The 109,262-nt window shown below is 38.8% G+C and carries 148 protein-coding genes, 7 pseudogenes and 2 other annotated features (1 of these 157 running past the window's edge); of the genes and pseudogenes, 129 read left to right on the plus strand and 26 right to left on the minus strand.

Annotated elements, in window-relative coordinates; genetic code table 11:
* The first annotated feature begins 1 nt into the window (after position 1).
* The 64 genes from radA to rpsI (HOO54_RS02655) all read left to right on the plus strand — a co-directional run bounded on the left by radA (position 2) and on the right by rpsI (HOO54_RS02655) (position 47,678).
* A complete protein-coding gene (gene radA, locus HOO54_RS02340) occupies positions 2 to 1,354 on the plus strand; it encodes a DNA repair protein RadA (RefSeq protein ID WP_172292313.1) in 1,353 nt (450 codons plus the stop codon).
* Positions 1,355 to 1,357: 3 nt separating this feature from the next.
* The gene (gene disA, locus HOO54_RS02345; protein WP_172292030.1) at positions 1,358 to 2,431 is read left to right on the plus strand and encodes a DNA integrity scanning diadenylate cyclase DisA; all 1,074 of its coding nucleotides are present in this window, start codon (positions 1,358 to 1,360) and stop codon (positions 2,429 to 2,431) included.
* 116 nt (positions 2,432 to 2,547) lie between these two features.
* A complete protein-coding gene (locus tag HOO54_RS02350; protein WP_172292032.1) occupies positions 2,548 to 3,636 on the plus strand; it encodes a PIN/TRAM domain-containing protein in 1,089 nt (362 codons plus the stop codon).
* A 16-nt stretch (positions 3,637 to 3,652) separates the two neighbouring features.
* The gene (gene ispD, locus HOO54_RS02355; RefSeq protein WP_172292034.1) at positions 3,653 to 4,348 is read left to right on the plus strand and encodes a 2-C-methyl-D-erythritol 4-phosphate cytidylyltransferase; all 696 of its coding nucleotides are present in this window, start codon (positions 3,653 to 3,655) and stop codon (positions 4,346 to 4,348) included.
* On the plus strand, positions 4,341 to 4,817 hold the full coding sequence (ispF, locus tag HOO54_RS02360) for a 2-C-methyl-D-erythritol 2,4-cyclodiphosphate synthase (protein ID WP_172292036.1): 477 nt from the start codon (positions 4,341 to 4,343) through the stop codon (positions 4,815 to 4,817). Before ispD ends, ispF begins: the two co-directional genes overlap by 8 nt.
* 81 nt (positions 4,818 to 4,898) lie before the next feature.
* Positions 4,899 to 6,350: a glutamate--tRNA ligase gene (gltX, locus tag HOO54_RS02365; protein ID WP_172292038.1), complete on the plus strand. Its 1,452-nt coding sequence runs from the start codon at positions 4,899 to 4,901 to the stop codon at positions 6,348 to 6,350.
* A gap of 1 nt (position 6,351) precedes the next feature.
* Positions 6,352 to 6,581, plus strand: a binding site (T-box leader).
* A 71-nt stretch (positions 6,582 to 6,652) separates the two neighbouring features.
* On the plus strand, positions 6,653 to 7,318 hold the full coding sequence (cysE, locus tag HOO54_RS02370; RefSeq protein ID WP_172292040.1) for a serine O-acetyltransferase: 666 nt from the start codon (positions 6,653 to 6,655) through the stop codon (positions 7,316 to 7,318).
* Positions 7,299 to 8,702 carry a cysteine--tRNA ligase gene (gene cysS / locus HOO54_RS02375; RefSeq protein ID WP_172292042.1) on the plus strand — a complete coding sequence of 468 codons (1,404 nt, stop codon included), beginning with the start codon at positions 7,299 to 7,301 and terminating at the stop codon, positions 8,700 to 8,702. The genes cysE and cysS overlap by 20 nt, the downstream gene beginning before the upstream one ends.
* Positions 8,703 to 8,704: 2 nt before the next feature.
* A complete protein-coding gene (locus HOO54_RS02380; protein ID WP_172292044.1) occupies positions 8,705 to 9,121 on the plus strand; it encodes a Mini-ribonuclease 3 in 417 nt (138 codons plus the stop codon).
* Complete coding sequence (gene rlmB, locus HOO54_RS02385; protein ID WP_172292046.1) at positions 9,118 to 9,867, plus strand: 23S rRNA (guanosine(2251)-2'-O)-methyltransferase RlmB; 750 nt, start codon at positions 9,118 to 9,120, stop codon at positions 9,865 to 9,867. Before HOO54_RS02380 ends, rlmB begins: the two co-directional genes overlap by 4 nt.
* Before the next feature lie 7 nt (positions 9,868 to 9,874).
* On the plus strand, positions 9,875 to 10,387 hold the full coding sequence (rae1, locus tag HOO54_RS02390) for a ribosome-dependent mRNA decay endonuclease Rae1/YacP (protein WP_172292048.1): 513 nt from the start codon (positions 9,875 to 9,877) through the stop codon (positions 10,385 to 10,387).
* A gap of 63 nt (positions 10,388 to 10,450) precedes the next feature.
* The gene (sigH, locus tag HOO54_RS02395; protein ID WP_172292050.1) at positions 10,451 to 11,122 is read left to right on the plus strand and encodes an RNA polymerase sporulation sigma factor SigH; all 672 of its coding nucleotides are present in this window, start codon (positions 10,451 to 10,453) and stop codon (positions 11,120 to 11,122) included.
* Between the two features lie 84 nt (positions 11,123 to 11,206).
* Positions 11,207 to 11,356 carry a 50S ribosomal protein L33 gene (rpmG, locus tag HOO54_RS02400; protein WP_172292052.1) on the plus strand — a complete coding sequence of 50 codons (150 nt, stop codon included), beginning with the start codon at positions 11,207 to 11,209 and terminating at the stop codon, positions 11,354 to 11,356.
* A 31-nt stretch (positions 11,357 to 11,387) separates the two neighbouring features.
* Positions 11,388 to 11,558 carry a preprotein translocase subunit SecE gene (gene secE / locus HOO54_RS02405; RefSeq protein ID WP_172292054.1) on the plus strand — a complete coding sequence of 57 codons (171 nt, stop codon included), beginning with the start codon at positions 11,388 to 11,390 and terminating at the stop codon, positions 11,556 to 11,558.
* Positions 11,559 to 11,730: 172 nt separating this feature from the next.
* Positions 11,731 to 12,264 (plus strand): transcription termination/antitermination protein NusG, encoded by a 534-nt coding sequence (nusG, locus tag HOO54_RS02410; RefSeq protein ID WP_076762597.1) that lies wholly within the window; start codon positions 11,731 to 11,733, stop codon positions 12,262 to 12,264.
* Positions 12,265 to 12,434: 170 nt separating this feature from the next.
* Positions 12,435 to 12,860 (plus strand): 50S ribosomal protein L11, encoded by a 426-nt coding sequence (rplK, locus tag HOO54_RS02415; protein WP_172292056.1) that lies wholly within the window; start codon positions 12,435 to 12,437, stop codon positions 12,858 to 12,860.
* 102 nt (positions 12,861 to 12,962) lie between these two features.
* Positions 12,963 to 13,661 (plus strand): 50S ribosomal protein L1, encoded by a 699-nt coding sequence (rplA, locus tag HOO54_RS02420; RefSeq protein ID WP_172292058.1) that lies wholly within the window; start codon positions 12,963 to 12,965, stop codon positions 13,659 to 13,661.
* A gap of 48 nt (positions 13,662 to 13,709) precedes the next feature.
* Positions 13,710 to 13,848: a sequence feature (ribosomal protein L10 leader region), on the plus strand.
* Positions 13,849 to 13,916: 68 nt separating this feature from the next.
* On the plus strand, positions 13,917 to 14,417 hold the full coding sequence (rplJ, locus tag HOO54_RS02425; RefSeq protein ID WP_172292060.1) for a 50S ribosomal protein L10: 501 nt from the start codon (positions 13,917 to 13,919) through the stop codon (positions 14,415 to 14,417).
* Positions 14,418 to 14,462: 45 nt separating this feature from the next.
* A complete protein-coding gene (rplL, locus tag HOO54_RS02430; protein WP_172292062.1) occupies positions 14,463 to 14,831 on the plus strand; it encodes a 50S ribosomal protein L7/L12 in 369 nt (122 codons plus the stop codon).
* 140 nt (positions 14,832 to 14,971) lie between these two features.
* Positions 14,972 to 15,577 carry a class I SAM-dependent methyltransferase gene (locus tag HOO54_RS02435; protein ID WP_172292064.1) on the plus strand — a complete coding sequence of 202 codons (606 nt, stop codon included), beginning with the start codon at positions 14,972 to 14,974 and terminating at the stop codon, positions 15,575 to 15,577.
* Between the two features lie 253 nt (positions 15,578 to 15,830).
* Positions 15,831 to 19,409 (plus strand): DNA-directed RNA polymerase subunit beta, encoded by a 3,579-nt coding sequence (gene rpoB / locus HOO54_RS02440; RefSeq protein ID WP_172292066.1) that lies wholly within the window; start codon positions 15,831 to 15,833, stop codon positions 19,407 to 19,409.
* Between the two features lie 57 nt (positions 19,410 to 19,466).
* Positions 19,467 to 23,066: a DNA-directed RNA polymerase subunit beta' gene (rpoC, locus tag HOO54_RS02445; RefSeq protein WP_172292315.1), complete on the plus strand. Its 3,600-nt coding sequence runs from the start codon at positions 19,467 to 19,469 to the stop codon at positions 23,064 to 23,066.
* A 120-nt stretch (positions 23,067 to 23,186) separates the two neighbouring features.
* Entirely contained in the window at positions 23,187 to 23,435 is a 249-nt protein-coding gene (locus HOO54_RS02450) for a 50S ribosomal protein L7ae-like protein (RefSeq protein ID WP_172292317.1), read from the plus strand.
* A gap of 104 nt (positions 23,436 to 23,539) precedes the next feature.
* Entirely contained in the window at positions 23,540 to 23,956 is a 417-nt protein-coding gene (rpsL, locus tag HOO54_RS02455) for a 30S ribosomal protein S12 (protein ID WP_172292319.1), read from the plus strand.
* 170 nt (positions 23,957 to 24,126) lie between these two features.
* On the plus strand, positions 24,127 to 24,597 hold the full coding sequence (rpsG, locus tag HOO54_RS02460; RefSeq protein ID WP_172292321.1) for a 30S ribosomal protein S7: 471 nt from the start codon (positions 24,127 to 24,129) through the stop codon (positions 24,595 to 24,597).
* Between the two features lie 50 nt (positions 24,598 to 24,647).
* Entirely contained in the window at positions 24,648 to 26,726 is a 2,079-nt protein-coding gene (fusA, locus tag HOO54_RS02465; RefSeq protein WP_172292323.1) for an elongation factor G, read from the plus strand.
* Between the two features lie 118 nt (positions 26,727 to 26,844).
* Positions 26,845 to 28,032, plus strand: coding sequence for an elongation factor Tu (gene tuf, locus HOO54_RS02470; RefSeq protein ID WP_172292325.1), 1,188 nt, complete (start codon positions 26,845 to 26,847; stop codon positions 28,030 to 28,032).
* Between the two features lie 308 nt (positions 28,033 to 28,340).
* Entirely contained in the window at positions 28,341 to 28,649 is a 309-nt protein-coding gene (gene rpsJ, locus HOO54_RS02475; protein WP_003156464.1) for a 30S ribosomal protein S10, read from the plus strand.
* A 40-nt stretch (positions 28,650 to 28,689) separates the two neighbouring features.
* Entirely contained in the window at positions 28,690 to 29,319 is a 630-nt protein-coding gene (gene rplC / locus HOO54_RS02480) for a 50S ribosomal protein L3 (protein WP_172292327.1), read from the plus strand.
* A 27-nt stretch (positions 29,320 to 29,346) separates the two neighbouring features.
* Positions 29,347 to 29,970, plus strand: a complete 624-nt coding sequence (rplD, locus tag HOO54_RS02485) for a 50S ribosomal protein L4 (protein WP_172292329.1) — start codon at positions 29,347 to 29,349, stop codon at positions 29,968 to 29,970.
* Entirely contained in the window at positions 29,970 to 30,257 is a 288-nt protein-coding gene (rplW, locus tag HOO54_RS02490; protein ID WP_172292331.1) for a 50S ribosomal protein L23, read from the plus strand. Before rplD ends, rplW begins: the two co-directional genes overlap by 1 nt.
* A 30-nt stretch (positions 30,258 to 30,287) precedes the next feature.
* Complete coding sequence (gene rplB, locus HOO54_RS02495) at positions 30,288 to 31,121, plus strand: 50S ribosomal protein L2 (RefSeq protein WP_172292333.1); 834 nt, start codon at positions 30,288 to 30,290, stop codon at positions 31,119 to 31,121.
* Positions 31,122 to 31,178: 57 nt separating this feature from the next.
* The gene (rpsS, locus tag HOO54_RS02500) at positions 31,179 to 31,457 is read left to right on the plus strand and encodes a 30S ribosomal protein S19 (protein ID WP_172292335.1); all 279 of its coding nucleotides are present in this window, start codon (positions 31,179 to 31,181) and stop codon (positions 31,455 to 31,457) included.
* Positions 31,458 to 31,474: 17 nt separating this feature from the next.
* Complete coding sequence (gene rplV, locus HOO54_RS02505; RefSeq protein WP_172292337.1) at positions 31,475 to 31,819, plus strand: 50S ribosomal protein L22; 345 nt, start codon at positions 31,475 to 31,477, stop codon at positions 31,817 to 31,819.
* A 3-nt stretch (positions 31,820 to 31,822) separates the two neighbouring features.
* Positions 31,823 to 32,479, plus strand: coding sequence for a 30S ribosomal protein S3 (gene rpsC / locus HOO54_RS02510; RefSeq protein ID WP_172292339.1), 657 nt, complete (start codon positions 31,823 to 31,825; stop codon positions 32,477 to 32,479).
* Position 32,480: 1 nt separating this feature from the next.
* Positions 32,481 to 32,915, plus strand: a complete 435-nt coding sequence (gene rplP, locus HOO54_RS02515) for a 50S ribosomal protein L16 (protein ID WP_172292341.1) — start codon at positions 32,481 to 32,483, stop codon at positions 32,913 to 32,915.
* The gene (rpmC, locus tag HOO54_RS02520) at positions 32,905 to 33,105 is read left to right on the plus strand and encodes a 50S ribosomal protein L29 (protein ID WP_003178343.1); all 201 of its coding nucleotides are present in this window, start codon (positions 32,905 to 32,907) and stop codon (positions 33,103 to 33,105) included. Before rplP ends, rpmC begins: the two co-directional genes overlap by 11 nt.
* A gap of 25 nt (positions 33,106 to 33,130) precedes the next feature.
* A complete protein-coding gene (gene rpsQ / locus HOO54_RS02525; RefSeq protein ID WP_003178345.1) occupies positions 33,131 to 33,394 on the plus strand; it encodes a 30S ribosomal protein S17 in 264 nt (87 codons plus the stop codon).
* 41 nt (positions 33,395 to 33,435) lie between these two features.
* Entirely contained in the window at positions 33,436 to 33,804 is a 369-nt protein-coding gene (rplN, locus tag HOO54_RS02530) for a 50S ribosomal protein L14 (RefSeq protein WP_172292343.1), read from the plus strand.
* A 36-nt stretch (positions 33,805 to 33,840) separates the two neighbouring features.
* Positions 33,841 to 34,152, plus strand: coding sequence for a 50S ribosomal protein L24 (rplX, locus tag HOO54_RS02535; RefSeq protein WP_172292345.1), 312 nt, complete (start codon positions 33,841 to 33,843; stop codon positions 34,150 to 34,152).
* 25 nt (positions 34,153 to 34,177) lie between these two features.
* Complete coding sequence (gene rplE / locus HOO54_RS02540; protein ID WP_172292347.1) at positions 34,178 to 34,717, plus strand: 50S ribosomal protein L5; 540 nt, start codon at positions 34,178 to 34,180, stop codon at positions 34,715 to 34,717.
* Positions 34,718 to 34,739: 22 nt separating this feature from the next.
* Positions 34,740 to 34,925, plus strand: a complete 186-nt coding sequence (gene rpsN, locus HOO54_RS02545; RefSeq protein ID WP_003178353.1) for a 30S ribosomal protein S14 — start codon at positions 34,740 to 34,742, stop codon at positions 34,923 to 34,925.
* A 31-nt stretch (positions 34,926 to 34,956) separates the two neighbouring features.
* The gene (gene rpsH / locus HOO54_RS02550) at positions 34,957 to 35,355 is read left to right on the plus strand and encodes a 30S ribosomal protein S8 (RefSeq protein ID WP_172292349.1); all 399 of its coding nucleotides are present in this window, start codon (positions 34,957 to 34,959) and stop codon (positions 35,353 to 35,355) included.
* A gap of 29 nt (positions 35,356 to 35,384) precedes the next feature.
* On the plus strand, positions 35,385 to 35,921 hold the full coding sequence (gene rplF / locus HOO54_RS02555) for a 50S ribosomal protein L6 (RefSeq protein ID WP_172292351.1): 537 nt from the start codon (positions 35,385 to 35,387) through the stop codon (positions 35,919 to 35,921).
* A gap of 31 nt (positions 35,922 to 35,952) precedes the next feature.
* Entirely contained in the window at positions 35,953 to 36,315 is a 363-nt protein-coding gene (gene rplR, locus HOO54_RS02560; RefSeq protein ID WP_172292353.1) for a 50S ribosomal protein L18, read from the plus strand.
* A 24-nt stretch (positions 36,316 to 36,339) separates the two neighbouring features.
* Positions 36,340 to 36,840, plus strand: coding sequence for a 30S ribosomal protein S5 (gene rpsE / locus HOO54_RS02565; protein WP_172299274.1), 501 nt, complete (start codon positions 36,340 to 36,342; stop codon positions 36,838 to 36,840).
* 12 nt (positions 36,841 to 36,852) lie between these two features.
* Positions 36,853 to 37,032, plus strand: coding sequence for a 50S ribosomal protein L30 (gene rpmD / locus HOO54_RS02570; RefSeq protein WP_172292355.1), 180 nt, complete (start codon positions 36,853 to 36,855; stop codon positions 37,030 to 37,032).
* 29 nt (positions 37,033 to 37,061) lie between these two features.
* Entirely contained in the window at positions 37,062 to 37,502 is a 441-nt protein-coding gene (gene rplO / locus HOO54_RS02575) for a 50S ribosomal protein L15 (protein ID WP_172292357.1), read from the plus strand.
* A 1-nt stretch (position 37,503) separates the two neighbouring features.
* A complete protein-coding gene (gene secY / locus HOO54_RS02580) occupies positions 37,504 to 38,799 on the plus strand; it encodes a preprotein translocase subunit SecY (protein ID WP_172292359.1) in 1,296 nt (431 codons plus the stop codon).
* 53 nt (positions 38,800 to 38,852) lie between these two features.
* Positions 38,853 to 39,506, plus strand: coding sequence for an adenylate kinase (locus HOO54_RS02585; protein WP_172292361.1), 654 nt, complete (start codon positions 38,853 to 38,855; stop codon positions 39,504 to 39,506).
* The gene (gene map, locus HOO54_RS02590) at positions 39,503 to 40,249 is read left to right on the plus strand and encodes a type I methionyl aminopeptidase (protein ID WP_172292363.1); all 747 of its coding nucleotides are present in this window, start codon (positions 39,503 to 39,505) and stop codon (positions 40,247 to 40,249) included. Before HOO54_RS02585 ends, map begins: the two co-directional genes overlap by 4 nt.
* Positions 40,250 to 40,258: 9 nt before the next feature.
* Entirely contained in the window at positions 40,259 to 40,588 is a 330-nt protein-coding gene (locus HOO54_RS02595; protein ID WP_172292365.1) for a KOW domain-containing RNA-binding protein, read from the plus strand.
* A complete protein-coding gene (gene infA, locus HOO54_RS02600) occupies positions 40,566 to 40,784 on the plus strand; it encodes a translation initiation factor IF-1 (protein ID WP_003178377.1) in 219 nt (72 codons plus the stop codon). Before HOO54_RS02595 ends, infA begins: the two co-directional genes overlap by 23 nt.
* A 32-nt stretch (positions 40,785 to 40,816) precedes the next feature.
* Complete coding sequence (rpmJ, locus tag HOO54_RS02605) at positions 40,817 to 40,930, plus strand: 50S ribosomal protein L36 (protein WP_003156543.1); 114 nt, start codon at positions 40,817 to 40,819, stop codon at positions 40,928 to 40,930.
* Positions 40,931 to 40,954: 24 nt separating this feature from the next.
* The gene (rpsM, locus tag HOO54_RS02610) at positions 40,955 to 41,320 is read left to right on the plus strand and encodes a 30S ribosomal protein S13 (RefSeq protein ID WP_172292367.1); all 366 of its coding nucleotides are present in this window, start codon (positions 40,955 to 40,957) and stop codon (positions 41,318 to 41,320) included.
* A gap of 22 nt (positions 41,321 to 41,342) precedes the next feature.
* Positions 41,343 to 41,738, plus strand: coding sequence for a 30S ribosomal protein S11 (rpsK, locus tag HOO54_RS02615; RefSeq protein ID WP_172292369.1), 396 nt, complete (start codon positions 41,343 to 41,345; stop codon positions 41,736 to 41,738).
* A 174-nt stretch (positions 41,739 to 41,912) separates the two neighbouring features.
* Positions 41,913 to 42,857, plus strand: a complete 945-nt coding sequence (locus HOO54_RS02620) for a DNA-directed RNA polymerase subunit alpha (protein WP_172292371.1) — start codon at positions 41,913 to 41,915, stop codon at positions 42,855 to 42,857.
* A gap of 77 nt (positions 42,858 to 42,934) precedes the next feature.
* Positions 42,935 to 43,297, plus strand: coding sequence for a 50S ribosomal protein L17 (rplQ, locus tag HOO54_RS02625; protein ID WP_172292373.1), 363 nt, complete (start codon positions 42,935 to 42,937; stop codon positions 43,295 to 43,297).
* A gap of 132 nt (positions 43,298 to 43,429) precedes the next feature.
* Positions 43,430 to 44,275 (plus strand): energy-coupling factor ABC transporter ATP-binding protein, encoded by an 846-nt coding sequence (locus HOO54_RS02630; protein ID WP_172292375.1) that lies wholly within the window; start codon positions 43,430 to 43,432, stop codon positions 44,273 to 44,275.
* Positions 44,251 to 45,120: an energy-coupling factor ABC transporter ATP-binding protein gene (locus HOO54_RS02635; RefSeq protein ID WP_172292377.1), complete on the plus strand. Its 870-nt coding sequence runs from the start codon at positions 44,251 to 44,253 to the stop codon at positions 45,118 to 45,120. The genes HOO54_RS02630 and HOO54_RS02635 overlap by 25 nt, the downstream gene beginning before the upstream one ends.
* Positions 45,117 to 45,914 (plus strand): energy-coupling factor transporter transmembrane component T family protein, encoded by a 798-nt coding sequence (locus tag HOO54_RS02640; RefSeq protein WP_172292379.1) that lies wholly within the window; start codon positions 45,117 to 45,119, stop codon positions 45,912 to 45,914. The genes HOO54_RS02635 and HOO54_RS02640 overlap by 4 nt, the downstream gene beginning before the upstream one ends.
* Before the next feature lie 10 nt (positions 45,915 to 45,924).
* Positions 45,925 to 46,668: a tRNA pseudouridine(38-40) synthase TruA gene (gene truA, locus HOO54_RS02645; protein WP_172292381.1), complete on the plus strand. Its 744-nt coding sequence runs from the start codon at positions 45,925 to 45,927 to the stop codon at positions 46,666 to 46,668.
* 160 nt (positions 46,669 to 46,828) lie between these two features.
* A complete protein-coding gene (rplM, locus tag HOO54_RS02650; RefSeq protein ID WP_172292383.1) occupies positions 46,829 to 47,266 on the plus strand; it encodes a 50S ribosomal protein L13 in 438 nt (145 codons plus the stop codon).
* Positions 47,267 to 47,285: 19 nt separating this feature from the next.
* Positions 47,286 to 47,678: a 30S ribosomal protein S9 gene (gene rpsI / locus HOO54_RS02655; RefSeq protein ID WP_172292385.1), complete on the plus strand. Its 393-nt coding sequence runs from the start codon at positions 47,286 to 47,288 to the stop codon at positions 47,676 to 47,678.
* A gap of 98 nt (positions 47,679 to 47,776) precedes the next feature.
* Here rpsI (HOO54_RS02655) and HOO54_RS02660 read toward each other — a convergent pair whose 3' ends face one another.
* From HOO54_RS02660 to HOO54_RS02675, 4 genes are all read right to left on the minus strand, one after another.
* Positions 47,777 to 48,919 carry a site-specific integrase gene (locus HOO54_RS02660; RefSeq protein ID WP_172292387.1) on the minus strand — a complete coding sequence of 381 codons (1,143 nt, stop codon included), beginning with the start codon at positions 48,917 to 48,919 and terminating at the stop codon, positions 47,777 to 47,779.
* A 33-nt stretch (positions 48,920 to 48,952) separates the two neighbouring features.
* Positions 48,953 to 49,153: a hypothetical protein gene (locus tag HOO54_RS02665; protein WP_172292389.1), complete on the minus strand. Its 201-nt coding sequence runs from the start codon at positions 49,151 to 49,153 to the stop codon at positions 48,953 to 48,955.
* Positions 49,154 to 49,339: 186 nt separating this feature from the next.
* Positions 49,340 to 49,864 (minus strand): PH domain-containing protein, encoded by a 525-nt coding sequence (locus HOO54_RS02670; RefSeq protein ID WP_172292391.1) that lies wholly within the window; start codon positions 49,862 to 49,864, stop codon positions 49,340 to 49,342.
* 113 nt (positions 49,865 to 49,977) lie between these two features.
* Positions 49,978 to 50,385 (minus strand): helix-turn-helix domain-containing protein, encoded by a 408-nt coding sequence (locus HOO54_RS02675; protein WP_172292393.1) that lies wholly within the window; start codon positions 50,383 to 50,385, stop codon positions 49,978 to 49,980.
* Between the two features lie 153 nt (positions 50,386 to 50,538).
* Between HOO54_RS02675 and HOO54_RS02680 the strand changes: the two genes are divergently transcribed.
* The 25 genes from HOO54_RS02680 to HOO54_RS02800 all read left to right on the plus strand — a co-directional run bounded on the left by HOO54_RS02680 (position 50,539) and on the right by HOO54_RS02800 (position 60,874).
* Entirely contained in the window at positions 50,539 to 50,757 is a 219-nt protein-coding gene (locus HOO54_RS02680; RefSeq protein WP_172292395.1) for a helix-turn-helix transcriptional regulator, read from the plus strand.
* Positions 50,758 to 50,760: 3 nt separating this feature from the next.
* Complete coding sequence (locus tag HOO54_RS02685) at positions 50,761 to 51,096, plus strand: hypothetical protein (protein ID WP_309244853.1); 336 nt, start codon at positions 50,761 to 50,763, stop codon at positions 51,094 to 51,096.
* Entirely contained in the window at positions 51,097 to 51,789 is a 693-nt protein-coding gene (locus HOO54_RS02690) for an ORF6C domain-containing protein (protein ID WP_172292399.1), read from the plus strand.
* A gap of 67 nt (positions 51,790 to 51,856) precedes the next feature.
* Positions 51,857 to 52,417, plus strand: coding sequence for a helix-turn-helix domain-containing protein (locus tag HOO54_RS02695; protein WP_172292401.1), 561 nt, complete (start codon positions 51,857 to 51,859; stop codon positions 52,415 to 52,417).
* Positions 52,414 to 52,671: a YqaH family protein gene (locus HOO54_RS02700; protein WP_172292402.1), complete on the plus strand. Its 258-nt coding sequence runs from the start codon at positions 52,414 to 52,416 to the stop codon at positions 52,669 to 52,671. Before HOO54_RS02695 ends, HOO54_RS02700 begins: the two co-directional genes overlap by 4 nt.
* On the plus strand, positions 52,668 to 52,811 hold the full coding sequence (locus tag HOO54_RS02705; protein WP_172292404.1) for a hypothetical protein: 144 nt from the start codon (positions 52,668 to 52,670) through the stop codon (positions 52,809 to 52,811). The genes HOO54_RS02700 and HOO54_RS02705 overlap by 4 nt, the downstream gene beginning before the upstream one ends.
* Entirely contained in the window at positions 52,801 to 52,998 is a 198-nt protein-coding gene (locus HOO54_RS02710; protein ID WP_172292406.1) for a YqaI family protein, read from the plus strand. Before HOO54_RS02705 ends, HOO54_RS02710 begins: the two co-directional genes overlap by 11 nt.
* A 109-nt stretch (positions 52,999 to 53,107) precedes the next feature.
* Complete coding sequence (locus tag HOO54_RS02715; protein ID WP_172292408.1) at positions 53,108 to 53,299, plus strand: hypothetical protein; 192 nt, start codon at positions 53,108 to 53,110, stop codon at positions 53,297 to 53,299.
* A complete protein-coding gene (locus HOO54_RS02720) occupies positions 53,296 to 54,204 on the plus strand; it encodes a hypothetical protein (RefSeq protein WP_172292410.1) in 909 nt (302 codons plus the stop codon). The genes HOO54_RS02715 and HOO54_RS02720 overlap by 4 nt, the downstream gene beginning before the upstream one ends.
* Positions 54,161 to 54,967, plus strand: a complete 807-nt coding sequence (locus tag HOO54_RS02725; RefSeq protein ID WP_172292412.1) for a PD-(D/E)XK nuclease-like domain-containing protein — start codon at positions 54,161 to 54,163, stop codon at positions 54,965 to 54,967. Before HOO54_RS02720 ends, HOO54_RS02725 begins: the two co-directional genes overlap by 44 nt.
* Before the next feature lie 171 nt (positions 54,968 to 55,138).
* On the plus strand, positions 55,139 to 55,375 hold the full coding sequence (locus tag HOO54_RS02730; protein WP_172292414.1) for a DUF7667 family protein: 237 nt from the start codon (positions 55,139 to 55,141) through the stop codon (positions 55,373 to 55,375).
* Positions 55,376 to 55,423: 48 nt separating this feature from the next.
* Positions 55,424 to 56,416: a hypothetical protein gene (locus HOO54_RS02735; protein ID WP_172292416.1), complete on the plus strand. Its 993-nt coding sequence runs from the start codon at positions 55,424 to 55,426 to the stop codon at positions 56,414 to 56,416.
* A complete protein-coding gene (locus HOO54_RS02740; RefSeq protein WP_172292418.1) occupies positions 56,406 to 57,188 on the plus strand; it encodes an ATP-binding protein in 783 nt (260 codons plus the stop codon). Before HOO54_RS02735 ends, HOO54_RS02740 begins: the two co-directional genes overlap by 11 nt.
* 11 nt (positions 57,189 to 57,199) lie before the next feature.
* Entirely contained in the window at positions 57,200 to 57,349 is a 150-nt protein-coding gene (locus tag HOO54_RS02745) for a hypothetical protein (protein WP_172292420.1), read from the plus strand.
* Positions 57,349 to 57,558 (plus strand): hypothetical protein, encoded by a 210-nt coding sequence (locus tag HOO54_RS02750; protein WP_172292422.1) that lies wholly within the window; start codon positions 57,349 to 57,351, stop codon positions 57,556 to 57,558. The genes HOO54_RS02745 and HOO54_RS02750 overlap by 1 nt, the downstream gene beginning before the upstream one ends.
* Positions 57,559 to 57,651: 93 nt before the next feature.
* Positions 57,652 to 58,077, plus strand: coding sequence for a RusA family crossover junction endodeoxyribonuclease (locus HOO54_RS02755; RefSeq protein WP_172292424.1), 426 nt, complete (start codon positions 57,652 to 57,654; stop codon positions 58,075 to 58,077).
* Complete coding sequence (locus tag HOO54_RS02760; RefSeq protein WP_172292426.1) at positions 58,056 to 58,268, plus strand: hypothetical protein; 213 nt, start codon at positions 58,056 to 58,058, stop codon at positions 58,266 to 58,268. Before HOO54_RS02755 ends, HOO54_RS02760 begins: the two co-directional genes overlap by 22 nt.
* Positions 58,269 to 58,388: 120 nt before the next feature.
* Positions 58,389 to 58,565, plus strand: coding sequence for a hypothetical protein (locus HOO54_RS02765; RefSeq protein WP_172292428.1), 177 nt, complete (start codon positions 58,389 to 58,391; stop codon positions 58,563 to 58,565).
* Positions 58,552 to 58,716, plus strand: a complete 165-nt coding sequence (locus HOO54_RS02770; RefSeq protein WP_172292430.1) for a hypothetical protein — start codon at positions 58,552 to 58,554, stop codon at positions 58,714 to 58,716. The genes HOO54_RS02765 and HOO54_RS02770 overlap by 14 nt, the downstream gene beginning before the upstream one ends.
* 81 nt (positions 58,717 to 58,797) lie before the next feature.
* Positions 58,798 to 59,001 (plus strand): XtrA/YqaO family protein, encoded by a 204-nt coding sequence (locus HOO54_RS02775; RefSeq protein WP_172292431.1) that lies wholly within the window; start codon positions 58,798 to 58,800, stop codon positions 58,999 to 59,001.
* A gap of 32 nt (positions 59,002 to 59,033) precedes the next feature.
* Positions 59,034 to 59,255: a hypothetical protein gene (locus HOO54_RS02780; RefSeq protein WP_172292433.1), complete on the plus strand. Its 222-nt coding sequence runs from the start codon at positions 59,034 to 59,036 to the stop codon at positions 59,253 to 59,255.
* Between the two features lie 27 nt (positions 59,256 to 59,282).
* A complete protein-coding gene (locus HOO54_RS02785) occupies positions 59,283 to 59,426 on the plus strand; it encodes a hypothetical protein (RefSeq protein WP_172292435.1) in 144 nt (47 codons plus the stop codon).
* A gap of 78 nt (positions 59,427 to 59,504) precedes the next feature.
* Entirely contained in the window at positions 59,505 to 60,314 is an 810-nt protein-coding gene (locus HOO54_RS02790) for a DNA adenine methylase (protein ID WP_172292437.1), read from the plus strand.
* A gap of 82 nt (positions 60,315 to 60,396) precedes the next feature.
* Positions 60,397 to 60,558, plus strand: a complete 162-nt coding sequence (locus HOO54_RS02795) for a hypothetical protein (RefSeq protein ID WP_172292439.1) — start codon at positions 60,397 to 60,399, stop codon at positions 60,556 to 60,558.
* Entirely contained in the window at positions 60,536 to 60,874 is a 339-nt protein-coding gene (locus tag HOO54_RS02800; RefSeq protein WP_172292441.1) for a hypothetical protein, read from the plus strand. Before HOO54_RS02795 ends, HOO54_RS02800 begins: the two co-directional genes overlap by 23 nt.
* Before the next feature lie 47 nt (positions 60,875 to 60,921).
* Here the strand turns inward: HOO54_RS02800 and HOO54_RS02805 are convergent, their stop codons facing one another.
* Positions 60,922 to 61,095 (minus strand): hypothetical protein, encoded by a 174-nt coding sequence (locus HOO54_RS02805; protein WP_172292289.1) that lies wholly within the window; start codon positions 61,093 to 61,095, stop codon positions 60,922 to 60,924.
* Between the two features lie 118 nt (positions 61,096 to 61,213).
* Between HOO54_RS02805 and HOO54_RS02810 the strand changes: the two genes are divergently transcribed.
* From HOO54_RS02810 to HOO54_RS02935, 28 genes are all read left to right on the plus strand, one after another.
* The gene (locus tag HOO54_RS02810) at positions 61,214 to 61,765 is read left to right on the plus strand and encodes a hypothetical protein (RefSeq protein WP_172292443.1); all 552 of its coding nucleotides are present in this window, start codon (positions 61,214 to 61,216) and stop codon (positions 61,763 to 61,765) included.
* 209 nt (positions 61,766 to 61,974) lie between these two features.
* Entirely contained in the window at positions 61,975 to 62,103 is a 129-nt protein-coding gene (locus HOO54_RS24645) for a hypothetical protein (protein WP_301539266.1), read from the plus strand.
* 16 nt (positions 62,104 to 62,119) lie between these two features.
* On the plus strand, positions 62,120 to 62,662 hold the full coding sequence (locus HOO54_RS02815) for an HNH endonuclease (RefSeq protein WP_172292445.1): 543 nt from the start codon (positions 62,120 to 62,122) through the stop codon (positions 62,660 to 62,662).
* Positions 62,662 to 63,108: a hypothetical protein gene (locus HOO54_RS02820; protein ID WP_172292447.1), complete on the plus strand. Its 447-nt coding sequence runs from the start codon at positions 62,662 to 62,664 to the stop codon at positions 63,106 to 63,108. Before HOO54_RS02815 ends, HOO54_RS02820 begins: the two co-directional genes overlap by 1 nt.
* Before the next feature lie 250 nt (positions 63,109 to 63,358).
* Complete coding sequence (locus HOO54_RS02825; protein ID WP_172292449.1) at positions 63,359 to 63,904, plus strand: terminase small subunit; 546 nt, start codon at positions 63,359 to 63,361, stop codon at positions 63,902 to 63,904.
* Entirely contained in the window at positions 63,885 to 65,162 is a 1,278-nt protein-coding gene (locus tag HOO54_RS02830; RefSeq protein ID WP_172299276.1) for a PBSX family phage terminase large subunit, read from the plus strand. Before HOO54_RS02825 ends, HOO54_RS02830 begins: the two co-directional genes overlap by 20 nt.
* 15 nt (positions 65,163 to 65,177) lie before the next feature.
* Positions 65,178 to 66,692 carry a phage portal protein gene (locus HOO54_RS02835; protein WP_172292451.1) on the plus strand — a complete coding sequence of 505 codons (1,515 nt, stop codon included), beginning with the start codon at positions 65,178 to 65,180 and terminating at the stop codon, positions 66,690 to 66,692.
* Positions 66,689 to 67,816, plus strand: coding sequence for a phage minor capsid protein (locus HOO54_RS02840; RefSeq protein ID WP_172292453.1), 1,128 nt, complete (start codon positions 66,689 to 66,691; stop codon positions 67,814 to 67,816). The genes HOO54_RS02835 and HOO54_RS02840 overlap by 4 nt, the downstream gene beginning before the upstream one ends.
* Positions 67,816 to 67,947: a hypothetical protein gene (locus tag HOO54_RS24650; protein ID WP_301539267.1), complete on the plus strand. Its 132-nt coding sequence runs from the start codon at positions 67,816 to 67,818 to the stop codon at positions 67,945 to 67,947. Before HOO54_RS02840 ends, HOO54_RS24650 begins: the two co-directional genes overlap by 1 nt.
* Positions 67,948 to 68,025: 78 nt before the next feature.
* Positions 68,026 to 68,643: a hypothetical protein gene (locus HOO54_RS02845; protein ID WP_216664703.1), complete on the plus strand. Its 618-nt coding sequence runs from the start codon at positions 68,026 to 68,028 to the stop codon at positions 68,641 to 68,643.
* A gap of 14 nt (positions 68,644 to 68,657) precedes the next feature.
* Positions 68,658 to 69,545, plus strand: a complete 888-nt coding sequence (locus tag HOO54_RS02850) for a hypothetical protein (protein ID WP_172292455.1) — start codon at positions 68,658 to 68,660, stop codon at positions 69,543 to 69,545.
* A gap of 14 nt (positions 69,546 to 69,559) precedes the next feature.
* Positions 69,560 to 69,709: a hypothetical protein gene (locus HOO54_RS02855; protein ID WP_172292457.1), complete on the plus strand. Its 150-nt coding sequence runs from the start codon at positions 69,560 to 69,562 to the stop codon at positions 69,707 to 69,709.
* Positions 69,710 to 69,732: 23 nt separating this feature from the next.
* A complete protein-coding gene (locus HOO54_RS02860; protein WP_172292459.1) occupies positions 69,733 to 70,137 on the plus strand; it encodes a head-tail connector protein in 405 nt (134 codons plus the stop codon).
* Positions 70,130 to 70,477 (plus strand): putative minor capsid protein, encoded by a 348-nt coding sequence (locus HOO54_RS02865; RefSeq protein ID WP_309244854.1) that lies wholly within the window; start codon positions 70,130 to 70,132, stop codon positions 70,475 to 70,477. Before HOO54_RS02860 ends, HOO54_RS02865 begins: the two co-directional genes overlap by 8 nt.
* Positions 70,474 to 70,824: a minor capsid protein gene (locus HOO54_RS02870; protein ID WP_172292463.1), complete on the plus strand. Its 351-nt coding sequence runs from the start codon at positions 70,474 to 70,476 to the stop codon at positions 70,822 to 70,824. Before HOO54_RS02865 ends, HOO54_RS02870 begins: the two co-directional genes overlap by 4 nt.
* 14 nt (positions 70,825 to 70,838) lie before the next feature.
* Positions 70,839 to 71,249, plus strand: a complete 411-nt coding sequence (locus HOO54_RS02875) for a phage tail terminator protein (protein WP_172292466.1) — start codon at positions 70,839 to 70,841, stop codon at positions 71,247 to 71,249.
* Entirely contained in the window at positions 71,236 to 71,706 is a 471-nt protein-coding gene (locus HOO54_RS02880) for a phage tail tube protein (protein WP_172292468.1), read from the plus strand. The genes HOO54_RS02875 and HOO54_RS02880 overlap by 14 nt, the downstream gene beginning before the upstream one ends.
* 43 nt (positions 71,707 to 71,749) lie before the next feature.
* Positions 71,750 to 72,142, plus strand: coding sequence for a hypothetical protein (locus HOO54_RS02885; protein ID WP_172292470.1), 393 nt, complete (start codon positions 71,750 to 71,752; stop codon positions 72,140 to 72,142).
* 6 nt (positions 72,143 to 72,148) lie between these two features.
* Entirely contained in the window at positions 72,149 to 72,781 is a 633-nt protein-coding gene (locus HOO54_RS02890) for a Gp15 family bacteriophage protein (protein ID WP_172292472.1), read from the plus strand.
* Positions 72,781 to 75,351, plus strand: a complete 2,571-nt coding sequence (locus HOO54_RS02895) for a phage tail tape measure protein (RefSeq protein WP_172292475.1) — start codon at positions 72,781 to 72,783, stop codon at positions 75,349 to 75,351. Before HOO54_RS02890 ends, HOO54_RS02895 begins: the two co-directional genes overlap by 1 nt.
* Positions 75,351 to 76,085, plus strand: a complete 735-nt coding sequence (locus tag HOO54_RS02900; RefSeq protein ID WP_172292477.1) for a distal tail protein Dit — start codon at positions 75,351 to 75,353, stop codon at positions 76,083 to 76,085. Before HOO54_RS02895 ends, HOO54_RS02900 begins: the two co-directional genes overlap by 1 nt.
* Positions 76,086 to 76,100: 15 nt before the next feature.
* The gene (locus HOO54_RS02905) at positions 76,101 to 78,812 is read left to right on the plus strand and encodes a phage tail protein (RefSeq protein ID WP_172292480.1); all 2,712 of its coding nucleotides are present in this window, start codon (positions 76,101 to 76,103) and stop codon (positions 78,810 to 78,812) included.
* Positions 78,813 to 78,822: 10 nt separating this feature from the next.
* Positions 78,823 to 79,311 carry a hypothetical protein gene (locus HOO54_RS02910; protein WP_172292482.1) on the plus strand — a complete coding sequence of 163 codons (489 nt, stop codon included), beginning with the start codon at positions 78,823 to 78,825 and terminating at the stop codon, positions 79,309 to 79,311.
* On the plus strand, positions 79,289 to 79,582 hold the full coding sequence (locus HOO54_RS02915) for a hypothetical protein (protein ID WP_253907595.1): 294 nt from the start codon (positions 79,289 to 79,291) through the stop codon (positions 79,580 to 79,582). Before HOO54_RS02910 ends, HOO54_RS02915 begins: the two co-directional genes overlap by 23 nt.
* A gap of 2 nt (positions 79,583 to 79,584) precedes the next feature.
* Positions 79,585 to 79,770 carry a hypothetical protein gene (locus HOO54_RS02920; RefSeq protein ID WP_172292484.1) on the plus strand — a complete coding sequence of 62 codons (186 nt, stop codon included), beginning with the start codon at positions 79,585 to 79,587 and terminating at the stop codon, positions 79,768 to 79,770.
* A gap of 82 nt (positions 79,771 to 79,852) precedes the next feature.
* Complete coding sequence (locus HOO54_RS02925; RefSeq protein ID WP_172292486.1) at positions 79,853 to 80,122, plus strand: hemolysin XhlA family protein; 270 nt, start codon at positions 79,853 to 79,855, stop codon at positions 80,120 to 80,122.
* 18 nt (positions 80,123 to 80,140) lie between these two features.
* The gene (locus HOO54_RS02930) at positions 80,141 to 80,404 is read left to right on the plus strand and encodes a phage holin (protein ID WP_172292489.1); all 264 of its coding nucleotides are present in this window, start codon (positions 80,141 to 80,143) and stop codon (positions 80,402 to 80,404) included.
* 61 nt (positions 80,405 to 80,465) lie between these two features.
* Entirely contained in the window at positions 80,466 to 81,395 is a 930-nt protein-coding gene (locus tag HOO54_RS02935) for a peptidoglycan-binding protein (protein WP_172292491.1), read from the plus strand.
* Positions 81,396 to 81,538: 143 nt separating this feature from the next.
* Here HOO54_RS02935 and HOO54_RS02940 read toward each other — a convergent pair whose 3' ends face one another.
* From HOO54_RS02940 to HOO54_RS02955, 4 genes are read right to left on the minus strand one after another with little or no spacing between them, the layout of a single operon-like run.
* Positions 81,539 to 82,237: an SMI1/KNR4 family protein gene (locus HOO54_RS02940; RefSeq protein WP_172292493.1), complete on the minus strand. Its 699-nt coding sequence runs from the start codon at positions 82,235 to 82,237 to the stop codon at positions 81,539 to 81,541.
* Between the two features lie 6 nt (positions 82,238 to 82,243).
* Positions 82,244 to 84,799, minus strand: a complete 2,556-nt coding sequence (locus HOO54_RS02945; protein WP_172292495.1) for an LXG domain-containing protein — start codon at positions 84,797 to 84,799, stop codon at positions 82,244 to 82,246.
* Positions 84,786 to 85,076, minus strand: coding sequence for a DUF5344 family protein (locus tag HOO54_RS02950; protein ID WP_172292498.1), 291 nt, complete (start codon positions 85,074 to 85,076; stop codon positions 84,786 to 84,788). Before HOO54_RS02950 ends, HOO54_RS02945 begins: the two co-directional genes overlap by 14 nt.
* A complete protein-coding gene (locus HOO54_RS02955; RefSeq protein ID WP_172292500.1) occupies positions 85,073 to 85,513 on the minus strand; it encodes a DUF5082 family protein in 441 nt (146 codons plus the stop codon). The genes HOO54_RS02950 and HOO54_RS02955 overlap by 4 nt, the downstream gene beginning before the upstream one ends.
* Before the next feature lie 284 nt (positions 85,514 to 85,797).
* On the opposite strand from HOO54_RS02955, the gene HOO54_RS02960 reads away from it, so the two are divergent.
* Positions 85,798 to 86,025: a hypothetical protein gene (locus HOO54_RS02960; protein ID WP_172292502.1), complete on the plus strand. Its 228-nt coding sequence runs from the start codon at positions 85,798 to 85,800 to the stop codon at positions 86,023 to 86,025.
* 242 nt (positions 86,026 to 86,267) lie between these two features.
* Here the strand turns inward: HOO54_RS02960 and HOO54_RS25065 are convergent, their stop codons facing one another.
* The gene (locus tag HOO54_RS25065; protein WP_375335818.1) at positions 86,268 to 86,354 is read right to left on the minus strand and encodes a putative holin-like toxin; all 87 of its coding nucleotides are present in this window, start codon (positions 86,352 to 86,354) and stop codon (positions 86,268 to 86,270) included.
* A gap of 301 nt (positions 86,355 to 86,655) precedes the next feature.
* Here HOO54_RS25065 and HOO54_RS02965 point away from each other — a divergent pair, with 301 nt between their 5' ends.
* Complete coding sequence (locus HOO54_RS02965; RefSeq protein WP_172292504.1) at positions 86,656 to 87,279, plus strand: ribonuclease H1 domain-containing protein; 624 nt, start codon at positions 86,656 to 86,658, stop codon at positions 87,277 to 87,279.
* Between the two features lie 276 nt (positions 87,280 to 87,555).
* Positions 87,556 to 87,621, plus strand: a complete 66-nt coding sequence (gene rpsI, locus HOO54_RS25070; RefSeq protein ID WP_172299280.1) for a 30S ribosomal protein S9 — start codon at positions 87,556 to 87,558, stop codon at positions 87,619 to 87,621.
* Between the two features lie 267 nt (positions 87,622 to 87,888).
* Here rpsI (HOO54_RS25070) and HOO54_RS02975 read toward each other — a convergent pair.
* The 4 genes and pseudogenes from HOO54_RS02975 to HOO54_RS02985 all read right to left on the minus strand — a co-directional run.
* Positions 87,889 to 88,200 (minus strand): annotated as a pseudogene (locus HOO54_RS02975) (IS21 family transposase); the annotation flags it as partial.
* A 92-nt stretch (positions 88,201 to 88,292) separates the two neighbouring features.
* A complete protein-coding gene (locus HOO54_RS02980) occupies positions 88,293 to 88,526 on the minus strand; it encodes a hypothetical protein (protein ID WP_172292508.1) in 234 nt (77 codons plus the stop codon).
* A gap of 15 nt (positions 88,527 to 88,541) precedes the next feature.
* Positions 88,542 to 88,667 carry a hypothetical protein gene (locus tag HOO54_RS24655; protein WP_301539268.1) on the minus strand — a complete coding sequence of 42 codons (126 nt, stop codon included), beginning with the start codon at positions 88,665 to 88,667 and terminating at the stop codon, positions 88,542 to 88,544.
* A 98-nt stretch (positions 88,668 to 88,765) separates the two neighbouring features.
* Positions 88,766 to 90,034, minus strand: coding sequence for an MFS transporter (locus HOO54_RS02985; RefSeq protein ID WP_172292510.1), 1,269 nt, complete (start codon positions 90,032 to 90,034; stop codon positions 88,766 to 88,768).
* A gap of 231 nt (positions 90,035 to 90,265) precedes the next feature.
* Here HOO54_RS02985 and HOO54_RS02990 point away from each other — a divergent pair, with 231 nt between their 5' ends.
* A complete protein-coding gene (locus tag HOO54_RS02990) occupies positions 90,266 to 91,381 on the plus strand; it encodes a RapH N-terminal domain-containing protein (protein ID WP_172292512.1) in 1,116 nt (371 codons plus the stop codon).
* A 446-nt stretch (positions 91,382 to 91,827) separates the two neighbouring features.
* Here the strand turns inward: HOO54_RS02990 and HOO54_RS02995 are convergent.
* A pseudogene (locus HOO54_RS02995) lies at positions 91,828 to 92,076 on the minus strand (transposase); the annotation flags it as partial.
* A gap of 661 nt (positions 92,077 to 92,737) precedes the next feature.
* Here HOO54_RS02995 and HOO54_RS03000 point away from each other — a divergent pair.
* Both HOO54_RS03000 and HOO54_RS03005 read left to right on the plus strand, forming a co-directional pair.
* Positions 92,738 to 93,721, plus strand: coding sequence for a sodium-dependent bicarbonate transport family permease (locus HOO54_RS03000; RefSeq protein WP_172292514.1), 984 nt, complete (start codon positions 92,738 to 92,740; stop codon positions 93,719 to 93,721).
* Between the two features lie 221 nt (positions 93,722 to 93,942).
* On the plus strand, positions 93,943 to 94,479 hold the full coding sequence (locus HOO54_RS03005; RefSeq protein WP_172292516.1) for an SMI1/KNR4 family protein: 537 nt from the start codon (positions 93,943 to 93,945) through the stop codon (positions 94,477 to 94,479).
* 381 nt (positions 94,480 to 94,860) lie between these two features.
* On the opposite strand, the pseudogene HOO54_RS24020 reads toward HOO54_RS03005, so the two are convergent.
* The 6 genes and pseudogenes from HOO54_RS24020 to HOO54_RS03040 form a co-directional block, all read right to left on the minus strand.
* Positions 94,861 to 95,778 (minus strand): annotated as a pseudogene (locus HOO54_RS24020) (IS3 family transposase); the annotation flags it as partial.
* 140 nt (positions 95,779 to 95,918) lie between these two features.
* Positions 95,919 to 96,650: an ABC transporter permease gene (locus HOO54_RS03020; protein ID WP_172292520.1), complete on the minus strand. Its 732-nt coding sequence runs from the start codon at positions 96,648 to 96,650 to the stop codon at positions 95,919 to 95,921.
* The gene (locus HOO54_RS03025) at positions 96,634 to 97,503 is read right to left on the minus strand and encodes an ABC transporter ATP-binding protein (RefSeq protein ID WP_172292522.1); all 870 of its coding nucleotides are present in this window, start codon (positions 97,501 to 97,503) and stop codon (positions 96,634 to 96,636) included. Before HOO54_RS03025 ends, HOO54_RS03020 begins: the two co-directional genes overlap by 17 nt.
* A 155-nt stretch (positions 97,504 to 97,658) precedes the next feature.
* Positions 97,659 to 97,855 (minus strand): annotated as a pseudogene (locus HOO54_RS03030) (IS110 family transposase); the annotation flags it as partial.
* Between the two features lie 164 nt (positions 97,856 to 98,019).
* Entirely contained in the window at positions 98,020 to 98,385 is a 366-nt protein-coding gene (locus HOO54_RS03035; RefSeq protein ID WP_172292524.1) for a DUF2178 domain-containing protein, read from the minus strand.
* A complete protein-coding gene (locus HOO54_RS03040) occupies positions 98,375 to 98,614 on the minus strand; it encodes a helix-turn-helix transcriptional regulator (protein ID WP_172299284.1) in 240 nt (79 codons plus the stop codon). Before HOO54_RS03040 ends, HOO54_RS03035 begins: the two co-directional genes overlap by 11 nt.
* Before the next feature lie 693 nt (positions 98,615 to 99,307).
* Between HOO54_RS03040 and HOO54_RS03045 the strand changes: the two are divergent.
* Positions 99,308 to 100,225: pseudogene (locus HOO54_RS03045) on the plus strand (IS3 family transposase).
* Positions 100,226 to 100,596: 371 nt separating this feature from the next.
* Here HOO54_RS03045 and HOO54_RS03050 read toward each other — a convergent pair.
* The 4 genes from HOO54_RS03050 to HOO54_RS03065 form a co-directional block, all read right to left on the minus strand.
* On the minus strand, positions 100,597 to 101,826 hold the full coding sequence (locus tag HOO54_RS03050; protein WP_172292526.1) for an MFS transporter: 1,230 nt from the start codon (positions 101,824 to 101,826) through the stop codon (positions 100,597 to 100,599).
* A 185-nt stretch (positions 101,827 to 102,011) separates the two neighbouring features.
* Complete coding sequence (locus HOO54_RS03055) at positions 102,012 to 102,272, minus strand: histidine kinase (RefSeq protein WP_172292528.1); 261 nt, start codon at positions 102,270 to 102,272, stop codon at positions 102,012 to 102,014.
* A gap of 14 nt (positions 102,273 to 102,286) precedes the next feature.
* On the minus strand, positions 102,287 to 102,910 hold the full coding sequence (locus HOO54_RS03060; protein ID WP_216664704.1) for a dTDP-4-dehydrorhamnose 3,5-epimerase family protein: 624 nt from the start codon (positions 102,908 to 102,910) through the stop codon (positions 102,287 to 102,289).
* A gap of 1 nt (position 102,911) precedes the next feature.
* Positions 102,912 to 103,541: a dTDP-4-dehydrorhamnose 3,5-epimerase family protein gene (locus HOO54_RS03065; protein ID WP_216664705.1), complete on the minus strand. Its 630-nt coding sequence runs from the start codon at positions 103,539 to 103,541 to the stop codon at positions 102,912 to 102,914.
* A 191-nt stretch (positions 103,542 to 103,732) separates the two neighbouring features.
* Between HOO54_RS03065 and HOO54_RS25075 the strand changes: the two are divergent.
* Positions 103,733 to 104,179, plus strand: a pseudogene (locus tag HOO54_RS25075) (DUF6985 domain-containing protein); the annotation flags it as partial.
* A 24-nt stretch (positions 104,180 to 104,203) separates the two neighbouring features.
* Positions 104,204 to 104,377: pseudogene (locus tag HOO54_RS24025) on the plus strand (SMI1/KNR4 family protein); the annotation flags it as partial.
* 97 nt (positions 104,378 to 104,474) lie between these two features.
* Here HOO54_RS24025 and HOO54_RS03075 read toward each other — a convergent pair.
* The gene (locus HOO54_RS03075; RefSeq protein ID WP_172292530.1) at positions 104,475 to 104,816 is read right to left on the minus strand and encodes a hypothetical protein; all 342 of its coding nucleotides are present in this window, start codon (positions 104,814 to 104,816) and stop codon (positions 104,475 to 104,477) included.
* A gap of 548 nt (positions 104,817 to 105,364) precedes the next feature.
* Here HOO54_RS03075 and HOO54_RS03080 point away from each other — a divergent pair.
* The 3 genes from HOO54_RS03080 to licT form a co-directional block, all read left to right on the plus strand.
* Positions 105,365 to 107,266 (plus strand): beta-glucoside-specific PTS transporter subunit IIABC, encoded by a 1,902-nt coding sequence (locus HOO54_RS03080; RefSeq protein WP_172292532.1) that lies wholly within the window; start codon positions 105,365 to 105,367, stop codon positions 107,264 to 107,266.
* Positions 107,267 to 107,296: 30 nt separating this feature from the next.
* Positions 107,297 to 108,718, plus strand: coding sequence for a 6-phospho-beta-glucosidase (locus tag HOO54_RS03085; RefSeq protein WP_301539295.1), 1,422 nt, complete (start codon positions 107,297 to 107,299; stop codon positions 108,716 to 108,718).
* Positions 108,719 to 108,780: 62 nt separating this feature from the next.
* Positions 108,781 to 109,262, plus strand: partial view of a BglG family transcription antiterminator LicT gene (gene licT / locus HOO54_RS03090; RefSeq protein WP_172292536.1) — the 5' portion only. 349 nt of this gene lie beyond the right edge of the window; the window shows 482 of its 831 coding nt (coding positions 1-482); the start codon lies at positions 108,781 to 108,783; its stop codon lies beyond the right edge, outside the window.

A 109,262-nucleotide genomic window follows, 5' to 3' on the forward strand; every position in this document is an offset into this window, starting at 1 on the left:
TTTGCAATCATGCGGCTATGAATCTCCCAAGTGGATGGGGAAGTGCCCTGGATGTGGTACATGGAACACGATGGTAGAAGAAATGATTAAAAAACCTGCCGCAAACAGAAGAACAGCTTTTTCTCATTCAGTTGAAAAAGTACAGAAGCCTTCTCCTATCTCATCGATTGAAACAACAGAAGAGCCACGAATTAAAACGCAATTAGGCGAATTTAACCGTGTATTAGGAAACGGTATTGTCAAAGGTTCACTTGTCTTAATTGGTGGTGATCCTGGGATCGGAAAGTCGACTTTACTGCTACAAGTATCAGCCCAACTTGCAGAATCCAATGCAACTGTCCTGTATATTTCAGGAGAAGAATCTGTCAAACAAACGAAATTAAGAGCGGATCGGTTAGGTATCAATAGTCCGGCTCTACACGTTTTATCTGAAACCGATATGGAGTATATTACGTCTTCTATAGAAGAGATGAATCCTTCATTTGTTGTGGTTGATTCGATTCAAACTGTCTATCAAAGTGATATTACCTCTGCACCAGGCAGTGTGTCACAAGTGAGAGAGTGCACAGCTGAACTGATGAGAATAGCAAAAACAAAAGGAATCCCAATATTTATTGTTGGGCATGTAACAAAAGAAGGTTCGATAGCCGGACCAAGATTGCTGGAACATATGGTCGATACAGTCCTTTATTTTGAAGGTGAGCGGCACCATACGTTTCGGATTTTAAGAGCTGTTAAAAATCGATTTGGGTCAACTAATGAGATGGGCATTTTTGAAATGAGGGAAGAAGGCCTTACAGAGGTATTAAACCCCTCTGAAATATTTCTTGAAGAACGCTCTGCAGGTGCGGCTGGATCGAGTGTAGTCGCTTCAATGGAAGGTACTAGACCAGTTCTTGTTGAAATACAGGCACTCATATCTCCTACAAGCTTTGGTAATCCACGCAGAATGGCAACTGGAATTGACCATAACCGAGTTTCGCTATTAATGGCCGTGTTGGAAAAAAGAGTGGGGCTACTTTTGCAAAATCAAGATGCCTATTTAAAGGTAGCTGGCGGAGTGAAGTTAGATGAACCGGCAATAGATTTAGCTGTAGCCGTAAGCATCGCTTCAAGTTTTAAAGATAACCCGCCACATCCGACAGATTGTTTTATCGGGGAGGTCGGTTTAACAGGAGAAGTTCGAAGAGTGTCTAGGATTGAACAGCGAGTTCAGGAGGCGGCAAAGCTTGGGTTTAAGAGAATGATTATTCCATCAGCAAATTTGGAAGGATGGACCAGACCGAAAGGAATTGAGGTTGTCGGTGTGGAAAATGTAGCTGAGGCTCTTCGAACTTCATTAGGAGGATCATAATAGATGGAAAAAGATAAAAAAGGGGCGAAACAAGACCTTTCAGAAATATTGCAGTTTGTTGCCCCAGGTACACCTCTACGCGAGGGGATTGAAAATGTACTTCGAGCGAAAACTGGTGGATTAATTGTTGTTGGTTTTAATGACAAAGTAAAAGTAGTGGTTGATGGCGGATTCCATATTAATTCTTCTTTTTCTCCGGCTCATTTATATGAGTTGGCAAAAATGGATGGCGCTATTATCCTTAGTGATTCAGGACAAAAGATTTTATATGCAAATACCCAGCTTATGCCTGAGGCGACGATCGCTTCTTCAGAAACAGGGATGAGGCACAGGACAGCTGAGCGAGTTGCCAAACAGACTGGATGTCTGGTAATCGCCATATCTGAAAGACGGAATGTCATCACACTCTATCAAAAAAGTATGAAGTATATTCTTAAAGATATTGGCTTTATCTTAACAAAAGCCAATCAAGCGATTCAGACGCTTGAAAAGTACAAGCTGATTTTAGATCATGCAATTTCCACATTGAATGCCCTGGAGTTTGAAGAGCTTGTGTCATTTAGTGATGTCATATCTGTTCTCCATCGATATGAAATGGTGCTTCGAATTAAAAATGAGATTAATATGTATATTACAGAGCTCGGAACTGAAGGACATTTAATAAGACTACAAGTAAGTGAACTCATAACCGATATGGAACAAGAAGCAGCTCTTTTTGTAAAAGACTATGTCAAAGAAAAAGTTAAAGATCCGTTTGTTCTTTTAAAGCAACTTCAAGATATGTCCAGCTTTGAATTGTTGGATGATAGTATTTTATTAAAGCTTCTTGGGTACTCAGCTTCAACAAATATGGAGGACTATGTTTTTCCACGAGGTTACAGACTTCTTCACAAAATTCCAAGGTTGCCGATGCCGATTGTCGAAAATGTTGTTGAAGCATTTGGTCATTTAAAGCTGATCATCGAAGCAGATATGAAGGAATTAGATGAAGTAGACGGAATCGGTACAGTTCGCGCCCAAAAAATCAAGAATGGACTTAAAGGATTACAAGAAAAACATTATATTGATCGACCATAGTAGTCTTTTTCTAATAATTGATTAAAAAATGAAATATCTGGGTATAATATTTTTAATTTTATTTTACTGACAGTTCTATTTATAAACTATTGAACATTAAAAAAGGAGGTGAAGGTATGTTAAAACGAATAGTTCAGGCGTTTTTTGCGATTTTGGGAGGCGTTATCGGTGTTTTTCTCGTACCGGAATTGTTTGTACTGTTGAACGTGAAGGACATACCTTTAGTAACAAATCCGTATGTATCTGCTTGTTTGGGGGCTATTATCTTTTTTCTTATTGGCATCTGGTGTGCGGATTATGTGATCAACTGGTTGAAAAGAATTGAGGACTCTTTAATAAAAGCCCCTGTTTCAGACTTGTTGTTTGGATCATTAGGGTTGGTTTTTGGGCTTTTGCTGGCATATCTTATTGTTAATCTTATCCCGTTGAAGTATTTCCCATATCAGTTAATCGGCACTGTCATTCCCCTTGTATTAGCTGCACTTCTTGGTTATTTGGGGTTCAGGGTAGGGTTTAAGAAAAAAGATGAGATTCTCACTCTTTTTACGTCACGAAAGAAAAAAGGTCCGGTTGAAGAGGAGCGTACTAGAGAAGATAAAAGGCTGAAAATATTAGACACAAGTGTTATTATAGACGGAAGAATCGCTGATATTTGTCAAACAGGTTTTCTTGAAGGTGTTATCGTGATTCCTCAATTCGTTCTTGGAGAACTTCAGCATATCGCTGACTCATCTGACGTTCTTAAACGCAACAGAGGTCGAAGAGGTCTGGATATTTTAAATAGAATTCAAAAAGAGTTAAATATCAAGGTTGAAATTTATGAAGGCGATTTTGAAGATATTCAAGAAGTTGACAGTAAACTAGTCAAACTTGCGAAGCTAACTTCAGGTGTTGTTGTCACAAATGACTTCAATTTAAATAAAGTGTGTGAACTTCAAAAGGTGGCTGTTCTTAATATTAATGATTTGGCCAATGCCGTTAAGCCTGTCGTGCTTCCTGGTGAAGAGATGAAGGTACAGGTGATAAAAGACGGTAAAGAACATAATCAAGGTGTCGGTTATTTGGATGATGGCACAATGATCGTTGTTGAAGAAGGTCGAAACTATATTGGTAAACATATCGATGTGCTCGTGACCAGTGTACTGCAGACAGCTGCGGGAAGAATGATATTCGCGAAACCGAAACTGCTGGAGAAGGCGCTGTAAAAAGGGAGAAAGAAAGATGGATTATCAAGTCATTATTCCTGCTGCCGGACAAGGCAAACGAATGAATGTCGGAAAAAATAAACTGTTTATTAAGGCAAAAGGAACACCTGTTATTATTCATACACTAAAGGTGTTTGAACATCACAGTGCATGTAAAAGCATCATTCTTGTGATCAATGAGAAAGAATACGATGAATTTAACCGTCTTTTAAAAGAGTATCATTTTATCACACCTATCAAAATTGTAACTGGCGGAAACGAACGCCAGCACAGTGTTATGCAAGGAATTCAAGCAGTTGGAAAAGAAGGAATGGTCCTTGTTCATGATGGGGCCAGACCGTTTATCAAACAGGAACATATCGAACAGCTTGTTATAAAAGCAAATGAAACAGGTGCTGCAATTGTTGCTGTACCAGTTAAAGATACTATCAAACGCGTTCAAGACAATGAGATAACTGGAACTATTGAACGTTCAAGCTTGTGGGCCGCTCAAACCCCGCAAGCTTTTCGTCTTTCTATTTTGATGAACGCCCATCTTAAAGCTGAAGCAACAGGTTTTTTTGGAACAGATGATGCCAGTCTGGTCGAAGAAGCGGGTGGAAAGGTCGCTATTATTCAGGGGGATTATCAAAACATTAAGTTGACAACACCTGATGACCTGCTTGTTGCAGAGGCGATATTAGAAGCGGAAAGAAGGAATGAACATGTTTAGAATTGGACAAGGGTTTGACGTTCATCAGCTTGTAAAAGGAAGACCGCTTATTATTGGAGGAGTGACGATTCCATCTGAACAAGGTCTTTTGGGGCATTCTGATGCTGATGTGCTTTTGCATACCATTGCTGATGCTTGTCTCGGAGCGATTGGAGAAGGTGATATTGGCAAACATTTTCCGGATACTGATCCAGAATTCAAAGATGCCGATTCCTTTAAGCTTCTTCAGCATGTGTGGCAGTTAGTCAAGGGGAAAGGGTATACGCTTGGAAACCTTGATTGTACGATCATTGCCCAAAAACCAAAAATGGCTCCTTATATTGAAGACATGCGGGTCAGAATTGCGGAAGGATTGGATGCTGATATTTCGCAAATTAATGTAAAGGCGACGACAACCGAAAAGCTTGGGTTTACAGGAAGAGCTGAAGGAATAGCCGCTCAGGCTGTTGTACTCATCCAAAAAAGATGATTCACTTTGTAGGTCATTTCATTTAATGATAGAATAGAACTAAATTTGAACTATGACCTGATACGAAAGGAAGTTAGACAGATGGGAAATGAAGTTCGGGTTCGATATGCACCGAGTCCTACCGGTCATTTACATATCGGAAATGCAAGAACCGCCCTTTTTAATTATTTATTTGCTCGAAGCCAAGGTGGGAAATTCATCGTTCGGATAGAAGATACAGATCAAAAACGAAATATTGCCGGTGGAGAGCAAAGCCAGCTCAATTATTTAAAATGGCTGGGCATGGATTGGGATGAAAGCATAGATGTCGGTGGTCAATATGGACCATACCGTCAATCTGAAAGAAACGAAATTTACAAAACATATTATGAAGAACTGCTTGAAAAAGGTCTGGCATATCATTGTTATTGCACAGAGGAAGAGCTTGAGAAAGAGCGAGAAGACCAATCAGCTCGCGGAGAAATGCCGCGTTATTCTGGAAAGTGTTGTAGCTTAACAAAAGAAGAACAAGAAAAACATCTTGCTGAAGGAAGGCAGCCAAGCATCCGTTTTAAGGTTCCTAAGGGAGACGTCATTACTTTTAAAGACATTGTCAAAGACGACATTACGTTTGAAACAGATGGAATCGGTGATTTTGTCATTGTCAAAAAAGACGGAACACCAACATATAACTTTGCTGTCGCAGTCGATGATTATTTGATGAAAATTACACATGTTTTACGTGGAGAAGACCACATTTCTAATACACCGAAGCAGATCATGATCTATCATGCGTTTGGTTGGGACGTTCCGAATTTTGGACATATGACACTGATCGTCAATGAAAATCGTAAAAAACTAAGTAAACGCGATGAATCAATCATTCAATTTATTGAACAGTATGAAGAACTTGGTTATTTGCCGGAAGCGCTATTTAACTTCATTGCTCTGCTTGGCTGGTCACCGGTCGGTGAAGAAGAACTGTTTACAAAAGAACAGTTTATCGAGATCTTTGATGTGAAGCGTTTATCAAAATCACCAGCTGTGTTTGATACGCATAAACTGAAATGGGTTAATAACCAATATGTGAAAAAACTTGATCTTGATCAGGTTATTCAATTGACGGTGCCACATTTGCAGAAAGCAGGGAAACTTTCACAAGAACTTTCTGAAAATGAACAAGAATGGGTTCGTAAGCTCATCTCTCTTTATCAAGAACAGTTAAGTTATGGTGCGGAAATTGTCGAGTTAACGGAGTTGTTCTTTAAAGACGAAATCCAGTATAATCATGAAGCAAGAACAGTTTTGGAAGAAGAACAGGTTCCGGAAGTGCTTCAAGTATTTGCTGAAAAACTTGAACAGTTAGAGGATTTTACTGCGGAAAACATCAAGGCATCCATCAAAGCTGTTCAAAAGGAAACAGGACATAAAGGAAAAAAACTGTTTATGCCAATCCGTGTGGCAACAACAGGTCAGACTCATGGACCTGAATTGCCTCAGTCGATTGAATTGATCGGAAAAGATACTGTTTTAAAACGGTTGAAAAGTAAATAAGCAAAAATCATTGACAGAGAAAAGTATAAAGCAGATGGCTATTAAAGAGAGAGTCTTCACCGGCTGAGAGAGACTTAAATGCCTTGCTTTAGAAATGCACTCTTGAGACCTTTAAAGAACGTTTTAAACTAGTATTTAAAGGCGGTGTCCACCGTTATGGATGAAAGTTGGGAAAACAGATAGGCTGTTTTCTAAACAGAGTGGAACCGCGTTTATCAAAACGTCTCTGTCATTAGGACAGAGGCGTTTTTTGTATGGTTTAATATCAGTAAAAAAGAGAAGCGGGAAAAGGGGGGAATTATGTGTTTTTGAAAATGCTTAAAGAAGATGTGGAAGTCGTATTTGATCAAGATCCGGCTGCCAGAAGCTATTTTGAAGTCATCCTCACGTATTCAGGCTTGCATGCAATATGGGCTCATCGAATTGCACATGCTTTATATAAAAGAAAAAGATTTTTCATTGCCAGAGTCATCTCACAAATTTCTCGCTTCTTCACAGGAATCGAAATTCATCCAGGTGCGAAGATTGGCAGGAGGTTTTTTATCGATCATGGAATGGGTGTTGTTATTGGAGAGACATGTGAGATCGGCCATAATGTAACAGTTTTTCAAGGAGTGACTCTTGGAGGAACAGGAAAAGAAAAAGGCAAGCGGCATCCGACAATTGAGGATGATGCATTGATATCAACAGGGGCCAAGGTACTTGGTTCTATCACGATAGGGAGAGGTTCAAAAATCGGAGCGGGCTCTGTTGTTCTACATGATGTTCCAGAGTGTTCAACTGTCGTCGGAATCCCGGGACGTGTTGTTGTCCAAAATGGAAAGAAAATTAAACGGGATCTTAATCATCAGGATTTACCAGATCCAGTGGCTGACCGTTTCCGAGAATTAGAACGTGAAATCCAGCGTCTTAAAGAAGAACTAAAGGAAAAAGAAGGGAAGATGAGTCATGACGATTGTACTTTATAATACACTGACAAGAAAAAAAGAACAGTTCATCCCTCTTGAAGAGGGCAAAGTGAAAATGTATGTTTGCGGACCGACTGTTTATAACTACATTCACATTGGAAATGCAAGACCGGCTATCGTCTACGATACCGTCAGAAAATACTTGGAGTACAGAGGCTATGATGTTCACTATATCTCCAACTTTACTGATGTTGATGATAAATTGATTAAAGCGGCAGAGGAGCTCGGTGAAGAGGTGCCTGTGATCGCCGAACGGTTTATCAAGGCGTACTTCGAAGATGTTGGTTCACTTGGCTGCTCAAAAGCCGATTGCCATCCACGTGTGACTGAAAATATGGATGATATTATTGATTTTATTAAGACTTTGATTGAAAAGGGCTACGCTTATGAAGCCGAGGGAGATGTTTATTATAAAACAAGATCATTTGCTGGCTATGGAAAGCTTTCTCACCAATCGATTGATGAGTTAAGATCAGGTGCACGAATTCAGATCGGTGAGAAAAAAGCGGATGCTCTTGACTTTGCCTTATGGAAAGCGACTAAAGAAAATGAAATCTCTTGGGATAGTCCATGGGGAAAAGGGCGGCCAGGCTGGCATATTGAGTGCTCGGCAATGGCTAGAAAATACTTAGGAGATTCGATCGATATTCATGCTGGCGGACAGGATTTGACATTTCCACACCATGAAAATGAAATTGCCCAATCTGAAGCTTTAACAGGAAAGACTTTTGCGAAATATTGGCTTCATAACGGTTATATTAATATCGATAATGAAAAGATGTCCAAATCTCTAGGTAATTTTGTTCTTGTTCACGAGATTATTAAAGAATATGATCCGAAAGTACTGAGGTTTTTTATGTTGTCTGTTCATTATAGGCATCCAATTAACTATTCAGTTGACTTGTTGGAGAATACAAAAAATGCTTTTGATCGGTTAAAAACCGCTTATGGCAATTTGCAATATCGGCTAAAAAGCAGTACAAATTTAACAGAAGGGGATTCCATGTGGTTTGAAAAAATTGCTGAGCAGCGTACCGCTTTTGAAACTGCAATGGATGATGACTTCAATACAGCGAATGCGATTTCTGTCCTGTTCGATTTAGCTAAGCATGCAAACTACTATTTACAAGAAAAGAACACTGCTGAACATGTAATCAAGTCTTTCCTTCAGCTGTTTGATGAGATTTCTTCGGTTCTGGGGTTTTCACTTCAGGAACAAGAGCTTTTGAATCAAGAAGTTGAAGAGTTGATTGAAAAGAGAAACGAAGCGCGCAGAAATCGAGATTTTGCAACATCTGACAACATCCGTGATCAATTAAAAAGCATGAACATCATTTTAGAGGATACTCCTCAAGGGACACGCTGGAAAAGAGGAGAATCATAAACATGAAGTTAGAAACCATTAAACATGCTAAACAAATGAATGGGCTAGCACTGGCTTACATGGGTGATGCCGTTTTAGACATCTATGTCAGGCATCACCTGTTAAAGCAAGGGGTGTCAAAACCTCATGACTTACACAAACGGTCAAGTCATTATGTTTCTGCAAAATCACAGGCATGTATGCTATTTGAACTGGAAAAGCAAGGTTTTTTCACGGAAGAAGAACAAGCTGTGCTCAGAAGAGGACGAAATGCAAAATCAGGAACAGTACCTAAAAATACAGATGTTCAAACGTACCGCTACAGTACAGCTTTTGAAGCGGTTATAGGGTATCTTTTTTTGGAAAACAGAGAAGAAAGGCTTGACGAGTTGATTCAAAAAGCATTGGAAAAACGGGATGGAAAGGAGGAAATAAAATGACACAGCAACACGATTATGTTATTGGGAAAAATGCGGTAATTGAAACGTTAAAATCAGACCGAGAACTGTATAAATTGTGGATGGCGGAAAACACGGTGAAGGGACAAGCTCAGCAAGTCGTAGAACTCGCAGCTAAAAGAGGGATTACAATTCAGTATGTTCCCAGAAAAAAACTTGATCAGATGGTTTCCGGACAGCATCAGGGGGTGGTCGCACAAGTTGCGGCATATGAGTATGCACAATTAGACGACCTTTTTCAGAAGGCAGAAGCGAAAAATGAACAGCTGTTTATTCTCGTATTAGATGAAATCGAAGATCCGCATAATCTAGGATCAATTATGCGGACAGCTGATGCAGCTGGTGCCCATGGAATCATCATTCCAAAACGGCGTGCGGTCGGTCTTACCACTACTGTTGCAAAGGCCTCAACAGGTGCAATTGAACATATTCCGGTCGTTAGAGTAACCAATCTTTCACGAACATTAGAAGAGCTGAAAGAACAGGGTGTCTGGGTTGCCGGTACCGATGCGTCAGCGAATCAGGATTACAGGTCAATGGATGGAAACATGCCGCTAGCATTGGTGATCGGGAGTGAAGGAAAAGGAATGGGGAGACTTGTCAAAGAAAAATGCGATTTTCTCTATTCTCTGCCAATGGTAGGAAAAGTCACTTCTTTAAATGCGTCTGTTGCAGCCGGCTTGCTTATGTATGAAGTTCTTCGGAAGCGAAGCCCTTTAGGAGATTAAAGAGGCAATGGACATCCTTTTAGTAGACGGCTATAACATGATTGGATCCTGGCCTAAGTTAAAGGATCTAAAAAAGAACAGCTTTGAAGAAGCAAGGGACCTGTTGATTCAAAAAATGGCAGAATATCAATCTTACACGGGTTTTCGTGTGATTGTTGTGTTTGATGCACACCTAGTCAAAGGGATTGAAAAGAAAAAAATCAATCACCGTGTAGAGGTGATTTTCACAAGAGAAAACGAAACAGCTGATGAACGAATTGAAAAACTAGCTTCAGATTTAAATGATATTCAAACGCAAATTCATGTTGCTACATCAGACTATACTGAGCAGTGGGCGATCTTTGGGCAGGGAGCGTTACGCAAGTCTGCCCGGGAATTGCTGAGGGAAGTTGAAGCGATTGAAAGAAAAATTGAAAAAAGGGTAAAAAAAATTACCTCTGAACGCCCAATCAGCAAGATACCAATCTCAGAAGAAGTTCTAAAAAAATTTGAAAAATGGCGGCGGGGCGATTTGGAGTAGGTTGACGCATTTTTAGCTATTACTGTATAATATTTCTATCTACGTGCGGTCGGGGGGATCGGAGTGAACTTAAAAAACAACCAGGGAAAATTCAGCAAGGAGCAGTTCAGCAAAGAACGGTTTTGCCAGTTGGAAGATGAGCAGGTTATTGAAATGGTTCATGTCGGAGACAGTGATGCGTTAGATTATTTAATTACAAAGTACCGTAACTTTGTGAGGGCAAAAGCGAGATCCTATTTTTTAATTGGAGCTGATCGAGAGGATATTGTTCAGGAAGGGATGATTGGTCTCTATAAATCTATCCGTGATTTTAAAGAGGACAAGCTGACTTCTTTTAAAGCTTTTGCAGAATTATGCATTACCCGCCAAATTATTACCGCGATTAAAACAGCTACTCGTCAAAAACATATTCCGTTAAATTCTTATGTGTCGCTGGACAAGCCTATTTATGACGAAGATTCAGACCGGACGCTTCTGGATGTTATTTCGGGAGCTAAAGTAATGAATCCAGAAGAGTTGATCATCAATCAGGAAGAGTTTGATGATATTGAACTTAAGATGGGAGAATTACTTAGCGATTTAGAAAGAAAAGTACTTGCACTTTATCTTGATGGAAGATCCTATCAGGAGATTTCCGAAGAGTTGAATCGCCATGTCAAATCAATCGATAACGCGCTTCAACGTGTCAAACGCAAACTGGAGAAATATCTGGAACTTCGTGAAATCAGTTTGTAACTGATGCTTCCGGCTTATTGACAGTGAATTTAGTACTGTGGTATTTTACTAAAAGAAATGATTGTCCAGAAAAAAGGTGTAAACATGAAGAAAAAAATAACATTAGCTTGTAAAAATTGCGGGAGTCGCAATTATACGACAATGAAAAGCTCCGCAGCATTAGCTGAGCGGCTTGAAGTAAAGAAATACTGTAATAACTGCAACTCACATACAGTACATCTGGAAACAAAATAGTTTTTTTGTTTTTAGATTGTGGAGGCGTAATATGAAATTTTTTAAAAATGTCGCAAAAGAAATGAAGAAAGTCACTTGGCCAAAAGGCAAAGAATTAACGCGCTATACGATTACTGTTATTATTACTGTTGTTTTTTTCGCGGTCTTTTTTGCCTTGGTCGATTCGGGTTTTACACAATTAATTCGTTTAATAGTTGAATAATGATCAGGAAAACGTGTTATAATAGATCTAAATATGACTCGCAAAAAAACCCGTTCAACGGGTTTTTTCATTGTTTCAAAATATGAGGCTCGTATAAAAGAATGTCGGTTTCTCATTACGGCCCAAAAATTATGGTGTGGGGAGGGAAGGACTAGAGAGGTCCTGAATGAGAATGGAAAAGAAATGGTATGTTGTACACACGTACTCCGGCTATGAAAATAAGGTCAAAGCAAACTTAGAAAAACGGGTTGAATCGATGGGGATGCAGGATAAAATTTTCCGTGTCGTTGTACCTGAAGAAGAAGAAACGGATTTCAAAAACGGTAAGAAAAAAGTAGTTAAAAAGAAAGTATTCCCTGGTTACGTTTTAGTTGAACTTGTGATGACAGATGACTCTTGGTATGTTGTCAGAAATACACCAGGTGTGACAGGCTTTGTCGGCTCTGCTGGTTCAGGTTCTAAACCGACCGCTTTACTACCAGGCGAAGCAGAAAGAATTTTGAAAAGAATGGGCCTTGAAGAACGAAAAACAGAAATTGATTTTGAATTGAAGGAAACTGTTAAAGTGATCGATGGTCCGTTTGCTGATTTTACAGGGACAATTGAAGAGATCGATCATGACAAAAACAAGGTGAAAGTCTTTGTTAATATGTTCGGAAGAGAAACCCCTGTTGAACTTGAATTTACTCAAGTTGACAAATTGTAATGGAATAAGCGCTTGAAATCACTATATAAAAGTGGTAATATACAAAGGTGCGTCTTGGCAGAAATGTCAAGGCAGCTAGCTTGATATTTTCATCATTCATATAAAGAATGAGACCTTGAGTGGGAGGGTTCACCCTATTACCACATCACGGACTTAAGGAGGTGTGTCTCGTGGCTAAAAAAGTAGTAAAAGTAGTAAAATTGCAAATTCCTGCTGGGAAAGCGAATCCAGCTCCACCAGTTGGTCCTGCGTTAGGTCAAGCCGGTGTTAACATCATGGGATTCTGTAAGGAGTTTAACGCTCGTACATCTGACCAAGCTGGTCTTATCATTCCTGTAGAAATTTCGGTTTACGAAGACCGTTCATTTACATTTATTACAAAAACTCCGCCGGCTGCTGTGTTACTTAAAAAAGCGGCTGGAATTGAGTCAGGTTCTGGTGAACCTAACCGTAATAAAGTGGCAACCGTCAAGCGTGATAAAGTACGTGAAATCGCTGAAACAAAAATGCCTGACTTGAATGCAGCAAGTGTTGAAGCGGCTATGCGCATGGTTGAAGGAACTGCCCGCAGTATGGGTATTGTGATTGAAGACTAATTTTTTGTTTCTTTGTTGGGTTGCGAGTTTGGATTAGACAAGTTCGCAACCCTTATTCGTGGGAGGTTATTCCGCTAAAACCACTAAGGAGGAAATTTTTAAATGGCAAAAAAAGGAAAGAAGTACGTAGAAGCTGCTAAGCTTGTTGAACGTACAAAAGCTTATGATGTAAATGAAGCGATTGAACTTGTGAAAAAAACAAACACAGCTAAATTTGATGCTACTGTTGAAGCGGCATTTCGTTTAGGTGTTGATCCTCGTAAAAATGATCAGCAAATCCGCGGTGCGGTTGTTCTTCCAAATGGAACAGGTAAAACACAACGCGTCCTTGTTTTCGCTAAAGGAGAAAAAGCGAAAGAAGCAGAAGCTGCTGGTGCAGATTATGTAGGGGATACTGATTACATCAACAAAATTCAGCAAGGTTGGTTTGAATTTGATGTGATCGTGGCGACTCCTGATATGATGGGTGAAGTCGGTAAAATCGGACGTGTGCTTGGACCAAAAGGTCTTATGCCAAACCCTAAAACAGGTACAGTTACTTTTGAAGTTGAAAAAGCAGTAAACGAAATCAAAGCTGGTAAAGTTGAATATCGTGTCGATAAAGCTGGAAACATTCATGTGCCAATCGGTAAAGTTTCATTTGATGATGTGAAGCTTGTTGAAAACTTTGCAACAATTTACGATACAGTTATGAAAGCAAAACCTGCTGCTGCTAAAGGTGTATATGTGAAGAATGTATCTGTCACATCTACAATGGGACCTGGAATTAAAGTGGACCCTTCAACTTTTAACGTAAAATAGTATTGACTCATATCATTCGTTTTGATATAATTCAAAACGTTGTAAAATAAAATATGTCCATTTATACCGTAGACAGTAGGTGCCTGTGGCTTAATTTCCTACCGAGGTGTATATATATCACAGCTTTACGTAACGTATGCTTGTATATACAGCCTCCATGTCAAATGGAGGCTTTTTATATGGAATTCGTCGTTAAAGAACGTGACACCGAGGCGGTATAAGTGTTACACGATTAAATCTACAGGAGGTGTAACCATGAGCAGCGTAATTGAAACAAAAAGAGCTGTTGTTCAAGAAATTGCTTCTAAACTAAAAGAAAGTAAATCAACAATTGTTGTTGATTATCGCGGTCTTAATGTTTCTGAAGTAACTGAACTTCGTAAGCAACTCCGCGAAGCGAACGTTGAGTTCAAAGTTTACAAAAACACAATGACTCGTCGTGCGGTTGAACAAGCTGAACTTGATGGTTTGAATGATGTCTTAACTGGACCGAATGCGATTGCATTTAGTGCTGAAGATGTTGTCGCTCCAGCAAAAGTGATTAACGAGTTTGCTAAAAAACACGACGCTCTTGAAATCAAAGCTGGCGTTATCGAAGGTAAAGTTTCTACTGTTGAAGAAGTGAAAGCTCTTGCTGAACTTCCATCACGCGAAGGCTTGCTTTCTATGTTGCTTAGTGTACTTCAAGCTCCAGTTCGCAATCTTGCTCTTGCTACAAAAGCTGTGGCAGAACAAAAGGAAGAACAAGGCGCTTAATATAGTCTGTTTCATAAAAAATGAAAACAAATGGAGGAATTACAAATGGCTTTAAACATTGAAGAAATCATTGCTTCCGTTAAAGAAGCAACTGTGCTTGAATTAAACGAGTTAGTAAAAGCAATTGAAGAAGAGTTTGGTGTAACTGCAGCTGCTCCTGTAGCTGTAGCTGCTGCTGCTGCTGGCGGAGCTGCTGAAGAGCAAACTGAATTTGATCTTATTCTTGCTGGAGCAGGAGATCAAAAGATCAAAGTTATCAAAGTTGTGCGTGAAATCACTGGTCTTGGTTTGAAAGATGCTAAAGAACTTGTTGATAACACTCCAAAACCTCTTAAAGAAGGTATTGCCAAAGAAGAAGCTGAAGAGCTTAAAGCTAAACTTGAAGAAGTTGGCGCTTCTGTAGAAGTTAAGTAATCTTCGCCTAACCTTTTAGGGGAAAGCTCGCTTTTAAAAGCGAGCTTTTTCTTTGCTGATTAACTATTTTTCTTCCGTATAATAAAAGCCATCTTGCTTCAAGATAGTGAAAAGGGTTCACAACTTTAGGAGGTTCTATCATGACTGACCATTATTATTCTGAAAAACCTTCAGTGAAGAGCAACAAAATAAAGTGGACATTTCTATTAAGGAACCGGACATTTACATTTGTAAGTGACAGTGGCGTGTTTTCAAAAAAAGAGGTCGACTTTGGTTCTAGACTGCTGATTGAGGCTTTCCAAGAACCTGAGGTAGAAGGTGATTTTTTAGATGTAGGCTGTGGATACGGTCCTATCGGTCTTTCTCTTGCTGCAGATTTTAAAAATCGACTCGTTCACATGGTTGATGTCAATGAAAGGGCAGTTGAACTTTCAAAAGATAATGCGTTACATAATCAGATCGAAAACGTTGATATATACCAAAGTGATCTGTTTTCCAATGTCGATCCTGCTAAAACATTCGCTTCTATTATTACGAATCCCCCTATACGAGCTGGGAAAAAAATAGTGCATGCTATCTTTGAAAAAAGTGCCGAATATTTACGGTCTTCAGGTGACTTATGGGTCGTCATTCAAAAAAAACAAGGCGGGCCTTCTGCTATTGATAAATTAAAAGAGCTTTTTGCGGATGTTGAAATCGTCCAAAAAAAGAAAGGATACTATATTATCAGAGCAAAAAAAGTTTGACTCGAATTTTCAGCTATGTTAGTATTATAAAATGCCAATGTATATATTTTGCTTGCCGCTTTTTTTCTGAAACATATTGGTTTGTATAAAATATATATTTATGGAAACACTAATAAAATCGGTATTTTGTTTTTGGATGTGGTTTTCTAATTAGAAACCCTTTTTTCTTTTGTCTTGTAAAGGTATTTCTTACATATATGAGAAAGAAATGCTTGTTACACATATATTACGCATGATTTGAGGGGTGAATCAGTTGACAGGTCAACTAGTTCAGTATGGACGACACCGCCAGCGCAGAAGCTATGCACGCATTAGCGAAGTGTTAGAATTACCAAATCTCATTGAAATTCAGACCTCTTCTTATCAGTGGTTTCTTGATGAGGGTCTTAGAGAGATGTTTCAAGACATATCACCAATTGAGGATTTCACTGGTAACCTCTCTCTGGAATTTATTGATTACAGCTTAGGTGATCCAAAGTATCCAGTAGAAGAATCAAAAGAACGTGATGTAACCTATTCAGCTCCGTTGCGGGTTAAAGTTCGCTTAATCAACAAAGAAACTGGCGAGGTAAAAGACCAGGATGTTTTCATGGGGGATTTCCCGATCATGACAGACACCGGTACCTTTATTATTAACGGTGCGGAACGCGTCATTGTATCTCAGCTTGTTCGTTCTCCAAGTGTATATTTCAGTGGTAAAGTTGACAAAAACGGTAAAAAAGGTTTTACCGCAACTGTCATTCCAAACCGTGGCGCATGGTTAGAATACGAGACAGATGCGAAAGATGTTGTTTATGTCCGCATTGATCGCACACGTAAGTTGCCGGTTACGGTTCTTTTGCGTGCTCTTGGCTTTGGATCTGATCAGGAGATTATTGATCTTGTCGGTGAAAACGAGTATTTGCGCAATACTCTTGATAAAGATAATACAGAAAACACTGATAAGGCACTTCTTGAAATTTACGAACGCCTCCGTCCTGGAGAGCCGCCAACAGTGGAAAATGCAAAGAGTTTGCTTGACTCAAGGTTTTTTGATCCAAAAAGATATGACCTTGCAAGTGTAGGACGTTATAAAATTAATAAAAAGCTCCACATTAAAAATCGTCTTTTCAATCAACGACTTGCGGAAACGCTTATCGATCCTGAAACAGGAGAGATTCTTGCTGAAAAAGGTACGATTTTGGACAGAAGAACACTTGATAAAGTACTGCCATACTTAGAAAATGGGATCGGCTTTAAAAAGCTGTATCCGAATGGCGGTGTAGTCGAAGATGAAGTGATCCTTCAATCTATTAAAATCTACGCTCCAACTGACCAAGAAGGGGAGCAAACGATCAATGTGATCGGGAATGCTTTTATTGAGGAAGGTGTCAAAAATATTACACCAGCCGATATTATCTCTTCAATCAGCTATTTCTTCAATTTGCTTCATGGAGTTGGAGACACTGATGATATTGACCATTTAGGAAACCGCAGACTCCGTTCTGTAGGTGAACTGTTACAAAACCAGTTCCGGATTGGTCTAAGCAGGATGGAACGCGTTGTTCGGGAAAGAATGTCCATTCAGGACACAAATACGATCACGCCTCAGCAACTGATTAACATTCGTCCTGTTATTGCTTCTATTAAAGAATTTTTCGGAAGTTCACAGCTTTCTCAGTTCATGGATCAAACAAATCCGCTTGCTGAGTTAACGCATAAGCGTCGCCTATCAGCGCTCGGACCTGGTGGTTTGACACGTGAACGTGCCGGAATGGAAGTGCGTGACGTTCACTATTCACATTATGGTCGGATGTGTCCGATTGAAACACCTGAGGGTCCAAACATCGGGTTGATTAACTCGCTTTCTTCGTTTGCTAAAGTAAATCGTTTTGGCTTTATTGAAACACCTTATCGCAGGGTTGATCCTGAGACAGGAAAAGTTACGCCAAGAATCGATTATTTAACGGCTGATGAAGAAGATAACTATGTTGTGGCACAGGCAAACGCTCGCCTTGCTGAAGACGGTTCATTTGTTGACGACCAAATTATCGCCCGCTTTAGAGGTGAGAACACAGTTGTTCCAAAAGACCGTGTTGATTACATGGACGTTTCACCAAAACAGGTTGTCTCTGCAGCCACTGCGTGTATTCCTTTCTTGGAAAACGATGACTCAAACCGTGCTTTGATGGGTGCGAACATGCAACGTCAAGCCGTTCCGCTTATGCAGCCTGAATCACCAGTTGTCGGAACCGGAATGGAGTATGTATCAGCGAAAGACTCTGGTGCTGCTGTCATCTGTCGCTATCCGGGAATCGTTGAACGGGTAGAGGCTAAAAATGTTTGGGTTCGCAGATATGAGGAAGTAGATGGTCAAAAGGTAAAAGGAAATCTTGATAAATACAGTATGCTGAAATTTGTTCGTTCCAACCAGGGAACTTGCTATAATCAGCGTCCAATTGTGAGCGTCGGAGATGAGGTTGTAAAAGGTGAAATTTTAGCTGATGGTCCTTCTATGGAAAAGGGTGAACTTGCCCTTGGACGCAATGTGATGGTCGGCTTCATGACATGGGAAGGCTATAACTATGAGGATGCCATCATCATGAGTGAACGCCTTGTTAAAGACGACGTATATACATCGATCCATATTGAAGAATATGAATCAGAAGCTAGAGATACGAAACTTGGGCCTGAAGAAATCACACGCGATATTCCAAACGTTGGAGAAGATGCTCTTCGCAACTTGGATGAGCGCGGTATTATTCGTGTCGGTGCTGAAGTAAAAGACGGAGATCTTCTTGTTGGAAAAGTAACGCCAAAAGGGGTTACTGAGCTTACTGCAGAAGAACGCCTGCTTCATGCTATTTTCGGAGAAAAAGCGCGTGAAGTTCGCGATACATCTCTCCGTGTTCCGCACGGCGGAGGCGGGATTATCCTTGATGTCAAAGTTTTCAATCGTGAAGATGGCGATGAACTGCCTCCTGGCGTCAATCAGCTTGTCCGGGTGTACATTGTTCAGAAGCGTAAAATTTCTGAAGGGGACAAAATGGCAGGCCGACATGGTAATAAAGGGGTTATCTCGAAGATTCTGCCTGAAGAAGATATGCCATATCTACCTGATGGAACACCAATTGATATTATGTTAAACCCACTCGGCGTTCCATCACGGATGAACATCGGGCAAGTATTGGAGCTTCACCTCGGTATGGCTGCACGCCGTCTCGGTCTTCACTTCGCATCACCGGTATTTGACGGTGCCCGTGAAGAAGATGTATGGGAAACGCTTGAAGAAGCTGGGATGTCAAGAGATGCAAAAACTGTACTATACGATGGTCGCACGGGAGAACCGTTTGATAACCGGGTTTCTGTTGGGATCATGTATATGATCAAACTTGCCCACATGGTTGATGACAAACTCCATGCTCGGTCAACAGGACCTTATTCACTCGTTACTCAACAACCTCTCGGAGGTAAAGCGCAATTCGGCGGACAGCGTTTTGGTGAGATGGAGGTGTGGGCACTTGAAGCATATGGTGCTGCATACACACTTCAAGAAATTCTGACTGTTAAATCCGATGATGTCGTGGGTCGTGTGAAGACTTACGAAGCGATCGTAAAAGGTGACAACGTGCCAGAACCAGGTGTTCCAGAATCGTTTAAAGTATTAATTAAAGAACTTCAAAGTTTAGGTATGGATGTTAAAATTCTCTCAAGTGATGAAGAAGAAATTGAAATGAGAGACTTGGAAGATGATGAGGATGCAAAACAAAATGAAGGTCTTACTTTATCGAATGATGAAGATGAAGAAGCGGCATCCCCTGATATAGAACATGATAGCGTCACGAAGGAATAAATGAATTTTTGTGCAAGTGACAGGGTATAACCCGAAGAAAAAAGGGAGGTAGGCCCCTTGCTAGATGTGAACAATTTTGAGTATATGAACATCGGTCTCGCTTCACCTGATAAAATCCGTTCATGGTCTTATGGAGAAGTGAAAAAGCCTGAAACAATCAACTATCGTACTTTGAAACCTGAAAAAGATGGTCTGTTCTGTGAGCGCATTTTCGGTCCTCAAAAGGACTGGGAATGCCATTGCGGAAAGTACAAGCGAGTTCGTTATAAAGGCGTAGTTTGTGACCGTTGTGGAGTTGAAGTAACGCGGGCTAAAGTCCGACGAGAAAGAATGGGACATATTGAGTTGGCGGCTCCAGTTTCTCATATTTGGTATTTTAAAGGAATACCAAGCCGTATGGGTCTTGTGCTAGATATGTCACCTCGTGCTTTAGAAGAAGTGATCTATTTTGCTTCCTATGTGGTAACAGACCCGGCCAACACGCCGCTTGAGAAGAAGCAGCTGTTGTCTGAAAAAGAATACCGGGCATATCTTGATAAATACGGAAACAAGTTTCAAGCTTCTATGGGCGCAGAAGCGATCCATAAACTTCTTCAAGATATCGATCTTGTAAAAGAAGTAGATGCACTTAAAGAAGAGCTTAAAACGTCTCAAGGACAGCGACGGACACGGGCGATCAAACGACTTGAAGTATTGGAGGCTTTCCGTAATTCCGGAAACAAACCATCTTGGATGATCCTTGATGTTCTTCCGGTTATTCCTCCTGAACTGAGACCGATGGTACAGCTTGACGGTGGTCGTTTTGCAACATCTGATTTAAATGATCTTTACCGCCGTGTCATTAACCGTAACAATCGCTTAAAACGTCTTCTTGATCTTGGAGCACCAAGTATCATTGTGCAAAACGAAAAACGTATGCTTCAAGAAGCAGTCGACGCATTAATTGATAATGGGCGCAGAGGTCGTCCTGTTACAGGTCCAGGAAATAGACCGTTGAAATCACTTTCTCATATGTTGAAAGGTAAACAAGGTCGTTTCCGTCAAAATCTACTCGGGAAACGTGTTGACTACTCAGGTCGTTCTGTTATCGTTGTTGGTCCGAACCTGAAAATGTACCAGTGTGGACTACCGAAAGAGATGGCTTTGGAACTTTTCAAGCCTTTCGTCATGAAAGAACTGGTTGAAAAAGGTCTTGCCCATAACATAAAGAGTGCGAAGCGTAAAATCGAACGTGTTCAACCAGAAGTTTGGGATGTTCTTGAATCGGTTATTAAAGAGCATCCGGTACTTCTAAACCGTGCCCCTACGCTTCACAGATTGGGAATTCAGGCATTTGAGCCAACACTTGTTGAAGGCCGTGCCATCCGTCTTCACCCGCTTGTTTGTACAGCATACAATGCAGACTTTGATGGTGACCAAATGGCGGTACACGTTCCTTTATCAGCCGAAGCACAAGCGGAAGCGCGTATTCTTATGCTTGCTGCACAAAACATTCTCAATCCTAAAGATGGAAAACCGGTTGTTACACCATCACAGGATATGGTACTTGGAAATTACTACTTAACATTAGAGCGCCCTGGTGCAGTCGGGGAAGGTATGATTTTCAAAGATACAGATGAAGCGTTGTTAGCCTATCAAAACGGGTATGTGCATTTGCATACGAGAGTCGCTGTTGCGGTTAATTCTTTGAAGAATGAAACATTTACTGAAGAACAGCGTTCTAAGTTGCTCATGACAACCGTAGGAAAGTTGATCTTCAATGAAATTCTTCCGCCATCATTCCCGTATATGAATGAGCCGACAAAGAGTAATATTGAAGAAAAAACGCCTGATCGTTTCTTCATAGACTATGGTGTAGATGTGAGAGCCGCAATTCAAGGACAAGAAATTAATGCCCCATTTAAAAAAGGCATTTTAGGTAAAATTATTGCGGAGATATTCAAAAGATTCCACATTACTGAAACATCGAAAATGCTTGACCGCATGAAGAATCTTGGTTTTAAATTCTCTACCAAAGCTGGAATTACAGTCGGTGTTTCTGACATCGTGGTTCTGGATGATAAGCAGAGAATCCTTGAAGAAGCCCAAGGGAAAGTTGACAACGTTCTGAAACAATTCAGACGCGGTCTAATAACAGAAGAAGAACGTTATGAACGTGTCATTTCCATTTGGAGTGCGGCGAAAGATACGATTCAAGGTAAGTTGATGAAATCGTTGGATGAAGTGAACCCGATCTACATGATGAGTGACTCTGGAGCCCGGGGTAATGCATCAAACTTTACACAACTTGCAGGTATGCGTGGTCTGATGGCCAACCCGGCAGGCCGGATTATCGAACTTCCAATTAAATCGAGTTTCCGAGAAGGTTTAACAGTGCTAGAGTACTTTATTTCAACGCACGGAGCTCGTAAAGGTCTTGCCGATACAGCGCTGAAGACAGCCGACTCAGGTTACTTGACTCGCCGTCTTGTTGACGTAGCTCAAGATGTTATTATTCGTGAGACAGATTGTGGTACGGATAGAGGTATTTTGGCAAAGGCTATTACAGAAGGCACAGAAGTGATCGAACGCCTTGAAGAGCGACTGATTGGTCGTTTTGCAAGAAAGCCTATTAAACATCCTGAAACCGGGGAAGTTCTCGTTAAAGAGAATGAGCTGATTGATGAAGACAAAGCACTGGAAATTGTTGAGGCAGGCATAGATGAAGTCTGGATTCGCTCTGCATTTACATGTAATACATCACATGGTGTATGTAAACGATGCTATGGTCGCAATCTGGCGACTGGCACAGATGTTGAAGTTGGTGAAGCAGTCGGAATCATTGCAGCCCAATCGATTGGTGAACCTGGTACACAGTTAACGATGCGGACCTTCCATACAGGTGGGGTTGCTGGAGACGATATTACCCAAGGTTTACCGCGTATTCAGGAATTATTTGAAGCTCGTAATCCGAAAGGTCAGGCAACAATTTCTGAAATTGACGGTGTCATAGCTGAAGTTAACGAAGTCCGTGACAAACAGCAGGAAGTCGTCGTTCAAGGGGAAGTAGAAAGTCGTTCATATACGGCTCCTTACAATGCCCGTCTTAAAGTATCTGAAGGCGACAAAATTTACCGCGGACAGGTACTAACTGAAGGTTCAGTTGATCCGAAAGAACTTTTGAAAGTAACGGATATCACCACAGTTCAAGAATATCTGTTACATGAAGTGCAAAAGGTTTACCGGATGCAAGGTGTTGAAATTGGTGATAAACACGTCGAGGTGATGGTTCGTCAGATGCTCCGCAAAGTACGGGTTATCGATGCCGGGGACACAGACGTGTTACCTGGAACACTGCTGGACATTCACCAGTTTACACAAGCAAACAAAAAAGTATTGCTTGAAGGAAAAAGACCTGCGACAGGCCGCCCTGTCATACTTGGAATTACAAAAGCATCGCTTGAAACAGACTCCTTCTTGTCTGCTGCTTCATTCCAAGAGACAACACGTGTCTTGACAGATGCAGCGATTAAAGGAAAACGCGATGAACTACTCGGTCTGAAAGAGAATGTTATTATTGGGAAACTTGTTCCAGCGGGAACGGGTATGCAGAATTACCGCAAAGTAAAACCAATCAAACAAGCAAACCCTTCCGAGGAAATGGTTCCTACAGAATAAAAATTAAAATCACCTAAAGAAGGATGTCTAAAAATGGTCATACTGTGTTGACATCCTTCTTTTAGGATGATAATATAATCAAGGTGCTCAAGTTAACCTGTTACTTTGGAGGATATTCTGATGTCTTATGATAAAGTATCACAGGCACAATCTGTTATTATCGGTACGAAGCAGACAGTTAAAGCGCTCAAACGCGATTCAGTAAAGGAAGTTGTCGTAGCAAAAGATGCGGACACTAGTCTGACAACTCAGGTCATTACTCTGGCAACTGAACATGGTGTTCCGGTTACAGTGGCAGAGTCTATGAAAAAGCTCGGCAAAGCCTGCGGAATTGAGGTAGGTGCAGCAGCTGTTGCCATTATTCAATAACGTACTTGTTGTTTTTGCTTGTTTGCAAAGACATTGTTTTTTGTATTAAAATGAACCACCTGGGTATGTGGATTATAAAACGTAATGAAAGGAGGAGATTCAACATGCCTACAATTAATCAGTTAATACGCAAGGGACGCGAGAATAAAGTGGAAACTTCTAAGTCTCCTGCACTTAACAAAGGATACAACAGTTTCAAGAAAGAGCACACTAATGTATCTTCACCACAAAAACGCGGGGTATGTACACGTGTTGGTACAATGACACCTAAGAAGCCAAACTCAGCACTTCGTAAATATGCCCGTGTGCGCCTGACAAATGGAATTGAGGTTACTGCCTACATTCCTGGTATCGGACACAACTTGCAAGAGCACAGTGTTGTACTAATCCGTGGCGGACGTGTTAAAGACTTACCAGGGGTACGTTATCATATCGTACGTGGTGCGCTTGATACTGCCGGTGTTGAAAACCGTGCACAAGGTCGTTCTAAGTATGGTACAAAACGTCCTAAGAAAAAATAATGATTAAGGCTTAAATAAAACCAAAAAGGGTTTTTAAAGCAAGAAATTCTGGCAAAGCTGTTTAAAGGCATCGGACTTCCGCGTCATGCGGTTGTTCACCCTTTTGGCGGTATAAGAGCGAGAAACTCATCTGCTTAAAGCCCGTATACAATAGAAGGGAGGATAATCAGATGCCTCGTAAAGGTCCTGTAGCAAAAAGAGACGTTTTACCTGATCCGCTTTATAATTCTAAGCTTGTAACTCGTTTGATCAACAAAATGATGATCGACGGTAAAAAAGGTAAAGCTCAAACAATCCTATACAAGTCATTCGATATCATTAAAGAACGTACCGGCAACGATGCAATGGAGGTTTTCGAACAAGCATTGAAAAACATCATGCCAGTACTTGAAGTTAAAGCACGTCGTGTAGGTGGTGCGAACTACCAAGTGCCTGTAGAAGTACGTCCTGATCGTCGTACGACTCTAGGACTTCGCTGGTTAGTGAATTACGCTCGTCTTCGTGGAGAAAAGACAATGGAAGAGCGTCTAGCTAACGAAATTCTTGATGCAGCTAACAATACTGGTGCTGCTGTTAAGAAACGTGAAGATACGCATAAGATGGCAGAAGCTAATAAAGCATTTGCTCACTATCGTTGGTAATCTTACGCGAAAAAAATATTATTCCCTAAGAAGGAAGGAGAAAAGACCCAATGGCAAGAGAGTTCTCCTTAGAAAAAACACGTAATATCGGAATCATGGCTCACATTGATGCCGGTAAAACAACAACAACCGAACGTATCTTGTTCTATACTGGCCGTATCCACAAAATTGGTGAAACTCATGAAGGGGCTTCCCAAATGGACTGGATGGAACAGGAACAAGAACGTGGTATCACGATTACATCTGCTGCAACAACTGCACAATGGAAAGGATACCGAGTAAATATTATTGACACACCAGGACACGTAGACTTCACTGTTGAAGTTGAACGTTCACTTCGTGTGCTTGACGGAGCTGTTGCTGTCCTTGACGCACAGTCCGGTGTTGAACCACAAACGGAAACCGTTTGGCGTCAGGCAACAACTTATGGAGTACCTCGTATCGTATTTGTCAACAAAATGGACAAAATCGGTGCTGATTTCCTTTACTCTGTAAGTACTTTAAGAGATCGCCTTCAAGCGAATGCACATGCAATCCAATTGCCGATTGGTGCTGAAGACCATTTTGAAGGGGTTATTGACCTTGTAGAAAATGTCGCTTATTTCTATGAAGATGATCTTGGTACTCGTTCAGAAGCGAAAGAAATTCCTGATGAGTATAAAGAAAAAGCTGAAGAGCTACGTAGCACCTTAATTGAAGCTGTTGCTGAGCTTGATGAAGAGCTGATGGAAAAATATCTTGAAGGTGAAGAAATCACTGTTGATGAGCTGAAAGCTGGTATCCGTAAAGGTACATTGAATGTAGAGTTCTATCCAGTTCTTGCTGGTTCTGCATTCAAAAACAAAGGTGTTCAGCTGGTACTTGACGCAGTTCTTGATTACTTACCTGCGCCAACTGATGTACCTGCGATCAAAGGTATTGTTCCTGACTCTGATGAAGAAGTCGTACGCGAATCTTCTGATGATGAGCCATTCTCAGCCCTTGCATTTAAAGTGATGACAGACCCTTACGTTGGTAAATTAACGTTCTTCCGTGTGTACTCTGGAACACTTGAGTCAGGTTCATATGTGAAAAACTCTTCTAAAGGCAAACGTGAGCGTGTCGGTCGTATTTTACAAATGCATGCCAACAGCCGACAAGAAATCTCTACAGTTTACGCTGGGGATATTGCGGCAGCTGTTGGTCTGAAAGATACATCTACCGGGGATACTCTTTGTGATGAAAAGAGTCTTGTTATTCTTGAATCAATGGAATTCCCAGAACCTGTTATCGACGTTGCGATCGAACCAAAATCAAAAGCTGATCAAGATAAGATGGGTGTTGCTTTAGCTAAACTTGCTGAAGAAGATCCAACTTTCCGTACGCAAACTAACCCAGAAACTGGGCAAACGATCATTTCCGGTATGGGTGAACTTCACCTTGATATTATCGTTGACCGGATGAAGCGCGAATTTAAGGTTGAAGCAAATGTTGGTGCACCTCAAGTTGCGTACCGTGAAACATTCCGTTCCGGTGCAAAAGTTGAAGGTAAATTTGTACGTCAATCAGGTGGGCGCGGTCAGTTCGGACACGTTTGGATTGAATTTGAACCAAATGAAGAAGGCGCTGGCTTTGAATTTGAAAATGCGATCGTCGGAGGGGTTGTTCCACGCGAATATATTCCGGCTGTTCAAGCGGGTCTTCAAGACTCACTTCAAAACGGTGTATTAGCTGGCTTCCCGCTGATCGATATTAAAGCGAAACTTTTTGATGGATCTTACCATGATGTTGACTCTAACGAAATGGCGTTTAAAGTCGCTGCTTCTATGGCATTGAAAAATGCAGTCAGCAAATGTAACCCTGTTCTTCTTGAACCAATCATGAAAGTTGAAGTGGTTATTCCAGAAGAATATATGGGAGATATCATGGGTGACATTACATCTCGACGCGGCCGTGTCGAAGGTATGGAAGCTCGCGGTAATGCCCAAGTCGTTCGCGCGATGGTTCCTCTTTCTGAGATGTTTGGTTATGCTACTGCTCTTCGTTCTAACACGCAAGGACGCGGTACGTTCACAATGCACATGGATCATTATGAAGAAGTGCCGAAGAGCATTTCAGAAGAAATCATCAAAAAAAATAAAGGCGAATAATTGATTTTGCCGCTGCATTAAAGTATAACTACTATTGTAAGATCAGAAAGTGGAATTACGATTTCACTTTCTATCACTCTATATTATAAAAATAACCTTTTTAAGGAGGATTTTCAGAATGGCTAAAGAAAAATTTGACCGTTCCAAATCACATGCCAATATTGGTACAATTGGACACGTTGACCATGGTAAAACTACATTAACAGCTGCTATTACAACTGTTCTTTCTAAAACAGGTAAAGCAGAAGCACGTGCATATGATCAAATCGATGGTGCACCAGAAGAACGTGAGCGCGGAATCACAATCTCAACTGCACACGTTGAATATGAAACTGACACTCGTCACTATGCACACGTTGACTGCCCAGGACACGCTGACTATGTTAAAAACATGATCACAGGTGCTGCGCAAATGGACGGAGCTATTCTTGTAGTTTCTGCTGCTGATGGCCCAATGCCACAAACTCGTGAGCACATTCTTCTTTCTCGTAACGTAGGTGTACCTTACATCGTTGTATTCTTAAACAAATGCGACATGGTAGACGATGAAGAGCTTCTTGAATTAGTAGAAATGGAAGTTCGCGATCTTCTTTCTGAGTATGAATTCCCTGGTGATGATGTACCAGTTATTAAAGGTTCTGCTCTTAAAGCTCTTGAAGGTGACGCTCAATACGAAGAGAAAATTCTTGAATTGATGGCTGCAGTTGACGATTACATCCCAACTCCAGAACGCGAAACTGACAAACCATTCATGATGCCAGTTGAGGATGTATTCTCAATCACTGGTCGTGGAACAGTTGCTACAGGACGTGTAGAGCGTGGTCAAGTTAAAGTCGGTGACGAAGTAGAAATCATCGGTCTTCAAGAAGAAAACAAGAAAACAACTGTTACAGGTGTTGAAATGTTCCGTAAGCTTCTTGACTATGCTGAAGCTGGAGACAACATCGGTGCACTTCTTCGCGGTGTAGCTCGTGAAGATATCCAACGTGGTCAAGTACTTGCTCAGCCTGGTACAATCACTCCACACCAAAAATTTAAAGCTGAAGTTTATGTTCTTTCAAAAGAAGAAGGTGGACGTCATACTCCATTCTTCTCAAACTACCGTCCTCAGTTCTACTTCCGTACAACTGATGTAACTGGTATCATTCAGCTTCCTGAAGGTGTAGAAATGGTTATGCCTGGAGACAACATCGAAATGACTGTTGAACTGATCTCTACAATTGCGATCGAAGATGGTACTCGCTTCTCTATCCGTGAAGGCGGACGTACTGTTGGTTCAGGCGTTGTTACGACGATCACTGAATAATACTTAATGAAAAACGAGATCCGTTGGGTCTCGTTTTTTTTAGTGAATTTTGTTTTTTTTAATATGGGAGGATTAATCCTTGATTAACTCCGTTTGAATCTGTATAATAAAAAAAGTGTGCAAATGACGTAATCTCTAATATTACCTTGCAACATGCCTAGTTTTTTTGTATAATAGTGCATGTTGGTCTTTGACTGCGATGAAGTGAGAGGTTGCTGACACACCCGGCCGCTTTGCCATGGCAAGGTGATTCAGGTTTTTCTCACGGAGAATTGTCTAATGTAAGTAGGCGAAAAGGAGGGAAAATAATGGCAAAACAAAAAATTCGTATACGTTTAAAAGCTTATGATCATAGAATCCTTGATCAATCTGCTGAGAAGATTGTTGAAACTGCAAAGCGTTCAGGTGCCAGTGTATCTGGTCCGATTCCATTGCCGACTGAAAAGTCTGTATACACGATTCTTCGTGCAGTTCATAAATACAAAGATTCTCGTGAGCAATTTGAAATGCGTACACATAAACGCTTAATCGACATTGTAAACCCAACACCACAAACTGTCGATGCCTTAATGCGTTTAGACTTACCATCTGGTGTCGATATCGAAATTAAACTTTAATGAAAAAAATATAGAGTGATCTTAATAGGAGGTGTGACGAATGACCAAAGGAATCTTAGGAAGAAAAATTGGTATGACGCAAGTTTTTGCAGAAAACGGTGATCTTATTCCGGTAACTGTTGTTGAGGCTGCAGCTAACGTTGTACTTCAAAAGAAAACAGCTGAAAACGAAGGTTATGAAGCAATTCAGATCGGTTTTGACGACAAGCGTGAGAAGCTTGCCAATAAACCGGAAAAGGGCCACGTTGCTAAAGCGGAAACTGCACCTAAGCGCTTCGTTAAAGAAATACGCGGAGTGGATATGGCTGCGTATGAAGTTGGTCAGGAAGTCAAAGTTGATATTTTCTCAAATGGAGAAATTGTTGATGTAACAGGAACATCGAAAGGTAAAGGTTTCCAAGGTGCGATTAAACGCCACGGACAATCTCGCGGACCTATGTCCCACGGTTCTCGCTACCATCGTCGTCCTGGTTCAATGGGTCCGGTAGATCCTAACCGTGTATTTAAAGGTAAACTGCTTCCTGGACGTATGGGCGGAGAGCAAATTACTGTACAAAACCTTGAAATTGTGAAAGTAGATGCTGAACGCAATCTTCTTTTAATCAAAGGAAACGTTCCTGGTGCAAAAAAATCACTAGTCACTATTAAAAGTGCTGTTAAATCTAAATAACTCTCTTAGGAAAGGAGGAAATGGATTATGCCAAAAGTAGCATTATATAACCAAAACGGTTCTACTACTGGCGACATCGAATTAAACGACGCTGTATTTGGAATTGAACCAAATGAGAGTGTTGTATTCGACGCTATTCTAATGCAAAGAGCTTCCTTGCGACAAGGAACTCACAAAGTTAAAAATCGTTCTGAAGTTCGTGGCGGAGGTCGCAAACCTTGGCGTCAGAAGGGTACTGGACGTGCTCGTCAAGGATCTATCCGTTCACCGCAATGGCGCGGAGGTGGTATCGTATTCGGTCCAACACCACGCAGCTATTCTTATAAATTACCGAAAAAAGTTCGCCGCTTGGCAATCAAATCTGCATTGTCTTCTAAAGTAACTGAAAACAACTTGATCGTTCTAGAGGATTTAACTTTTGATGCAGTTAAAACAAAAGAAATGGTAGCTATCCTTAAAGGGCTGTCTATCGAGAAAAAAGCTTTAATCGTAACTGCGGATGAAAATGAAACAGTTGCATTGTCAGCTCGCAACATTCCTGGAGTGACAGTTGTTGAAGCTAACGGAGTCAATGTGCTTGATGTTGTTGCTCACGATAAACTTGTGATGACAAAAGCAGCGGTTGAAAAAGTAGAGGAGGTGCTTGCATAATGAAAGATCCTCGTGATGTTCTTAAGCGCCCCGTCATTACTGAACGTTCTGCTGAGTTAATGACTGAAAAAAAATATACATTTGATGTAGATGTAAGAGCTAATAAAACAGAAGTGAAAGATGCAGTTGAACAGATCTTTGGAGTGAAGGTTGAAAAAGTCAACATTATGAACTACAAAGGAAAATTCAAACGTGTCGGCCGCTACTCTGGTATGACAAACAAACGCAGAAAAGCGATTGTTAAACTTACTGCAGACAGCAAAGAAATCGAAATTTTTGAAGCATAATGATTTGTAACAAAAAGGAGGGAAATCACAATGGCGATTAAAAAGTACAAACCGACCTCTAACGGACGTCGAGGCATGACATCGTCTGATTTCGCTGAAATCACGACTGATCAGCCGGAAAAGTCACTGCTTGCCCCGCTTCATAAAAAAGGCGGACGCAACAACCAAGGTAAATTGACTGTACGTCATCAAGGCGGCGGACATAAACGCCAATACCGTATTATCGACTTCAAACGCGATAAAGATGGTATACCTGGACGCGTTGCTACAGTTGAGTACGATCCAAACCGTTCAGCTAACATTGCTTTAATTAACTATGTAGATGGAGAAAAACGCTACATCTTAGCTCCAAAAGAGCTTAAAGTAGGCACTGAAATCATGTCAGGACCAGAAGCTGACATTAAAGTAGGTAATGCACTTCCACTTATCAACATTCCAGTTGGTACAGTTGTGCACAACATTGAGTTGAAACCTGGAAAAGGCGGCCAGCTTGTGCGTTCAGCTGGAACATCTGCACAAGTTCTTGGTAAAGAAGGTAAATACGTTCTTGTACGTCTTAACTCTGGTGAAGTGCGGATGATTCTTTCTGCTTGCCGCGCAACAATCGGTCAAGTAGGTAATGAACAACATGAATTGATTAACATTGGTAAAGCAGGACGCTCTCGCTGGAAAGGTATTCGCCCTACAGTTCGCGGTTCTGTTATGAACCCTAACGATCACCCACACGGTGGTGGTGAAGGTCGCGCTCCAATCGGACGTAAATCACCGATGTCTCCATGGGGTAAACCAACTCTTGGATTCAAAACGCGTAAGAAAAACAACAAATCTGATAAATTCATTGTACGTCGTCGTAAAAATAAATAACGAGGTTGTCTACGGTTCAAATAGGGCCGTAGTGCAATCGCGAAGGGAGGTTCCAAAATGGCTCGCAGCTTAAAAAAAGGACCATTTGTCGATGATCACTTGATGGTAAAAATCGAGAAATTAAATGATACGGATAAAAAACAAGTTGTAAAAACTTGGTCACGCCGTTCTACTATTTTCCCACAATTTGTTGGACACACAATTGCGGTTTATGATGGACGCAAACATGTGCCTGTTTACATTTCTGAAGATATGGTAGGTCACAAGTTGGGTGAGTTTGCACCAACTCGTACTTACAAAGGTCATGCTAGTGATGACAAAAAAACAAGACGCTAATGAGAGGAGGCTTTTAAATGCAACAAGCTAAAGCTGTCGCAAGAACAGTCCGTATTGCTCCTCGTAAGGCACGTCTAGTAATGGACCTGATTCGAGGCAAGCAAGTAGGTGAAGCAGTATCAATCTTAAACCACACGCCAAAAGCTGCTTCCCCGATTATTGAAAAAGTTTTAAAATCCGCTGTCGCTAACGCTGAGCATAACTATGAAATGGATGCTAACAGCCTAGTGGTTACTCAAGCTTATGTGAACGAAGGCCCTACGTTAAAAAGATTCCGTCCGCGTGCTATGGGACGTGCAAGCCAAATCAACAAACGTACGAGCCACATTACAATCGTTGTATCAGAAAAGAAGGAGGGATAACTCTTGGGTCAAAAGGTAAATCCAGTCGGTCTTCGTATTGGGATTATACGTGATTGGGAATCTAAGTGGTATGCTGGCAAAGACTACGCTGAATTCCTTCACGAAGATCTAAAAATCCGTGAATTCATAAATAAACGCCTGTCTGACGCTTCAGTTTCTAAAGTGGAAATTGAGCGCGCGGCAAACCGTGTAAATATTACCGTCCACACAGCTAAGCCTGGTATGGTTATCGGAAAAGGCGGTTCTGAAGTAGAAGCGCTTCGTAAAGCACTCAACAGCCTAACTGGCAAGCGTGTACACATTAACATTCTTGAAATTAAAAGAGCTGATCTTGACGCTCAGCTAGTTGCAGATAATATCGCTCGTCAATTGGAAAACCGTATTTCATTCCGTCGTGCGCAAAAACAACAAATTCAACGCACAATGCGCGCTGGAGCACAAGGTGTGAAAACAATGGTATCCGGTCGTCTTGGTGGAGCTGATATTGCTCGTTCTGAATACTACAGTGAAGGAACTGTTCCATTGCACACATTGCGTGCTGACATCGATTACGCTACATCTGAAGCTGATACGACATACGGTAAGCTTGGCGTAAAAGTTTGGATCTATCGTGGAGAGGTTCTTCCTGCTAAGAAGAAAACTGAGGAAGGAGGAAAATAATATGTTAATGCCAAAACGCGTTAAATATCGCAGAGAGCATCGTGGTAAAATGCGTGGTCGTGCAAAAGGCGGCGCTGAAGTACATTTTGGTGAATACGGTATCCAAGCATTAGAAGCTTCTTGGATTACAAACCGCCAAATTGAAGCAGCTCGTATTGCGATGACTCGTTACATGAAACGTGGCGGTAAAGTTTGGATTAAAATTTTCCCTTCTAAGCCATACACAGCTAAACCTTTGGAGGTACGGATGGGATCCGGTAAAGGTGCTCCAGAAGGATGGGTAGCTGTTGTCAAACCGGGCAAAGTCTTATTTGAAATTTCTGGTGTGTCTGAGGAAGTCGCTCGTGAAGCTCTTCGTCTTGCATCTCACAAATTACCAATTAAAACTAAGTTCGTAAAACGTGAAGAAATTGGTGGTGAATCAAATGAAAGCTAATGAAATTCGTGACCTTACCACTGCTGAAATTGAACAAAAAGTAAAGTCTCTTAAAGAAGAACTTTTTAATCTTCGCTTTCAATTAGCGACAGGACAACTTGAAAATACTGCTCGCATTCGTGAAGTGCGCAAGTCTATCGCGCGCATGAAAACTGTGATTCGGGAAAGAGAAATTGCTGCCAACAAATAATTCTGGAGGGAGGTTCTAGAAGAATATGAGCGAACGCAACCAGCGCAAAGTTTACCAAGGGCGTGTTGTTTCTGATAAAATGGATAAAACCATCACTGTTGTTGTTGAAACTTACAAAAAACACTCTCTTTACGGTAAACGCGTAAAGTATTCCAAAAAATTTAAAGCACATGATGAAAATAATCAAGCTAAAATCGGAGACATTGTAAAGATCATGGAGACTCGTCCATTATCTGCGACTAAACGTTTTCGTCTAGTTGAAGTTGTCGAAGAAGCTGTTATTATCTAATAAAGTTCGGAAACGTCTTTTCCGAAGGGAGGTAACAAATAATGATTCAACAAGAGACTCGTTTAAAAGTAGCTGACAACTCTGGTGCACGCGAAGTATTAACAATCAAAGTGCTTGGTGGTTCCGGACGTAAAACAGCTAACATTGGTGATGTCATTGTTTGCACGGTTAAACAAGCAACACCAGGAGGCGTTGTCAAAAAAGGTGAGGTCGTGAAGGCTGTCATCGTTCGTACAAAAAGCGGAGCGCGCAGAAGTGACGGATCTTATATCAGCTTTGATGAGAATGCGTGTGTGATCATCCGTGATGACAAAAGCCCGCGCGGAACTCGTATCTTCGGACCTGTGGCTCGCGAACTTCGCGATAACAACTTTATGAAAATTGTTTCTCTAGCTCCAGAAGTACTTTAATGATATCAATGCCGGACTTAAGGAGGTGCGATCAGGATGCATGTAAAAAAAGGCGATAAAGTAATGGTTATCTCTGGTAAAGATAAAGGGAAACAAGGAGTTATCCTTGCTGCTTTCCCTAAAAAAGACCGTGTCCTTGTTGAAGGTGTCAACATGGTTAAAAAACATGCTAAGCCGACACAAACGAATCCACAAGGTGGAATCTTAAACCAAGAGGCGCCAATTCATGTGTCAAACGTAATGCCGCTCGATCCTAAAACAGGTAAAGTGACTCGCGTAGGATACAAAGTAGAAAATGGAAAGAAAGTTCGTATTGCAAAAAAATCTGGGCAAGTTCTAGATAAATAGTATTAAAGGAAGGGAGGTCTATCTCATGAACCGCCTTAAAGATAAGTACAATAAAGAAATTACACCTGCATTAGTGTCAAAATTTAACTACAAATCTGTGATGCAAGTGCCTAAAATTGAAAAAATCGTAATCAACATGGGTGTTGGTGACGCTGTTCAAAACGCTAAAGCGATCGATAGCGCTGTTGAAGAATTAACGTTTATCGCAGGTCAGAAACCTGTCGTTACTCGTGCGAAGAAGTCTATTGCTGGATTCCGTCTTCGTGAAGGAATGCCGATCGGTGCGAAAGTAACACTTCGTGGAGAACGCATGTATGATTTCCTTGATAAACTAATTTCTGTTTCTTTACCGCGTGTCCGTGACTTCCGCGGAATTTCTAAGAAGTCTTTTGATGGACGTGGAAACTACACACTAGGTATTAAAGAACAGCTGATCTTCCCTGAAATTGACTATGATAAGGTAAGTAAAGTTCGCGGTATGGATATCGTTATTGTTACGACAGCCAATACAGATGAAGAAGCTCGTGAACTACTGACTCAATTAGGTATGCCATTCCAGAAATAATCAATGAAAGGGAGGCGAAATCGTGGCTAAAAAGTCTATGATTGCGAAACAAAAACGCACACCGAAGTTTAAAGTACAAGAGTACACTCGTTGCGAACGTTGTGGACGTCCGCACTCTGTTATTCGTAAATTTAAACTTTGCCGTATTTGTTTCCGTGAACTTGCATATAAAGGACAAATTCCTGGCGTTAAAAAAGCCAGCTGGTAATCCCCGTTAATGGGAAGGAGGTTAATAAATAATGGTTATGACAGATCCGATTGCAGATATGCTGACTCGTATTCGTAATGCAAATATGGTACGTCATGAGAAGCTTGAAATCCCTGCTTCTAAATTGAAAAGAGAAATTGCTGAAATCTTGAAACGTGAAGGTTTCATCCGTGACGTAGAATTCGTTGAAGATAACAAACAAGGCATCATCCGTGTTTTCTTGAAATACGGTCAAAACAACGAGCGTGTCATCACTGGCCTTAAAAGAATCAGCAAGCCTGGTCTGCGCGTTTATGCTAAGTCAAATGAAGTACCTCGCGTACTAAACGGACTTGGAATTGCAATTCTTTCTACATCACAAGGTGTGTTAACTGATAAAGAAGCTCGCGCTAAACAAGCTGGCGGAGAAGTATTAGCATACGTTTGGTAAGAAGTTTAACATGAATGGAGGTGTTTGGTATGTCTCGTGTAGGTAAGAAGCTACTTGAGATTCCTTCAGGTGTTACAGTTACTTTGAATGACAGTACTGTAACCGTGAAAGGACCAAAAGGAGAATTAACTCGTACGTTTCATCCTGATATGAAGATTAAAATTGAGGACAATGTACTGACTGTAGAACGTCCTTCTGATAATAAAGAACATCGTGCTCTACATGGCACAACTCGCAGTATCATTGGAAACATGGTTGAAGGTGTATCTAAAGGTTTTGAAAGAGGTTTGGAATTAGTTGGTGTCGGTTACCGTGCTTCTAAATCCGGAAACAAACTCGTTTTAAACGTTGGATACTCACATCCAGTAGAAATCGTTCCTGAACAAGGAATCGAAATCGAAGTTCCATCTCAAACAAAAGTGGTTGTTAAAGGTACAGATAAAGAACGCGTTGGAGCTACTGCTGCAAACATTCGCGCTGTACGTTCTCCAGAGCCTTATAAAGGTAAAGGAATCCGCTATGAAGGAGAAATGGTTCGTCGTAAAGAAGGTAAATCTGCTAAGTAAAACCGCTTAAAGTGAGAAAGGAGTGACCCAGATGATTATGAAAACAAGCAAGAATGCCGCTCGTCTTAAAAGACACGCTCGTGTTCGTGCGAAGCTTTCAGGAACAGCTGAAAGACCTCGTCTAAATGTTTTTCGTTCAAACAAACATATTTATGCACAAGTAATCGATGACGCAAACGGTGTTACACTTGTGAGTGCATCTACTCTTGATAAAGACTTTAATGCCGAAAACAGTGGCGATGCATCTGCGGCTGCAAAAGTTGGAGAACTTGTTGCAAAACGCGCTTCTGAAAAAGGTATTACAAATGTTGTTTTTGACCGTGGAGGATACCTTTACCATGGACGCGTAAAAGCATTAGCTGATGCAGCACGTGAGGCAGGATTAGAATTTTAATAAAAAAAGGAGGGACATATGAATATGCGTCGTATTGACCCAAGCAAATTAGAGTTAGAAGAACGCTTAGTTACCGTTAACCGCGTAGCGAAAGTTGTTAAAGGTGGTCGTCGTTTCCGTTTCGCAGCTCTTGTTGTTGTCGGTGACAAAAACGGTCACGTCGGATTCGGAACTGGTAAAGCTCAAGAAGTACCAGAAGCGATCCGTAAAGCTGTTGAAGATGCGAAAAAGAATTTGATTGAAGTACCAATGGTTGGAACTACAATTCCACACGAAATTATCGGACGTTTCGGTGCAGGCAACATCTTGTTAAAACCGGCTTCTGAAGGTACGGGAGTTATCGCCGGAGGCCCTGTACGTGCGGTACTTGAGCTTGCAGGTGTTTCTGATATCCTTTCTAAATCTTTAGGTTCTAACACACCGATCAACATGATCCGTGCAACAATTCAAGGATTAAGCGAGCTTAAACGCGCTGAGGATGTTGCGAAGCTTCGTGGAAAATCTGTAGAAGAACTGTTAGGATAAGGAGGGAACATAATGGCTAAATTAGAAATTACCCTCAAGCGCAGTGTAATCGGTCGCCCGGAAGATCAGCGCATCACAGTGAGAACACTTGGTTTAAAGAAAACAAACCAAACGGTTGTCCATGAAGATAATGCTGCAATCCGTGGTATGGTTAACAAAGTATCTCATTTAGTTTCTGTTAAAGAACAATAAAATAAACGATAGGCTAAGGAGGTGTCCTAATGAAACTTCATGAATTAAAGCCTGCAGAAGGTTCACGTAAAACGCGCAACCGCGTAGGTCGTGGTATTGGTTCTGGTAACGGCAAAACAGCTGGAAGAGGTCATAAAGGTCAAAACGCTCGTTCTGGTGGCGGCGTACGTCCTGGATTCGAAGGTGGACAAATGCCTTTATTCCAACGTCTTCCTAAACGCGGTTTTACAAACATTAACCGTAAGGATTTTGCTGTAGTCAACGTAGATAAACTCAACAGCTTTGCAGAGGGAACAGAAGTTACTCCTGAACTTCTATTAGAAACAGGTGTAATTAGCAAGTTGAAATCTGGAGTGAAAATTCTTGGCGATGGAAAGTTGGAAACAAAGTTAACTGTTAAAGCCAACAAATTCTCCGCTTCTGCTAAACAAGCAATTGAGGCTGCTGGCGGTACAGCTGAGGTGATCTAACTTGTTTAAGACAATCTCCAATTTTATGCGTGTGAAGGATATTCGGAATAAGATTATCTTCACACTTCTAATGCTTATCGTCTTTCGTCTCGGTTCATTCATTCCTGTGCCCGGTGTAAATACAGAAGTTTTAAAGGCACAGGATCAAATGAGTGTGTTTGGAGTTCTTAATACGTTTGGCGGCGGAGCATTATTTAACTTCTCAATTCTCGCAATGGGAATTATGCCATACATTACGGCTTCAATCATTATCCAACTTTTGCAGATGGATGTTGTGCCGAAGTTTACGGAATGGTCAAAGCAAGGGGAAGTTGGTCGTCGAAAACTATCTCAATTTACAAGGTACTTCACAATTGTACTTGGATTTATCCAAGCCTTAGCAATGTCATACGGTTTTAACAACATGGCTGGTGGCTCGTTAATCGAAGACACAGGGCTGGGGACTTACTTGACAATTGCAATTGTACTAACTGCTGGAACTGCTTTTCTCATGTGGCTTGGCGAACAAATTACTTCTCACGGAGTTGGCAACGGAATATCCATCATTATTTTTGCTGGGATTGTTGCCGGCATTCCACAGACAGTTAACCAAATGTACGCTCAGCAGTTTGAAAATGTTGGAGACCAGCTGTTCCTGCAAATCGTAAAAGTTATCATCATATTGGTTGTGATTTTGGCCATTGTCGTTGGAGTCATTTTCATCCAAGAAGCAGTAAGAAAAATCGCAATTCAATATGCAAAAGGCAATGCCCGTTCACCTGTTCCTGGTGCTCAATCAACACATTTACCACTCAAGGTTAATCCAGCGGGTGTTATACCAGTTATCTTTGCTGTTGCATTTATTATGACCCCTCGGACAGTAGCAACGTTCTTTGGTCAAAACGATGTAACAAATTGGATTCAAAAAACATTTGATTATACGCATCCGATCGGAATGTGTGTTTATGCGGGATTAATTATTGCCTTTACCTACTTCTATGCATTTGTCCAGGTAAACCCTGAACAAATGGCCGATAATCTTAAAAAACAAGGTGGCTATATTCCGGGAGTTCGTCCAGGGAAAATGACTCAAGAAAAAATCACGAGCATTTTGTATCGACTTACGTTTGTCGGCTCCATTTTCTTGGCTGTAATTGCCATTCTTCCTGTATTGTTCGTTAACTATGCCGGACTGCCTGCTTCTGCAAAAATTGGAGGAACAAGTTTGCTAATCGTTGTCGGTGTTGCACTTGAAACGATGAAGCAGCTTGAAAGCCAGTTGGTGAAACGAAACTATCGTGGATTTATGAAGCAATAGGGGAAATGGGATGTGCCCATTCCCTCTAAAATAGAGAGGACGGGGAATCCGAAATGAACTTAGTCTTAATGGGGCTGCCTGGAGCCGGTAAAGGAACACAGGCTGAACGGATTGTTGATGATTTTGGGATACCTCATATTTCAACAGGCGATATGTTCCGTACTGCGATGAAAGAACAAACGGATCTGGGGCTTGAAGCGAAGTCATACATTGATAAAGGTGAGCTCGTTCCTGATAAAGTAACGATTGGTATTGTCAGGGAGAGACTTGGCAAGAATGATTGTGAACGAGGTTTTCTTCTGGACGGATTTCCGAGAACAGTTGCTCAAGCAGAAGCACTTGAGGAAATTCTGAAAGACCTAGGAAAGTCGATCGATCATGTTATTCACATTCAAGTCGATAAAGATGCATTGATGGAACGTTTGACTGGCCGCAGAATTTGTAAAAATTGCGGTGCAACATATCATTTGGTTTTCAATCCGCCTACAAAAGACAATGTATGCGATAAATGTGGAGGAGAACTTTATCAGCGTGAAGATGATAATGAGGCTACTGTATCCACAAGACTTGAGGTTAACATGAAGCAAACCCAACCTTTACTCGATTTTTACACGGATAAAGGCTATCTTGTAAATATTGATGGGCAAAAGCATATCAATGATGTTTACAGTGATATTAAGGAGCTTCTTGGAGGCCTGAACAAATGATTATTTGTAAAACTCCCAGAGAAATCGAAATTATGCGGGAAGCAGGTCGTATTGTTGCTTTAACTCACCAAGAGCTAAAAAAACATATTAAGCCTGGCATCTCAACAAAAGAATTGGATCAAATTGCCGAAAGCTTTATTAAAAAGCAAGGTGCAATCCCATCTTTTAAAGGATATAATGGTTTTCGTGGGAGCATTTGTGTCTCAGTCAATGAAGAGCTGGTTCACGGTATTCCTGGGAGCCGAAAGCTACTTGACGGTGACATCATCAGCATTGATATTGGTGCGAAGCTAAACGGTTATCATGGCGACTCTGCATGGACTTATCCGGTAGGGAAGATCAGTGATGATGATCAAAAACTGCTGGAAGTGACAGAAGAGTCTTTATATAGAGGCTTGCAGGAAGCAAAACCAGGAGAGCGTTTGTCGAATATTTCTCACGCTGTGCAAACGTATGTTGAAAGCCAGCATTTTTCAATTGTAAGAGAATATGTTGGTCATGGAGTCGGGCAAGATCTGCATGAAGACCCACAGATTCCTCATTATGGGCCCCCAAACAAAGGTCCCCGGTTAAAGCCAGGTATGGTTTTGGCCATTGAACCGATGGTTAATGCTGGTAGCCGCTATGTGAAAACATTGGCTGATAACTGGACGGTTGTCACAGTGGACGGGAAAAAGTGTGCTCATTTTGAACATACAATTGCGATAACGGAGACAGGTTTTGATATACTGACAAAAATCTAGGTGAATCAGATGAATCGAGATACTCCTCAAATTGGTCAGTTTGTACGTATCTTAAAAGGTCGTGAAATGACTCAATATGCAGTTGTCATTGGAATATTCGATGATCATCATGTGCTGCTAGCAGACGGAGAAAAGCGAAAATTTCATTCTCCTAAGAAAAAGAATATCAATCATTTAACCTTTTATGATTGCGTTTCTCCGGAAGTTCAGAACAGTATAAACGAAACAGGGCGTGTGACAAACGGAAAATTGAGATTTTCTCTTTTGAAATTTGTCAGAAAGCAAGTTACTGATTTGAAGAAGGGAGAACACTTGAATGGCGAAAGACGATGTAATTGAAGTGGAAGGTACTGTAGTCGAAACACTGCCAAATGCAATGTTCAAAGTAGAACTTGAAAATGGTCATACCGTTTTGGCTCATGTATCTGGTAAAATCCGCATGCACTTCATTCGCATTTTACCTGGAGACAAGGTTACGGTAGAATTATCTCCATATGACTTAACTCGTGGTAGAATTACGTACCGTTACAAATAAAGCACTCCGGAATTGAAGGAGGTTGGAAACACATGAAAGTGAGACCATCAGTTAAACCGATCTGCGAAAAATGTAAAGTTATTCGCAGAAAAGGAAAAGTAATGGTGATCTGTGAAAATCCAAAGCATAAACAAAAACAAGGATAACATTTTAAGGAGGTGCGAGAAAGAATGGCTCGTATTGCTGGTGTAGATATTCCACGCGATAAGCGTGTTGTTATTTCATTAACATACATCTTTGGAATCGGTCGTCCAACGGCTCAAGAAATTTTAAAAGACGCTGGTGTTTCTGAAGATACTCGCGTTCGTGATTTGACTGAAGAAGAACTCGGTAAAATCCGTGACGTAATCGATAAACTCAAAGTAGAAGGTGACCTTCGTCGTGAAGTGTCTCTTAACATTAAACGTTTGATCGAAATCGGAAGCTACCGCGGAATTCGTCATCGTCGCGGATTACCTGTTCGCGGTCAAAATACAAAAAATAATGCGCGTACTCGTAAAGGTCCGCGTCGTACTGTAGCTAACAAGAAAAAATAAAGTAAGGGAGGTTATTTAAACAATGGCTGCTGTTCGTAAATCAAATACGCGTAAACGTCGCGTAAAAAAGAACATTGAAGCTGGGATTGCCCATATTCGTTCAACTTTCAACAATACGATTGTAACAATTACTGATGTACACGGTAATGCGATTTCTTGGTCAAGTGCGGGAGCTTTAGGATTTAGAGGATCTCGTAAATCTACTCCTTTCGCTGCCCAAATGGCTGCTGAAACTGCTGCTAAAGGTTCAATTGAACATGGATTGAAAACTTTAGAAGTAACTGTTAAAGGACCAGGTTCTGGCCGTGAAGCTGCAATTCGTGCACTTCAAGCTGCCGGACTTGAAGTGACTGCGATCAGAGACGTAACTCCAGTACCTCATAACGGATGCCGTCCACCAAAACGTCGCCGCGTGTAATTTGTTTGTATAGATTTTGTGTCCCTGTCAATAATGGGTTATGATACAGTTAATTTATAAAACGAATGCACACTCGTTGCCTGAGCACATACGGGACTAAACAATGGGGAATTTCGGATAGAATACGAGAAATTCTTTCCGGGGTTTCGACGTTTTGAAGGAGGGTTTTATGAAATGATTGAGATTGAAAAACCAAAAATCGAAACGGTTGAAATCAACGACGATACCAAGTATGGTAAATTTGTCGTAGAGCCACTTGAGCGTGGATATGGTACAACTTTGGGTAACTCCTTACGTCGTATCCTTTTATCCTCACTCCCTGGTGCCGCTGTAACATCGATTCAAATAGATGGTGTACTGCATGAGTTCTCGACAATTGAAGGTGTAGTTGAAGATGTTACAACGATTATCTTAAACATTAAAAAACTTGCACTGAAAATCTACTCTGAAGAAGAGAAGACGCTTGAGATTGATGTACAGCGTGAAGGAGTTGTAACAGCTGCTGATATTACCCATGACAGTGATGTAGAGATTTTAAACCATGATCTCCACATTGCAACTCTTGGTCAAAACGCGAGTTTCAAAGTTCGCTTAACTGCTCAAAGAGGTCGAGGGTATACACCAGCTGATGCGAATAAAAGAGACGATCAGCCGATTGGCGTCATCCCGATTGATTCCATCTTTACACCTGTTTCTCGCGTATCTTATCAAGTTGAAAACACTCGTGTGGGTCAGATTACAAACTATGACAAACTGACGCTTGACGTATGGACAGATGGAAGCACTGGACCAAAAGAAGCGATTGCTCTTGGTTCAAAGATTTTAACTGAACACCTTAATATTTTTGTCGGCTTGACTGACGAAGCCCAACATGCTGAAATTATGGTTGAAAAAGAAGAAGATCAGAAAGAAAAAGTTCTGGAAATGACAATTGAAGAGCTTGATCTCTCCGTTCGTTCTTACAACTGCCTAAAGCGTGCGGGTATCAATACAGTTCAAGAGCTTGCGAACAAGACAGAAGAAGATATGATGAAGGTTCGCAACCTAGGTCGCAAATCACTTGAAGAAGTAAAAGCGAAACTTGAAGAACTTGGACTGGGCCTTCGCAAAGACGATTGACTAGTTTCAATGTAAACTAGCCTTTTCGTTTGTTTTTTATTTCAGATAGAGTATTTCCATAAAGGAGGGGACATCACATGTCATACAGAAAACTAGGACGTACGAGTGCACAGCGTAAAGCAATGCTGCGTGACCTTACAACAGATTTGATCATCAACGAAAGAATCGAAACAACAGAAGCTCGCGCTAAAGAACTTCGTTCTGTAGTTGAAAAAATGATCACTCTTGGCAAACGTGGAGATTTACATGCACGCCGCCAAGCAGCTGCATACATTCGCAATGAGGTAGCGGATGCAGAGAACAACCAAGATGCACTTCAAAAACTTTTCTCTGATGTAGCACCTCGTTATGAAGAGCGCCAAGGCGGATACACACGTATTATGAAACTTGGTCCTCGCCGTGGTGACGGAGCACCAATGGCTATTATCGAATTGGTTTAATCACATATATTGTGTGTCTAAAGAAGGGCGGGACAGTTTTTAACTGGATCTATGCCCTTTTTTTAGATATGCGGTGTTTTTAAGCCGTTTAGTTCAGCAGAGTCTTAGTGGAGAGGAGGGCGGACAGGCAAAATGAGTCTTGAACGCTTAATCACAGTAGAGGATATGACGTTCTCATATCAAAAAGATGCAGACAGACCTACGCTTGACAACGTCTCTTTTCATGTCACAAAAGGTGAATGGTTGGCGATTGTCGGTCATAACGGTTCTGGGAAGTCGACATTGGCCCGCACTTTAAATGGCTTGATCATACCTGATAAAGGGTCAATAAAAGTCAATGGGATCACGTTGACGGAAGAGACAGTCTGGGATATTAGAAAAAAAGTAGGGATGGTCTTTCAAAACCCTGATAATCAGTTTGTCGGGACAACCGTTCGCGATGATGTGGCTTTTGGTTTAGAAAACAATGGAGTTCCAAGAGAAGATATGGTGAAAAGGGTGGATTGGGCTATTAAACAGGTGAACATGCAGGATTTTCTCGATCAAGAGCCGCACCATCTCTCCGGTGGACAAAAGCAGCGGGTTGCGATTGCGGGAGTTCTAGCCGTACAGCCCAATATCATCATTCTTGATGAAGCAACATCAATGCTTGACCCAATCGGAAGAGAAGAAGTGCTCGGGACGGTCAGAAGGTTAAAAGATCAAGGGATGGTGACAGTCATCTCGATAACGCATGATTTACATGAAGCAGCCAAGGCCGATCGAATCATTGTTATGAATGGTGGAAAAAAATATGCTGAAGGTTCACCTGAAGACGTTTTTCATCTAGGTCAAGATCTGGTTGACATCGGACTTGATTTACCTTTTTCCTTTCAGCTTAGTCAAATCTTAAAAGAAAGCGGTTTGGCCCTCAAAGGTAATCATCTGTCACAAAAAGGATTGGTGAATGAGCTATGGACATTACGATCAAAGATATAGAACACCGATACCAGATGAAAACACCTTTTGAACGTTTAGCGATATATGATGTTAACGCTGTGATTAAGGAAGAAAGTTATGTAGCCATTATTGGACATACTGGCTCAGGTAAGTCGACGCTCCTTCAGCATCTGAACGGTCTTTTAAAGCCAACGAAAGGACAAATTCATTTAGGTGAAACTGTTCTTGAAGCAGGTAAAAAGACTAAAAATATGAAAGCTTTACGAAAAAAAGTGGGAATTGTTTTTCAATTTCCAGAGCATCAACTATTTGAGGAAACTGTACTTAGAGACATTGCCTTTGGTCCGATTAATTTTGGAGTCAGCCGGGAGAAAGCAGAAGCAAAAGCTCAGGAAATATTGAAACTAGTTGGTTTGCCATTAGAATTGGCAGATCGGTCTCCATTTGAACTAAGCGGGGGGCAGATGCGCCGTGTTGCCATTGCGGGTGTGCTTGCAATGGAGCCTGAAGTCCTCGTTCTTGATGAACCGACCGCTGGGCTTGATCCGAGAGGTCGGAAAGAGATTATGGATATGTTCTATCACCTTCACCAACACCGGAAACTGACAACAATTTTAGTTACCCACAGTATGGAGGATGCCGCAGTCTATGCAGATGAACTGATTGTCATGCACAAAGGTACGATTAAGGCTAAGGGGACACCGCGAGAACTATTTGCAAACAGAAGCGATATTACCGCGTTAGGACTTGATTTACCAGAAACAATAAAGTTTCAAAAACAACTTGAAGAAACCTTCGGGATCACTTTTAAAGCTCCATTCTTAACGATAAAAGAAGCAGCCTCTGAAATTAGAGCACTCTTTCAGGAGGAAAATGCTTTATGATGGATAGTATTATAATCGGAAAGTATGTGCCCGGCTCCTCGATCATTCATCGTCTTGATCCGCGCACAAAACTGTTAACTATATTTCTGTTTATCTTTATCGTCTTTTTTGCCAATAATATCGTAACATATGCTTTACTTGGCCTGTTTACGGTTCTTGCGGTCGGTCTATCAAGCGTACCTATTCGTTTCTTGTTAAAGGGTATGAAGCCGATCATCTGGATTGTGTTGTTTACTTTTCTGCTTCATATTTTGATGACTCGGGAAGGTCCTGTACTCGTTGATTTACGCTTATTTAGCATTTATGAGCAAGGGCTTGTTCAAGGAATTTTTATTTCTCTGCGGTTTATTTATTTAATCTTGATCACAACACTTTTAACTTTAACGACAACCCCTATCGAAGTCACTGATGGGTTGGAGCGGTTACTTGGACCATTTAAAAAGCTGAAACTGCCTGTTCATGAACTCGCTTTAATGATGTCCATCTCACTAAGATTTATACCTACTCTCTTGGAAGAGACGGATAAAATTATGAAGGCGCAAATGGCAAGAGGTGTTGACTTTACAAGCGGTCCAATCAAAGAGCGTGTGAAGGCAATCGTTCCCCTGCTTGTTCCCCTGTTTGTTAGTGCCTTTAAGAGAGCAGAAGAGTTAGCAACGGCAATGGAAGCGCGTGGTTACCGCGGAGGAGAAGGTCGCACGAAATATCGACAGTTGATATGGAAAGGCAAAGATACTTCCGTTCTCCTAATATTAATAGGATTAGCCAGTTTGTTAATCCTGTTACGAAATTAGGTGAGATGCCATGAGAATAAAGTGTACAATTTCATATGATGGCCATCTTTTTTTCGGCTATCAAGTTCAGCCTGGAAAGAGAACGGTTCAGGATGAACTAGAAAAGGCTTTAAAAACTCTTCACAAAACACAGGAACGTATTCCTGTCGTGGCTTCAGGCAGAACTGACAGCGGTGTTCATGCTCTCGGACAAACGATTCATTTTGATAGCCCGCTCCTGATTCCAGAGGAAAAGTGGCCCTATGCATTAAATGCCCTGCTCCCTGATGATATTGTGGTAAACAAAGCGGAATTGGTCGATGAGCAATTCCATGCGCGGTTCTCTGTGAAGAAAAAAGAATATCGTTATCTGATTGATAGAAGCAGACATCCGGATGTATTTAAACGATTTTATGCATACCATGTTCCATATCAACTTGATGTCGAAAAGATGGAAGAAGCTTCTCAGTATTTGGTTGGTACTTATGATTATACAAGCCTTTGCACAGCCAAAACTGACGTGCAAGATAAAGTCAGAACCGTTTATGAACTGGACTGGTCTGAAACGGTTGACGGTCTGCAAATGAGGATTGTCGGCAACGGATTTTTGTATAATATGGTCAGGATTATCACTGGTACGATCCTTGAAGTTGGAACAGGAGCAATCTCTCCTGAGGCTATCGAGAAGATCATTCAGGCAAAAAATCGGGAAGCGGCAGGGCGAACTGCACCTGCTCATGGACTATATTTATGGAACGTCATCTATGACAACTAATCCTGGTGTAACATTTTCTTGACAGTAGGTACAGAAAGTTATATTATGTTATATGGTATGTATTTCAACCCCACGATAAGCCCCGGAACTTATTGTGTTTTGAAATAGAACGTAATCTAAGTTTATTGTAAAATGACAGATCATTTAGGAGGGAAATTCAATGCGTACAACACATATGGCTAACGCAAGTACAATTGAACGCAAGTGGTTGGTTGTTGATGCTGCTGGCAAGACTCTAGGACGTCTTTCAACAGAAGTTGCATCTATCCTTCGCGGAAAACACAAACCAACTTACACACCACACGTTGACACTGGAGATTATGTGATCATCATCAACGCTGAAAAAATCGAGTTAACAGGTAAGAAGTTAACTGATAAAATCTACTACCGTCACACTCAACATCCAGGCGGTTTAAAATCAAGAACTGCTCTTGAAATGCGTACAAATTACCCTGAGAAAATGCTTGAGCTTGCAATTAAAGGCATGCTTCCAAAAGGTTCTCTAGGTCGTCAAATGTTCAAAAAATTGAACGTATACCGTGGTTCTGAGCATCCACATGCAGCACAAAAACCTGAAGTTTACGAACTTCGCGGATAATTAAAGGGAGGTTACTAATTTGGCACAGGTTCAATATTACGGTACTGGACGTCGTAAAAGCTCTGTAGCTCGCGTACGCCTAGTTCCTGGAGAAGGCCGCATCATCGTGAATAAACGTGATATCAACGAATACATTCCATCTGAAGCGTTGATTGAAGATATTAAACAACCATTAACTTTAACTGAAACAACTGGAAGCTACGATGTTTTAGTCAATGTTCATGGAGGCGGATATGCCGGACAATCAGGCGCAATCCGTCACGGTATCGCTCGCGCTCTACTTGAAGCGGACCCAGAATACCGTTCAACACTAAAACGCGCTGGACTTCTAACTCGTGACGCTCGTATGAAAGAACGTAAAAAATACGGTCTTAAAGGCGCTCGTCGTGCACCACAGTTCTCTAAACGTTAATTTATATACGTTTAAAGCCCTTTTCTGGTTAATCAGAAGAGGGCTTTTTTTGCTAGAAGTAGATTTTTGACCACATTTTGACCACTTTTATGGTTTTTTTATAATTCCATGTATTTTTTGAAGATTTCTGCCGTTCTTTCTTTTGTTGCTTTTGTGACATGAGTATATATGTTCATCGTGGTTTGGATTTCTTTATGACCCAAACGTGTTTGTACTTCTTTAATGGATGCTCCTGCTTCAAAAAGGATTGAGGCATGAGAATGTCTGAAACCATGAATAGTAATTCTGTGAAGATTGTTTATTTTATTAATTAGTCGGTTCAGTATGTCATTTGGATAAGCAAGCCTTAAGGGCCTCATATCGTCCCTTATAAGAACATATTTGGCGTCTAAAGTAATCCCATTAGACAAGAGTAATTCCTTTTGCTGAGTTCGCCATTTTTTAAGTATTTGAGCAGTTTGGTCATCGATAGTAATAATCCGTTTGGAATGATATTTCTTTGTAGTTTGGACTACTTCTTTTCCATCTTTAAAAAACATGGTTTGCTTAATGTTGATTGTTTTCTCTTTTAAATCAACATTGCTCCATTCTAATGCAATGAGTTCCCCCTTACGCATTCCAGTAGAAATGAGAATAAAAAACATAACATAATCTTGCAGTTTGAGTTGTTCGTTTGCCTTTTTAAGAAATAGTTTTATTTCGTCTTTTTCCCAAAAATTTCGTTTGTCCTCGTTATTAGATAGAAATTCTTCTTCTTTTTTCGGAATTACAACGTATGCCATTGGGTTTTTTGTTATGTAATCCATTCTTAAAGCATATTTAAAAACGAGGTTAGCTTGGATTTTAACATCATGGACAGAATCTATCTCTTTGGCCATTTGATTAATCATCTTTTGGCAATATGCTTTTGTAATGTCTTTCATTTTCAATTTCCCGAATCGCGGAAGGATATGTTTATTGAATTTTGATAATTTAGAGATCTGTGTACTTTGCTTAATTGTTTTCGAGTGAATAGCCCACCATTCTTTATAAATTTCCTCATATGTGAAGTAGTTTCGAATAATATCATTATTATCAATTTCCTTTTGGAATTCAGCAGCAGCAGCAACGGCTTTTTTTTTTGTATTAAATCCCCTTCGGGTAGTGGTTTTTCGATTTCCTGTAACGGGATCGGTTCCTGTTCCTATTTTAAAAAGCCATTTATAACCAGCCTTTGTTTTATATTTTTGGAATGAAGCCATGTTATCATCCTTTCAAACCAATCGTTATTTTTATTACTTTAATCTTAAACAAGACATAGCTTTTATGAATTCAACCCACTGTTCTTTAGATGTCTTCTGACTATCAAGAACTATAGAGTACATATCATTTTGTGTGAAAACACAGCTTCTAACAGGCTTATAACTAATATGAATGTCTTTTTCTTTGGAAATCTGTTCAATCCTTTCATGGATTTTGCTTTCCCCATCTCTCATTTTAAGGCCCCCTATTAATATGTGTATTGCCATTATAAGAAAAGCTCACCTTCTTTTGTGGTTAAAAAGTATCCAATTTATCAATTTTCACAAAAATAGGAACACAAGGTCTTATTTTACCACGAAATTCGAACATGTGTTCTGTAATTAGTGTAAAAAAAACCCTAAAAAAGGGCGTGTTTAAAATTAAGGGTTTAATAGTTGCTTTTTTTTGATTGTGAATTCTTCTTCAGTAAGGATACCGTCGTTTTTTAGTTCGGCCAGCTTCTTTAATTCGTCAGCAACTGAAGAAGCGGCAGAATTGGCAGAAGCCCCCGCATAATCATCTTTTTTGTACTGCGCATCTTCGATTCTATCTTTTATATAATTGATGAATTCGCCAATATTGCTGTCTTGAATCCATTTCATGCTAACCTTATTTCCGCTAGTATAAAACTTGATATAATGTCCCATTAACTTTTTCCCTGATTCAAAGCTGCTTATTTTTGAATAAGGGAACGTTTCGGACTCATAGCCTGTCAATTTTTTTGAGAAAAAGAAAAGTTTTTTGTTTGTTGCTATAAAGGCCCCGTTTTTAGTGGTTTTATTCCCCATCCAATCTGTTTCATATACCCCAAAAATGGCGCTTTCTATTACTTCGTTGTTATCAAGATACTGTCTAGATTGATCAATTAATTTTTGTACCTTTTTCGGGAATTTCTTTTCACCCATATTATCACCTCCCAGTTCATAATCAATATGTCTTTTATAATAGGTCAAATCTCTCTCTATTTCAAGATTATCATTCCATTTATGTTAAATGCTACATACAGATAAAACAAAAATCACCCTTCATTCTCATCTTTTTTTGGAGGGTATTTGCGACTCTTAACATCCCCAGGCTTACGTCGGTACTTCAATTGTTCAATGATTAATTCAAGGGCTGTATTTAACATTTCATCTGTGACTTCCTCGCCGTCAAGAGGCGTAATATTAGCTTCTTTACTATCTAAAAGTCTTTTCGCTTCTTCTGTGAAAATCTTGTTATGTTCTTTCGGATCGACGCCACGAAGTAAATAGTCGATCGTAACGCCAAAAAAATCAGCTATTTTAATAAGCGTATCATAATCAGGTTGACGATGCCCTCTTTCATAATTGGCGTAAGTCCCTCTATGAACACCTATTTTTTCAGCCATCTGTTCTTGAGTAATTTTTTTGGATTTTCTGAGCGCTATCAGATTTTTATTAAACATAAATTACACCTCTTTAACAACCAATTATAACGTGTCAAAATGAAACAAAAAAGTTTTGTGTCAAAACGACGAAAAAACATTGACAATGTTTCTAAACGACGATAATATAATAAACAAGTGATTCGATTCGACACAATAAAGGGGTGAAACAACATGAGAAAATGGCTTATCGAACACCGAGGTAAACGTAGTCAAGAAACGATAGCCAAAAAAACTGGCATCTCACGTGGAGCCTATGCCAACATTGAGTTAGGTAAAAGGAACCCGTCGGTTCAAGTAGCTAAAAGAATTGCAAGGGAGCTTAATTTCAATTGGACAATTTTTTTTGATGAAAATGTCGTCGAAACGAAACAAAAATCCCACTCAGCGTAGGAGGTGATTAAATTGGCTAAACTCGGGATCTCACTTGATAACTTGGCAGATGAGACGATTTTCGAAATTGTTAAATCTCTTTGTGAAAAAGCCTATGAGAAAGGAATAGAGGACGGGGCGAAAAGATACTCGTTTCCTCCAATATTAAAAAACACTCATTTGCAAGAGATTTTCCAAATTAAATCAGCAGCAGTTACAAGGTTAACAGGAATTGATTCTTTTCCAAAATTAAAAACTATTCAAGCTAGGTATCCGCGTGACCTCGTTTTTGAATGGATTAAACAAAATTCAACCTGGGTTGAAGAAAACACAAACTATTTTAAGAAAGGCGCGAGTTAAATGTACCAATTACAAACATTCAAAAATGAAATATTTGAAGTTTCTGCCAAAGTTGAAAATGATCAAATTTTATTTGATGTTGAAAAAGTTTCAAGAAGTTTAGGTTTTAAACAAATCAAAAATAAAAAAGAATACATCAGATGGGAAACAGTTAACAGATATTTAAAAAAATATCTTTCCCAAGATGTTGGGAAAGGCGATTTCATCCCAGAACCACTAGTTTATAAGCTAGCATTCAAAGCTAAAAATGAAGTCGCAGAACAATTTCAAGATTGGCTAGCGATTGAAGTCATCCCAACCATAAGAAAAACAGGCCAATACGGTGGCCCAAGAATTTTATCCGAAAGAGAACAGCGAATCGAATCTCTTAAACTCTTACTTGAAACATCACAGCGCCAAGACGAGATGACAAGAGTCTTGAACATTCATGAAAGTCAGCTAGTTGAACTGAACACAAAAGTGGATGAACAAATCACACTTGACCACGGAGAACAGCGCCGGCTTCAAAAAGGCGTTGCACGCCGAGTCTATTCTTTCACGGATGACAAAACACAAGCGGCCAGGCTTTTTAAGGAATTGTATCGTGAAATCAAAGACCGGTTTGGGGTTGCTAGCTATAAAGATTTGAAGCGTAGGGAGCTGTTCACCGCGATCAAATATATTGAAAGTTGGGTTCCTCGAAAGGTTTCTTAAAACCTTTGCGAGTCCCCCTATTAATAAATATTACCAATGAAAATCCAATAATTCAGGAGGCGAACAAATGTCGAACAATCCATATAATCTAGCAAATTTATACAAGATTCTCCATATAGAGAGAAAAAAAGCTTGTTTAACCCAATTTCAAATGGGGAGATTGCTTGGAAAAAAGGATCAATCGTATGTTTCAAACGTTGAAAATGGTCTGGTTACATTAACGCCTGATCTTTGTATTAAGTGGTTTGAAGCATGTGAAGCCTATGAACATATCGATCTTGTACATTACCTTTTCAAGCTTCATCCTGTGGCAGCTGCTCCAATCGATCCTGCATTAAACGAAAGTGTGAGTACCGCAGTCATCAACATGGTCCATCAGCTAGAAGAAGCCTTACAAGCTACTAAACATCTGGCGCAATGGGTGGCAAGAGATCGCCCAGGGCGGACTGAAGATTTACCGATGAACGATATCAAACAGATTTTTGACTTGATTCCAGCCAATAAAACATTGATTTACTCATTATCAAGAAGCCATGGTCTCAACATGAAAGAATTAGCTGATAGATGGACGAAGAAAGCATTGATGGATCAAGTGGCGATGAGAAAAAAGGAGGCGGTATTAGCATGAATACAAGCGACTTTTTTAAAGATGATATCCCACGAGTGAAACGGAAAATAGAATCAGCTGAGGAGTTATCAACCATGCTTTTAGAAGCATTGAGAGATAGTGACTATGAAGAGGCGATAAGTTTAGCGGGAAGCATCAAAGTGTTAACTGAGGACATCAGTCGTCTAGCAAACAAAGGGAAACTGTATCAAACAGCTATGAAGATGCAACAAAGAGGCGTCAATCTAGCCGTCATACGGAGGTATGTCAATTGATGGTTCACTTTGTTCATAAACCAGTCAAAGCGTTAGAAGTTCGGGCTTGGTGTGCAAGAATACGAAACTATCCAGAGTTACATATCTTATGGGACGAAAGAGCAGCTAAATACAGAAAGGAGCTTTCAAATGATGATTGAAAATCCAATGGTTTTAAACAACTGGCATGACAGACTTACAGAGCCGGAAACAAAAAAGGATTTCTTTGGAGATGAAGTGATGCCAACGGATGATTATGTCATTGATTGTGGAGAAGTGATTTTAATAGAGAACTTGGAAAGATACTTAAAGGAGCAACTTGGGTTTGAGTTTTTTGAGGGGCAATAAAAAAAGAGCCCACTCACAGGATAAGTGGGCGATGGCAAATAAAAAAAAGAAAAATAAAGATGAAAATAGTTTATCAAACGACTCTTAAAAAATCAAGGGGGTTTTGAATATGGCAAAAGCAATCACTGCACCATTTAGCGAAAGACCTGGTGATCAAGACCGGCTGACACAGGTTGGAGGTTCTATCTTTATCGATAAGAGAGGAAAGGTTCTATTTCGTTTTCCCTCTATGGATGCTTATCGAGAATGGCAAAAGCTAGGCATAGAAGCCTATAAAAGAAAGGTGGAAGCAGCAAAATGAACGGATTATCTAAGGTTGATTATTCAGACTATGTTCAGAAAAGCAAGCAGACCACAAGCGTTACTACAGAAGCAATAGTAAGCCGTCAGGCACAGGAAGTACAAGCGGCTATGGTTATTGCAAAAAAGTTTCCGCGTGATGTTTATGCAGCTTTTGATCGTATAAAAAAAGCATGTGAAAGAAGGTTATTAGCCGAAAATGCAGTTTATGAATATCCGCGTGGGGGTTCAAAAGTATCTGGTCCTTCTATTCGACTAGCTGAGGCTTTGGCACAGAACTGGGGAAACATTGATTACGGCATCATGGAATTAGAACAAAAGGCCGGGGAATCCTCTGTAATGGCTTACGCTTGGGACCTTGAAACAAACACTCGACAAACAAAGATTTTCACTGTTAAACACGAACGGAAAGCACGAGGGAAAATTACAAAGCTTGATGATCCACGTGATATTTATGAAATGGTAGCAAACCAAGGAGCGCGCCGTGTTCGTGCCTGCATCCTTGGTGTTATCCCAGGGGATATAGTGGACGCTGCGGTCGATATGTGTCAAAAAACCTTAATCAGTGGACATAAAGAACCTTTGGAAGACCGGCTACGAAATGCTATGACGCTCTTTAAAAAAGAGTTCGGTGTGACAAAAGAAATGATCCAAGAGTACATCGGTAGCAACTTAGATGTATTTACAGAACAAGACTTTTTGAAAATAGGCCGCATCTACACCGCTCTACGTGATGGTATGGCTAAAAAAGAAGATTACTTTAACACCAAAGCAACAGGTGCAACCAAATCTAAGGCAGAGGAAGAATTCAAAAAGCAGAAAGAGAAAACAGGACACGATCATAAGGCGGGTGATCCTGCTCATGCGGACGGTTCCGAGGCTAACCAAGGAGAATTATTACTCTAACGAGATTGATAAATATTACATGTCAAATTCGCAATATAAAAGCTTTCTAAAGTGCGAGGCAGCAACTATGGCTGAGATTAAAGGAGAATGGAACCCTCCAACTTCGGAGGCCCTTCTCTTCGGCCAGTACGTTCATGCTTGGTTGGAAGGAGAACAGGCTTTTGATGAGTTTAAGAAAAACACGCCTTCTTTATTTACTCAAAAAGGTCAACTATACAAGCAGTATCAATTGGCTGATTTGATGATTGAATCTATTCAAAATGACGACCTGTGTATGTTCGTTCTTTCAGGAGAAAAAGAAGTGATGATTACAGCAGAGTTGTTCGGTGTTCCTTGGAAAGGCAAGATTGACGTTTATAATCCTGCTGGCGGACGTTTCACGGATTTAAAAACTGCCCGATCCTTGCGCGAAAAAGTATGGGATTCAGAAATAGGTTATTGCTCTTTTGTAGAGGTAAACGGCTATATAACGCAAATGGCATTATATGCCGAAATCGAAAAACGGATGACAGGCCGTTCAGAATGGCTTGAACCGTTGATCGTTGGAGTATCAAAAGAAGATCCACCTGATAAAGCTGTAATCAATCTAGATGAAGCTCGAATGGAAATTGAACTTGAGGACGTTGAAAAGCGAATGGATCGCATTATTCAGGTGAAATACGGTGGAGAAAAGCCAAAGCGATGCGGACAATGCAAATATTGCCGGTCTACTAATCAATTAAATTATATAATCCATTTTTCTGAACTGATTGAAAGTTATTGATGAAAGGCGGCGTTTGAAATGAGAAGACTCGCTCGCAAATGGTCGAGGATGTCGCAGAAACAGCAAGAAAGAATTGAGAATATCACGGCCGTCGTTCTTGCGGCTCTCCTATACGGATGGCATGTGTTAATAGGTTATCTAATCATTTCACTTTGAAGGGAGAAACGTTATATGTGGGGAGTACATCAAAGATTAGCAGAATTATGGAACATTCAGAGCAATCAAAGGGCGCTGACTGAGGAAGAAATGAGCGAATTTAAAATCTGTCTGGATGCAAACATGCACAAGTGTCGTAAGGTAGCCGCCTTGAAAAACTTGTCGCTGCTTGCATCCATGACAAATGATAATGACTGGCAGCACGAACTTTGCAACCAGATCGAGGAATTATATGCGGATTTCCACTCATAAAGAACGCAAGATATTCATTTAAAAATGACTTAAAAGGAGGCCACGGCTTTGAACGGTTTGCTATTAGACGAATATCCCTTAATTGTCATTCCTTCTTTGGCAAAAGAAATCGGATTGAACGAAGCGATAGTTATTCAACAAGTCCATTATTGGTTAAAGTCTTCAGGCAAAGAAATAGAAGGTCGGAAATGGATTTATAACACCTACGACGAGTGGTTGGAGCAGTTCCCATTCTGGTCAAAAAGCACCTTGAGGCGAATCGTCTCGAGTCTTGAGGAATCTGGATTGTTGATTACAGGAAACTTCAACAAGATGAAAGCTGACAAAACAAAATGGTACTCAATTGATTATGACCGACTGTTCAAAATGAGCAGAGGGAGTGTTCAAAATGAACAGTCGGACTGCTCAAATTGGACACATGAGAGTGTTCAAAATGAACAGAGCAATACCAGAGACTACACAGAGACTACATCAGAGACTAACAATAAACCGAAAATTGAAAAACAGGATATCAGCAAAGATGATTCATTTCAAAGTGAACTGAAATCAGTTGGACTTAAAAACACAAATCTTTCAAGTGTTGAAGAGATTGAAAAATTCACAGAACTGATGATTCAAAAAGAGATTCTTCCAGTAGGGATCAAAACAAGTATCTTAGTTCAATATTTTGACTGCCTTCGACTTACTCGAACAACTGGGAAAATCTCAGCTAATGTCTTAAAAAACCATGTTGAAAAAATGAGTAAGTACAACGTTGACCAGCTGCATTATGCAATGTGGATACATGTGGACAAATACGATGATCGAAACGAAAAATACACGCTTGGCATTCTTAGAAACACCGATGATCACGAAGCGCGGAAGGGTCTCATGAAATTGATGAATCAGGGAGGTAATCGGAAAGGTGAACAGTTTAGAAAATACCCTAAAGCAGTTGGAGAAATCGAATCCGAGCCTTGCCAGGAGGCTGAAAGACTCGAAGCACTTGCAAGGGAAAAAGGTTTATCCGGAAAGATACGAGACACTTACTGTGATTTCTGAGGAAAGCTGCATTTACAAGCAATGTGACGGGTCGGGGCTTATCTGGATTAAGGATCATCAAGAAAATATAGAGTTCATGAAAGAATGTCCTTGCAAGGCTGTAAAACTTTTAGAAAAAAAGCTGTTGGGCGCTCGGTTGCCGGAAGAATTTAAAGATGTCACCTTAAACTCATTTGAAGTTGATGTGTATGAAAAGGACATCTCAAAAGAACGAGCAGCCAATGCAAAACGAATTGCTAAAAACTATATTCTGAAATTCGAGCAAATGCAGGAGCAGGGCAAAGGCTTATATTTTTACAGCCATGAAAAAGGGAGTGGGAAAACGAGACTGGCCGCAAGCATTATGAAGGCTATTACTAAAATGTACGACAAGTCAGAGAGTCCATTGAGAATCATTTATTCGTCAACAGCTGACTTGATTGGAGAAATCAAAAAGACTTTTGAAGAGGGTTCGAAGATAAAAACATCTGACATTATAGAGGCTGCAAAAACAGCAGATTTGGCTATCTTTGATGATATCGGTGTAGAGAACGTGAAAGGTTGGATTGAAGAAACGTTCACTCGCATTCTGGAATTTAGACTCCAAAATAAAAAACCGACCATTTTCACAAGCAATTTAGGAATTGATGAACTGGACAAAAAGTATCCAGATGGTCGCATCAGTAGCAGGGTTGAAAAACTTGCCTTTCCTGTCAGGATGCCAGACGAGAAGATCAGAAGTAAGATTGCAAAACAAGAAAATGAACAGCTACTGCAAACACTTTTTGAATAAGGGGAGTAACTATGAAAAACTATCAAATCATTCCTTTGATGTCAGGAGTATACGAATTGTCGCCAAGGAAGACAGGGAAAGGAAAAGACCTGACACCAGTTATCAAAATGCTAGAAGCGAAAATGCGCGAAATGGAAAAAACGATAAAGGAGAGCGCCTAATGGGTGTTTATATCATGCTTGATCATTGCAATTTTGATTGGAAGCCGGAGGAAGTTGAAAAAATTGAATCTTACTGGCAGGGCGGTTTACCCATTGAAAGAATTGCAAAGATCGTGAAACGGCCGGTAAAAGAAGTCTTTCTCTTACTCTATGACCGTGCGGAATTGGGGCATATCAGGGAAAGAGAAGGCGGGATATTCGGTGCTTGAGCAAATAAAAGCTGCATTTGAAATCATATTGCTAGCTGGATACAGAGAAAAACAGATTCAGCAGTGGATTGAGGATGATGGGAGGTAAGGAGAATGATCACCCTTAACATACCCGTTACACCAATGGGAGCCGTTCGAATGACTGGGCGTGGCAAATTCGTAAAAAATAACGCTCAACGGTACTTAGCGTATAAAGACTTCATCAAGTGGGAAGTAAAGAAGCAGATAAAAAGCGAACCTTTTGAGTCGGGAGCGCTTCATGTAGATATAACTTTCGTTATGCCCATTCCAAAAAGCTGGTCAAAGAAAAAACAGCAGCAATCCATCGGTAGGCTACATACCAAAAAGCCGGACATCGACAATCTTGTGAAAGGTGTGTTCGATGCTCTAAATAAAATCGCTTGGAATGATGATAACCAAGTTTCAGAAGTGACTGCTTGTAAAAAGTACGGTGAAAAGCCAGGAATTGAAGTTCAGATCACAAGGACGACAGAAGAATGGGAACAGCTAAGCGTCTGATTATACGCTATAAAAACGATTACGGGCGCACTGTGGGGCATAACACCCTTTGGGTGAACATTGATAGTCTAATAGAGTTAAAACGTCGCTACGGCTTTTTAAACGACGATTTAGAGTATATTGAAATCGAGGGCGTTGAATACGATCTCGACAAGGTAAGGGCAGCACTCAAAAGAAAAGGTTATCAATGACAATTAACTTTCCGTAAAAATGCAAGTAAACAGCGGAAAGGTAGATAAAATCTAGGTTCTGAATGTCGATTTTTGACGGAATACGATGAAAAGAAAACGCTTTTTTTAAGGGAGGTAAGCATGACTAGGCGTGTTGTTCAGTGGATGGCAACAAACTATGATTCTGAAAATCTACAGGTGATTACCGTTTTTGAAGAAGGGTTAAATAAACAAGCTGCTAAATGTCAAACACCGTTCTGTAGAAGGCATGGTGTGCTTTACAGAAACAAAGGGGGAAACAATTATGAGTTCAAGTAGAAACTGGAGATTGCCGGGTGAAGTCAAAGTTTGGAGGATGACGGAGAGAGAACGTCAAGCATACATCAAAAAGCATCCAATCATCTTCAGAGAGGATCTAAAACCGTCACCAGCTTTCACAATGGAAAAATGGGACTATAGACTCTATTAAAAATGAAAAAAGCACCGAAGCAGCTGCCTCTGTGCCTTGATATGAACTGGTACTTCTATCATAGCACAGGGGGACTGTCAGGTGAACAAACCTAAAGAAATTTCTATCAATGATGATCTCACATTCTCAGGGAAGATTGAGCCGAACAAGCTCATGGTACTGATCGTGGACGGCTCAACAGGGACAGTTAAGACAACCGATGTCCCATTCCATGGCCAATTAACAATTGAAACAGTCAACGGAAAATTCAAACGTTTAGATCATAAAATCGGATTCAAATTATAGCAGGGGATTTTCCCTGTATGGGGAGGAACAAAATGAAAACGATCAAGTCAATATCTTATCATTCAGATACTTATGTTGTTGGCGAAGCATACAAACCGCCAAGTTTCACTGACGGGGCAACGGTAACAAGCATTACTGATAATCGAAACGCTTTTCGACATAACGATGGAGGTTTTGAGGTTCGTTTTGATACAGGGGATATATTACGGATTCACTCAAATGATGTGGTTGTTCATTTTGAGCCTATGGAATAACACTCCGTAGTAAAGGAAGTGACAAAAATGAAAGAGTGTTCAAATTGTGGTGATGAATTTCAAACAGATGAAGGTTATCCAACTAATCAAAAAAACAGGTTTGAATGTTGTTGTTCGCTAAGCTGTTGGCTTGAGTTTATAGATGAAGCGCCTTGGAAAGAAGAAAGCTGACTAAATCACAGTTTAAGAAAATAACGCCATAGTGTTCAGTGGTAGTTGACTCAAATTGTTAAGTAAGGAGGATTGTAAATGACTACAGTTTCACCTTTGATATGGTTCGGAGGAAAAGGCAAGCAAGCAGAGTATATTATAAGCAAAATGCCGGGGCACAAAGTCTATATTGAGCCATTCGGAGGAGCTGCACATGTTATCTCACAAAAGAGCAGGATTAACCATGAGGTCTATAACGACATTGATGGGATTGTTGTGAATTTCATTCTCCAATCCATTGAGAATACAGAAAACCTTATTGAAAGGTGCTCAGTACTTCCGTACAGCCGTGAGTTATATGAGAAGTACAGAAAAGAAGAAATGCCTCGAGATCCATTAGAGAGGGCTGTAAGATTCTTTTACTTAAATCGGTCAGCCATATCAAAGGGGAACTCAGAGGAAGTACCAAAAACAGGATGGAGGCATAGCACCAGCTCGAGTCAAAATCCGGCAATGGGATATGTAAATGCATGTGAGAAAATAAGGACTTTCGCAAAACGGGTGCAGGGTGTAATGATTGAAAGGCTGGATTTTAGAACCATCATCGAAAAGTACGACTCGGCCGAGGCATTGTTTTATGTTGATCCACCCTATGTAGGGCGAGAGAAGTTTTACGCAGGAGGGTTTACATTAAAAGACCATTACGAGCTTGGAGAACTGCTCAATTCAGTTCAAGGGAAAGTGATTGTTTCTTACTACGATGATCCAATAATCAATGACATATACGGGCACTGGAACATAGAAAGGCATGGAGCATTTAAACAGGCTGTAGGCGGTCAGAATGTAGGTGGCCAAGCAGAGGAATTGTTAATAATGAATTACGAAACAAAGCAACTGAGTTTATTTTAGGTGCTGCATAGTCCGAAGAAAAAGCGCCATATGTTCAGTCGTAGTTGACAAAAATAGCGACATAAGAAAGGGCGGTTTAAAAATGGAAAACGAACGTCAGAAACTGATCAAAAAAGCATCTGCGTTCTATGTTACTGGGCATGATCCAGATTTTGAAAAAATGACGAACGAGCAGATCGAGAATTATATATTCATGATTGAAGAAACATTCAGGATGGCCTTTGACGAAGACGAGGGCGATTAAAATAAAAGAACTTAAGGTTATAAAAGGGGTGTTGATTGTTCTTGGCAGTGGCTTCTTGACAGGCTATCTATGGGTGTATAAACCCGAAATCGGAGAATACTCGCTGATCATAGGCATCACAATGTGCGCTGTGATCATGACAGCTGTTGATATCTGGTTCTTTAAAACAATTTTCTTTCTCCTGTGTGGAAGCTGCCTTGTTCTTTATGTTGCTCGATTTATTGATGATTTTAAGCAGCTCATTACGATGTTATTAATTATGGTTCCTATGGCTTCTGCGATGTTTTTGCATGTGGCAGAGGAGGAGGCAACATAGAGAGATTTCAAGAATATGATATCAGAGAAAGAGAAGCAGGAGCATGATTAGTCCTGCTCTTGCTTTCTTTTATATCTTTTCCATAATTCATCAAGTGTGAAAACTACAATACCAAGAACAATTAAAACAATGGTTGTCACAGTAGGGGAAGTATTCTTTTTAACATTAAACATTAGTATTGCACCTAAAGCTCCAAGTATAAAACTCGCAAGCACTTTCATATAAATATCAAACCCTTCTAAATTTTCTATAAATTTTAATAAAAATTATACCAAACAGTTACAAAAAAATGTATAATTATTTGTGGGCCCATAAAATTACAGGAGAGGATGTTTTTGATTGAAAAAAAGTATGAAAGTTGTATTTGCAGTCGTAATGAGTCTTGTTTTACTAGTTCCTACTATCAACTCGTTTGCCGCTGAACAAAACAATGAACAGAACAATGATGTAAGCAAAGCTACTGTTGCACTTGCTACTCTTTCTCAAGAAAATACTACATTTTGTTCTTCAAGCACAACTGAAGATTCAAATCAAAAAATAGGAATTCAGAGAATCCCAGGAGACTATAATAACTCATGCAAAATTGTCAAAACAGAAAAACGGGATAACGTAACGTACACAAACTGGGAAAATCAAATTATTTCGGCAATTGCTGGAGGAGGGCTTGGACTCATCGGCAACTATATCGCAAAAGGACCATTAAAGGCTTTTCTTTGGGGAGCCGGAGGTGCAGTGTGGGCAAAAATTCCTGAAAACAAACCAGTCTATGTAACAATTCAACATAGAGAATGTAAAGACTACTTCGGTTACCATCAATATTTAATCATAAAAAGTTACAAAGACAAAAAGAGGACTAAATTTATTTCAATTGAAATGAAAAAACTAAGTTGAATTAAGAGCAGGCCTTCTGGTCTGCTTTCCTATTTAATTTAAGAGATATGATGGCATCAAATTACTAAGATCCCTAAAATTATTGTATCATAAAAGAAGATGGAAACAATATAATCGTCCAAGACGGAAAGCCTGCGGACACTGAACTTACAGCAATTATGCTGTTGGTTTGGTGTCCGTTTTTTATTTCTCTTGATAAGGAGGAACACATGAAGCAAACCAAATACAAGTTTCAGAAAAAGCCAGAGAAGCTCACTGATCACGATTTAAAGTACTTAATGGACATTGACAGACCCATCTACAAAAGAGCCAAAGGCGGGGCATTCAGACAACGATAAGGGGGATGAATAAGATATGGAAAAGAGAAATAATTCATTTGGTGTTGATCCAATTTATAATAAGGCAATGCCATGGTGGAAGTATGAGATCTATGGTCCTGAATTAATGGGTATGAGGCTTCTTAGAAAAAAATCAATTAGAGAGATGATCAAAGTGACAGAGGATCAATTCGACATAATAGGTATTGAAAAAGATGAATCTTATATTTTCCCTGCCCCTCCTCCAATGGCTGGGATATATATGAGACATTTAAATTGTACAATGCATCACGTATATCAGTTTAGAGATATACTGACCGGAAATAAAAAAGACTTCAATGATAGCAGAAAAATAAATAAACAGTTAAAAGAACAAGTGAAAAAGAAATGTGGAAATCGGTGTGTGGTCTGTAAGTCAAAAGACAATCTGCATATGCACCATATCAAAGAGTATGCCAAAGGGGGTAGGACAGATTTAGAAAATTTAATACTTCTATGTGCTTCTTGTCATGCTGAAACACATAGAGATAACAAATCTTATTACGCTTTAAAAAAGATAGCTTCGGAGGGGTTAAAGTGATGATCAAATCAAGATCCGAAATACATTACCTTATCAAAAATTACTCTTGGATGATGAAATTAATTATTATGAAGCGTCAAGAAATGGTCAGCAACAGTCACTCATTAACCTCCAAGTACGGTATTGAAGCTGCGCTGCCAACTTCAAAAGGGAATCAATCTGATCCAGTATATTTAGAAGTTCTAAGGATAGAAAAATATAATCAAAAATTTGAAAAGATGAAAAGAAATCTTCAATTTATTTTAAAGCATCAAGAGGTCATTACTGATGAAAAAAATGCTTTTATCTTTAATAGACTACTTGATGGGCTAACAATTAGAGAAATAAGTGACGAAATAAATATATCTTTTGCTCAAGTTAATCGGCGCAAAAATGAAATCGTTAATCAAATTTATGAGTCGCAATTTAAGGAAGAAATGACACAAACGACACAAATGAAAATATAGAATTTTTTTTGATTTCTTCATTTCCAACAATGTAAAATGGAAGGCAGGACGGGGAGGCGGATCATCCCCGGGTTTACACAACACAAAATATAGTGACACAATGCGGTTCTGCAATGATGCGGAGTCGCTTTTTTATGTTTACTGTGATTCGCGTCCGGTGAGCCTTGGGAAAACAAATGAATAACGCCAAGCACGGGCGTGGCTCAGAGTCAATATAAAAATGATCATCCTGGGAGGCGGTGAGGATGTAATGAGTAAACTGACACCAAAACAAGAGTTATTTATTCAAGAGTACATGAAGGATTTAAACGCTACTCAAGCAGCTAAAAGGGCAGGATACAGTGAGAGAACGGCTTACCGGACAGGCGCTGATCTCCTCAAGAAACCTCAAATTGTCGCGCGTATAGAGAAAATGAAAGCTGACAGAGCTAAAAGAAATCAGATTGATGCTGATTGGGTGCTGCAAAATTTCATCAAAGTTGCTCAAATGTCTATGAAAGCTGAACCTGTCATGACGTTTGACTATGAGTCAAAGGAAATGGTTGAGACAGGAGAATATCAATTCGATTCAACGGGAGCAAATAAAGCGTTAGAGAATATTGGCAAACATATAGGTTTCTTTGATAACAAACACAAATTAACGGCTGCCCAGATTGAAAAAATCAAAGCTGAAACCGAACTGACGAAAGAGCGTATTAAGCTGCTGAAAGGTGACAAGGGTGATACAGCGCTTATTGCGAATGTTGCCGAGCTATTTAAAGCAATCCAAAAAGGAAATGGCACAAATGGAGATTGATTTTTCATCCAAGCAGCAGGACATTATAAAACGACCATTTGATCATACATTAGAGGCTAATGAAGGGACTCCTCGGTCTGGTAAAACGACAGCGGGGCATTTTCGTTATGCACTTTATTTAAGTCTTACACCAGATGAAAATCATTTAATCGTTGCTTACAACCAAGAACAAGCATACCGGTTATTTATTGACGGTGACGGGACAGGGCTGAAACATCAATTTGGTAAGCTGGCAAAGGTTAAACATGATGAATTAGGCGACCATTTAGAAATACAGACGCCAATTGGGAGAAAGAAAGTCTATTATAAGGGCGGTGGTAAGGCTGACAGCGTAAAAGCCATTACAGGTATGTCACTTGGTTCGGTTGTCTTCTGTGAAATTAATCTGCTGCACATGGACATGATTCAAGAGTGTTTCCGACGAACCTTTGCGGCAAAAATGCGCTATCACTTATCCGATCTTAACCCACCTGCACCGAATCATCCAGTGATTAAAGAGGTATTCGAAGTTCAAAATACACGTTGGCAGCACTGGACAATTCACGACAACCCGATTTTGACCGAAGACAGAAAACAGGAGATTTACAACACACTTGTTAAAAATCCATATTTGTATAAACGAGACTGGTTAGGGCAACGTGTTAACCCTCAAGGCGTTATATACGGAATGCTAGACCTAGATAAACATACAGAAAAAACACTGCTTGGAAAACCTTACGAAATGTTTTTCGCTGCTGACGGTGGTCAATCTGATGCAACAAGCGTTTCATGTAATATCATCACGCGGTATAGAAACAAATTCAAACTCAATCGTGTTGCTCATTACTACCATTCAGGGGCTGAGACAGGGCAAGTAAAGGCTATGAGTGAATATGCAAAGGAAATCAGGGAGTTTGTTCGTTATTGCGTGGATAAATACGAAATGAGGTATCAGGATTTCTTTGTTGACCCTGCCTGTAAATCGCTAAGAGAAGAATTACGGCTTGTTGGTCTTGAAACCAGAACAGCAGATAATAACGCTAAGGATATAAAGGGAAGTTCAAAAGGAATAGAAGTGGGAATTGAACGGGCGCAAAACGTCATAACCAATAGTCAATTCTATCTAGTAGATGATGATAAATACGATCATTACTATTTCATCAAAGAGGCTGGACTTTATTGCAGGGATGATAATGGTAAGCCAATTGATAAAGATAACCACAGCATGGACGAGTTTAGATATGCTGTGAACTATTTCTATAAACGATATGTAATATAGGGCGGTGACACAACAATGTTCCAAAGCCTAATTGCTAAAATAAAGGCGGTGATGCTGAAAATGGGGCTTATCAGTAATATTAAGTCAGTCTCGGATATGAAGGACTTACCCGTAAACGATGAGTTTTACAGATACATTGAAAATGTCTGGCTGCCTTTGTATCGAGGCTACTTAGAGATATATAAAGATGAAAACTTTCACAAACTCGAATATACGACAATCGGCCGCGGTAGGAAAATCCGACGTATGGAGACTTTAGGAATGGCTAAAGTGGCAAGTGAGGAAATGGCGCGGCTGATCTTCAATGAGAAATGTAAACTTAATATTTCAAATAAAGATTTAGCAGAAGAAATAAACAGAATCTTGAAGAACAACAATTTTTATAAGATGTTTCAAGATCACCTTGAGTATATGTTTGCTCTCGGTGGAATGGTGATGAAAGTATATGTGGAACTTGATCGTTTAGGAAATAAACAAATAAAGATTGGATTTGTAACGGCTGATTGTTTTATACCGTTATCTTACTCTAATGATAGGGTAAATGAAGGGCTATTTATTAGTACCACTCGAAAAGGTAAGAAGTTTTATACTCTTCTTGAATGGAATCAATGGGAAGGTCAAAAATATGTTGTTAGAAATCAGCTTTTTCAATCTGACAACGAAAATGAATTAGGGATCGAAGTTCCTCTATCAATACTATATGAAAGTCTAGCACCTGAAACAGTGTTTACAAAGCTAACGCGCCCAACATTTGTTTATATCAAACCGAATATAGCGAATAATATCGATCTCCAAAGTCCTTTGGGGATTTCTTTATTTGCAAATGCAATCAGTAATATTAAAGCGATAGATACGGTTTACGACAGTTTTCTAAGAGAATTCAGGCTAGGCAAAAAGCGAATTATAGTTCCAGCGACTGCAGTTCGTACACATGTTGATCGTGAAACACAAGCCATGACGCGTTATTTTGATGAAAACGATGAAGTTTACGAGGCTTTTGATTTTGATTCTGTTGACAATCAAAAGATCGTCGAAAATGATATTTCACTTCGAGTCAATGAACATATTGCAGCCATACAAACCGAATTAGATTTGTTTTCAGCAAAGATTGGATTTAGTCCCGGGACATTTACATTTGATGGTAAAGGGCTTAAAACAGCGACAGAGGTTGTTAGTGAGAATAGTAAAACTTATAAGTCTAAAAACAGTCATGAAACAATCATTGAGGAAAGTTTAAAACAACTAGTCAAAACAATCTGTGAAGTAGCTGAAACCTATGGAGTCTTTAATATACAAAAGGAATATGAGGTATCAGTTGATTTTGATGATTCTATTGTTGAGGATCGGGATTCTGACTCGAATTACTGGCTTAAACTGCAGAACAATGGCAATATCCCAAAATGGATGGCACTTCAAAACATCCTTAAAGTTTCAGAAGAGGAAGCAAAAGCGATCATAAAGGATGCACAGGCAGAGCAAGCGAACGAACTGCCAGACATTGATGAACAATTTGGTGGCGGTGCTTCATGACACGCTTGAGCAGGAATCAATTAGAACAAATGACATGGCCGATCGCCAAGATTTATACAGAGATTCAAACAGAAATTCTTGAGGGTATCGCGGCAGCATTGGCAGAGGATCAGGGCGCTCTAGAGGACGATGCGAATGCATGGCATGCGATGAAACTTGAACAGATTGGGCCACTTAGAAAGCAGGCTATCAAGATCATCGCAAGAAAAAGTGGCTTAAAAACATCAAAGGTGACTGAAATCTTGTTAAATGTAGGATTGGCGGCTATTGATTCAAACGAATCTTTGTTAAAAAGAGCCTTGAAAGCAGGAGCCCCTCTTATAGAAGCTCCGAAGCCAAGAGATGACCCAGCAATCTGGCGTGTTTTAGAATCGTTTGAGCGTCAATCATCAAGTATTTTCAACATGATCAATTCAAGCATGCTAAACAACAGTGAGCAAGTATACAGGGACATTTTGACGAATGCGACAGCTGATGTCATCACTGGAATGAAAACGCCACAGGAGGCGTTGCGTCGTACAATAGGTAGTTGGGCAGAACGAGGGATTCCAACCCTGATCAAAAGAAACGGTGACCGTATGTATGCGGAAGAATATGCTTCACAAGTCATGAGAACGATGGGTAACCGGGTAGCGAATGACATGCAGAATTCACGATTTGATAGTTGGGGCGTTGATCTTGTTGAAATCAGTTCACATGAAGGTGCTCGCCCAAACTGTGCGCCGTATCAAGGGCAGATATACAGTAGAAGTGGCAATGACCCAAATTATCCGGCTTTATCCGATACAAGTATAGGCGAGCCTGACGGGTTGTTTGGCATTAACTGCGGTCATTTTCAATATCCGTACATCCCTGGTGTTTCAACGCAACGTTATCGCCCTGTTGATGAAGAAAAAAACGAAGAGGTATACGAAGACAGCCAAAAACAGCGGCAGTTTGAACGATTCATAAGAAAAGGAAAGCGCGAACTGGTTGTTTTTGAAAAACTTAATGATGAAGTAGGTATAAAACGTGCACAAGCCAAGATTTCAAGGCGGCAAGCACAGCTAAGGGAATTTATTGACGAGACAGGAAGAACAAGACGAAGGGATAGAGAACAGATTTACTTTAAGGGGGTGTCATAGTGTTTAATTCACGAAAGGAATATAAAGAATTAGAAAATAGAGTTGCTCTATTAGAGATCACCATTAAGAGAATGGTTGATGAACTTGAAATTTTAAAGCGAGAGAACAAGAAGCCTTCCTATTTAGGATAAGGCTTTTTTTATTGCCCGTTTATCTGGGGTGGGCGTTAAAGAAAACAGAAGTACTTTACCCATTCGGGAGGTTATAACATGGATCACTTTTTAAAATTAGATCTTCAATTTTTCGCAGAAAGTGGCGAAAATGCAGGATCAGAAAATAATACCGATCCGACGGCAAATTCGGAAGGCAAAGCAGCAGAAAACACAGACACTTCCAATCAGGAAGAACCTAAACCTTTTACCCAAGAAGATGTGAACAATATCGCAGCTAAGGAAGCCAAAAAAGCGCAAGAAAAACTATTAAAGCAACTTGGTGTTGATGATTTCAAGAGTGCAAAAGAAGGTCTTTCTAAGCTAAAAGAATGGCAGGATTCACAAAAAACAGAAGCTGAGAAGCAGACGGAACGCTTGCAAGAGTTTGAGACTCAAAACCAAACACTCGCAAGCGAAAACGAAAGTCTCAAGGCTCAAATAGCAGCTATGGGAGCTGGAGTACAATCGGATGCTGTGCAGGATGTTGTCACGCTTGCAAAGCCCCTTGTATCTGACGAGATGGACATGAATGCAGCCATTGAAAAGGTACTCGAAAAATACCCGCATTTTAAGGGTGGTGTAACAGATGAAGAGCCACCTGTTTACACAACTGGCACGCATCATAAACACTCAAAATTAGATTCGTTTGCTAGTGCACTACTAGGTAAACAATAAGGAGGATTTAAAACATGGCTAATGCTATTAACTACGCTGAAAAGTATTCAAATGAACTAGATCAAGTCTTGACTCAATCCATGCTTACAACTGAATTAGAAACGTCAAACGTAAACTGGATGGGAGCACGCACGTTTCATGTTCCAACTGTTTCATTGACAGGTTACAAAAATCATTCACGTAACGGCGGCTTTAATCGTGGCGATGTTACAACAACTAACGAACCATACACATTGGGATTTGATCGTGATGTTGAATTCTTTGTTGATCAAATGGACGTTGATGAATCAAATCAAGCAGCAAGCGCCGCCAATATTACACGGACATTCTTAACGGAACATGCAGGACCAGAGGTTGATGCTTATCGTTTCTCTAAAATGGCGACAAAAGCGCTGACAGGAAAGAGAGCAACAGCTGAAACCATTACAAAAGATTCAGTGTATACAGCGCTAAAACGTGATATTCTCAAGGTTCGTAAATATGGCCCGGGAAACTTAGTTTGCTATATGTCTAGTGTAGCAATGGACGCTTTGGAGCGTTCATCAGAGTTCAATCGTCAAATTCAGGTTCAAAACCAAGGAACAGCGATTGAAACGCGTGTGACAAGTCTTGACGGAGTTCGTTTAGTTGAGGTTTGGGATGCCAACCGTTTTTATTCATCTTTTGATTTTACTACAGGTTTCAAAAGTGCTCCAGGTTCCTTTTCTCTAAACTGGATTATCGTCTACAAAGGCGCGATCGTTGCGAAAGCAAAACTAAATACGGTCTATTTATTCCAACCAGGGCAGCACACCCAAGGTGACGGATACCTTTATCAAAACCGCATGTATCATGATTTATTTGTCATGAAAAACAAAGCTGACGGTGTGGTTGTGTCTCATGTAGCACCTGCAAAGGCATAAACGGAGGGGACAGAATGGCAATCCTAAAAAAAGAAAATGTGATATTGAGAGAGGAAGAAGTAGGTAAAATCAATGAATTAAAACTAGAAGGTTACGAGGAAGTTGAAGTAGCCGAGTTACGACCTGAAAAAGGTACAAATAAAAAGAAAGATGAGAAGGTCTAAGGCCTTTGAGAGGGGCGGTTCATATGCCTTATATAACGTTAGAATACTATAACGATGATTATAAAGGTGTTCCTGCATCAGTTGAAGATATCGAAAAATACATTGAAAGAGCAAGTGACACAATTGATCAACTGACAGGGTATAAGTTGTATGGAAAAAATCTCAGCAACTTACCACCGTTGATTCAAGACTTAGTAAAAAAAGCAACTGCTGCACAGGTTGAATTTTATGTGATAAAGGGCGGAGATGCTTCAGTAAATGCCGGGACTGACGACTTGACGAGTGTTAGTGTCGGCTCATTCAGTTATTCGGAAGGTACTTCAAGTGGGGGCGGTTCTCATCGAGATGAAAAACGGGTAAGTCCGTCCACGCTTGCTTTCTTGAAACGGACAGGGCTGTTATATAGTGGGGTGTGTGCTCGTGGCTAGACCGATTCCCGAAAGACTTTTGATTCATTCCATTATCTATCGAAAATATCTTGGAAGCGATGATGGGTGGAATGGTGGTTCAGGTTCTTATGATAAGCCTATTCATATCGAAAAGGTAAGGGTTGAACCGATTAGCACTATCATTCGAAATCAAGTTCGAGATGAGACAGAAGGAGAGTCCATCATATTGATAGACCGGACAAATTCAAAGCCGTACATGAGGCTGAAAGAACGTTCAAAGGTGACGTTTGATGGACAAGAATATGAAGTGAATAAAGTGAAAGAGCATTATGATGAGAGTCCAAATTTACCTCATCATTACGAGGTGATCCTAAAATGATCAAGTTTAAGGTCAAGACGGAAATGAATGGTGTGGATAAGAAACTTTCAAAATATCATCAAGCAGCACAGCCGTTACTTTCTTCTGAAGTCCTAAAAGATTCAAACAATTATGCGCCACAGGATACAGGTAATTTAATCGCTAGTTCTCAACGTAGTTCAGACTTTGAAAAAGGAAAACTGATTTGGGATACGAAATACGCGAGAAAGCTTTATTACAATTCACAATATCACTTTTCAAAGGATAAAAATCCAAATGCTCAGGGCCTATGGTTTGAGGCTGCAAGGTCAAGTTTTTTTGATAGATGGATAAATGTACTTGAAGCGCTTAAAAAACGGCATATATAGGAGGGGACGGGCAATTGGACTTTTTGGAGCGTATAAAACAATATATTGAAACAAATGTTTTATTTGACCAGGCATTGAATGTCGGCCCATTGAAGAATGGAAATAGTATGTCAATCCGTCCTACTTCTGGTTCTCAATCGGTTAAAAGTCTTGATTTAGGAAGAAGTTACACTTTTCCTTTTCAAATATTGGTCAGACATCAAGAATCCAGAACCGGATATAAAACATGTCAAGAAATCGCAAACAAACTGGATGCTTTAACAAATGGAGCTGTCACGAGTCATGACGGCTCTTTTGATTTTATTAAATGCGATCTATACACAACTCCGAATTGGGTTGAACGAACACCAGATGGCGATATTTATACCGCACTTTTTCAGGCGGAAATTTATATAAAAGGAGTGAGTGAGGTTGGCTCAAAATGAAGGTTTATTAATCCAATCACAACATCAATTTTTTCTCAATATCACACCAGAGGCTGAAAAACCGACGTATGAAAGGTTAGCGCGTGGCTTTAGTTCCTTTGAACCTAGTATGAACGAGGAAACCGATCAAACAAAGTATTTAGATGGTGGTGGTCTTGGAACCACAACTGTTATGGGTGGACAAGTCACTTTCACTTTTGAAGGTCATCGCTATTTCGGTGATGTTGTTCAGGACTGGCTTTTTAGTAAATTCATCAAAATTGGTACGGAACGTGAAACCAATATGAAATGGGAACAGCCAAACGGTGTTATTTTAGAAGGGCCATGTACGATTGCAACGATTGAAGGCCCGGGCGGAGAAGCTGGAGAAAAAGGCGAAATCAGTGTAGAAATTCATTTCAACGGAACACCAATAGAAACCACTGCGCCTGCCACTCCCTCAAAACCTAAAGTATAGCTGGTCAGGTTCAAGAACAGTTCAATAAAGGGGGAATGACAATATGTCAGTCATCAAAATCAATTTAGATCAACCAACACAGGAATTTGAGATAGGTAGTAAAACATATACACTCTATTACGATGATGAAAGCATGCAAAATCAATTAACTCAAATGCGGAAGTTTTATGAGCATGCCAAAAAAGCTGATGAGATTACATTTGAAAATATGTCAGATGAAGATCAGAAAAAAACTCAAGAGGACTCCATCCAAGTTGTGAAGGAGACGATTGACACATTTTTTGGTGAAGGTTCATTTATAGAGATTTACGAGACTGCCGGGAAATCTATGCTGATTCTCTTTACAGTGATTGAAGAAATTGGAAAGTTCATTTATAGCAAAACATCAGGAGAGCATAACGAAAAGCGCGCAACATACACGAAAAAGAAGAAGTGATAAACAATGAAGTTGACAGACTCTTTTGACGATGTGATCGTTTTAAACGGCAAAGAAATCCCCATTGACGTTTCCTTTGACGTCGTTTTGCGAGCCTTTGAATTGGGCGAAGATATAACATTCCAAGATGCTGAGAAGTGGGACATCATGGCTGAAATGTTTGCTGCAAACAATGAAGATTATGAGCAAATGGAGCCTTACGAAAAGATCATTTTCGTGCAAGCTGTTCTAGAAAACTTTATCAAAGAAGACGAGGATCAAGAGGAAAACCAACAACAAGTATCACCTTACCAAGAAAAATATTATGACTTCGTTCAGGACGCTGATTTCATATATGCGTCTTTTTTGTTTGATTACAATATTGATCTCATTGAACAACAAGGACGGCTACATTGGAGGAAATTTCAGGCTCTTTTAAACGGTCTGAGCGAGAAAACGAAGTTTCGTGAAGTCGTCGGTATCCGAACGCAAAAAATCACTCGTGACATGTCACGGAAGCAAGTCGAAAACTTGAGAAGGCTCAAACGAGTTTACGCATTGAAGGCGAAGACGGCGGAAGAAGTTGCCGCACAGATTCAGGCCATGGACAATAAAGCCAATTCTGTGGCGGGCAAGCTGAGGCAGAAAGGGGGCACATAATGGCAGACGGAAAGGTTGTCATTGACTCCATATTTAACGGAAAGCCCGCCGAAAAAGGGATTTCAAGCTTCCAAAAGAGATTACAGAGCGCCGGAGCTAGCATGAAAGCTGCAGGATCATCAATGTCAAAATATATAACAGCCCCAATCGTGGCATTTGGTGGAGCTGCCATGGCAGCTGCTTATAAGCTTGATCAAGCGACCAAAAATATTCGAGCAGGGACAGGCGCAACAGGAAAGGCATTAACTGGACTTCGTAAAAGTTTTGATCATGTGTTTGCTAAAGTGCCAGAGGATGCCGAGACCGTTTCAAATGCTCTTGCTGATATAAATACACGAACTGGATTGACTGGGAAGCCTCTTGAAAAACTGACAAAGCAGTTCCTTGATCTGAGTCGTATAACCGGGCAGGATGTTTCAACATCAATTGCCCAAGTTACTCGATTATTCGGTGACTGGGGCATCAAATCGAAGGATACAGGCAAAACCATGGATTACCTGTGGAAAGTCAGTCAGACAACAGGGATCGGTGTTGATCAATTGAGTACAAAACTCGTACAATTCGGCGCACCTTTACGTCATATCGGTTTCAGCTTTGAAGAAAGTGCGGCCCTCATGGGTAAATGGGAAAAAGAAGGGGTCAATATGGAATTGGTCATGGGAGGACTAAGGGTAGCGCTCGGAAAGATGGCCAAAGCCGGAAAGGACCCACAAAAAGAGTTTCCTAAAATCATAAAACAGATCAAAGAAGCCGGTTCAGCCGGAGCAGCAAATGCAATCGCTCTTGAGCATTTCGGAGCCAGAGCGGGCGCCGACATGGCCGCAGCTATTCGAGAGGGACGTTTTGAAATTGACGATCTTATGAAAACGCTCGGATCATCGAAAGAAACCATTGGAAAAGCAGCAAAAGACACGGAAACATTGGGCGATAAATTCAATATCTTGAAAAATAATACGATGCTAGCTCTTGAACCTATCGGAAAAATTCTATTAGACGTTGCGAATGATATGATTCCGCCATTATTACAGGAATTAAAAAAGGCAGCTGAATGGTTTAAAAATCTGAGCAAACCCGTTCAAACTGGGGTTGTTGCAGTTGGTGCATTTGCAGCTGCCCTCGGTCCTGCGCTTATCGTAATAGGTAAAATTGCAACCGGAATTGGCCCAGCAATTACTGCTATAAAAAAGATGGGAACTGTCTTCAAAACTGTTAGCACGCTTTTTATGTCAAACCCGATATTAATTGCAGTTGCAGCCATAGCCGCAGCTGCTTATTTGATTATCCAAAACTGGGAGCCTATTTCCGAGTTCTTTAAAAATCTGTGGGAAGGTATCGTTTTAGTCGCTGAAACCATTTGGGGCGGGTTGACAGCGTATTTTTCTTTCGTTTTCAATCTATATAAAACGATCTTCGAAACAGTTTGGAATGCCATAAAAGCTATCGGGGAGGCCATTTGGAATGGAATTGTCGCGGTTGCCAAAACCATTTGGGATGGGTTGAAGGCTTACTTTACATTCGTTTTCAACCTTTACAAGACCATTTTCGAAACGGTATGGAATGCCATTAAAACAGTGGTCACCACCATTTGGGATACGATTATTGCTGTTGGGAAAACGGTGTGGAATGGCTTGAAAAGCTTTTTCACGACACTTTTCAACACACTGAAAAGTTTCTTCTCGAAAACATGGAATCGCATTAAGTCAGCTGTCATTTCCATTTGGAACGGAATCATTTCAACCGGAAAAAGCGTATGGAATGGTTTGAAAAGTTTTTTGACAACTCTCATTAATTCAATAAAAAAGTCTTTCTCGAGAGTGTGGAACGGCATAAAAAGCACTGTCACAACGATATGGAATAAAATCTCTTCCACTACAAAAAGTATCTGGAATAACATTAAAGATTTTTTCTCAAATACACTAGGCAATATGTGGAGAACAGTAAAAGAAAAATTTCAAAACATGGTTAGTTCTGTTGGCGAAAAGATGAATGCTGTTAAGAGTAAAATCAAAACCATTTGGGATAAGGTCATGACGTTCTTTAAAAAAATCGACCTATTCAAGATCGGAAAAGACATCATTAATGGTTTGATTAAAGGTATCGGCGAAATGGCGGACGCTCTTTGGAAAAAGGCAAAGGAAATCGCAGACGGCGTTGTAACAAAATTCAAAGAAATCCTTCATATTGCTTCACCTTCAAAGGTCATGAAGAAGATTGGTAAATGGACGGGCGAAGGTATGGAAATTGGTATGGATGACAGTGTGAAAGGCATAGACAAAGCATCTGAGCAACTAGCGAACGCAGCTGTTCCGGATATACCAGATTTAAAAGGGATTGCTTCAAGCGTCTTGAATGTGCCTGATATTACACCGAATCCAATCCATACAACTGGAATCATGTCGGCTATTCAGAATCTTGCCGATGCCGTTTTAAATCAACCCGTTGAAGTTGAGATATCAGGAATTCAAACCAACTTAAATATTAATGATCGGAAATTCGCTGAGGTTACCAATGGAGCTATAACTAGAGCTCAAAAAAGGCAATCATTCAGAGACAAACGGAGGTATAAATAATGTCTTTTACCTTCAATGGCATATCAAAGGATTTTGTACACGCTACAATTGAGACAGAGCGTCCTATATGGGCGCCAGTTGAAAAAGAAATGATAGAAATTCCAGGACGGCCGGGTGCTTATTTGAGGCGTACCAAGACGAAACCGCGGATACTTGCTGTCAACTTGTTAATTAAAGGTGTTGACGACTTGCAGAAAGCAAAGGAAGAAATAGCGGACTGGCTGATCACGGATGAGCCAGAAGCTTTAATTTTTCCAGACGAACCCGACCGGACATATTACGGCATGATAGATGGAGAAGGACAACTTACGGAATTATTCAAATTCGGAAAAGGCACAATCAATTTTATTTGCCCTGATCCATACAAACACGGTTCGGAACATTTTTTCGATATTGGTAGCCTATCAGATCCTATAGGACATGTACAAAGTGCTGGAACAATCCCAATTTATCCAATCGTCGAGTGTACATTTACGGAGGCGGTAGACAAATATGAGGTACAACTTTTAAATGACGATGCAAGTGTAAAAGCATTCGTATTGCTGAATTTTGATTTCATTGCGGGTGATCAATTGATTCTCGATTTCGCTAACCGATCAGCAGCACTGAATGGAGAAGATAAAAAAACGGCTTATCATCATACTTCTGATTTCTTCAAGATACCGCCGAAAAGAAATACATTGATAAAAGTAACGCAACCGAGTACGATACGGTTTACCGATAAATATAAGTAAAAGGCAGGTGATCACATGGCGGACTTGTGGATATTAGACAAAGAGGACAATTTATTAGCGATCTTATCCAACCAAGCCGAAAGCGCCTGCATTTTTTGGAATGCAATATTCAGAGAAGAACTAAACCAAGGCTCAACATTTTCATTTACATGCGATGCAACACATCCAGATAGTCAACATGTGACTAAGTTAAACCAGGTCGTCTTTAAAGATAAAGACAGCTTTTTTCGTCTCTTTAACATTCGAGAAGTGGACAGTGGAAACGGGGAAGAAGGAGCAGAAAAAACAGTACAATGTGAACCAGCCGAAATGGAATTACTTGAATGGATTATTGATGATGTTCGCCCATATAAGACAACCCAAAAGGATGCTCTTAATCGTGCATTAGCAGGTACTAGATGGACAGGAAATGTTACGGCTGATTTAGGTATTAACTCAACCCATTTCTATCATATTAGCGCATATGAGGCGATTAAAGACATCATCAAAGTATGGGGCGGAGAACTGAAATTTACCGTTACATTCAACACGAAAAATAATAAAGTCATTGAACGTGTTGTTAACATCATGCAGCGCAGGGGCTCGGATGATGGTGGTCGTTTCGAAGTCGGTTACAACATTGAAAGCATTCATGTAACCGAAATGGCCTATCCTGTTTCGGCTCTCTATGGATGGGGTGCCAGTGTCGAAACAGAAGGGGGCGGCAATTCTCGATATATTGATTTTGCAGATATTGAGTGGAAAGTCTCTAATGGTGATCCTGTCGATAAACCGAAGGGTCAAAAATGGGTTGAATATCCTCCGGCTAAAGAAAAATACGGACATAAAAAGACAGATGGTACGATTATTAATGCTTTTGGCAAATGGCAGGATGAAAACATTGAAGAGGCAAAAGGGTTATTACAAAAGACTTTTGAATATCTCGTTCATACAGCATCAAACACACAGACAAATTATGCTTTAGAAGTCTTTTTATTAGATGAACCTGTTTCATTGGGAGACACACGCCTTGCGATTGATCGAACGGTTTCTGAACCTATCGAATTTTTTGGTCGGGTTATTGTCTTAGAATACGATATTTCAGACCCAGAAGGTACAGCTAAAGTCGAAATGGGACAATTTCTAGAAGTTTATGAGCCTGATAAACGGCTTGATGAGATCGAAGAAAAAATAAGAGACATTGAGCAGGAGAAAGGCAACACGATTGTTACGGACGATAGCTTCCCAGACAAAAAGCCACCAATGCCCCAAAATGTCGAGGTGAAGGGGCTATTTTCAAAAGTAGCACTTTCATGGGATTTTGAGCCATATTCATATATTGCGAAATATGAGGTTTTCGGATCTCAGATGAAGGATTTTACACCGGATATCACGAATAGATCTAATCTTTTATGGGCTGGTAAAGAGGGCGGAACAGTGCATGAAGTGGAAGTCAATCAGCTTTGGTATTATCGAATTCGTGCCGTTAACACTCACGGAACGGCAAGTGATTTTACTGCTCAATATTCGGCAGCCACCGTGCGCATCGGGACAAATCATATTGAAGATTTAGCGATAACAAACACTAAAATCGGCAAAGCAGCCATTGATACGTTAAATGTGGCAGATGGAGCTATTACAAACGCAAAAATCAATAGTTTAATTGCGGATAAGATTAAAGGTGGCATTTTATCGGGTGTTATTGTCCGAAGTGATAATGAAAGCGGCGACACAATTGAATTGAAGGACGGTGCACTCACATCTATATTAGATGGGAGAACCATGATAAAAATGTCCAATTACAACTTATATTTTTATGATTCAGGCACAGACGCATCCTCACCTAAGTACGATGAAGTTGGAACAATATCTAATTCGTGGGGTGGTTCTAAATCTTCAAGAAGAGGTTTTTCGATAAATGGAACAAAAGATTATTTGAGTTTCGGGAAGAATACAGGCACAGGTAGTGGTAAGTATTCATCTTTTTTAGATAGTGATTTTGGGGATAGAACTACCATATTAGGCGGAGCTGTAAACGAATCAGGAAAGTGGAACGGTAGCCTTGAATTAAGATCAACCTTTCAGGCTAACTGGGGTAATGACAATGGCTCGAACACATACGTCCCTAAAATTTTCTTAGATAACTACAATGACTCTAGAGGAACAAAATGGGCAAATTGCGCTATCTATACAGGTCGAGGTCCAGATGCTCCAAACCACTCAGATGAAAGATTTGGTTTTGAAGTCTGGCAGTACCTAGGGCACGGATCAGAGGCAAAGCAACTTCTCAAAATAGACAAGTCAAGTTCAGACGGCCATTATATGGGGTTTTGGGGAGATACCGCATTTTTACCCTATAACACAGTATTAGAAGCGGGGAATGATATAAAAATATCTACCCATGGACTAGGTGTAACGGTTAGCAGCGCTGTTGAGGATAGCAGGGGAGCTCTGAATTACAACGCTGTTTTACGTATCCATTATTGGAATGACTTTATCATAAATCAGGGCAGTGGGAGCACTGCATATGGTGACGGAACTCTTGATATTGGATCGAATATAGAAAATCTATTTTGGGCTGTGGCTGTGCCTTATGGTTCTTATTCTGACTGTGTAACGGTAGGGATCAGCAGCATGGCAGCCGGTGATCATTTCATTAAAGTCAGGGTACGGGGATCAGGCGCAGTAAATGTGGAAAACAAAACACTTTCGCGTTTAATGATTGCTTATCTATATGAACCGAAGTAGGAGGGGTTTTGTGGTTAATACGATTAATTTGAGAGGTCGTCAACTAAAAACTAAAGGCTTTAAAGCTGATTTAAACGGCAATCAGGTTGTTATTAGTAATTTTGATCTCACATTAGATGGCAGTACCCACAGTATGGAATCAGTAGGTTTTGACCTTAAAGGTGATAGTACAAAAAGGATTTTATATAAGCTCTACGTCATACAAGCTAACAATGAAAGCCTTACTTATCATTTGGCAAGGATTGAACTAGATGCGAACGGGTTTGACTTTTTCGCCCCTCCAGATAACGCCATATACTTGTTTTCAGAGATTTATGTTGAGAAAGATAACACAATTGCGGGAGTGATCTATAATTCGACCGATGAAGCACCATATTCAACAAATGAGGATCTCAAAAAGTTGCCTCCGCAATTTAACATCAGGATTGATGAAGGCATTTATGAAAGAGAGGATTCAAAAAAGGAGCGTGTAATTGATGTTCAAGATCCTAGAACCTGAGAACATTAAAATAGGCGAACTACAAGAAACTATTTATGAAAAGCTAACTAGGCAAAACATTACACTCCAAAGAGCAATGATTAGCCAGGTGTTAAGTGACGGCAACTCAACTCCCCCATATGAATTGTTTTGTGATTGCTGGGAAAATGGCACTGTAACAACAATCCAATTGAAAAAGGCGCTCTCCACTGGGTTGATTACCCAGAGTGATTATGACCAAATAACAGCATCCCCGCGCGGCGGTGCAATTCCAGATGAAACAGGTGAATGATAATGGAGACAAAGAAACCGACATATGAGGAATTAGAAGAACAACTTAGATTTATCCAGCTTAAATGTGAATCCTATAAACAAGAGCTTATGGCAGCTTACGACACATTGACTAATGTTCAAACAATGTATAAGCTCCAAAATGCAGATTTTGAAAAACTACAGGAAGAACAAAAGCTATTAAAATAAATTAAACCACAAGCGGCGAAATAGGCGGCTTTTTTATTTTGCCTCGAAAGGGGTGAAAGCAATGTAGAACGGAGGTTAGGGGATGTCACAAGCAAATGAAATAGATGTTTTTCAAAAAGAGATGACAGAGATGAAAGGTAATCATAAAGCCTTGGAGCAACGTGTCAGCACTCTGGAGAGGACAACGGATCGACACGATCAACAGATCATATCTATCAATGAAAAGCTTAACAAAATTGAAGAAAATACAACATGGATCAAGCGCAGCATCACGGGCGCAATCATTACAGCAATCAGCACCGGTGTAATCGGTGGAACGATCGCATTATTTTATAATCTCTTGCAGAAATAAGAAGGAGGAAAATATGATATGAAAAACGTTGACAAAGGCACAGTCATTCGGACGGTGCTTCTTTTTATTGCACTTATTAACCAAACTTTGATGATGTTCGGAAAGGGCGCTTTGCCAATCAGTGAAGATCAAGTCAATACGGTGGCGGATGCTTTGTATTTGGTCGGTTCTACAGTGTTTACGATCGTGACTTCAATTGTCGCTTGGTATAAAAACAATTATGTGACTAAGAAAGGTAAGCAACAAAAAGAAGTGTTAAAACAAAACGGATTAACAAAATGAGAGGGCTGCCGGTTGGCAGTCTCTTTTAATTGTAAAAATTAAAAAATAGAGGTGTTTCACAATGGCGGTATCATTACAAGCATTGATTGATCGTTCTGTTCGGAATATGGGTTCGGGAATCCATCCAGTTGTGAAAGAAACAGCAATCGAAGTCATCAAAAGATCTTATAAAGAGGGTATTTATGTGCAGATGACATCTGGCTATCGTTCTTTTGCGGAACAAAATAAGCTGTATGCGAAAGGACGTACTGCGCCAGGGAAGATTGTGACTCATGCTAGAGCTGGACAATCCAATCACAATTACGGTTTAGCAGTCGATTATGTTTTATTATCCTCAGATGGCAAAACAGCAATCTGGACTGTTAATTCCAAATGGAAAAGAGTCGCTCAAATTGCAAAGGCTTTAGGATTTGCATGGGGAGGGGACTGGAACAGCTTTAAAGACTATCCGCATTTAGAGATGATAGGCGGTTTAACTTTGAGCCAATTACAAGCTGGTAAACGTCCAGTCCTCGTATCAAAAGTCAACAACGCAACACCTGCCATTCCTAAACCAACTAAAAAGAAGTCATCAACAAAGAAATCATCTTCCAGTGGTGGTCGTGCGATTGTTAGAACCATTCAGAGTACCTTGAATAAACGATATAAGCTCAATATTAAAGTAGATGGTTATCAAGGACCTGAAACATATAAAGCTTTGCTTAAGGGCTTCCAGACCGAATTAAATAAGCAATTTCATGCAGGTCTTGTCGTAGACGGAGAGTGGGGACCGAAAACTCGTGCGGCTGTCGTAAATGTTCGCAAGGGAGCAAAAGGAAATCTCACTTGGATTCTTCAAGCGTTGTTGATCTGTAAGGGATATGATGTGAATGGGCTTGATTCTATCTTTGGTCATGGACTTGAGAAGGCTGTAAGAGCTTTTCAAAAAGCAAATGGTCTGGCTGTGGATGGGATCGCTGGGAGAGCTACTTGGACAAGGTTGTTTGCATGAAAAAGACCCTCTGTGAAGAGGGTTCTTATATTGTTGTTTTGACATAACTTTCATGAGTTATTGATTTTGACTAACTTCAATAAAATTATTTTGTGAATGGTATGCAAAAAAATATTGCTGTTTCTAAATTCTACATGTATTTTTTAATTGTCTTGAAGCCCTATTACAATCCATTCATCTACAATATCCCAGAAATTCAAATTATATTCAGGTTCATCATTGGTAAACCACAATGTCGCTACATCATCTATACAGTTATTTAAATCTATAGCAACATATCCTCCCATGCCATTTTCAAAAAAACCATATGTTGAAGCCATATTAATTCCTAAAGGTTCTTCTAACTCTTCAAGTATTCCCCATTCATGATCCTCAAAATGAGTAATGCGTTCTATTGGTACAAGTCCCATAGCTCTGCTTGGCAAATAATAAAAACCATTGTGTAACTTTTCATAGAACTCCTTAATAGATTCTGGAACATTTGACCAAACTTGTTGCATTTCTGAAGTATAAATAGAATCAGTCGGTATACCACCTTCATAATAAAGAATTTCGTTGTTTTCACTCTTTACGCTGTATAGTACTGCATATTGTCCGTTATCTATAATTAGTTCAAATTCTAATAAATTCTCTTTCAAGTATGATATAGTATTACTTAATTCTTTTTCACACACACTATTCCATAAAGTTATTAATTTATTTTTCTTTCTTGTTTTATCTGTTTCTTTAAATATCTCAATCCATTTTTCGGGCATTTTTTCCTTTTCAATATTGAGTAAGTCTCTGTTAGATACAAACTCTATACTTTTTCTATATTGTTTTAAAAAAGATAATTTATCCATCCGAAATCACTCCTTTTTATTTATCCTATTAAATTCATCTATCATCTTTTGGATCTTAATTTCTAGTTCTTTTTCTTTTACTATCATTTTTTTTCTAAATACAGGATTTACCGGAATATTTCCAATTTTGTAGATGTCCCAATCCACATATGATTTTGGCCCCTTAGATTTATTAGCTGTTTCACTAAGGCCTATAAAATTCTCTACAAAATTGGCAATTTCCTTCTGTTGATTGTAAGTTAGTGTCTCAAAACCTTCCATACGAGCAATTCTCTCTAGAGAAACAATATGGTCTGCATGCAGTTTTTTATCAATTATTAATCCAGGTAAGGCAAAATCCTCAGATCCAATAATGTCATCAATATTTTTGTTTACTTCTTTTTGTATTTTAGAAGATGGTGATGCTCTTCTTAATCTACGATATGTCTCATCGGAAATTTTCCTTTCGCCATATCTTACACCTTTCGTAATGTTTTTACCCGCACCCTTGGCACCTTTACCAACATCTTCCCCTAGCTCATGCTTCTTCGGCTTAGAAGACTCATGAGGATGCTTGCCAGAAACGGTTCCAGCATCTTTATCAGACTCGTGAGGCTTATCAACCTTGTGAACTGACTCATGTGGTTTTGATTTTGGTTTATGCGGAGTTTTGGGATCACCGTCACCATGCTTGCCTTTTTGAACATTTTTGCCTTCGTGTTTTTCGGTCACTTTTCCAGTGCTTTTGGTTGCTTCTTTTTTCCTCTTAACCTTAAGAAACGGCTCGTTTGACTTTGGTTGTGAAGATCCATTAGGACGCTTAACAGAACCATTTCCAACGCCTTTTTCCTCTGCTGCAAAGAATTGTAAATCTAACTTTAGAGTCCCTTTATTACGAGAAAACTTCTTCTTGATAAATTGAATAAAATCATGTCCAAGTTTTTTTAAATTAAGAGCATTTATTGGGAGACGCCCTAAAGCTCCTAATCTAAGTTTTTCGACTAAAGGATTTGTCAAAACTTTCTTCAAAGCTTTCTTCAAAACTTTCACCGGTACTTTAATCACTTTTTCTAATGCTATTTTACCGGACTTTCTAGACGCAGCCAATCCTTTTTTTCCAAGCTTTTTAGATGCATCTATCCCTTTTTTAGCGAATTTCTTGGGTGCTTCTGCAACTTCGGCTCCAATCTTTCCTGCTTTACCTAGTTTGCCCGCCTGTGCTGCAGTTTTTACTTTACTGACACCTTTATCGCCTGCAAGCGACGTTCCAACCATAGCCAAAGCACTACCTATCCATTTACCTCGGCTTTCGGCATCGCCATTGATTACGTCGCGTTGAAAAGATTCTGCAATTGCGTTTAATACATATTTAGTAGAATCTATAGGATGAGCTACGAAGTTAGCGATGCTCTCCAAAGTCTGTACAGGATGTGTTGCTGATTCCCAAGTGTCCTTAACTCCGTTTATAACCGTTTCTCTCATGCCTTCGACTGCTGCATAACACCCTCTCCTAAGTTCAACATCCGTTTTAATCAGCTTATAATAAATTTTTTGCTCCAGAGTAAGGTTTTCATAACCAATGTCTTCGACCATATCATAATACCTTTCGGTCACCACTAGAAACTTTAGGTCTGTTGGTTGATATTCCTTAAGTTCTTCCTTAAGTTCTTCCTTTAGTTTCTCCATTCTCTGCTTTTTCTTAATGAATGTAATGCGTTTCTGTTGTTGAGGTGTGAGGTTCTCTTCCCCAATCTCTGTCGCAATTTCAAGAAATTCATCATCATCTGAAACACTTTTGAGTTTTATCTGTAGTTTTTCGATTCTCTCTTTTTCTTTCTCTACTGCTAATTGGTGTTCTTTATATTTGATTTTTGCCCATTTAAATAGTTCGAGCGCTTTTGATGTTTGATAAACTTTACTTGCATGAAACTTCTTCAAACTAAAATTCATCGGTTCAGAGCTTTTTCCATTGCTTGTGGCGTCTATCAATCCTTTATATTTATCTTGCACAACATCTTCCATAGTTTCTGACTGTTGGTAATCAGCCGTTAGAGAATGATCAAGTTCGTTGACAGCATCGATCGTGTCTGTCCGTGTTTTTTGTGCCTTGGACATTCTCTCATGATAGTTTTTTTCGGTCCACTTATCCAAATGTATAATATCTTTGATGCTGTCGATAATGCCGTCCATTTCTGATTTGAGTGAAGCAACAACTTGATCAGCTGTTTTATCGGCAGTGTCGAGATCCTGACTTAAAAAAGATAATTCTACGTATAAGTCTTCCAACTTTTTATTTTTAACCGCATAAGAGAGTAATTCAAAGAAAACAATTCTTTCTTTTGCAAGTAGTAACCAGCTGTCCACAATTTCAGCTTGTCCACTAAAGAAATTTTTCATGTTTGTTGCGGCTTTCCCTTGAAAATCGTCTAATTTTGTCATTCGAAGAAAAGCATCTTTTAGGGTTTGAAGCTGTTCTTCAAAACTTTCATATTGCTTTTTTCGTTTGTCTGCAGCATCAATTAAAGAGTTTGCTTCATATACTTTATTTGAGCTGTCTTTTTTGGGTTTTTTATTTGAACTCATCTATGATCCTCCCAATGGCTTTTCTAGCAAGTTCAAGATCCTTTTCTTTCAGTAAGTTGCAGTTGTTTTTTACATCTTTGATATTTTTATGAACGTTTTTTTTGTATTCATCAAGCATGTTATAAGTCTTTTGTTCTCGGCTTTTGAAACTAGCTGTAAAGGATAAATCATTTTTGCCACAAGAACCCGGATGCTCTGCCAGTTGCAAAGCTTCTAGGGCCTGTTCGACAGTTTTGAGTTCTTTTATGAAAGTATCTTGTACAAACTTAATTGTCATTTAGATCGTTCCCCTAATAATTTATGAATTGAGTTTATGGTCTTGGACAGTTCATCCTGCTTTTTTTCCCCTTGATTCAGTAGATCATCTGCAGCCTTGGCTAATACTCCTACTCCTTCAAGGAAAGCTTTTTCAGCCTTCAAAGATCTAATTTCTTCCTCAATTTTGGAGATATAATCTAAGTACCCTTCATTTACAATATCGTGCATGGATGTATGCGCTTGATCGCGGTCCTTGTCAAAGTCAGTGGCAGAGTCTCCGATCCAGTGCTTGTCTAGATGGGGTTTTAAAATTTTTCTAATATGGGAGATTCCTTTTTCATGTTCTCCCTCAATTTTTTTCTTTGTTGCTTTTAATTTTTGAATTTGGTGTTCTGCATGATGTATACCTTGCTTCGTCATGCTGTTAATACCACTCACAATAGTTCCGTAATTCATTTGTTTCACCTCAACATAAGGGATTATACAGATTTAACCACTGAATTTTTTACCATACCTTTAATCATAAAAAAGAAGAGAAGGGAGTGAAATGGTCGTTTAGAACTGTTTTTTATAGGTAACTGCTTTCATAGTTATTAAAATAGTCCTATTTTTTCTGATGATCACCTTGAATAATAGGGGTTGAAGAAAATCACAAAACACAAAACGAACAAACATTCGTATTATGATTGTATCAGGAACACACGTTCTGGTAAAATGAAATAATAAAGGAGGAGAAACACATGGATACGATGTTAAAACGTTCATTAAAAGAAAAGACAGTTTTAGATATGATTTATATGAGAAGAGACGGTCGAATTTCAAAAAGGTCAATCATTGTTCATCAAATCAATGAAGGTTTTATTCGAGCGTATTGTTTTAAGAGCCGACAACCAAAGACGTTTACAATTGAAAATATCCTCGCTGTTTTTCCTGCGGTTCAGAAAAAAGTTGTTTGGAGAGTTTCTTAGGAGCAGGGGATCACTTACTTGTAAAGTTGATTTTGGCGGGCTATCTCATTGCAAAAAAACGTTTTTTGCATTATCATAAAGACATAATTAGGATTATCTTCTAAAGAAATTGCATAAAATAAAAAAGACCCGACTGCTGGTAACAGTCGAGTCAGCGTATACAAAGCAGACCCTACAAGAGTCTGACTCCAGGATCAATAAAACACATGACCTCCCTAAAGGTTTGTCGGCTCAAGGGAGGTCTACTTCTTTCTAATGTATGTCAACAATGCTAGGATAAACATCCCGAACAATAACATCAAAGATATACTCTGAAATGTTGACATCATTAGCTTCACCCCCTTTCATAGGGAGTGAGCCAGACCACCCTTGAGGGAGCCGAACTTTATATACAAAGAATATTTTACCACATCACTCCAAATTGCTGAGAGTGCTTTTTTTATTGACTTTAGGAAAATGTTGATGGGAAGTATACAATTCTTCGTGAAACTTACATAATTTGAATTAATAAAAATTGGATTTGAGGAAAAATAGAAGCCTGTTGAAAAACACCTGAAAGTTCTAGAAAATAACCCTGTTCTCCATTTTGATGATATATTAGATAAGATATTACTATGAAGGGGAAGTATCATGGCTAAGAGATTTTATGTAGTGAGAAGAGGACATGAAACTGGGGTTTTTACTACTTGGGATGAATGTATGAAAGCTGTGAGTTGTTATAGTAAGCCTGAATTTAAGAGTTTTGCAAGCATGGAAGAAGCCCAAATTTTTCTTGATGAATGTGATGAAAAAGAGAAAACACAACCAAAACCAACTGCAAAAGTTGAAAAAGAAAACACAGTTGTTACCTATATAGGCGGAAGCTATAAAAAACAGCCAAAAAAGTATTCCTATGGTTTATTACTGATCTTACCTGATGGTAAACAGATTAAAGGTTTCGGTAGTGATAATGAGGAAGAAGCTCTCGCTTCGCACACTGTCGCTGGTAAATTATTAGGCACAGTGGTTGCGATTGACAAAGCGATAGAATTAAAATTTAAAAATATTTATATTATTCATGATTATGAAGGGATTACAAAATGGGCTAATGGAGAGTGGAAAACAGTCTCCTTTGTGGCAAAACAATATAAAGAGTTTATTGATAAGAAAAAAGAAAAGATTAATATCACATTTGAATTGGATAAAGGTTATTCAAACAATGAATATATCAATGTAGTTGATGCCCTGGCTAAAAAAGCATTAAATATCATGTAGTAATGAACGAAAATGATAAAAATTATGGCGGGGTGATGGTCACCGCTATACTGGTTGTAGCAATATTAAGAGGATTAAATTCAATGGGTATTGGGGAGCATCTACGAAGATAGGCTTCCTATGTTATCAATTAATTATGAAGGTCATTTTAGATCTTCTTGACCACATTTTGACCATTTTTCTTATATTGCCTCTGATTTTCTCAAATTTTATAAAGGAATAAATATAGAGAAAATTAATGCGGGATTATGTAGGATTTGGTAATATCCATTAAACATAGAAGAACGTAAAAAATACGGTCTTAAAGGCGCTCGTCGTGCACCACAGTTCTCTAAACGTTAATTTATATACGTTTCAAAGGCTCTTTTCACTTTTGTGGAAAGGGTCTTTTTTATGCTGGATAACCATGAACACCACAAAACTATTTCAATGGGGCAGGTATTGCAGCTAAGCGTTATGCCTTGGACCTGGGCTGTCCTGAAAGTCGTGTGGATGAATAAAAATTGGGGAGTTTGCTCGTTTTCCGAGTCTACTTCATCGTGTGCTTGATTGTTCGGCGTAAGAGATTTCTCCTTCTCCTGCTTACAGATAATCTAATCGAATATCCGTCAGCTGTTTGACTGCTTCTAACACACGATCTAACTGATTTGTTTCTTTGACGTAATGGAGTAACTCTATGAATTCTTTCTCTTTTCCTATATAATGATTCATGTATAAGTTTTTTATGTGTGATGGTGCCTGCTTAAAGCATTGGCTTTGAGCGATGGCGCCCTTTTTTCTTTGGAAGGTATTCAGATAATGATAAATATTCATTTCCCATTGGTGAAGCCCCCAATTACGGATATGTTCTGCAATCAACTGCCCATCGTGAAACAACTTGATGCTTCCAGCTCCTATTTTTGCTTTAATATATTTTCCTACCTATTTTAAAGGCCTTTTTTTCTCCATAGCGATCATCATTTGTTATTTGAACAATATCTCCAAGGTAGATATTCTTATCCCTCACGACTTTTTCAGGTACAAATGCTTCTGTTCCTTATCGAAGCAATAGCTCCTCCCCTTAACTGGCACTCCCTAACTTCATAATTTTTAGGATTGTCGAGTAAACCTTTTTCGGTATTTTGTCCACAATTTTCTAAAGTTGTTGCTCCTTCTTTTTGGGGAGGATTAATATAGTAGTCTATGTATTTTTTTCTCTTTACTTCTTCTCCTTCACTGTTTATTTTTTGCTTGTTTTCCTTTATCAACTCTGGTAAAACAATTTATTTCACCAATAGCTCAAAATACTGTATCACATATGCTTTTGTATTTGACAAGTTTTTAAGACTCAAGTCTTTAATGGTCTGTTCTAGTTCTTTTTTGATTTCTTTTAAAATTGATTCTCTCATCATTTTTAGTCCTTTCAATTTTTTTAGAACAAACAAAATTGTAACAGCTACATAATCTAAAAGTCCAAATAATAAAAGCCCTGTTGGGCTTTTAGGTGTTATAGATTGGCACTTGCGTTTTTTTCTTTAATAAGATCGGACTCTTGAGCTTTAGCAAGTTGTGTGAACAGCAAGATTCCAACACCAGCAATAAGTTGAATTAAACCACCAATTGCAATCACCTTTCCTGATCCTATTGCTTCTGCTGCATATCCGCAGATCACTGAACCTAATGGAAGTGCAAGATTTCCAATCATATTGATGACAGCAAACACTTGTGGCTGATCATCTCCATCTACAGACAATTGGATAATCGTATGTTCAGGAACATTAATTGCGCTTACTGCTGCCCCAAATGCAAAGGCAGCCAGGAATACAAGCGGTAACATTGTAAATAGACCAGTGATAACGTAAGATGCACCTTCAATCATTCCGGCTGTTATAAAAAGAAGTCCATATCTGTTGATCTTCACTTTAGCCAGGATAAATCCAAGTGTAAATGCACCAATAGCTGTTGTAGCCCTCAGGAGCGAATGGGTAAACGGTGTACCATTTAAGTCTTCTGAAACATAAATTGCGGATAATGCTTCCCATGGGGCTGCTGCTAAATTCATAAAAATACAATAGATGGCCAAAGGAAATAAAATTCTATGATGTCTCACTAAAGAAAACCCTCTTTTTAATTTTGCTATGTATGTGCCTCTTTGATTGGCATTGTCATGCTCAGTAGATGGCTGATCAGCTTGATACTTAATACAAAGAACCAAAATTCCAGAAATGATATAGAGTGTGAAGGAAATGATCATGATTGGTGCTGGACCAATTAAAGTAAGAAGGCCTCCACACAGTGTAACAATTCCAAGCTTTACAATTTCAGAGGAAGACTGTATGATCGCATTTGCTTTTTGCATGAAGTCATCGTGGACAATTTGCGGAATCAGAGTAATTGACGCAGGGTTATATGTCGCACCTGTTGCTGAATGAATAATCATAAGTCCGATAATAAACCACATTGGTGAAAACCCGTTAAAATAACTAATTGGTATTGAGAGTACAATTAATGCCCTTGTTAAGTCAGAAAAGTACATCCAAAACTTTAAAGTGCTTCTTTTCATTAAAGGACCTGTCACCGGTGCTATCAATGCTTCTGGAAGAAAGGTGACAGCAATTAATAAAGCAGTGCCAAGTGCTCCTTTTCCACTAAAAATCAAAAACCACAGAATCGAGTAAAATGCAAAGCTGTCAGCCGAAACCTTGATGAGTCTAGAGAAAAAAAGAAATGTGAAATTCTTATTCCAAACAGTTAATGCGCTATTTAATTTTCCCATAAACCAAAGTCCACTCCCTACTCGATAATACAATATTTAGGTAACATGAATAATTTTAACATAAAACTAATAAAATGGTTCAAACTTTTTTGAGAATACAGTTGTCCTCTTGTTTACAATTCGGTGTCACGCAAACTTCTCCTAAAAAAATTTTTTCGCTTTGTTTTTGGAATATTTGTGCTATTATTTAACATAAAAAGGTTGTTCTTAAAAAGAAAGGAATGAGGGGTCTTGAAAGTCATACCATCTTCTATTGTGGGAATGAAAATTAATGAGTGGTATAACAAGATTCAAAAATTAGACGTTATAGAAGCAGAACGGCTTAAAGAGGAAGTTTGTCAAGAAATAGATAACATGGAAGAAGATCAGGACACGCTGTTGTATTATCAGTTAATGGGATTCAGGCATCAATTAATGTTGGACTATCTGTTTCCAAAAGAAAAAAAAATGTCCCTTGCGGATTATCTTAGAGAGATAGAAGGACAGGGAAGAAAATTTTCTGGATTATTAGAGTATTATTTTTCTTTCTTTTCGGGAATGTATTATTTTTCAGAAGGAAAATACTTAACAGCGATTCGATCTTATAGACTGGCAGAAAAAAGATTATCAAAAATTTCAGATAAAATTGAAAAAGCAGAATTTTATTTCAAGATGGGTGAAGTATTTTATCATATGAAGCAAACACATATGTCCATGTATTACATATCTCTGGCATATGAAATTTATAAAGAGCAGGCTACCTACAAAGTTCGTTGTATTCAATGTCATTTTGTGATTGCAGGAAATTATGATGATTTACATATCCATGATAAGGCTTTGCCTCATTTACATAAAGCTTTGGCTCTTTCTCAAGAAATTGACAACTGGCCTATGATCACAAAATCACTGATCAATATGGCACACAGTTATCAATGCATTGGAAGCTTTCAGGCTACCCCTTATTTTCTTGAGGCTATTAAAGCAGCAGAAAAAACAGGATCAAACGATATTACATTTGCTTACTATGGTTTGGCTTTAATAAATTTTATTGATGATAAAAAAAACGCAGCAAAGAAATGGATTAAACAGGCTATAGATAGTGCTCAGAAGTTTGATGATGGTTTATCATTAATTTTGTTAAATTTTTTAGAGGTATTGTTTATCAAGCAAGGAGATAGGTCAGAAGTGTTGGAATCTCTAGAACCACTTAGAAATGGTCAGGGTTATCCTTATTTAGAAGAACTAGCTTTTGTGGCTTCAGAATTTTATACTAAGAATAAGCGTCCTGATGACTCTGTGTTTTTTTTAAAGCAGATGATGGAGGCTCAAAATCAAATTCGAAGGGGTGAGTTTCAGTATGAAATTTAAAAGTTTTATTTCAGCTGTGTGTATTTTGGGAATTTTGACGATAGGGATAGGCGAATTTTTTCAAACAGATTATAGTGACATGCACGTTGCAACACGAAATCGTACTTAATTAAAGATAACTAAAAGTCAGCATAGGGGTAGATCAATGAGATCTGCCCTTTTTTTGTTGAAATAGAATAGGTTTGGAGTTGTTTTCATGGTTTAAAATCATTGTTGGGGTCACCCAAAGGGTCTGCTCTCAGTCGTAAGTCAGCCAAAAACGCTGACTAACTCTCTGAGGCATCTGGCTCCCCTCTAAAATGGTCGATAACATGCAGTTGTAACCTGGTGCTATGTTCCTGACCTATTTTTTAACGAGTGTCCCATGAACGGAAAAACAAAAACCATCAAGACAATTAGAAAGGTTCCCGACAAGTCCGGTCGCATTTCTGCAATTGGAATTAGTCCGGTTCAAATGAACCATCACGATCACGGGGTACAGCAATCTCAACTTCTCCAGCAGTCGTTTTGACCAACTTTTTCCCATACCCGTTTCTTCTATTGCTTGTTTCTTTTTCTCCTTTGTCATTTGATTCATAGCCCAAATGGTGATTCAGCTCACCTTTTAACATATACTCAAACATCGGACCAAATATGTCCTTTAATGCATGTTGCATATCCTCCTCTACAGACTTAGGTTGATACTGTTCAATCATCTTGTTAGCTCATTCTACGGAGGCAGGATCTCTTTTCAATTTCCCCATCGAAAATACTCCTTTAGCTTTAGACGTATCATTCTAGCAAATAAAAAAACTGTGTGAGTAAGAAACCGTACGCTTTTCTCACTTACACAGTTTAGTTTACACTCCCCATGGATAGATGATTTTGTTTCATAATAATAAAAGACTTCAGCCGATTTGTAATAAAATTTAGCCTTTTCATTTTTATCTGAACCTTTCGCTAACTTTTTTTCTGCTTCTCTGTAGGATTTAATAGCTGTTATGTATTTTCCTTCTGAAAAATAGTATCTCCCCGAAAATAAAGAAAAATAATATGCTAACAATCAAGAAAATTTTCTTCCTTTTCCCGCTATCACTCTAAGATATTCAGCACTTGTCGGAGGTCAAGCTGTCTAGCTGTTTCGAATATTTTAAATCCTTTTTGGGCATATATTTTGAATTCATAGCTTTGTCACTTTAATATGTTCAAACACTCCTCTTTTTGCTGGATTTATTCATTCTAGTGGAACATTAGTGGAGAGTAATGCATAAAAAATACATACTGCTCTTTTTTCACAAACAAATAACCCGAATAACAGAATGACCTATGGATATCATAATGAAATAAATATACTTTTTCTTAAAAGGAGAAAACTAAATGGGGCTAGTTTTAGAAATAGTATACATAAACCTTTTGTCTCCGTTAATTTTGTTCTTTATCCTTGGTATAATCGCAACATTGGTGAATTCGGACCTTAAAGTTCCAGAGGCTTTTTATACGGGTTACACGATGATTATTTTATTTACCATTGGTATTAAAGGTGGAACCAAACTTAAACACGCTTCAATAGGAGATATGTTTGTGGTGATTTTAAGTGCTTTGTTTTTAAGTTTTCTCATGTTAACCATTTCTTATCTTCTTATAAAAAAGGTGTTCAAATTTGATACTCCGAACTCGCTAGCTTTGGCTGCTCATTATGGTTCAGTGAGTGCAGTAACATTTGTTGCAGGATTATCTTTTTTAGATAAAATGGAAGTCCAATATGAGGACTATATGCCAGCTATTCTTGTTATTATGGAAGGGCCAGCCATCATCACTGCAATTATACTGTATAAAATTTTCACACAAAAAAAAGAAGGATATTTAACATCAGGTTTGACTGAAGTTGTAAAGGAAGCCTTTTTTGGAAAAAGCATTTTCCTTTTAATTGGGGGGATCTTCATTGGTTTGATAGCTCATGAGGATGGACTACTTATGATTAAGCCGCTTTTCGGTGATTTGTTCTATGGTGTTCTCAGTATTTTTTTACTTCATATGGGAATGGTAGCGACACAACGAATTAGAGATTTGAAAGGCATACAATGGTATTCCTTTGCTTATGTATTCATTCTTCCTATCATTGGTGGGATTATTGGTATTCTTGTTGGTGATTTTATTGGATTATCGCTTGGGGGAACTTTTATTTTGGGTGTATTAACTGCGAGTTCGTCCTACATTGCAGCACCAGCAGCTATCGAACATTCTATACTTGAAGCAAACTCTGGAGTGTATGTTGGTTCTTCTTTAGGTCTAACACTGCCCTTTAATCTTATTTTCGGTATTCCTTTTTACTTTTGGGTTTCAAGTCTAATGGTAGGCTAAATTGAGGAAAATAGATCCTGATTTTGTGATTTCTCTAGAAGATAACTTCCTCTCTTTGGTTGTATTTCAAAAGGGCATTAATGTCATTAAATATTGAGTAAGATGGATCTTCTAATGACCGTGCTTGTTGTACTAACGGCACAATTTGTTTAATATAAAAATTGGTAGTGTAGCTCATTTTATAAAAAAAATCAAAGTGATTTTGAAAGGAACTTAACTCTATGACTTATTTTTCTGGTTTTAATTTTGATAATTTTTGGGATGACAGTGAGTATGCAAAAAAGAATTACGTTTCTGATCATCCTTCAAATGAAATGATAATTAAAATTGAAAGTGATTTAGGATATAGGTTGCCAAAATCTTATATCTGGTTAATGAAAAGACATAATGGGGGAATTCCTATAAATACTTGTTTTCCTACCACCGCACCAACATCTTGGGCAGAAGACCATATAGCTATATCAGGTATATTTGGTATTGGCTATGAGAGAAGTTGCTCATTAGGTGGGGAATTTGGGAGTGAATTTTGGATTGAGGAGTGGGACTATCCAAATATCGGAGTAGCTATATCAGATTGCCCTTCAGCAGGACATGATATGATTTTTTTGGATTATAGAGAATGTGGTCCTAATGGTGAGCCTTGTGTGGTACACATTGACCAAGAAAACGACTATGAAATGACATGGTTAGCTAATAATTTTGAAAGCTTCATTAAAGGATTAGTAAATGATGATGTCTATGATTATAGTGAAGAGTAAAAATATACGATTTACAAATGGTTAAAATTAAGATTAGTAAAAATGTAGATTTAGAACAAGTATTATAACTATTTTACCTATCTTAGTAAATTCCTTTGGCATGAGAGCACCTCCTTGAGTCTAAAATGAGTCTAAAATCGACATTAATCAAGAAACATTATAGCAATGTATATATAGAATGGTAAATAGCACGAAGAAATGGGGAAAAAATAAGAGAAAACTAAGTGTTCTCCACAAAAAATAGGGGAAAAAATATTTAAGATGACAACAGGAGAAAAAAACAGGAAAAATTCACGAAGAAATGGAGAAAAAAACAGAAATCCATATTTTGTGGATTTCTGCTATGTAAGAATGCCGTGTTTAGGATCCCCCAGTTCAAACAACTTTATTATCATACGGACAGCCTTTCATACTTAGTGATCGCTTGATGTTAAACGTTTTTAGCGCTTCATCAATGACCTGGTTTTTAAACTCTTTTCCTCTGTCAGTATGGAATAGTTGAATATGATGCAAGTTCCCCTTTATGGACGATAGGGCCCGATAAACGAGTAACGCATCTTTATTCTCACCTGTACTAAATCTAATCATTTCTCGATTATAGAGATCAACAAATGCACATATGTAATGCCATTTTTTCTGCACCCTTACATACGTTAGATCACTGACCATGACGGTCAACTCTTTTTCTTGTGTAAATTCACGATTCAACTCATTTGCTTGTGTACTGTCATTTGGTTTTTCTTTATGTGGCTTGAACTGAGCCACAGTATAAGCTGAAATAAGACCTTGTTCATTCAATTATTCTGCCGATGCGACGACGAGAAACGATTTTCCCATGCTTTTTTAGCTCATGTTTGATCTTTCTTGCACAGTAATTTTGCCGGCTTTGATGAAAGATTTCAACGATGTCAGAGGTAACATCATCTTCATTCTTTCGTTCTTTGCTTCGTAATAATACGTACTTCTAGGGAGTTGTAGGACCCTGCAAATTGCTGATATCGAGTATTTGTGCTGGTTGTTCTTGATCACATTTACTTTCGTCCTCGTATCAGCGCAGCTTGCTTTAAAATATCATTCTCCATCTCTAATTGCTTAGTACGCTTTCTAAGATCCCTAGACTCTTTCTGTTCGGGGCTGAGATTCTCCTTTTCTTTGAAGGAACCAGAGGTTTTGCTTTGATTCACCCCGCTTATCAAGGGAAGAAGGGGTTAAATCATATTCTCGAATGATATCTTTACGAGGCTTTCCATTTTATGATAGTTGCACGATCTGTTGCTTAAATTCTTCGGTAAAAGTCAGACGCCTTTTTTTTAGTCATGTAGATCCACCTCTTAACAGATATGGTATAGTTAATTCTACTTGACCTTAAAATTTCTGTCTAACAAAGTGTAACCGATCCAAGCGTCAGTTCGTACTCTTTTAAAACTTTACAAACAATCTTATATTTCAATTTTTTTGCTTTTTTTAAGACCAAGTACAAAAAGTACAAGTAAGGTAAAACAACCAATGATGTACTGTAGAAGCGAAAGCGGGTTTGAGCCAACCATAACTGGATAGTAGTAACCAGGGAAATTTTCGATTAAGCCTGAAATAAATTCGTTTTGAGTATTTCCTAAAACATTATGCAAAATATTTGGAAAAAAAAGCAACATTGCTGTCAAAATGCCATAAACAGCACCGCTTCGAACACCATATAATAATAAAATATATCCGAACAAGAAATAAGTCAGCACTAGAAGAAAGACATTACCAGAGAAACCTAAAAAGAAGGAAGCTTTCAATTCTCCAGGCACTCCAAGTTGTTTTGTAACTAGAAGTAAACCTATTCCCAATGCTAAATAAAGTAAACTCACAAGTAGTGCAATTACGACATTGGCCAACACATAGTTTTTTCTGTTTTGTTTTGAGTTGTTAATCAATGTGATTGTCTTAGAAGAGTAATCCCTATTGACAAAATAAAGTGGGTGTAATACCGCCGCCAACATCCCTAACATACAATAAAAATTGGAGACATGTTTAATGTTAAACGGCGTAGGCGTATTTGCTGTTAAGATAAAGTAACTTACGAGTAATGCTGGTCCGAAAGCTCCTAACAATCCAACAGCCAAATGGCCTTTTTTCAATAGTTCTATTATATTGTAATTAACATAATTTTTAATATTTAGTATCATGGTCTTCACCCCTTAATTTGTTCATATAGACATTGCGAAGCGTTTTCTTCTCAGCAGTAAAATCAATTAACCTTAGTCCCAACTGATTTAAAAACTGGAATATCTCAGTATTTTCTGCCGTCGTTTCAATTTGAATGGTTCTTTCGCTTGAGTGAATAATACTTCCGAACTTTTGATTCTCGATGAATGTTGCTAAGTCAGCAGGAGTATCAAAAACCAATTTTAGAATATATTGACTTGTCTTGTGAAATTGTTGTTCTTCGGAAATAGTGCCTTTTTCTAAAAACAAAACTCGATCACAGATTGTTTCAATATCTTCTAGCTTATGGCTTGAAATCAAGACACCGACATTCCACTCATTAGCCATCTTTCTTAATTGCTGTAATACTTCGAGGGATGTTTCTATATCCATACTGTTTGTTGGTTCATCCAATACAACGTAACTTGGCTTATTCAATAAACTTATGACAATCCCCAATTTCTGCCGCATTCCTAAAGAATATTCTTTCACCTTTTTATTCAATACATCAAATAATTGCAGACCCTTTAGAAGTTCTTCGTATTCACCAAGATTGAATTTATATCCATATATTTTCGAGAAATAGAACAGATGCGCTAATCCGGTCTTATTACTATATAGTTTGGGTTCCTCAATTAAGTATCCGACATGATGATTGTCTTCAACAGATCCATCGAATGTCTGAATTGTTTGAGCAATGATCTTCATAAGTGTACTTTTTCCAGCACCGTTACTTCCAATTAAACCAATGATTTCACCTTGTTTAAAATCAAAAGATACCCCTTTTAAAACGACAGAGTGACTATATTTCTTGGTAATTGAATTAACATGCATTTCCCAATCAATCCTCCCTCAATAAAGTTTGTTTTTCTTCCAAATACTCACGCATTCTCATGATTTCATATTTATCGTTGACACACCAATATTACTGGATATCGTTTAATGGTTTTGATTACGACCTTCTGTGGTCATCAGTTGTAATTTGATGCCTCGGCATAAACGCCATCTAAGAGGTTTGATACGGAGTATCGCTCATCCTTCGTATCATTCTTGGTGGGGGAATTGACATCTAGTTCTTTACTTTTCTTTACATGCATTGGATTTACCACGACAAAATCGCAGCCTTTTTTACTAAAAAATATGCAAGACTAAACCAGTAATGGCCAGTCGGCACTACACCAAGAACTTGTCATTTTCTTTTCGAAGTCTTTCTGCATTTTTGAAAGCCATGTTTTCGACTTTCAAAGATGAATCCTCCTTGGTTCCTTAAATTAAGGGTCCATTTTTGCTTCAAAGCTTTGGACACTTCGTATGATACCAAGGAGCTCTTTTTTTGTTCAGCCCTCAACTTCAGTTTAAAAAATCTTTTTTATATCGAATGGCTAGATAGATTCCTGAAGCGATGAATGCAAAAGAATATTTATATAGGAAGAAAATTTGCCACATATATTCTTTGGGGAAAATCATGTCGCACACAACTATTCCACTTAACATAAAGAGGGAACTTTTTAAAGATATTTCATTTGTTCTTTCGTCAGCCTTACCCATTTTTTTTCGAAATACCCATGTCAAAATCCCTCCGCCTATAAACAATACAAAACCGATACCAAGAAGCATATTCCAATTACCTTGTGATTCTTCCGCCCAAGTTTTTAAGGGATAAAAGATTGTGTCTGATATTTCTGATGCTATTTCTCCTATAGGCTTATAGTTCATTCATATCACCACCTTCTAAATAAGTAAATATATCGTTAACATCAACTTTGAAGAAATTTGCAATACGAAAAGCTAATAGTAACGAAGGAACATAATTTCCTTTTTCCATTACGAAAATTGTTTGTTTAGAAACACCGACTTTGTCAGCCAGCTCTTGCTGAGACATTCTGGCAAGCACGCGATATTCATAAACCTTATTTGATATCGAATCACCAAAATCTCCCTTCATCATCATCACCTCTTTAAAATAAGTGTAAATTAAATATTTATAAAAGTAAAGTAAACTTATATAAAGTTATAATATACTTTATGAAAAAGAGGTTGTCCTGATGACAATTTTTTAGCCTTTATGCTCCAATGGGGCGCGATTGTGAAAGAACAAAAACCTAATTCCTTGTTCAAAGAAAGTGGAATTTGATCTTTTTATCTTCAATATTATAATTATTTCTCTACTGTAAATTAGGAAAAGCATAAAGAAGTGAGTTGGATAAAAACGTCTTTTGACGATGTGAATCTTAGCTTGATAGACATACCTGGATCAGATTTGAGAAGAGCATCATTTCAATGAATACGAACAAACGTTTACTTGAGGAGCACTTCTATATTGTTCAATACACTTAAATCATGGATGCACAATCCCATCCTAAGGCAAACAAAAACGAGAGCATATGTAAATAGAAACGACTAAAGGTTTATAAAAATAAATAGGAGAATCTTAAATGAAAAAATATCCGTATATTACATGCACTCTTCCAATCAAAGCAAATAAAGATATACATGGAGTTGCAAAAATAATATAATTGTTAGTTCAATTATGCTGATTATCGAATATCGTTGTTTCCTTTGATTTCCTTATGATGTTAGTCTAATAATTGGACACAGAGAATAGAGATTTTTATACTGAAACTAATAATTTCTAGGAGTGTCCAAAGTGAACGGAAAAAGATACGATAAAGACTTTAAAATCTTTGCTGTTAAGATGGTTGTGGAAGATGGAAGAAAGGTAGCTGAAGTTGCACGAGAGCTAGATTTAGTTCATCAAACCTTGCATAAGTGGGTGGATAAGTATAAGGAAGAGCAGGAGGATGCCTTTGTAGGAAGTGGGAATCTTAATCCCAAGGATCAAGCTAATTATGAAAAAGATAAACGTATTCGTGACTTGGAAGAGGAAGTTTCCATTTTAAAAAAGGCTATGGGCATCTTCGCAAAAAACCAGAAGTAATTTATGACTTCATCGAAAAACACCGACACGAGTTCCGTGTAGCGAAGATGTGCGAAGTATTAGGTGTTTGGAAAAGTGGTTATTATGACTGGAGGAATCGAGATAAGAGTGAGCAGAAAAAGCGTAGAGAAAAGCTAACAGCCGAAGTGAAGCGTGTTTATATGGAGTCCAAGAGAAGGTTGGTTGTATTTAGCTACGATCATGGACTTATTTTCAAGGAGAATCATCGGTTGGGAAATGAGTAGACGTATGACGAAGGAATTGACCATTACAGCTTTGAAACGGGCGATAAACCAGCAGCCACCACAGAAAGGGCTTATTCACCATTCCGATCGAGGTAGTCAATACGCAGCGTATGACTATCAAGCAGTTCTACGAGACTATAAGGTTACGACAAGTATGAGCAGAAAAGGTAACGGTTACGATAATGCATGTATTGAATCTTTTCACAGTGTGATCAAGAAGGAGCTCATATTCCATCAGAAGTATCAAACACGAGCAGAAGCAAAAAGAAGCATATTTGCCTATATCATGACTTTTTACAACTACAAACGTATTCATTCATCTATTGGTTATTTATCACCGATAGCTTATGAGAAAAAGTATGCGCAAAAGTGAATGCAACTGATAGAGTAGAAGTTTAGTTACCTCTTAATAGAAGGAATGGGAGAATGCCGTTCCTTCTATTAAGAGGACAGCAAGCGAAGCGCGGTAGCCTTGACAATAATTTAATATTTTAAGTGTCCAATATCTTGACATAGGTCCACTTACTATGAACCGCTAGAAGGAGAATTTTATCATCAGTATAAAGAAGACATTGCTTTATTTGCAGAAATTATAGAGGGAGTTTATAAATGGATAGTTATAAATTATTATCAAAGATATAAAATATGGAATAATGACTGAATGAAGAGGAATTTCCAGTAAGTTTTTGTGAAAGGGTTAAGTGAAACCCCTAGGTCTACTCGACTAACACTTTCTAGTAAAAATTATATAGATGATTTATGCAATATTTCATTTTGCACTCCCCAATTTGCTTTTCTAAGTGAAGAAGTGAAGGCAAATATATTTGTTAAGAAAACAATAATAGAACCAATTAAAAATACAGTTGAAGAACCGAATTCTTTTGACAAATAACCAGCTAGTAGAACACTTATAGGAGCTAAAATTGTTGAGATTAGACGACTTGCACTAATTACCCGCCCTAGATAGTCTATAGGTACTTGAGTTTGATATAAAATATTAATTAAACGAGAATTTAGAGCTACACTTCCCATCAATAAAGCATAAAAAATACCAACTATAACCCAATTTGTTGTGGCAAATAACCCAAATAAAGATATTGCTGTTAACAACGAAGATGATAACAAAGTTGGTCCAGACTTCATTTTTTTATTTATTAGAGGTAAGATCCATCCACTAAATATACCTCCTAAAGCGCTTAATGTATAAACTATCCCAATTTGATATGATGGTAAAGATAATTCTTCTTTTAATCTGAAAATTACCATCAAAACAGAACCCGTTATCCCTAAATTAATAAAAACATTCCATATTAACACATTTCTGTATAGTGTATTTAACCATGTATATTTTAACCCTTCAAAACTTCTTTTAAAAATAGCCTTTGGATTTGCCTTTATAGGTTTAATTTGATTTTTATAATTAATAAGTGCTAATGAACAGACTAATAAGATGAATCCAAAGAAAGTTATCCAAAGACTTCCGAAAATACCTATAACCGTTAATGTTAATCCTGCCAAAGAAGGACCAACAGAAATTGCAATTGATAGCGACATCTGCATGTAAGAATTAGCTTTTGCTAAGTCATTTTTGTTAACAATTTCAGGTATTATAGATATTTCTGCAATACCATAAAGAGCTAATAAAAAATCGATTAAAAAAGCAATTATAAGTAATAAATATACTGAAAGTAATTCAGTACTATGTAATATAGGTATTGCAGATATTAATATGGCTTGCGAAAAGGCAATAACAGTTAAAATTTTTTTTCTATTAAATGAATCAACAAATGACCCACCAAAGTATCCCACTAAAAATTCAGCTAAAAATCCTAATGCATAAGAAATACTCATAAAAATAGGGGACTTAGTGTAAAATAAAATTATTAACGGTAAAGCTAAATCGTATATGTTTTCACTAACCTTATATATAAATTGGTTACTTACTACAAATAAAAAAGATTTATTAAATTTCATTTATTAACCCCCATGTGAATTAAAGAGGCTGGGAGATAACTACCTTACTCAACTATAAAACGAACAATTATTCCCTATGGAAAGACTTAAATAGGAAAAACCCGAACTTAATTCTAATAGTAAGATTTTAAATTAAAGTTCGAATTTATTATTAAATTACTTTTGAACCAGCCTCTTTCATTTTGCTATTCAACTGTAACCACGTATTCTGATCCGATAGCTGCTATAAGTTCTTTGGATGTAGATACTTTAATTGTTTCTAATGGACTTCCTACAGTTTGGGCAATTTTACCTAATAGAGAAAAAGATGCCTCATTCATAAGTTGAGGAGAAATACATTTAATAAATGCTTTCAGACCTTCTTTTTCCATAGGATCATTAGTTTTATTAACTAGTGCCTCTAGCTCATCTAATGAAGTAAAGATTTCTTCCATTGCTACTGACATAATATCACCTCCTTTCAATTATTTTTAGGCGTAACATTTATCCTTTTCATTTTCCCATTTAAAAAAATATCAAATGAGTATGCATGTTTTTTATTTTTTTCTATTACTTCTTGTTCTTTTTTTAATAAAAATTGTAACGCTTCTTTAGGAAGTGGAAGTTTATTTATAGAAACAATAGGAAACTGGTTTGAATCAGATGGAATAATAACTCTATCATTTCCCAGGTTATAACCGTTGTTTTCTGTGGTTGCATAAAGAATTGGTTCAGAGCGTATTGTTGTGTTTGAAAAACCTGTAAATTTTTTTGCAATTCCTCTTTCAATAAACAAATGTTTACGTGGATCAGGATTAAATTCCATAACAACTCTATGATGTAAAGTTGGGGAGTTCATTCTACAATCTACAAACTCAGCTTTTATTAAACTATTTTGTTGGCCAATAAATGTATATCTATCAACTTGTCCTATTTGAAGAGAAAAATCTTCATAATAGCTATCATCTTCAAAAAAAAGAAAATCTGTTACAATTGGCCCCTCATTTGCTACCAATGTATAGCTTTCGACGCCTGTTCCCACATAAAAATTTCTGTTCCAATATAAACCTTTAATACTGGTTTCTTCAATTTTTTTAATAGTCATGTCAATCCTCATTTCTATTCTTAGGTGTTAATGTTACATATCTTTTCTTTCCATCTAAGAATATTTGGAATCTGTTAGGAAATTCCTGTAAATCCTTTATTTTATATTGCTGGACTCTTAACGTAAATTCATAAGCTTCTCTTGGAATAGGGTATTTATTTACTTCTACAACGGGAAACTTGTTCAATTGTATGGTTCTTTCAACATTGACTACATCATTGGCTATATTGTAATGATCATTATCTGCCGAGAGGTACCAAATGGGTTCATCTCTTGTCAAGATATTTTCTAGACCATCAAAAGTATGTGCTATTCCTCGATCAATGTATAACATTCTTTTAGGATCAGGATTAAATTCAAGTACAACTTGTTTATGTAGAGTTGGAGAACCATTTCTACAATCTACAAAATACCCTGTAATTTTTTTATTCGGGTCACCGAAAAATGTCAATCTGTCAACTTGAGCTATATGAATTCCGTAATGATTATAATAAAACTTATCACTATGTGTTACCATATCAGAAATGCCGGGCCCCAAACTAGAGATAACATGATAGTACTTATTATCATCTGATTGAGAAAAAAAAGTTTTTTGAAAATGTAATCCTTCAATTTTAGTCCTTTTTAACAAATAAATTCCTCTTAAACTATATTTTGTAATTAAACATAAATGTATTATACCGGAAAAAAATAAACGGTTCAATAAATTTTTAATAATTGTCTGATTTTTTGAAATTATCTTTAAAAGGAGGGTCTTCGGGTACTATTTAACAGAAGACAAGAAGTTATATGGAGAGATATGAATAAAAGAGAGGTGTCATGATGAAAAGTATCATTCCAAATGTGAGTTTAGGTTCATACGGATACGAAGGAACAGTCAAAATCGAAGCTTGGAACAAGCTTTCTTCAGATAGATTTAGATTAACTATCAATACTGAAACGATAAACACCGTGCATAAAATGGCATATAATCGGCTGATCGATCATCAGAATGAAATGAAAAAGTTAATCCTTAAGAAATTATTTGATCTGTATCCCGAGATTCAGGATGACTATGGTTGGGATTTAAATGAAGAAGAAAGAGCGAAATATTTGCCTGATATAAATAGTTCTGGCCAATTATTTGATTTGATTGAATTGTGCAATATTCACATTCATGATGTTAGCAACGATGGTATGGCATATGTCGGCTATGAACTTGCTTGTACATGGGAAGAAGAACACGGGCTAGGCGTGATGACTCATAAAAATAGAATCGTTGCCATTGGCGGAGCTGATACATCGATTTTAAGTTGGATTCCGATTAGCAGTGACGGTAGCGGAAACCATATTGGTATCGATCTTGATCCTGATAAAGAAGGTAAAGTTGGACAAGTCATTAATTTTGGAGCTGATGAAGAAGTAAAATATGTCATCGCCTACCAATTAAAAGATTTCCTAATACATATTACAAATACCCTTAAAGAAGCATTCCTGTTAGAAGGATGTTCGGGGATTTGAACAAAAAAGAGCCTTCTTGGTATGATGCTGATTATCGAATATCGTTTTTTCCTTTGATTGCCTACTAATCTAGGTCTTCGAACCAACAATTGAAAAATTGTATTGTATCATTGAAAAAAACTGTGTCAATATTATTTACATCAGAAGTAGCAGAAACCCTCCCTGTATCCCAAAACCATTGATTTGATATCAATCCAAGTATATCATCTGCTTTCTTTATATCTAAAGTGATTGATGTTTCTATAGAACATACAATCTTAAACCAACCATCACCTTTCCAATAAGGATCATTTGAAATTACATCATAGGATATTATGTAGGTGTCGATGTTCTTCATTAAATCTTCTAATATTTTCAATGACTGATTAGCATTTTTGCATTTTATAAATAGACTAAGTTGAAACATCATATTCCCCCAAAATAATGTGAATTTTTCTCTTGTGACACACTTCTACATTATAAAGTCCGTCTGTGTTTATTGCACCTGTGCGAGTTTATCTTAGAAGAAAACTAGATGATAACTTTGTAATTTTAACAAACAATAGATTTTTCACCGTAGGGGGTGTTCTGAAAGTAGGTGTGGATGAATAAAAATTGGCGATCTAAGAGCCTCCTCGGAGCTCGTTCCTTGCTCCTGCGGGGTCTTGCAAGTCTCCCTGATTCATATTGATAAAGGACTTTTTTTAGACAGCTCCTATGTGCTTCGAATTTAGTCATATCATGATCGTTTGTTTGACTAAGGACTTTATTTTCATTTTTTTTAAAAGAAAGCGTTGACACAAACTAAATACCCATGGTAAATTATGAGCAAATAGAACTTCATAAATTCCTTGTAGGAATGTTACCTTAAGTGGGCATAACCTGGACTGACTAGATCACGCTTTTTTAGCCGTGAATGATTCTAGTTGGCTCAGGTTTTTTATTTGCAAAAAATTCAAGAAGGAAGGGTCAAAAGTGAAATATGAACAGTTAGCCAAAGATATTATTGCAAATGTCGGTGGAAATGAAAACGTTTCCAATGTCGTTCACTGTATTACCCGTCTCCGATTTAAGTTAAAGAATGAAAGTAAAGCCAATACAGAAGTATTAAAGAACATGGATGGTGTTGTGACCGTAATGAAAAGCGGTGGTCAATATCAAGTCGTGATTGGAAATCATGTCCCAGATGTCTACAAAGCAGTGGTTGCAGTAGGAGGATTCCAAGATATAGGTTCTGTGGAAGAAGAGAATTCAAAAGGATCGCTTTTTAATCGATTTATTGATATGATTTCAAGCATTTTTACACCAGTACTTGGTATATTGGCAGCGACAGGGATGATCAAAGGTTTTAATGCGTTATTTGTAGCACTTGGCTGGTTAGAAAATACATCAGGTACATATCAAATTTTAAATGCTACTGGTGATTCACTGTTTTACTTTCTACCCATCTTCTTAGGATATACAGCCATTAAGAAATTTGGCGGCACCCCATTTATTGGGATGGCTATCGGGGCAGCATTAGTTTACCCAACACTTTCAACATTAACAGCTGGTAAACCTCTTTATACTGTTTTTGCAGGAACAATGTTTGAATCACCAATCTATGTGACTTTTTTAGGTATTCCAGTGATTTTAATGACATATTCTTCATCTGTTATTCCGATTATCATCTCTTCCTACTTTGCAGCTAAAGTGGAGAAATGGCTCAAGACCATTATTCCAAATGTAGTGAAAACGTTTGTTGTACCATTATTAACATTAGTCATTGTTGTGCCACTTACATTTATGATAATCGGTCCTATCGCCACATGGGCAGGAAGTTTACTGGGGCAAGGAACATTAGCCATCTATGACATAAGTCCTGTTGTTGCAGGTTTTATTTTAGGCGGTTTTTGGCAAGTATTTGTCATCTTCGGTCTTCATTGGGGATTAGTGCCGATTGGTTTTAACAATATTGCAACTTTAGGTTATGATGCGACCATCTTTGCCCCTATATTTGCTGCATCATTTGCCCAAATTGGAGCGGTATTAGCGATCATGATCAGAACGAAAAACAAAAAGTTAAAATCATTAAGTATTCCAGCCTTTATTTCCGGTATCTTTGGTGTTACAGAGCCAGCGATTTACGGGGTTACACTTCCTTTAAAAAAACCATTTATTATTAGCTGTATTGGTGCAGCAGTAGGCGGAGCACTTGCTGGTTCTTTAAGTATCAAGTGTTACATCGCTGGCGGCCTTGGTATCTTTGGTATTCCGTCTTACATCAATCCTGCAGGAATTGATTTAGGCTTCTATGGGACCATCATCTCGATAGCTGTTGGGTTTGTTGCAGCATTTGTTCTAACATTATTATTCGGTGGAATCAACAAACAAAAACAAAAACAAATAGCAAATACAACTTCAACAACAAATGAAAACATTACCATTAGTGAAGTTACCAGTCCATTAAACGGAAAAGTTGTACCATTATCTGAAGTTCAAGATGCTGCATTTTCATCTGGTGCATTAGGACATGGTATTGCCATTGAACCAAGTGAAGGCCAATTGTTTGCCCCAGTATCAGGCATGGTGTCAGCTTTATTCTCAACCAATCATGCGATTGGTATTACAATGGATTCAGGAGCAGATATTTTGATTCACATTGGTATGGATACAGTTCAGCTTGATGGAAAGTTTTTCACTGCTCATGTTACTCAAGGTGCTCATGTTGAAAAGGGCCAATTACTGATCGAGTTTGATATTGATAAAATTAAAAATGCTGGTAAATCGTTAACAACACCAATCCTTGTGACAAACCAAAAAGAATACAACATAGAGTTAACGAGACAGAACCAAGTGAAAACTGGTGAACGATTATATACACTAGTTACAAAATAATTAAAATTTTCAGGAGAAAGGGTGGATATGATGACTTTTCCAAAAGGATTTTTATGGGGTGGCGCAATAGCCGCGAATCAAGCAGAGGGTGCATATTTAACGGATGGCAAAGGCCTAACGACAGTTGATTTATTACCTGCAGGTAAAAAGCGGTGGGAGATCATGCAAGGACAGCTTCCTTCCTATGAACCGCTAAAAGGAGAATTTTATCCTTCACACGAAGCGATTGATTTTTATCATAAGTATAAAGAAGACATTGCTTTATTTGCTGAAATGGGTTTCAAAGCGTTACGATTATCAATTTCTTGGGCAAGAATTTTCCCAAATGGGGATGATGCAGAACCAAACGAAGCTGGTTTGCAATTTTACGACAATGTATTTGATGAACTGCTAAAGTATGATATTGAACCAGTTGTTACGATTGCACACTTTGATGTTCCTGTTCATCTTGTTGAAAAATATGGTAGTTGGAAAAATCGTAAGCTTGTCAATTTCTTTGAAACCTATGCGACAACTCTTTTCAAAAGATATAAGGGCAAAGTCAAGTATTGGATGACATTTAACGAGATTAATATGCTTCTCCACTTACCATTTGTTGGAGCAGGCCTTGTTTTTGAAGAAGGAGAAGATCAAAAGCAAGCTAAGTACCAAGCAGCTCACCATCAATTGGTTGCTAGTGCACTAGCGGTTCAAGCTGGTCACGATATCAATCCAAAAATGAAAATCGGCTGTATGTTAGCGGCTGGTCAGACATACCCATACTCTTGTAATCCTGATGATGTGTTTGCGGCAATAGAAAAAGACCGTGAATCATTCTTCTTTATCGATGTACAAGCTCGCGGTGAGTATCCAGGTTATGCAAAAAGATTTTTTAAAGAAAACCACTTAACGATTGTGATGGAAGAACAAGATCAAGAACTTCTAAAACAACATACGGTTGATTATATTGGATTTAGTTATTATGCAAGCCGTACAACGAGCGGTGATCTAGATCAGCATAAAACAACCGCTGGGAATGTATTTGGGTCAGTTGAAAACCCATACTTAGAAAAGTCTGAATGGGGTTGGACGATTGACCCTAAAGGCTTCCGTATCACGGCAAATCAGTTATATGATCGTTATCAAAAACCACTTTTTGTTGTGGAAAATGGTCTAGGTGCTGTTGATATTCCGACAGAAGACGGAAAAGTGAACGATGATTACCGAATCGATTACTTGAGAAAACATGTGGTAGAAATGTCTGAGGCGATGAAAGACGGAGTTGAAATCCTCGGTTATACAAGCTGGGGTCCGATTGATCTTGTTAGTGCATCAACAGGAGAAATGAAAAAACGCTATGGATATATTTATGTTGAAAAAGATAATGAAGGTAATGGAACATTGAAGCGTTCGAAGAAAAAAAGTTTTGATTGGTATAAACAAGTTATTGCTTCAAACGGAGAAAAACTATAAGTTGTTGAATCACTTTCTATTATCATGGAAAAAGAATCATAATAAAACTTATAGGTGATCAAATGAAAATAGCCAAAGTATACAACAACAACGTAATTAGTGCGTTTGATGAAAAAAACGAAGAGTTAGTTGTCATGGGAAGAGGTTTGGCATTTCAGAAAAAATCAGGAGATCTTGTTGAAGAAGCTAAAATTGAGAAAGTCTTTGAACTGAAAAATAATGATATATCTGAGAAATTTAAAACACTTTTATATGAAGTCCCGATTGAATATATGGAAGTGACAGAGGAAATTATAAAGGTTCAAAAAAGCAGGCTGGGAAGAAATCTTAATGATAGCATTTATCTCTCATTAACAGACCATATTCACTTTGCTATAGAACGAAATAAAAAGGGGTATGATATCAAAAATGCATTATTGTGGGAAATCAAAAGGTTTTACCATCAAGAGTTTGCCATTGGTATGGAGGCTTTGCAAATCATTCAAGAAAAACTAGGTGTACTTTTGCCAGAGGATGAAGCAAGCTTTATCGCTATGCATATTGT

It is taken from the genome of Bacillus sp. WMMC1349 (assembly GCF_013155385.1).
Taxonomy (GTDB): Bacteria; Bacillota; Bacilli; order Bacillales; family Bacillaceae; genus Bacillus.

What these genes read in the sequence shown, in the direction of transcription:
- disA (WP_172292030.1), top strand. Translation starts at nt 1,358, where the DNA reads ATGGAAAAAGATAAAAAAGGGGCGAAACAAGACCTTTCAGAAATATTG.
- HOO54_RS02350 (WP_172292032.1), top strand. Translation starts at nt 2,548, where the DNA reads ATGTTAAAACGAATAGTTCAGGCGTTTTTTGCGATTTTGGGAGGCGTT.
- ispD (WP_172292034.1), top strand. Translation starts at nt 3,653, where the DNA reads ATGGATTATCAAGTCATTATTCCTGCTGCCGGACAAGGCAAACGAATG.
- ispF (WP_172292036.1), top strand. Translation starts at nt 4,341, where the DNA reads ATGTTTAGAATTGGACAAGGGTTTGACGTTCATCAGCTTGTAAAAGGA.
- gltX (WP_172292038.1), top strand. Translation starts at nt 4,899, where the DNA reads ATGGGAAATGAAGTTCGGGTTCGATATGCACCGAGTCCTACCGGTCAT.
- cysS (WP_172292042.1), top strand. Translation starts at nt 7,299, where the DNA reads ATGACGATTGTACTTTATAATACACTGACAAGAAAAAAAGAACAGTTC.
- HOO54_RS02380 (WP_172292044.1), top strand. Translation starts at nt 8,705, where the DNA reads ATGAAGTTAGAAACCATTAAACATGCTAAACAAATGAATGGGCTAGCA.
- rlmB (WP_172292046.1), top strand. Translation starts at nt 9,118, where the DNA reads ATGACACAGCAACACGATTATGTTATTGGGAAAAATGCGGTAATTGAA.
- rae1 (WP_172292048.1), top strand. Translation starts at nt 9,875, where the DNA reads ATGGACATCCTTTTAGTAGACGGCTATAACATGATTGGATCCTGGCCT.
- rpmG (WP_172292052.1), top strand. Translation starts at nt 11,207, where the DNA reads ATGAAGAAAAAAATAACATTAGCTTGTAAAAATTGCGGGAGTCGCAAT.
- secE (WP_172292054.1), top strand. Translation starts at nt 11,388, where the DNA reads ATGAAATTTTTTAAAAATGTCGCAAAAGAAATGAAGAAAGTCACTTGG.
- nusG (WP_076762597.1), top strand. Translation starts at nt 11,731, where the DNA reads ATGGAAAAGAAATGGTATGTTGTACACACGTACTCCGGCTATGAAAAT.
- rplA (WP_172292058.1), top strand. Translation starts at nt 12,963, where the DNA reads ATGGCAAAAAAAGGAAAGAAGTACGTAGAAGCTGCTAAGCTTGTTGAA.
- rplJ (WP_172292060.1), top strand. Translation starts at nt 13,917, where the DNA reads ATGAGCAGCGTAATTGAAACAAAAAGAGCTGTTGTTCAAGAAATTGCT.
- rplL (WP_172292062.1), top strand. Translation starts at nt 14,463, where the DNA reads ATGGCTTTAAACATTGAAGAAATCATTGCTTCCGTTAAAGAAGCAACT.
- HOO54_RS02435 (WP_172292064.1), top strand. Translation starts at nt 14,972, where the DNA reads ATGACTGACCATTATTATTCTGAAAAACCTTCAGTGAAGAGCAACAAA.
- HOO54_RS02450 (WP_172292317.1), top strand. Translation starts at nt 23,187, where the DNA reads ATGTCTTATGATAAAGTATCACAGGCACAATCTGTTATTATCGGTACG.
- rpsL (WP_172292319.1), top strand. Translation starts at nt 23,540, where the DNA reads ATGCCTACAATTAATCAGTTAATACGCAAGGGACGCGAGAATAAAGTG.
- rpsG (WP_172292321.1), top strand. Translation starts at nt 24,127, where the DNA reads ATGCCTCGTAAAGGTCCTGTAGCAAAAAGAGACGTTTTACCTGATCCG.
- fusA (WP_172292323.1), top strand. Translation starts at nt 24,648, where the DNA reads ATGGCAAGAGAGTTCTCCTTAGAAAAAACACGTAATATCGGAATCATG.
- tuf (WP_172292325.1), top strand. Translation starts at nt 26,845, where the DNA reads ATGGCTAAAGAAAAATTTGACCGTTCCAAATCACATGCCAATATTGGT.
- rpsJ (WP_003156464.1), top strand. Translation starts at nt 28,341, where the DNA reads ATGGCAAAACAAAAAATTCGTATACGTTTAAAAGCTTATGATCATAGA.
- rplC (WP_172292327.1), top strand. Translation starts at nt 28,690, where the DNA reads ATGACCAAAGGAATCTTAGGAAGAAAAATTGGTATGACGCAAGTTTTT.
- rplD (WP_172292329.1), top strand. Translation starts at nt 29,347, where the DNA reads ATGCCAAAAGTAGCATTATATAACCAAAACGGTTCTACTACTGGCGAC.
- rplW (WP_172292331.1), top strand. Translation starts at nt 29,970, where the DNA reads ATGAAAGATCCTCGTGATGTTCTTAAGCGCCCCGTCATTACTGAACGT.
- rplB (WP_172292333.1), top strand. Translation starts at nt 30,288, where the DNA reads ATGGCGATTAAAAAGTACAAACCGACCTCTAACGGACGTCGAGGCATG.
- rpsS (WP_172292335.1), top strand. Translation starts at nt 31,179, where the DNA reads ATGGCTCGCAGCTTAAAAAAAGGACCATTTGTCGATGATCACTTGATG.
- rplV (WP_172292337.1), top strand. Translation starts at nt 31,475, where the DNA reads ATGCAACAAGCTAAAGCTGTCGCAAGAACAGTCCGTATTGCTCCTCGT.
- rplP (WP_172292341.1), top strand. Translation starts at nt 32,481, where the DNA reads ATGTTAATGCCAAAACGCGTTAAATATCGCAGAGAGCATCGTGGTAAA.
- rpmC (WP_003178343.1), top strand. Translation starts at nt 32,905, where the DNA reads ATGAAAGCTAATGAAATTCGTGACCTTACCACTGCTGAAATTGAACAA.
- rpsQ (WP_003178345.1), top strand. Translation starts at nt 33,131, where the DNA reads ATGAGCGAACGCAACCAGCGCAAAGTTTACCAAGGGCGTGTTGTTTCT.
- rplN (WP_172292343.1), top strand. Translation starts at nt 33,436, where the DNA reads ATGATTCAACAAGAGACTCGTTTAAAAGTAGCTGACAACTCTGGTGCA.
- rplX (WP_172292345.1), top strand. Translation starts at nt 33,841, where the DNA reads ATGCATGTAAAAAAAGGCGATAAAGTAATGGTTATCTCTGGTAAAGAT.
- rplE (WP_172292347.1), top strand. Translation starts at nt 34,178, where the DNA reads ATGAACCGCCTTAAAGATAAGTACAATAAAGAAATTACACCTGCATTA.
- rpsH (WP_172292349.1), top strand. Translation starts at nt 34,957, where the DNA reads ATGGTTATGACAGATCCGATTGCAGATATGCTGACTCGTATTCGTAAT.
- rplF (WP_172292351.1), top strand. Translation starts at nt 35,385, where the DNA reads ATGTCTCGTGTAGGTAAGAAGCTACTTGAGATTCCTTCAGGTGTTACA.
- rplR (WP_172292353.1), top strand. Translation starts at nt 35,953, where the DNA reads ATGATTATGAAAACAAGCAAGAATGCCGCTCGTCTTAAAAGACACGCT.
- rpsE (WP_172299274.1), top strand. Translation starts at nt 36,340, where the DNA reads ATGCGTCGTATTGACCCAAGCAAATTAGAGTTAGAAGAACGCTTAGTT.
- rpmD (WP_172292355.1), top strand. Translation starts at nt 36,853, where the DNA reads ATGGCTAAATTAGAAATTACCCTCAAGCGCAGTGTAATCGGTCGCCCG.
- rplO (WP_172292357.1), top strand. Translation starts at nt 37,062, where the DNA reads ATGAAACTTCATGAATTAAAGCCTGCAGAAGGTTCACGTAAAACGCGC.
- HOO54_RS02585 (WP_172292361.1), top strand. Translation starts at nt 38,853, where the DNA reads ATGAACTTAGTCTTAATGGGGCTGCCTGGAGCCGGTAAAGGAACACAG.
- map (WP_172292363.1), top strand. Translation starts at nt 39,503, where the DNA reads ATGATTATTTGTAAAACTCCCAGAGAAATCGAAATTATGCGGGAAGCA.
- HOO54_RS02595 (WP_172292365.1), top strand. Translation starts at nt 40,259, where the DNA reads ATGAATCGAGATACTCCTCAAATTGGTCAGTTTGTACGTATCTTAAAA.
- infA (WP_003178377.1), top strand. Translation starts at nt 40,566, where the DNA reads ATGGCGAAAGACGATGTAATTGAAGTGGAAGGTACTGTAGTCGAAACA.
- rpmJ (WP_003156543.1), top strand. Translation starts at nt 40,817, where the DNA reads ATGAAAGTGAGACCATCAGTTAAACCGATCTGCGAAAAATGTAAAGTT.
- rpsM (WP_172292367.1), top strand. Translation starts at nt 40,955, where the DNA reads ATGGCTCGTATTGCTGGTGTAGATATTCCACGCGATAAGCGTGTTGTT.
- rpsK (WP_172292369.1), top strand. Translation starts at nt 41,343, where the DNA reads ATGGCTGCTGTTCGTAAATCAAATACGCGTAAACGTCGCGTAAAAAAG.
- HOO54_RS02620 (WP_172292371.1), top strand. Translation starts at nt 41,913, where the DNA reads ATGATTGAGATTGAAAAACCAAAAATCGAAACGGTTGAAATCAACGAC.
- rplQ (WP_172292373.1), top strand. Translation starts at nt 42,935, where the DNA reads ATGTCATACAGAAAACTAGGACGTACGAGTGCACAGCGTAAAGCAATG.
- HOO54_RS02630 (WP_172292375.1), top strand. Translation starts at nt 43,430, where the DNA reads ATGAGTCTTGAACGCTTAATCACAGTAGAGGATATGACGTTCTCATAT.
- HOO54_RS02635 (WP_172292377.1), top strand. Translation starts at nt 44,251, where the DNA reads ATGGACATTACGATCAAAGATATAGAACACCGATACCAGATGAAAACA.
- HOO54_RS02640 (WP_172292379.1), top strand. Translation starts at nt 45,117, where the DNA reads ATGATGGATAGTATTATAATCGGAAAGTATGTGCCCGGCTCCTCGATC.
- truA (WP_172292381.1), top strand. Translation starts at nt 45,925, where the DNA reads ATGAGAATAAAGTGTACAATTTCATATGATGGCCATCTTTTTTTCGGC.
- rplM (WP_172292383.1), top strand. Translation starts at nt 46,829, where the DNA reads ATGCGTACAACACATATGGCTAACGCAAGTACAATTGAACGCAAGTGG.
- HOO54_RS02660 (WP_172292387.1), bottom strand. Translation starts at nt 48,919, where the DNA reads ATGGCTTCATTCCAAAAATATAAAACAAAGGCTGGTTATAAATGGCTT.
- HOO54_RS02665 (WP_172292389.1), bottom strand. Translation starts at nt 49,153, where the DNA reads ATGAGAGATGGGGAAAGCAAAATCCATGAAAGGATTGAACAGATTTCC.
- HOO54_RS02670 (WP_172292391.1), bottom strand. Translation starts at nt 49,864, where the DNA reads ATGGGTGAAAAGAAATTCCCGAAAAAGGTACAAAAATTAATTGATCAA.
- HOO54_RS02675 (WP_172292393.1), bottom strand. Translation starts at nt 50,385, where the DNA reads ATGTTTAATAAAAATCTGATAGCGCTCAGAAAATCCAAAAAAATTACT.
- HOO54_RS02680 (WP_172292395.1), top strand. Translation starts at nt 50,539, where the DNA reads ATGAGAAAATGGCTTATCGAACACCGAGGTAAACGTAGTCAAGAAACG.
- HOO54_RS02690 (WP_172292399.1), top strand. Translation starts at nt 51,097, where the DNA reads ATGTACCAATTACAAACATTCAAAAATGAAATATTTGAAGTTTCTGCC.
- HOO54_RS02695 (WP_172292401.1), top strand. Translation starts at nt 51,857, where the DNA reads ATGTCGAACAATCCATATAATCTAGCAAATTTATACAAGATTCTCCAT.
- HOO54_RS02700 (WP_172292402.1), top strand. Translation starts at nt 52,414, where the DNA reads ATGAATACAAGCGACTTTTTTAAAGATGATATCCCACGAGTGAAACGG.
- HOO54_RS02710 (WP_172292406.1), top strand. Translation starts at nt 52,801, where the DNA reads ATGATGATTGAAAATCCAATGGTTTTAAACAACTGGCATGACAGACTT.
- HOO54_RS02715 (WP_172292408.1), top strand. Translation starts at nt 53,108, where the DNA reads ATGGCAAAAGCAATCACTGCACCATTTAGCGAAAGACCTGGTGATCAA.
- HOO54_RS02720 (WP_172292410.1), top strand. Translation starts at nt 53,296, where the DNA reads ATGAACGGATTATCTAAGGTTGATTATTCAGACTATGTTCAGAAAAGC.
- HOO54_RS02725 (WP_172292412.1), top strand. Translation starts at nt 54,161, where the DNA reads ATGCGGACGGTTCCGAGGCTAACCAAGGAGAATTATTACTCTAACGAG.
- HOO54_RS02730 (WP_172292414.1), top strand. Translation starts at nt 55,139, where the DNA reads ATGTGGGGAGTACATCAAAGATTAGCAGAATTATGGAACATTCAGAGC.
- HOO54_RS02745 (WP_172292420.1), top strand. Translation starts at nt 57,200, where the DNA reads ATGAAAAACTATCAAATCATTCCTTTGATGTCAGGAGTATACGAATTG.
- HOO54_RS02750 (WP_172292422.1), top strand. Translation starts at nt 57,349, where the DNA reads ATGGGTGTTTATATCATGCTTGATCATTGCAATTTTGATTGGAAGCCG.
- HOO54_RS02755 (WP_172292424.1), top strand. Translation starts at nt 57,652, where the DNA reads ATGATCACCCTTAACATACCCGTTACACCAATGGGAGCCGTTCGAATG.
- HOO54_RS02760 (WP_172292426.1), top strand. Translation starts at nt 58,056, where the DNA reads ATGGGAACAGCTAAGCGTCTGATTATACGCTATAAAAACGATTACGGG.
- HOO54_RS02765 (WP_172292428.1), top strand. Translation starts at nt 58,389, where the DNA reads ATGACTAGGCGTGTTGTTCAGTGGATGGCAACAAACTATGATTCTGAA.
- HOO54_RS02770 (WP_172292430.1), top strand. Translation starts at nt 58,552, where the DNA reads ATGAGTTCAAGTAGAAACTGGAGATTGCCGGGTGAAGTCAAAGTTTGG.
- HOO54_RS02780 (WP_172292433.1), top strand. Translation starts at nt 59,034, where the DNA reads ATGAAAACGATCAAGTCAATATCTTATCATTCAGATACTTATGTTGTT.
- HOO54_RS02785 (WP_172292435.1), top strand. Translation starts at nt 59,283, where the DNA reads ATGAAAGAGTGTTCAAATTGTGGTGATGAATTTCAAACAGATGAAGGT.
- HOO54_RS02790 (WP_172292437.1), top strand. Translation starts at nt 59,505, where the DNA reads ATGACTACAGTTTCACCTTTGATATGGTTCGGAGGAAAAGGCAAGCAA.
- HOO54_RS02795 (WP_172292439.1), top strand. Translation starts at nt 60,397, where the DNA reads ATGGAAAACGAACGTCAGAAACTGATCAAAAAAGCATCTGCGTTCTAT.
- HOO54_RS02805 (WP_172292289.1), bottom strand. Translation starts at nt 61,095, where the DNA reads ATGAAAGTGCTTGCGAGTTTTATACTTGGAGCTTTAGGTGCAATACTA.
- HOO54_RS24645 (WP_301539266.1), top strand. Translation starts at nt 61,975, where the DNA reads ATGAAGCAAACCAAATACAAGTTTCAGAAAAAGCCAGAGAAGCTCACT.
- HOO54_RS02815 (WP_172292445.1), top strand. Translation starts at nt 62,120, where the DNA reads ATGGAAAAGAGAAATAATTCATTTGGTGTTGATCCAATTTATAATAAG.
- HOO54_RS02820 (WP_172292447.1), top strand. Translation starts at nt 62,662, where the DNA reads ATGATCAAATCAAGATCCGAAATACATTACCTTATCAAAAATTACTCT.
- HOO54_RS02825 (WP_172292449.1), top strand. Translation starts at nt 63,359, where the DNA reads ATGAGTAAACTGACACCAAAACAAGAGTTATTTATTCAAGAGTACATG.
- HOO54_RS02830 (WP_172299276.1), top strand. Translation starts at nt 63,885, where the DNA reads ATGGCACAAATGGAGATTGATTTTTCATCCAAGCAGCAGGACATTATA.
- HOO54_RS02835 (WP_172292451.1), top strand. Translation starts at nt 65,178, where the DNA reads ATGTTCCAAAGCCTAATTGCTAAAATAAAGGCGGTGATGCTGAAAATG.
- HOO54_RS02840 (WP_172292453.1), top strand. Translation starts at nt 66,689, where the DNA reads ATGACACGCTTGAGCAGGAATCAATTAGAACAAATGACATGGCCGATC.
- HOO54_RS02845 (WP_216664703.1), top strand. Translation starts at nt 68,026, where the DNA reads ATGGATCACTTTTTAAAATTAGATCTTCAATTTTTCGCAGAAAGTGGC.
- HOO54_RS02850 (WP_172292455.1), top strand. Translation starts at nt 68,658, where the DNA reads ATGGCTAATGCTATTAACTACGCTGAAAAGTATTCAAATGAACTAGAT.
- HOO54_RS02855 (WP_172292457.1), top strand. Translation starts at nt 69,560, where the DNA reads ATGGCAATCCTAAAAAAAGAAAATGTGATATTGAGAGAGGAAGAAGTA.
- HOO54_RS02860 (WP_172292459.1), top strand. Translation starts at nt 69,733, where the DNA reads ATGCCTTATATAACGTTAGAATACTATAACGATGATTATAAAGGTGTT.
- HOO54_RS02870 (WP_172292463.1), top strand. Translation starts at nt 70,474, where the DNA reads ATGATCAAGTTTAAGGTCAAGACGGAAATGAATGGTGTGGATAAGAAA.
- HOO54_RS02885 (WP_172292470.1), top strand. Translation starts at nt 71,750, where the DNA reads ATGTCAGTCATCAAAATCAATTTAGATCAACCAACACAGGAATTTGAG.
- HOO54_RS02890 (WP_172292472.1), top strand. Translation starts at nt 72,149, where the DNA reads ATGAAGTTGACAGACTCTTTTGACGATGTGATCGTTTTAAACGGCAAA.
- HOO54_RS02895 (WP_172292475.1), top strand. Translation starts at nt 72,781, where the DNA reads ATGGCAGACGGAAAGGTTGTCATTGACTCCATATTTAACGGAAAGCCC.
- HOO54_RS02900 (WP_172292477.1), top strand. Translation starts at nt 75,351, where the DNA reads ATGTCTTTTACCTTCAATGGCATATCAAAGGATTTTGTACACGCTACA.
- HOO54_RS02905 (WP_172292480.1), top strand. Translation starts at nt 76,101, where the DNA reads ATGGCGGACTTGTGGATATTAGACAAAGAGGACAATTTATTAGCGATC.
- HOO54_RS02915 (WP_253907595.1), top strand. Translation starts at nt 79,289, where the DNA reads ATGTTCAAGATCCTAGAACCTGAGAACATTAAAATAGGCGAACTACAA.
- HOO54_RS02920 (WP_172292484.1), top strand. Translation starts at nt 79,585, where the DNA reads ATGGAGACAAAGAAACCGACATATGAGGAATTAGAAGAACAACTTAGA.
- HOO54_RS02925 (WP_172292486.1), top strand. Translation starts at nt 79,853, where the DNA reads ATGTCACAAGCAAATGAAATAGATGTTTTTCAAAAAGAGATGACAGAG.
- HOO54_RS02930 (WP_172292489.1), top strand. Translation starts at nt 80,141, where the DNA reads ATGAAAAACGTTGACAAAGGCACAGTCATTCGGACGGTGCTTCTTTTT.
- HOO54_RS02935 (WP_172292491.1), top strand. Translation starts at nt 80,466, where the DNA reads ATGGCGGTATCATTACAAGCATTGATTGATCGTTCTGTTCGGAATATG.
- HOO54_RS02940 (WP_172292493.1), bottom strand. Translation starts at nt 82,237, where the DNA reads ATGGATAAATTATCTTTTTTAAAACAATATAGAAAAAGTATAGAGTTT.
- HOO54_RS02945 (WP_172292495.1), bottom strand. Translation starts at nt 84,799, where the DNA reads ATGAGTTCAAATAAAAAACCCAAAAAAGACAGCTCAAATAAAGTATAT.
- HOO54_RS02950 (WP_172292498.1), bottom strand. Translation starts at nt 85,076, where the DNA reads ATGACAATTAAGTTTGTACAAGATACTTTCATAAAAGAACTCAAAACT.
- HOO54_RS02955 (WP_172292500.1), bottom strand. Translation starts at nt 85,513, where the DNA reads ATGAATTACGGAACTATTGTGAGTGGTATTAACAGCATGACGAAGCAA.
- HOO54_RS02960 (WP_172292502.1), top strand. Translation starts at nt 85,798, where the DNA reads ATGGATACGATGTTAAAACGTTCATTAAAAGAAAAGACAGTTTTAGAT.
- HOO54_RS25065 (WP_375335818.1), bottom strand. Translation starts at nt 86,354, where the DNA reads ATGATGTCAACATTTCAGAGTATATCTTTGATGTTATTGTTCGGGATG.
- HOO54_RS02965 (WP_172292504.1), top strand. Translation starts at nt 86,656, where the DNA reads ATGGCTAAGAGATTTTATGTAGTGAGAAGAGGACATGAAACTGGGGTT.
- HOO54_RS24655 (WP_301539268.1), bottom strand. Translation starts at nt 88,667, where the DNA reads ATGAGAGAATCAATTTTAAAAGAAATCAAAAAAGAACTAGAACAGACC.
- HOO54_RS02985 (WP_172292510.1), bottom strand. Translation starts at nt 90,034, where the DNA reads ATGGGAAAATTAAATAGCGCATTAACTGTTTGGAATAAGAATTTCACA.
- HOO54_RS03000 (WP_172292514.1), top strand. Translation starts at nt 92,738, where the DNA reads ATGGGGCTAGTTTTAGAAATAGTATACATAAACCTTTTGTCTCCGTTA.
- HOO54_RS03005 (WP_172292516.1), top strand. Translation starts at nt 93,943, where the DNA reads ATGACTTATTTTTCTGGTTTTAATTTTGATAATTTTTGGGATGACAGT.
- HOO54_RS03020 (WP_172292520.1), bottom strand. Translation starts at nt 96,650, where the DNA reads ATGATACTAAATATTAAAAATTATGTTAATTACAATATAATAGAACTA.
- HOO54_RS03025 (WP_172292522.1), bottom strand. Translation starts at nt 97,503, where the DNA reads ATGCATGTTAATTCAATTACCAAGAAATATAGTCACTCTGTCGTTTTA.
- HOO54_RS03035 (WP_172292524.1), bottom strand. Translation starts at nt 98,385, where the DNA reads ATGAACTATAAGCCTATAGGAGAAATAGCATCAGAAATATCAGACACA.
- HOO54_RS03040 (WP_172299284.1), bottom strand. Translation starts at nt 98,614, where the DNA reads ATGAAGGGAGATTTTGGTGATTCGATATCAAATAAGGTTTATGAATAT.
- HOO54_RS03050 (WP_172292526.1), bottom strand. Translation starts at nt 101,826, where the DNA reads ATGAAATTTAATAAATCTTTTTTATTTGTAGTAAGTAACCAATTTATA.
- HOO54_RS03055 (WP_172292528.1), bottom strand. Translation starts at nt 102,272, where the DNA reads ATGTCAGTAGCAATGGAAGAAATCTTTACTTCATTAGATGAGCTAGAG.
- HOO54_RS03060 (WP_216664704.1), bottom strand. Translation starts at nt 102,910, where the DNA reads ATGACTATTAAAAAAATTGAAGAAACCAGTATTAAAGGTTTATATTGG.
- HOO54_RS03075 (WP_172292530.1), bottom strand. Translation starts at nt 104,816, where the DNA reads ATGTTTCAACTTAGTCTATTTATAAAATGCAAAAATGCTAATCAGTCA.
- HOO54_RS03085 (WP_301539295.1), top strand. Translation starts at nt 107,297, where the DNA reads ATGACTTTTCCAAAAGGATTTTTATGGGGTGGCGCAATAGCCGCGAAT.